At 70.5% G+C, this 111,461-nt stretch carries 113 protein-coding genes, 1 tRNA gene, 1 other RNA gene and 1 pseudogene (2 of these 116 cut by a window edge); 51 read left to right on the forward strand and 65 right to left on the reverse strand.

Translation table 11 applies throughout. The annotated features are described in order from the left end of the window. Positions 1–226: the 3' end of a class I SAM-dependent methyltransferase gene (locus tag ACIA5C_RS28515; RefSeq protein ID WP_396059922.1), read on the forward strand. 386 nt of this gene lie to the left of the window's left edge; the window shows 226 of its 612 coding nt (coding positions 387–612); its start codon lies beyond the left edge, outside the window; the stop codon is at positions 224–226. Between the two features lie 16 nt (positions 227–242). On the opposite strand, the gene ACIA5C_RS28520 is transcribed toward ACIA5C_RS28515, so the two are convergent. Both ACIA5C_RS28520 and ACIA5C_RS28525 read right to left on the reverse strand, forming a co-directional pair. Next, entirely contained in the window at positions 243–668 is a 426-nt protein-coding gene (locus ACIA5C_RS28520) for a DUF350 domain-containing protein (RefSeq protein WP_396059924.1), read from the reverse strand. A 29-nt stretch (positions 669–697) separates the two neighbouring features. Then, complete coding sequence (locus tag ACIA5C_RS28525; RefSeq protein WP_396059926.1) at positions 698–2,047, reverse strand: glutamine synthetase family protein; 1,350 nt, start codon at positions 2,045–2,047, stop codon at positions 698–700. Positions 2,048–2,146: 99 nt separating this feature from the next. On the opposite strand from ACIA5C_RS28525, the gene ACIA5C_RS28530 reads away from it, so the two are divergent. Continuing rightward, a complete protein-coding gene (locus ACIA5C_RS28530) occupies positions 2,147–3,865 on the forward strand; it encodes an NAD+ synthase (RefSeq protein WP_396059928.1) in 1,719 nt (572 codons plus the stop codon). Positions 3,866–3,958: 93 nt separating this feature from the next. Next, a complete protein-coding gene (gene panB, locus ACIA5C_RS28535) occupies positions 3,959–4,789 on the forward strand; it encodes a 3-methyl-2-oxobutanoate hydroxymethyltransferase (RefSeq protein ID WP_396059930.1) in 831 nt (276 codons plus the stop codon). A 258-nt stretch (positions 4,790–5,047) separates the two neighbouring features. Here panB and ACIA5C_RS28540 read toward each other — a convergent pair. The 4 genes and pseudogenes from ACIA5C_RS28540 to ACIA5C_RS28555 form a co-directional block, all read right to left on the reverse strand. Then, positions 5,048–5,994: pseudogene (locus ACIA5C_RS28540) on the reverse strand (amidase). After that, a complete protein-coding gene (locus ACIA5C_RS28545) occupies positions 5,952–6,155 on the reverse strand; it encodes a hypothetical protein (protein WP_396060640.1) in 204 nt (67 codons plus the stop codon). Before ACIA5C_RS28545 ends, ACIA5C_RS28540 begins: the two are co-directional and overlap by 43 nt. A gap of 13 nt (positions 6,156–6,168) precedes the next feature. After that, entirely contained in the window at positions 6,169–7,593 is a 1,425-nt protein-coding gene (locus tag ACIA5C_RS28550) for an RNB domain-containing ribonuclease (protein WP_396059932.1), read from the reverse strand. A 91-nt stretch (positions 7,594–7,684) separates the two neighbouring features. After that, on the reverse strand, positions 7,685–8,461 hold the full coding sequence (locus ACIA5C_RS28555; protein ID WP_396059934.1) for a hypothetical protein: 777 nt from the start codon (positions 8,459–8,461) through the stop codon (positions 7,685–7,687). Between ACIA5C_RS28555 and ACIA5C_RS28560 the strand changes: the two genes are divergently transcribed. Continuing rightward, positions 8,436–9,755 (forward strand): hypothetical protein, encoded by a 1,320-nt coding sequence (locus ACIA5C_RS28560; protein WP_396059936.1) that lies wholly within the window; start codon positions 8,436–8,438, stop codon positions 9,753–9,755. The two genes, ACIA5C_RS28555 and ACIA5C_RS28560, sit on opposite strands and share 26 nt — an antisense overlap. Positions 9,756–10,040: 285 nt before the next feature. Continuing rightward, positions 10,041–10,769 carry a hypothetical protein gene (locus tag ACIA5C_RS28565; RefSeq protein WP_396059938.1) on the forward strand — a complete coding sequence of 243 codons (729 nt, stop codon included), beginning with the start codon at positions 10,041–10,043 and terminating at the stop codon, positions 10,767–10,769. Between the two features lie 66 nt (positions 10,770–10,835). Here the strand turns inward: ACIA5C_RS28565 and ACIA5C_RS28570 are convergent, their stop codons facing one another. Together ACIA5C_RS28570 and ACIA5C_RS28575 are read right to left on the reverse strand one after the other, a co-directional pair. After that, on the reverse strand, positions 10,836–11,042 hold the full coding sequence (locus ACIA5C_RS28570; RefSeq protein ID WP_396059940.1) for a hypothetical protein: 207 nt from the start codon (positions 11,040–11,042) through the stop codon (positions 10,836–10,838). A 136-nt stretch (positions 11,043–11,178) separates the two neighbouring features. Then, a complete protein-coding gene (locus tag ACIA5C_RS28575) occupies positions 11,179–12,204 on the reverse strand; it encodes an aspartate-semialdehyde dehydrogenase (protein ID WP_396059942.1) in 1,026 nt (341 codons plus the stop codon). Positions 12,205–12,307: 103 nt separating this feature from the next. On the opposite strand from ACIA5C_RS28575, the gene ACIA5C_RS28580 reads away from it, so the two are divergent. Next, entirely contained in the window at positions 12,308–13,105 is a 798-nt protein-coding gene (locus ACIA5C_RS28580; RefSeq protein WP_396059944.1) for a class I SAM-dependent methyltransferase, read from the forward strand. Here the strand turns inward: ACIA5C_RS28580 and ACIA5C_RS28585 are convergent. The 3 genes from ACIA5C_RS28585 to ACIA5C_RS28595 all read right to left on the reverse strand — a co-directional run bounded on the left by ACIA5C_RS28585 (position 13,102) and on the right by ACIA5C_RS28595 (position 15,835). Next, the gene (locus tag ACIA5C_RS28585) at positions 13,102–13,698 is read right to left on the reverse strand and encodes a D-alanyl-D-alanine carboxypeptidase family protein (protein ID WP_396059946.1); all 597 of its coding nucleotides are present in this window, start codon (positions 13,696–13,698) and stop codon (positions 13,102–13,104) included. The genes ACIA5C_RS28580 and ACIA5C_RS28585 overlap by 4 nt on opposite strands. A gap of 35 nt (positions 13,699–13,733) precedes the next feature. Then, positions 13,734–14,882, reverse strand: coding sequence for a hypothetical protein (locus ACIA5C_RS28590; protein ID WP_396059948.1), 1,149 nt, complete (start codon positions 14,880–14,882; stop codon positions 13,734–13,736). Between the two features lie 68 nt (positions 14,883–14,950). Continuing rightward, positions 14,951–15,835, reverse strand: coding sequence for a LysR family transcriptional regulator (locus ACIA5C_RS28595; RefSeq protein ID WP_396059950.1), 885 nt, complete (start codon positions 15,833–15,835; stop codon positions 14,951–14,953). Between the two features lie 84 nt (positions 15,836–15,919). Between ACIA5C_RS28595 and ACIA5C_RS28600 the strand changes: the two genes are divergently transcribed. From ACIA5C_RS28600 to rnpB, 5 genes are all read left to right on the forward strand, one after another. Continuing rightward, on the forward strand, positions 15,920–17,149 hold the full coding sequence (locus ACIA5C_RS28600; protein WP_396059952.1) for an MFS transporter: 1,230 nt from the start codon (positions 15,920–15,922) through the stop codon (positions 17,147–17,149). A 332-nt stretch (positions 17,150–17,481) separates the two neighbouring features. Next, a complete protein-coding gene (locus ACIA5C_RS28605) occupies positions 17,482–18,543 on the forward strand; it encodes a type I glyceraldehyde-3-phosphate dehydrogenase (protein ID WP_396059954.1) in 1,062 nt (353 codons plus the stop codon). Positions 18,544–18,552: 9 nt separating this feature from the next. Then, positions 18,553–19,464: a threonine/serine dehydratase gene (locus ACIA5C_RS28610; protein ID WP_396059956.1), complete on the forward strand. Its 912-nt coding sequence runs from the start codon at positions 18,553–18,555 to the stop codon at positions 19,462–19,464. After that, positions 19,464–20,219 (forward strand): sulfite exporter TauE/SafE family protein, encoded by a 756-nt coding sequence (locus ACIA5C_RS28615; RefSeq protein ID WP_396059958.1) that lies wholly within the window; start codon positions 19,464–19,466, stop codon positions 20,217–20,219. The genes ACIA5C_RS28610 and ACIA5C_RS28615 overlap by 1 nt, the downstream gene beginning before the upstream one ends. Before the next feature lie 18 nt (positions 20,220–20,237). Next, positions 20,238–20,647, forward strand: an RNA gene (gene rnpB, locus ACIA5C_RS28620) — RNase P RNA component class A. Positions 20,648–21,913: 1,266 nt separating this feature from the next. Here rnpB and ACIA5C_RS28625 read toward each other — a convergent pair. From ACIA5C_RS28625 to ACIA5C_RS28655, 7 genes are all read right to left on the reverse strand, one after another. Then, positions 21,914–22,396: a hypothetical protein gene (locus tag ACIA5C_RS28625; RefSeq protein WP_396059960.1), complete on the reverse strand. Its 483-nt coding sequence runs from the start codon at positions 22,394–22,396 to the stop codon at positions 21,914–21,916. Positions 22,397–22,412: 16 nt separating this feature from the next. After that, the gene (locus ACIA5C_RS28630; protein WP_396059962.1) at positions 22,413–23,669 is read right to left on the reverse strand and encodes a WXG100 family type VII secretion target; all 1,257 of its coding nucleotides are present in this window, start codon (positions 23,667–23,669) and stop codon (positions 22,413–22,415) included. Then, positions 23,666–23,965 (reverse strand): DUF6317 family protein, encoded by a 300-nt coding sequence (locus tag ACIA5C_RS28635; RefSeq protein ID WP_396059964.1) that lies wholly within the window; start codon positions 23,963–23,965, stop codon positions 23,666–23,668. Before ACIA5C_RS28635 ends, ACIA5C_RS28630 begins: the two co-directional genes overlap by 4 nt. After that, on the reverse strand, positions 23,965–24,279 hold the full coding sequence (locus ACIA5C_RS28640) for an SAV_915 family protein (RefSeq protein WP_396059966.1): 315 nt from the start codon (positions 24,277–24,279) through the stop codon (positions 23,965–23,967). Before ACIA5C_RS28640 ends, ACIA5C_RS28635 begins: the two co-directional genes overlap by 1 nt. A 134-nt stretch (positions 24,280–24,413) precedes the next feature. Then, entirely contained in the window at positions 24,414–24,587 is a 174-nt protein-coding gene (locus tag ACIA5C_RS28645) for a CsbD family protein (protein ID WP_396059968.1), read from the reverse strand. 67 nt (positions 24,588–24,654) lie between these two features. Further along, positions 24,655–25,200: a YciI family protein gene (locus ACIA5C_RS28650; protein WP_396059970.1), complete on the reverse strand. Its 546-nt coding sequence runs from the start codon at positions 25,198–25,200 to the stop codon at positions 24,655–24,657. A 1-nt stretch (position 25,201) separates the two neighbouring features. Continuing rightward, on the reverse strand, positions 25,202–25,936 hold the full coding sequence (locus tag ACIA5C_RS28655) for an SDR family NAD(P)-dependent oxidoreductase (protein ID WP_396059972.1): 735 nt from the start codon (positions 25,934–25,936) through the stop codon (positions 25,202–25,204). A gap of 16 nt (positions 25,937–25,952) precedes the next feature. On the opposite strand from ACIA5C_RS28655, the gene ACIA5C_RS28660 reads away from it, so the two are divergent. After that, complete coding sequence (locus tag ACIA5C_RS28660) at positions 25,953–26,864, forward strand: aminoglycoside phosphotransferase family protein (protein ID WP_396059974.1); 912 nt, start codon at positions 25,953–25,955, stop codon at positions 26,862–26,864. Here the strand turns inward: ACIA5C_RS28660 and ACIA5C_RS28665 are convergent. From ACIA5C_RS28665 to ACIA5C_RS28675, 3 genes are all read right to left on the reverse strand, one after another. Beyond that, positions 26,826–29,165 (reverse strand): GH92 family glycosyl hydrolase, encoded by a 2,340-nt coding sequence (locus ACIA5C_RS28665; RefSeq protein ID WP_396059976.1) that lies wholly within the window; start codon positions 29,163–29,165, stop codon positions 26,826–26,828. The two genes, ACIA5C_RS28660 and ACIA5C_RS28665, sit on opposite strands and share 39 nt — an antisense overlap. A 57-nt stretch (positions 29,166–29,222) precedes the next feature. After that, a complete protein-coding gene (locus tag ACIA5C_RS28670) occupies positions 29,223–30,377 on the reverse strand; it encodes an MFS transporter (RefSeq protein WP_396059978.1) in 1,155 nt (384 codons plus the stop codon). 158 nt (positions 30,378–30,535) lie between these two features. Continuing rightward, on the reverse strand, positions 30,536–31,075 hold the full coding sequence (locus ACIA5C_RS28675) for a TetR/AcrR family transcriptional regulator (RefSeq protein ID WP_396059980.1): 540 nt from the start codon (positions 31,073–31,075) through the stop codon (positions 30,536–30,538). 92 nt (positions 31,076–31,167) lie between these two features. Between ACIA5C_RS28675 and ACIA5C_RS28680 the strand changes: the two genes are divergently transcribed. Together ACIA5C_RS28680 and ACIA5C_RS28685 are read left to right on the forward strand one after the other, a co-directional pair. Continuing rightward, entirely contained in the window at positions 31,168–32,190 is a 1,023-nt protein-coding gene (locus tag ACIA5C_RS28680; RefSeq protein ID WP_396059982.1) for an aldo/keto reductase, read from the forward strand. A 131-nt stretch (positions 32,191–32,321) separates the two neighbouring features. Continuing rightward, positions 32,322–32,780 (forward strand): MarR family winged helix-turn-helix transcriptional regulator, encoded by a 459-nt coding sequence (locus ACIA5C_RS28685; RefSeq protein ID WP_396059984.1) that lies wholly within the window; start codon positions 32,322–32,324, stop codon positions 32,778–32,780. A gap of 11 nt (positions 32,781–32,791) precedes the next feature. Here ACIA5C_RS28685 and mctP read toward each other — a convergent pair whose 3' ends face one another. The 8 genes from mctP to ACIA5C_RS28725 all read right to left on the reverse strand — a co-directional run bounded on the left by mctP (position 32,792) and on the right by ACIA5C_RS28725 (position 40,870). After that, positions 32,792–34,435 carry a monocarboxylate uptake permease MctP gene (gene mctP, locus ACIA5C_RS28690; protein ID WP_396059986.1) on the reverse strand — a complete coding sequence of 548 codons (1,644 nt, stop codon included), beginning with the start codon at positions 34,433–34,435 and terminating at the stop codon, positions 32,792–32,794. A gap of 4 nt (positions 34,436–34,439) precedes the next feature. Then, positions 34,440–34,652 (reverse strand): DUF3311 domain-containing protein, encoded by a 213-nt coding sequence (locus ACIA5C_RS28695; protein ID WP_396059988.1) that lies wholly within the window; start codon positions 34,650–34,652, stop codon positions 34,440–34,442. Between the two features lie 142 nt (positions 34,653–34,794). Beyond that, on the reverse strand, positions 34,795–36,075 hold the full coding sequence (locus tag ACIA5C_RS28700; protein WP_396059990.1) for a glycoside hydrolase family 18 protein: 1,281 nt from the start codon (positions 36,073–36,075) through the stop codon (positions 34,795–34,797). 132 nt (positions 36,076–36,207) lie between these two features. Beyond that, positions 36,208–37,338: a bifunctional RNase H/acid phosphatase gene (locus tag ACIA5C_RS28705; RefSeq protein ID WP_396059991.1), complete on the reverse strand. Its 1,131-nt coding sequence runs from the start codon at positions 37,336–37,338 to the stop codon at positions 36,208–36,210. A gap of 105 nt (positions 37,339–37,443) precedes the next feature. After that, the gene (locus tag ACIA5C_RS28710; protein ID WP_396059993.1) at positions 37,444–38,178 is read right to left on the reverse strand and encodes a zinc ribbon domain-containing protein; all 735 of its coding nucleotides are present in this window, start codon (positions 38,176–38,178) and stop codon (positions 37,444–37,446) included. Beyond that, complete coding sequence (locus ACIA5C_RS28715) at positions 38,175–39,032, reverse strand: Nif3-like dinuclear metal center hexameric protein (RefSeq protein WP_396059995.1); 858 nt, start codon at positions 39,030–39,032, stop codon at positions 38,175–38,177. The genes ACIA5C_RS28710 and ACIA5C_RS28715 overlap by 4 nt, the downstream gene beginning before the upstream one ends. A gap of 19 nt (positions 39,033–39,051) precedes the next feature. Further along, positions 39,052–39,624 (reverse strand): flavoprotein, encoded by a 573-nt coding sequence (locus ACIA5C_RS28720; protein WP_396059997.1) that lies wholly within the window; start codon positions 39,622–39,624, stop codon positions 39,052–39,054. A 13-nt stretch (positions 39,625–39,637) separates the two neighbouring features. Further along, on the reverse strand, positions 39,638–40,870 hold the full coding sequence (locus tag ACIA5C_RS28725) for a helix-turn-helix domain-containing protein (RefSeq protein ID WP_396059999.1): 1,233 nt from the start codon (positions 40,868–40,870) through the stop codon (positions 39,638–39,640). Between the two features lie 241 nt (positions 40,871–41,111). On the opposite strand from ACIA5C_RS28725, the gene ACIA5C_RS28730 reads away from it, so the two are divergent. Next, complete coding sequence (locus ACIA5C_RS28730) at positions 41,112–41,621, forward strand: DNA primase (protein WP_396060001.1); 510 nt, start codon at positions 41,112–41,114, stop codon at positions 41,619–41,621. A 142-nt stretch (positions 41,622–41,763) separates the two neighbouring features. Here ACIA5C_RS28730 and ACIA5C_RS28735 read toward each other — a convergent pair whose 3' ends face one another. Next, positions 41,764–42,681 (reverse strand): PIG-L family deacetylase, encoded by a 918-nt coding sequence (locus ACIA5C_RS28735; protein ID WP_396060003.1) that lies wholly within the window; start codon positions 42,679–42,681, stop codon positions 41,764–41,766. Positions 42,682–42,818: 137 nt separating this feature from the next. On the opposite strand from ACIA5C_RS28735, the gene ACIA5C_RS28740 reads away from it, so the two are divergent. Both ACIA5C_RS28740 and ACIA5C_RS28745 read left to right on the forward strand, forming a co-directional pair. Then, positions 42,819–43,415: a hypothetical protein gene (locus tag ACIA5C_RS28740; RefSeq protein WP_396060005.1), complete on the forward strand. Its 597-nt coding sequence runs from the start codon at positions 42,819–42,821 to the stop codon at positions 43,413–43,415. A 702-nt stretch (positions 43,416–44,117) separates the two neighbouring features. Beyond that, entirely contained in the window at positions 44,118–44,516 is a 399-nt protein-coding gene (locus tag ACIA5C_RS28745; protein ID WP_396060618.1) for a DivIVA domain-containing protein, read from the forward strand. A gap of 42 nt (positions 44,517–44,558) precedes the next feature. Here the strand turns inward: ACIA5C_RS28745 and ACIA5C_RS28750 are convergent, their stop codons facing one another. Together ACIA5C_RS28750 and ACIA5C_RS28755 are read right to left on the reverse strand one after the other, a co-directional pair. Next, positions 44,559–45,086, reverse strand: a complete 528-nt coding sequence (locus ACIA5C_RS28750) for a hypothetical protein (RefSeq protein ID WP_396060007.1) — start codon at positions 45,084–45,086, stop codon at positions 44,559–44,561. A gap of 70 nt (positions 45,087–45,156) precedes the next feature. After that, entirely contained in the window at positions 45,157–45,786 is a 630-nt protein-coding gene (locus ACIA5C_RS28755; RefSeq protein ID WP_396060009.1) for a maleylpyruvate isomerase family mycothiol-dependent enzyme, read from the reverse strand. 199 nt (positions 45,787–45,985) lie between these two features. Between ACIA5C_RS28755 and ACIA5C_RS28760 the strand changes: the two genes are divergently transcribed. Further along, positions 45,986–46,831 carry a hypothetical protein gene (locus ACIA5C_RS28760; protein ID WP_396060011.1) on the forward strand — a complete coding sequence of 282 codons (846 nt, stop codon included), beginning with the start codon at positions 45,986–45,988 and terminating at the stop codon, positions 46,829–46,831. On the opposite strand, the gene ACIA5C_RS28765 is transcribed toward ACIA5C_RS28760, so the two are convergent. After that, the gene (locus ACIA5C_RS28765) at positions 46,828–47,655 is read right to left on the reverse strand and encodes an NAD(P)/FAD-dependent oxidoreductase (RefSeq protein ID WP_396060013.1); all 828 of its coding nucleotides are present in this window, start codon (positions 47,653–47,655) and stop codon (positions 46,828–46,830) included. The genes ACIA5C_RS28760 and ACIA5C_RS28765 overlap by 4 nt on opposite strands. Before the next feature lie 46 nt (positions 47,656–47,701). On the opposite strand from ACIA5C_RS28765, the gene ACIA5C_RS28770 reads away from it, so the two are divergent. Next, on the forward strand, positions 47,702–48,280 hold the full coding sequence (locus ACIA5C_RS28770; RefSeq protein WP_396060015.1) for a helix-turn-helix domain-containing protein: 579 nt from the start codon (positions 47,702–47,704) through the stop codon (positions 48,278–48,280). Between the two features lie 78 nt (positions 48,281–48,358). On the opposite strand, the gene ACIA5C_RS28775 is transcribed toward ACIA5C_RS28770, so the two are convergent. Beyond that, the gene (locus tag ACIA5C_RS28775; protein WP_396060017.1) at positions 48,359–48,547 is read right to left on the reverse strand and encodes a helix-turn-helix domain-containing protein; all 189 of its coding nucleotides are present in this window, start codon (positions 48,545–48,547) and stop codon (positions 48,359–48,361) included. 68 nt (positions 48,548–48,615) lie between these two features. On the opposite strand from ACIA5C_RS28775, the gene ACIA5C_RS28780 reads away from it, so the two are divergent. Continuing rightward, positions 48,616–49,956, forward strand: coding sequence for a hypothetical protein (locus ACIA5C_RS28780; RefSeq protein ID WP_396060019.1), 1,341 nt, complete (start codon positions 48,616–48,618; stop codon positions 49,954–49,956). A gap of 379 nt (positions 49,957–50,335) precedes the next feature. Here the strand turns inward: ACIA5C_RS28780 and ACIA5C_RS28785 are convergent. From ACIA5C_RS28785 to ACIA5C_RS28800, 4 genes are all read right to left on the reverse strand, one after another. Continuing rightward, a tRNA-Val gene (locus ACIA5C_RS28785) sits at positions 50,336–50,407 on the reverse strand. A 55-nt stretch (positions 50,408–50,462) separates the two neighbouring features. Continuing rightward, positions 50,463–50,924, reverse strand: a complete 462-nt coding sequence (locus tag ACIA5C_RS28790; RefSeq protein WP_396060021.1) for a peroxiredoxin — start codon at positions 50,922–50,924, stop codon at positions 50,463–50,465. A 61-nt stretch (positions 50,925–50,985) separates the two neighbouring features. Further along, complete coding sequence (locus tag ACIA5C_RS28795; RefSeq protein ID WP_396060023.1) at positions 50,986–51,417, reverse strand: DUF3052 domain-containing protein; 432 nt, start codon at positions 51,415–51,417, stop codon at positions 50,986–50,988. A gap of 98 nt (positions 51,418–51,515) precedes the next feature. Continuing rightward, positions 51,516–53,753: a thiamine pyrophosphate-dependent enzyme gene (locus ACIA5C_RS28800; protein ID WP_396060025.1), complete on the reverse strand. Its 2,238-nt coding sequence runs from the start codon at positions 53,751–53,753 to the stop codon at positions 51,516–51,518. 198 nt (positions 53,754–53,951) lie between these two features. Here ACIA5C_RS28800 and ACIA5C_RS28805 point away from each other — a divergent pair, with 198 nt between their 5' ends. Continuing rightward, positions 53,952–54,356, forward strand: a complete 405-nt coding sequence (locus ACIA5C_RS28805; protein WP_396060027.1) for a YjbQ family protein — start codon at positions 53,952–53,954, stop codon at positions 54,354–54,356. A gap of 153 nt (positions 54,357–54,509) precedes the next feature. Next, entirely contained in the window at positions 54,510–57,248 is a 2,739-nt protein-coding gene (gene aceE / locus ACIA5C_RS28810) for a pyruvate dehydrogenase (acetyl-transferring), homodimeric type (protein ID WP_396060029.1), read from the forward strand. Between the two features lie 54 nt (positions 57,249–57,302). Here the strand turns inward: aceE and ACIA5C_RS28815 are convergent, their stop codons facing one another. Beyond that, positions 57,303–58,715: an MFS transporter gene (locus tag ACIA5C_RS28815; RefSeq protein ID WP_396060031.1), complete on the reverse strand. Its 1,413-nt coding sequence runs from the start codon at positions 58,713–58,715 to the stop codon at positions 57,303–57,305. 144 nt (positions 58,716–58,859) lie between these two features. On the opposite strand from ACIA5C_RS28815, the gene ACIA5C_RS28820 reads away from it, so the two are divergent. Beyond that, the gene (locus ACIA5C_RS28820; RefSeq protein ID WP_396060033.1) at positions 58,860–59,429 is read left to right on the forward strand and encodes a TetR/AcrR family transcriptional regulator; all 570 of its coding nucleotides are present in this window, start codon (positions 58,860–58,862) and stop codon (positions 59,427–59,429) included. On the opposite strand, the gene ACIA5C_RS28825 is transcribed toward ACIA5C_RS28820, so the two are convergent. Further along, the gene (locus ACIA5C_RS28825) at positions 59,410–59,943 is read right to left on the reverse strand and encodes a dihydrofolate reductase family protein (RefSeq protein ID WP_396060035.1); all 534 of its coding nucleotides are present in this window, start codon (positions 59,941–59,943) and stop codon (positions 59,410–59,412) included. The genes ACIA5C_RS28820 and ACIA5C_RS28825 overlap by 20 nt on opposite strands. A gap of 186 nt (positions 59,944–60,129) precedes the next feature. Here ACIA5C_RS28825 and ACIA5C_RS28830 point away from each other — a divergent pair, with 186 nt between their 5' ends. The 3 genes from ACIA5C_RS28830 to ACIA5C_RS28840 all read left to right on the forward strand — a co-directional run bounded on the left by ACIA5C_RS28830 (position 60,130) and on the right by ACIA5C_RS28840 (position 63,816). Beyond that, a complete protein-coding gene (locus ACIA5C_RS28830; RefSeq protein WP_396060037.1) occupies positions 60,130–61,371 on the forward strand; it encodes an MFS transporter in 1,242 nt (413 codons plus the stop codon). Positions 61,372–61,384: 13 nt separating this feature from the next. Then, positions 61,385–62,791, forward strand: a complete 1,407-nt coding sequence (gene gltX, locus ACIA5C_RS28835) for a glutamate--tRNA ligase (RefSeq protein WP_396060039.1) — start codon at positions 61,385–61,387, stop codon at positions 62,789–62,791. Between the two features lie 374 nt (positions 62,792–63,165). Next, on the forward strand, positions 63,166–63,816 hold the full coding sequence (locus ACIA5C_RS28840) for a hypothetical protein (protein WP_396060041.1): 651 nt from the start codon (positions 63,166–63,168) through the stop codon (positions 63,814–63,816). Positions 63,817–63,830: 14 nt separating this feature from the next. On the opposite strand, the gene ACIA5C_RS28845 is transcribed toward ACIA5C_RS28840, so the two are convergent. The 4 genes from ACIA5C_RS28845 to ACIA5C_RS28860 all read right to left on the reverse strand — a co-directional run bounded on the left by ACIA5C_RS28845 (position 63,831) and on the right by ACIA5C_RS28860 (position 66,199). Next, positions 63,831–64,619 carry a hypothetical protein gene (locus tag ACIA5C_RS28845; protein WP_396060043.1) on the reverse strand — a complete coding sequence of 263 codons (789 nt, stop codon included), beginning with the start codon at positions 64,617–64,619 and terminating at the stop codon, positions 63,831–63,833. Continuing rightward, positions 64,616–65,092: a sigma factor-like helix-turn-helix DNA-binding protein gene (locus tag ACIA5C_RS28850; RefSeq protein WP_396060045.1), complete on the reverse strand. Its 477-nt coding sequence runs from the start codon at positions 65,090–65,092 to the stop codon at positions 64,616–64,618. Before ACIA5C_RS28850 ends, ACIA5C_RS28845 begins: the two co-directional genes overlap by 4 nt. A 46-nt stretch (positions 65,093–65,138) precedes the next feature. Beyond that, complete coding sequence (locus tag ACIA5C_RS28855) at positions 65,139–65,708, reverse strand: TetR/AcrR family transcriptional regulator (RefSeq protein WP_396060047.1); 570 nt, start codon at positions 65,706–65,708, stop codon at positions 65,139–65,141. 236 nt (positions 65,709–65,944) lie between these two features. Continuing rightward, positions 65,945–66,199, reverse strand: a complete 255-nt coding sequence (locus tag ACIA5C_RS28860) for a hypothetical protein (RefSeq protein WP_396060049.1) — start codon at positions 66,197–66,199, stop codon at positions 65,945–65,947. A gap of 197 nt (positions 66,200–66,396) precedes the next feature. Between ACIA5C_RS28860 and ACIA5C_RS28865 the strand changes: the two genes are divergently transcribed. The 5 genes from ACIA5C_RS28865 (at position 66,397) to ACIA5C_RS28885 (ending at position 71,160) form a co-directional block, all read left to right on the forward strand. Then, entirely contained in the window at positions 66,397–67,587 is a 1,191-nt protein-coding gene (locus tag ACIA5C_RS28865; RefSeq protein WP_396060051.1) for a PucR family transcriptional regulator, read from the forward strand. 166 nt (positions 67,588–67,753) lie between these two features. Then, entirely contained in the window at positions 67,754–68,707 is a 954-nt protein-coding gene (locus ACIA5C_RS28870) for an ACP S-malonyltransferase (protein ID WP_396060053.1), read from the forward strand. Beyond that, entirely contained in the window at positions 68,704–69,654 is a 951-nt protein-coding gene (locus ACIA5C_RS28875) for a beta-ketoacyl-ACP synthase III (protein WP_396060055.1), read from the forward strand. Before ACIA5C_RS28870 ends, ACIA5C_RS28875 begins: the two co-directional genes overlap by 4 nt. A 35-nt stretch (positions 69,655–69,689) precedes the next feature. Continuing rightward, entirely contained in the window at positions 69,690–69,932 is a 243-nt protein-coding gene (locus ACIA5C_RS28880; RefSeq protein WP_184953034.1) for an acyl carrier protein, read from the forward strand. A gap of 1 nt (position 69,933) precedes the next feature. After that, positions 69,934–71,160, forward strand: coding sequence for a beta-ketoacyl-[acyl-carrier-protein] synthase family protein (locus tag ACIA5C_RS28885; RefSeq protein WP_396060058.1), 1,227 nt, complete (start codon positions 69,934–69,936; stop codon positions 71,158–71,160). Between the two features lie 96 nt (positions 71,161–71,256). On the opposite strand, the gene ACIA5C_RS28890 is transcribed toward ACIA5C_RS28885, so the two are convergent. The 5 genes from ACIA5C_RS28890 to ACIA5C_RS28910 all read right to left on the reverse strand — a co-directional run bounded on the left by ACIA5C_RS28890 (position 71,257) and on the right by ACIA5C_RS28910 (position 77,600). Further along, the gene (locus ACIA5C_RS28890; protein ID WP_396060060.1) at positions 71,257–72,294 is read right to left on the reverse strand and encodes an adhesin; all 1,038 of its coding nucleotides are present in this window, start codon (positions 72,292–72,294) and stop codon (positions 71,257–71,259) included. A 19-nt stretch (positions 72,295–72,313) separates the two neighbouring features. Further along, entirely contained in the window at positions 72,314–73,612 is a 1,299-nt protein-coding gene (locus ACIA5C_RS28895) for a hypothetical protein (protein WP_396060062.1), read from the reverse strand. 181 nt (positions 73,613–73,793) lie between these two features. After that, positions 73,794–75,290 (reverse strand): IMP dehydrogenase, encoded by a 1,497-nt coding sequence (locus tag ACIA5C_RS28900; protein WP_396060064.1) that lies wholly within the window; start codon positions 75,288–75,290, stop codon positions 73,794–73,796. A gap of 64 nt (positions 75,291–75,354) precedes the next feature. Continuing rightward, positions 75,355–77,064, reverse strand: a complete 1,710-nt coding sequence (locus ACIA5C_RS28905) for a glycoside hydrolase family 3 protein (RefSeq protein WP_396060066.1) — start codon at positions 77,062–77,064, stop codon at positions 75,355–75,357. A gap of 44 nt (positions 77,065–77,108) precedes the next feature. Next, entirely contained in the window at positions 77,109–77,600 is a 492-nt protein-coding gene (locus tag ACIA5C_RS28910) for a DUF3145 domain-containing protein (protein WP_396060068.1), read from the reverse strand. A gap of 234 nt (positions 77,601–77,834) precedes the next feature. On the opposite strand from ACIA5C_RS28910, the gene ACIA5C_RS28915 reads away from it, so the two are divergent. Continuing rightward, positions 77,835–78,161, forward strand: a complete 327-nt coding sequence (locus ACIA5C_RS28915; protein ID WP_396060070.1) for a hypothetical protein — start codon at positions 77,835–77,837, stop codon at positions 78,159–78,161. A 122-nt stretch (positions 78,162–78,283) separates the two neighbouring features. Here the strand turns inward: ACIA5C_RS28915 and ACIA5C_RS28920 are convergent, their stop codons facing one another. Continuing rightward, the gene (locus ACIA5C_RS28920) at positions 78,284–78,904 is read right to left on the reverse strand and encodes a carbonic anhydrase (RefSeq protein ID WP_396060072.1); all 621 of its coding nucleotides are present in this window, start codon (positions 78,902–78,904) and stop codon (positions 78,284–78,286) included. Between the two features lie 165 nt (positions 78,905–79,069). Here ACIA5C_RS28920 and ACIA5C_RS28925 point away from each other — a divergent pair, with 165 nt between their 5' ends. Then, positions 79,070–80,029: an alpha/beta fold hydrolase gene (locus ACIA5C_RS28925; protein ID WP_396060074.1), complete on the forward strand. Its 960-nt coding sequence runs from the start codon at positions 79,070–79,072 to the stop codon at positions 80,027–80,029. A 30-nt stretch (positions 80,030–80,059) separates the two neighbouring features. Here ACIA5C_RS28925 and ACIA5C_RS28930 read toward each other — a convergent pair whose 3' ends face one another. Continuing rightward, on the reverse strand, positions 80,060–80,512 hold the full coding sequence (locus ACIA5C_RS28930) for an SRPBCC domain-containing protein (RefSeq protein WP_396060076.1): 453 nt from the start codon (positions 80,510–80,512) through the stop codon (positions 80,060–80,062). After that, positions 80,509–80,874, reverse strand: coding sequence for an ArsR/SmtB family transcription factor (locus ACIA5C_RS28935; RefSeq protein WP_396060078.1), 366 nt, complete (start codon positions 80,872–80,874; stop codon positions 80,509–80,511). Before ACIA5C_RS28935 ends, ACIA5C_RS28930 begins: the two co-directional genes overlap by 4 nt. A gap of 127 nt (positions 80,875–81,001) precedes the next feature. Between ACIA5C_RS28935 and ACIA5C_RS28940 the strand changes: the two genes are divergently transcribed. Next, on the forward strand, positions 81,002–83,125 hold the full coding sequence (locus ACIA5C_RS28940) for a HelD family protein (RefSeq protein WP_396060080.1): 2,124 nt from the start codon (positions 81,002–81,004) through the stop codon (positions 83,123–83,125). 4 nt (positions 83,126–83,129) lie between these two features. Here ACIA5C_RS28940 and ACIA5C_RS28945 read toward each other — a convergent pair whose 3' ends face one another. Then, positions 83,130–84,044, reverse strand: coding sequence for an SMP-30/gluconolactonase/LRE family protein (locus tag ACIA5C_RS28945; RefSeq protein WP_396060082.1), 915 nt, complete (start codon positions 84,042–84,044; stop codon positions 83,130–83,132). 177 nt (positions 84,045–84,221) lie between these two features. Here ACIA5C_RS28945 and ACIA5C_RS28950 point away from each other — a divergent pair, with 177 nt between their 5' ends. The 3 genes from ACIA5C_RS28950 to surE all read left to right on the forward strand — a co-directional run bounded on the left by ACIA5C_RS28950 (position 84,222) and on the right by surE (position 86,399). Continuing rightward, positions 84,222–84,527 (forward strand): hypothetical protein, encoded by a 306-nt coding sequence (locus ACIA5C_RS28950; RefSeq protein WP_396060084.1) that lies wholly within the window; start codon positions 84,222–84,224, stop codon positions 84,525–84,527. A gap of 94 nt (positions 84,528–84,621) precedes the next feature. Then, positions 84,622–85,554 (forward strand): 1-phosphofructokinase family hexose kinase, encoded by a 933-nt coding sequence (locus ACIA5C_RS28955; protein ID WP_396060086.1) that lies wholly within the window; start codon positions 84,622–84,624, stop codon positions 85,552–85,554. Further along, on the forward strand, positions 85,551–86,399 hold the full coding sequence (gene surE, locus ACIA5C_RS28960) for a 5'/3'-nucleotidase SurE (protein WP_396060088.1): 849 nt from the start codon (positions 85,551–85,553) through the stop codon (positions 86,397–86,399). Before ACIA5C_RS28955 ends, surE begins: the two co-directional genes overlap by 4 nt. A 210-nt stretch (positions 86,400–86,609) precedes the next feature. On the opposite strand, the gene ACIA5C_RS28965 is transcribed toward surE, so the two are convergent. Then, complete coding sequence (locus ACIA5C_RS28965) at positions 86,610–86,972, reverse strand: STAS domain-containing protein (RefSeq protein ID WP_396060090.1); 363 nt, start codon at positions 86,970–86,972, stop codon at positions 86,610–86,612. Positions 86,973–87,289: 317 nt separating this feature from the next. Here ACIA5C_RS28965 and ACIA5C_RS28970 point away from each other — a divergent pair, with 317 nt between their 5' ends. The 5 genes from ACIA5C_RS28970 to ACIA5C_RS28990 all read left to right on the forward strand — a co-directional run bounded on the left by ACIA5C_RS28970 (position 87,290) and on the right by ACIA5C_RS28990 (position 91,920). After that, the gene (locus ACIA5C_RS28970) at positions 87,290–87,781 is read left to right on the forward strand and encodes a hypothetical protein (protein WP_396060092.1); all 492 of its coding nucleotides are present in this window, start codon (positions 87,290–87,292) and stop codon (positions 87,779–87,781) included. Between the two features lie 246 nt (positions 87,782–88,027). Then, a complete protein-coding gene (locus tag ACIA5C_RS28975; RefSeq protein ID WP_396060094.1) occupies positions 88,028–89,458 on the forward strand; it encodes a protein kinase in 1,431 nt (476 codons plus the stop codon). Between the two features lie 36 nt (positions 89,459–89,494). Beyond that, on the forward strand, positions 89,495–90,346 hold the full coding sequence (locus ACIA5C_RS28980) for a MerR family transcriptional regulator (protein ID WP_396060096.1): 852 nt from the start codon (positions 89,495–89,497) through the stop codon (positions 90,344–90,346). A 74-nt stretch (positions 90,347–90,420) separates the two neighbouring features. After that, positions 90,421–91,146: a hypothetical protein gene (locus ACIA5C_RS28985; protein ID WP_396060098.1), complete on the forward strand. Its 726-nt coding sequence runs from the start codon at positions 90,421–90,423 to the stop codon at positions 91,144–91,146. Positions 91,147–91,218: 72 nt separating this feature from the next. After that, on the forward strand, positions 91,219–91,920 hold the full coding sequence (locus ACIA5C_RS28990; protein WP_396060100.1) for a hypothetical protein: 702 nt from the start codon (positions 91,219–91,221) through the stop codon (positions 91,918–91,920). Between the two features lie 6 nt (positions 91,921–91,926). Here the strand turns inward: ACIA5C_RS28990 and argS are convergent, their stop codons facing one another. Continuing rightward, entirely contained in the window at positions 91,927–93,558 is a 1,632-nt protein-coding gene (gene argS / locus ACIA5C_RS28995) for an arginine--tRNA ligase (protein ID WP_396060102.1), read from the reverse strand. 157 nt (positions 93,559–93,715) lie between these two features. Between argS and ACIA5C_RS29000 the strand changes: the two genes are divergently transcribed. Both ACIA5C_RS29000 and ACIA5C_RS29005 read left to right on the forward strand, forming a co-directional pair. Next, positions 93,716–94,150, forward strand: coding sequence for a protein phosphatase (locus ACIA5C_RS29000; RefSeq protein WP_396060104.1), 435 nt, complete (start codon positions 93,716–93,718; stop codon positions 94,148–94,150). A gap of 63 nt (positions 94,151–94,213) precedes the next feature. After that, a complete protein-coding gene (locus ACIA5C_RS29005; protein ID WP_396060106.1) occupies positions 94,214–94,693 on the forward strand; it encodes an SRPBCC family protein in 480 nt (159 codons plus the stop codon). A 10-nt stretch (positions 94,694–94,703) separates the two neighbouring features. Here ACIA5C_RS29005 and ACIA5C_RS29010 read toward each other — a convergent pair whose 3' ends face one another. Further along, complete coding sequence (locus ACIA5C_RS29010; protein WP_396060108.1) at positions 94,704–95,489, reverse strand: class I SAM-dependent methyltransferase; 786 nt, start codon at positions 95,487–95,489, stop codon at positions 94,704–94,706. A 10-nt stretch (positions 95,490–95,499) separates the two neighbouring features. Continuing rightward, positions 95,500–98,298, reverse strand: a complete 2,799-nt coding sequence (locus ACIA5C_RS29015) for a LuxR C-terminal-related transcriptional regulator (RefSeq protein ID WP_396060110.1) — start codon at positions 98,296–98,298, stop codon at positions 95,500–95,502. 96 nt (positions 98,299–98,394) lie between these two features. Between ACIA5C_RS29015 and ACIA5C_RS29020 the strand changes: the two genes are divergently transcribed. After that, entirely contained in the window at positions 98,395–99,210 is an 816-nt protein-coding gene (locus ACIA5C_RS29020) for a hypothetical protein (RefSeq protein ID WP_396060112.1), read from the forward strand. Here the strand turns inward: ACIA5C_RS29020 and ACIA5C_RS29025 are convergent. Genes ACIA5C_RS29025 through ACIA5C_RS29050 form a run of 6 tightly spaced genes read right to left on the reverse strand, consistent with a single transcriptional unit; the run spans position 99,102 to position 105,187 of the window. Then, entirely contained in the window at positions 99,102–99,695 is a 594-nt protein-coding gene (locus tag ACIA5C_RS29025) for a dihydrofolate reductase family protein (protein ID WP_396060114.1), read from the reverse strand. The two genes, ACIA5C_RS29020 and ACIA5C_RS29025, sit on opposite strands and share 109 nt — an antisense overlap. Before the next feature lie 30 nt (positions 99,696–99,725). Beyond that, complete coding sequence (locus ACIA5C_RS29030; RefSeq protein WP_396060116.1) at positions 99,726–100,634, reverse strand: RNA polymerase subunit sigma-70; 909 nt, start codon at positions 100,632–100,634, stop codon at positions 99,726–99,728. 4 nt (positions 100,635–100,638) lie between these two features. After that, positions 100,639–102,297 carry a glycoside hydrolase family 3 protein gene (locus ACIA5C_RS29035; RefSeq protein WP_396060118.1) on the reverse strand — a complete coding sequence of 553 codons (1,659 nt, stop codon included), beginning with the start codon at positions 102,295–102,297 and terminating at the stop codon, positions 100,639–100,641. Further along, positions 102,236–102,625, reverse strand: coding sequence for a hypothetical protein (locus ACIA5C_RS29040; protein WP_396060120.1), 390 nt, complete (start codon positions 102,623–102,625; stop codon positions 102,236–102,238). Before ACIA5C_RS29040 ends, ACIA5C_RS29035 begins: the two co-directional genes overlap by 62 nt. Next, positions 102,622–103,815, reverse strand: coding sequence for an ABC transporter-binding protein (locus ACIA5C_RS29045; RefSeq protein ID WP_396060122.1), 1,194 nt, complete (start codon positions 103,813–103,815; stop codon positions 102,622–102,624). The genes ACIA5C_RS29040 and ACIA5C_RS29045 overlap by 4 nt, the downstream gene beginning before the upstream one ends. A gap of 55 nt (positions 103,816–103,870) precedes the next feature. Further along, positions 103,871–105,187 (reverse strand): M1 family metallopeptidase, encoded by a 1,317-nt coding sequence (locus tag ACIA5C_RS29050; RefSeq protein WP_396060124.1) that lies wholly within the window; start codon positions 105,185–105,187, stop codon positions 103,871–103,873. Between the two features lie 35 nt (positions 105,188–105,222). On the opposite strand from ACIA5C_RS29050, the gene ACIA5C_RS29055 reads away from it, so the two are divergent. Genes ACIA5C_RS29055 through ACIA5C_RS29070 form a run of 4 tightly spaced genes read left to right on the forward strand, consistent with a single transcriptional unit; the run spans position 105,223 to position 108,588 of the window. After that, positions 105,223–105,801: an ArsR/SmtB family transcription factor gene (locus ACIA5C_RS29055; RefSeq protein ID WP_396060126.1), complete on the forward strand. Its 579-nt coding sequence runs from the start codon at positions 105,223–105,225 to the stop codon at positions 105,799–105,801. Next, positions 105,798–107,030: an MFS transporter gene (locus ACIA5C_RS29060; RefSeq protein WP_396060128.1), complete on the forward strand. Its 1,233-nt coding sequence runs from the start codon at positions 105,798–105,800 to the stop codon at positions 107,028–107,030. The genes ACIA5C_RS29055 and ACIA5C_RS29060 overlap by 4 nt, the downstream gene beginning before the upstream one ends. Continuing rightward, positions 107,027–108,181, forward strand: coding sequence for a PQQ-binding-like beta-propeller repeat protein (locus tag ACIA5C_RS29065; protein WP_396060130.1), 1,155 nt, complete (start codon positions 107,027–107,029; stop codon positions 108,179–108,181). Before ACIA5C_RS29060 ends, ACIA5C_RS29065 begins: the two co-directional genes overlap by 4 nt. A 38-nt stretch (positions 108,182–108,219) precedes the next feature. Then, complete coding sequence (locus tag ACIA5C_RS29070) at positions 108,220–108,588, forward strand: hypothetical protein (RefSeq protein ID WP_396060132.1); 369 nt, start codon at positions 108,220–108,222, stop codon at positions 108,586–108,588. A gap of 13 nt (positions 108,589–108,601) precedes the next feature. Here ACIA5C_RS29070 and ACIA5C_RS29075 read toward each other — a convergent pair whose 3' ends face one another. Then, positions 108,602–109,534: a hypothetical protein gene (locus ACIA5C_RS29075; protein ID WP_396060134.1), complete on the reverse strand. Its 933-nt coding sequence runs from the start codon at positions 109,532–109,534 to the stop codon at positions 108,602–108,604. A 35-nt stretch (positions 109,535–109,569) separates the two neighbouring features. Here ACIA5C_RS29075 and ACIA5C_RS29080 point away from each other — a divergent pair, with 35 nt between their 5' ends. Then, on the forward strand, positions 109,570–110,190 hold the full coding sequence (locus ACIA5C_RS29080; RefSeq protein WP_396060136.1) for a DUF2461 domain-containing protein: 621 nt from the start codon (positions 109,570–109,572) through the stop codon (positions 110,188–110,190). On the opposite strand, the gene ACIA5C_RS29085 is transcribed toward ACIA5C_RS29080, so the two are convergent. Continuing rightward, positions 110,173–110,748, reverse strand: a complete 576-nt coding sequence (locus ACIA5C_RS29085) for a DJ-1/PfpI family protein (protein ID WP_396060138.1) — start codon at positions 110,746–110,748, stop codon at positions 110,173–110,175. The genes ACIA5C_RS29080 and ACIA5C_RS29085 overlap by 18 nt on opposite strands. Positions 110,749–110,799: 51 nt before the next feature. On the opposite strand from ACIA5C_RS29085, the gene ACIA5C_RS29090 reads away from it, so the two are divergent. Further along, positions 110,800–111,461: the 5' portion of a PLP-dependent aminotransferase family protein gene (locus ACIA5C_RS29090; RefSeq protein WP_396060140.1), read on the forward strand. It continues 613 nt past the right edge of the window; 662 of the gene's 1,275 nt are visible here — the first part of the coding sequence; its start codon is at positions 110,800–110,802; the stop codon falls past the right edge of the window.

Here is a 111,461-nt window from a genome sequence, read left to right on the forward strand (position 1 = left end):
CCCGGGCGGGACCCTGGTGGTCGGCTTCTTCGACGGCCCGGAACTCGGCCCGTTCGACCATCGGGTGACGACCGCCTACTTCTGGCCGGTCGACGAGTTCGCCCGGCGTCTCACCCGGGCCGGCTTCACCGAGGTCGAGCGCCTGCAACGCCCCGCCGACACCACCGCACCGCCACCCGGCCGTCCGCCGACCAGGCGCCCGCACGCCGCGATCGCAGCCCGCTGACCAGCGGGCCAGGTTTTCAGGCTATGCAGGCGCAGATGATGAGAGCGGCGCCGAAGTGGGCCGCCGCACTGACCATGGCGCCGCCGTGGCGCTCGGGGGTGCAGATGACCTCGCCCAGCTTGCCCGGGGTCATCCAGTCGAGGACCAGGAAGGCCAGGCCCATGATGGCGATGCCGACGATGCCGAAGATCACGGTGGAGGCCAGGCCCTGGCCGAACGAGTCGTAGCTGGTGAAGATGGCGGTGAAGACGATCGCCGCGATGCCCAGTTGGTTGGCGGCCAGCAGCAGCGAGGCGTTGGGGTTGCGTTCCACCCAGATCAGGTCGCGCAGCCTGCCCGGCGTCAGCACGTCGATCAGGACGTAGCCGAGGGCCATCAGGCCGATTCCGACGATGCCGAAGACGATGCTGCGGCCGGCGCCCTCGAGCAGATCTTGCAGCACGGGCTCTCCCAACGACTTAGTGAACGACTTCAGAGCGCAAGATAGCGCTGCCGCTCATAAGGCGTGACCTCGCGGCGGTACTGCTCCCACTCGGAGCGCTTGTTGCGGAGGAAGAAGTCGAATACGTGCTCGCCGAGCACCTCGGCGATCAGCTCCGACTTGCTCATCACGTCGATCGCCTCGGAGAGGTTTTCCGGGAGGGCGTCGTAGCCCATCGCCTTGCGCTCGGCCGGCGACAGCGACCACACGTCGTCCTCGGCGCCCGGCGGCAGCTCGTAGCCCTCCTCGATGCCCTTCAGGCCGGCCCCGAGCAGGACCGCGAACGACAGGTAGGGGTTGCTGGCCGAGTCGATCGAGCGGACCTCGACGCGGGCCGAGTTGGGCTTGCCGAAGGCGGGGACGCGGACCAGCGCCGAACGGTTGAGGTGGCCCCAGCTGATGAACGCCGGCGACTCGGTGATCGTGTTGGGGAGCTGGAGCGGGAAGAGGCGCTTGTACGAGTTGACGTACTGGTTGGTCACCGCCGTGTATTCCCGGGCGTGCACGAGCAGACCGGCGATGAAGGCGCGGGCGGTCTTGGACAGCTTGGCCGGGTCGTCGCCGTCGTAGAACGCGTTGCGCTCGCCCTCGAACAGCGACAGGTGCGTGTGCATGCCGCTGCCGGGCTGGTCGGTGTAGGGCTTGGGCATGAAGCTGGCCCGCACCCCCTGGGAGAGCGCGACCTCCTTGACCACGTGCCGGAACGTCATGATGTTGTCGGCGGTGGTCAGCGCGTCGGCGTAGCGCAGGTCGATCTCCTGCTGGCCGGGGGCGACCTCGTGGTGGCTGAACTCGACCGAGATGCCGATGCGTTCGAGGGCGAGCACGGCCTGCCGCCGGAAGTCGCGGGCCACCGAGTGGTTGGTGTGGTCGAAGTAGCCGCCGGTGTCGACCGGCACCGGCACCGCGCCGTCGAGCGGGCCGTCCTGGATCAGGAAGAACTCGACCTCGGGGTGGGTGTAGAAGGTGAAGCCCTTCTCGGCCGCCCGGGCCAGGGCACGGCGCAGCACGTGGCGCGGGTCGGCCCAGGCGGCGTTGCCGTCGGGCAGCAGGATGTCGCAGAACATCCGGGCGCTCTCGCCGCTCGCTCCGCCCTCGAACGGGAACACCTGGAAGGTGGTGGGGTCGGGCATGGCCACCATGTCGGACTCGTACACCCGGGCGAAGCCCTCGATCGCCGAGCCGTCGATGCCGATGCCCTCCTCGAACGCGGATTCGAGTTCGGCCGGGGCGACCGACACGCTCTTGAGGGTGCCCAGCACATCGGTGAACCAGAGGCGGACAAAACGGATGTCGCGCTCCTCGAGTGTGCGAAGCACGAACTCCTGCTGTCGGTCCACATCCACCCCTAGAGAAAGAAAGTCCCAGTGTTGCCCGGTGCCGTTACGCAGAGGTTACGCGCGGGCCCGGCACTGATCACCTTGGGGAAGAATAAGGGCATGCCTACGCTGCGGATCGCCCTGGCCCAGGTCAACTCCACGGTCGGTGACATCGCCGGCAACGCGGCTTCCGTGCGGCGCTGGTCGCGGTCGGCGGCCGACGCGGGAGCGCAGTTGGTGGCGTTCCCCGAGATGATGCTGACCGGCTACCCGATCGAGGACCTGGTGTTCCGGCAGTCGCTCGTCACCGCTTCGAGAAACGCGCTGTATCAGCTCGCCGTGGATCTCGCCGCGGACGGGCTCGGCGACCTGGCGGTCGTGGTCGGCTACGTCGACCACGAAGGGGCGCCGGGCCGGAAGCGGCGGGACGCCTCGGCGCTGCTGCTCGGCGGCGAGGTGGTGGCCACCTATTTCAAGCACCACCTGCCCAACTACGGCGTCTTCGACGAGAACCGCTATTTCGAACCGGGCAATGCGCTGACCGTCGTACGTTTCGGCGGGGTCGACGTCGCGCTGACGGTGTGCGAGGACCTGTGGCAGGCGGGCGGTCCTTTCACCGCCGCACGGAAGGCCGGGGTCGGCATGGTGCTCAACATCAACGCCTCGCCCTACGAGCTCAACAAGGACGATGTGCGGCTGCCGCTGGTCAAGAGGCGGGCCGCCGAGGCGGGGGCGACCGTGGCCTACGTGAACATGGTCGGCGCACAGGATGAGCTGGTCTTCGACGGCGACTCGATGATCGTCACGGCCGGTGGAGAGTTGCTGACGCGGGCCGGGCAGTTCACCGAGGAACTACTCGTTCAGGACCTGTCGCTCCCGGCGGCCGACAGCGTCCCCAATCAGGCGCCCGTCGAGCAGCCCGCCGACGACGGCATGTCGATCACCAGCGTCACCGCGGCGGTCGACGCCCGCCCCGGCAGAAGCGACAAGGCCGACGGCGGCATCGCGGACCGGATCGCCGACGAGGAGGAGATCTGGTCGGCGCTGGTGCTCGGCCTGCGCGACTACGTCAACAAGAACGGCTTCCGCTCGGTCATCCTCGGCCTCTCCGGCGGCATCGACTCGGCGGTCGTGGCGACCATCGCGCTCGACGCGCTCGGCCCGGACCGGGTCTTCGGCGTCTCGATGCCCAGCGGGTATTCCTCCGCCCACTCCCGCGACGACGCGGCCGAACTGGCGAAACGAGCCGGCCTCGACTACCGCGTCGAACCCATCCAGCCCATGGTCGACGCGTTCCTCGCCAACCTGTCGCTCTCCGGTCTGGCGGTGGAAAACCTCCAGGCCCGGGTGCGCGGCGTCATCCTGATGGCGCTGTCGAACCAGGAGGGCCACCTCGTCCTCACCACCGGCAACAAGAGCGAACTGGCGGTCGGCTATTCGACGCTCTACGGCGACTCGGTCGGCGGCTTCAACCCGCTCAAGGACGTGCCCAAGACGATGGTCTACCGGCTGGCCCGGTGGCGAGGCTCGCCGATCCCGTCGAACTCGATCACGAAACCCCCGAGCGCGGAACTGCGGCCGGACCAGAAGGACTCCGACTCGCTTCCCGAGTACGACGTGCTTGACCCGATCCTGGCGGGGTACGTCGACCACGACATGGGCCGCGACGACCTGATCGCGGCCGGCAACGACGAGGCCCTGGTCGACCGGGTGCTGCGGATGGTCGACCTGGCCGAATACAAACGCCGCCAGTCGGCCCCGGGCACCAAGATCTCGGGCAAGGCGTTCGGGCGCGACCGTCGCCTGCCGATCACCAACCGGTTCCGCGAAGGGGTGTGACAACGTCCACTGAGCCGGCGCCCTCGGACGGTGGGACGATTTCTAGACCCGGGGACCGCTCGCCAACGCGGCCTCGAGGGAAGGAGAAGCAAAATGTCAGAGGTACCCACTCTGTACGGCGGCCCGCCGACTCGCCGAGTCCGCACCCGCGACCTGCAAAATGCCAAGCAGCGCGGCGACCGCTGGCCCATGCTCACCTCGTACGACCAGTACACCGCCTCGATCTTCGACCAGTCCGGCATCCCGGTCCTGCTCGTCGGCGACTCGGCGGCCAACAATGTGTACGGCTACGAGACCACCCTCCAGATCAGCGTCGACGAGCTGTTGCCGCTGGTCAAGGCCGTCGTCCGAGCCACCAAGACCGCGCTGATCGTGGCCGACCTGCCGTTCGGCAGCTACGAGGAGGGCCCCGCGCAGGCCCTGCGCACGGCGGTCCGCTTCATGAAGGAGGGCGGCGCCCACGCGGTCAAGCTCGAGGGCGGCGTGCGCGTGGCCCCGCAGATCGAGGCCCTCACCGGCGCCGGCATCCCGGTGATGGCCCACATCGGCTTCACCCCGCAGAGCGAGCACACGCTCGGCGGCTACCGCGTGCAGGGCCGGGAAAACGAGGGCGCAGCCGTACTGGCCGACGCACGCGCGGTCGCCGAGGCGGGCGCCTTCGCGGTCGTCCTCGAAATGGTTCCGGGCGAGGTAGCCAAGTCGATCACCAAGGAGCTGCCGATCCCCACGGTCGGCATCGGCGCCGGCCCGGACACCGACGCCCAGGTGCTGGTCTGGCAGGACATGTCGGGCATGCGCACCGGCAAGGCCCCGCGCTTCGTCAAGCGCTACGCCGACCTCGCCGGCATCCTCACGGATGCCACGCGACAATTCGCCGACGAGGTCCGGAGCGGCGAGTTCCCGGCCACCGAACACACCTTCTAAAAGACGTACGCAGGCAGCACCGGCCCCGCCTCGACAGGCCGCGCCAGGTGGGTGGTCACCCCCCTGCCGCCGCTGTCCGGGCGGGCCCGGGGCAACATCTTTCCCCCAAAACATCGCCGCGGCCGCAGCCCAACTCACCCCCGAGCACTACGCGTCCGCCGTGACCGGTGCCGACTCATGCCCGAGCACTACGCCGTGGCCGGTCCCGACTCACGCCCGAGCACTACGCCGTGGCCGGTCCCGACTCACGCCCGAGCGCTACGCCCAGCCTCCGCGCTCGATCGCGAGCCCGGTCGCGCAGAGCAGCTCCTCGCCACCCGCCGGCCCGACGAGTTGCAGGCTGACCGGCATCGGAAAGCCCGGCGACGGCACCGGCATCGCCGGCGCCGGAACACCGGCGAGATTGAACGGCGCGGTCAGCTGTGTCAGCCGGAAGCCGGCGTAGCCGGACCGCAGCGGTGGCAACCCGACCAGGGTCGGCAGCGCCACGACGTCGACCCGATCGAACAACGCCGCGACCGTCGACCGCCACCTCGCGCGGGCGGACATCGCTCCGGCCAGCCGATCGGCGGTGACGGCACGGCCCGCGTGCAGGCCGTCGTTGACGGACGCGCTGACCCCGTCGGCGCCGAGCAGCGTCCGATTCGCCCGCCAGAACTCGCCCTGGAGGATCGGGTCGAAGGCGTCGAAGATCGCCTCCCAGCCGGGCAGCCGCACCTCGCGGATCCGGAACCCGGCCGCGTCGAGCGCGGCATCGACGGCGTCCTCGACCGCCGGATCGACGCCTTCCACCCGCAGCCGGCCGACCACGCGGGCCGGACCGGGTGCCACCGCGAAACCCGGCTCGAGCAGGCGCATGCCGGTCACGACCCCGGCGACGTCGCGAGCCAGCGGGCCGACCGTGTCGAGACCGGACGCCAACGGCCAGACCCCGGCGGTCGGCACCCGCCCCCACGTCGTCTTCAGCCCCACGATCGCGCAACACGCGGCCGGGATGCGAACCGACCCGCCCGTGTCGGTGCCCAGCCCGACGTCCGCCTCGCCGGCCCCGACCGCCACCGCGCTGCCGCTCGACGAGCCGCCGGGTATGCGGTCGGGGCGACCGGGTTGGCCGGCATGCCGAACACCGCGTTGTCGCCGACCGGGCTGAGGCACAGTTCGGTCAGCGTGGTCTTCCCGACGATGTGAGCGCCCGCCGCCCGCACCCCGGCCAGGCACAACGCGTCCGCCGGGGCCAGGACCGCCCGGTCGCGTACGGCGCGCACCCGGCCGTCGTGAGCACGCCGGCCATGTCGATCGCGTCCTTGACGGCGACGCGGAGGAGCCCGTCGGCCGGCGGGTCGAAGCGGGTGATCCAGGTCGTCATCCGGCCCGCCGGCCTATTCGGAACCGTAACTGAAGAGGACCTTGCGAGCGACCGGATCGGCGGTGTCCAGGCGTACCGAAATCCGCTCGCCGAGCGGAAGCGACCCCACGCAGCGTGCCCGGACGGCCGGCTGGTCGACGGCGACCGTGCCGCCGGCCGGACGATGATGGGACGCCGCGTCGACGTCGACGACCCCCGCGTCGAACGTTTCGCCGACCCGGGGCTCGAGCAGCACCGCCTCGGTCAGGTCGACCGCCGACCGGGCCGCACCGCCCGCCATGCGATCGGAGTCGGCCATCGCCTTCGGCAGCCGCGGCAGCGCTTCGCGGGCCCACGCCGGAACCTCCCCGGCCGAGAAGAGCGCCAGGCACGTCTCCGTCGCGTATCGATCGGCCAGGCGCCGCAGCGGCGCGGTCACGTGCGCGTACGGCGCGCCGACCCCGCCGTGTCCGGTCTCGGCCGGCGGCGAGCCGTCGAAGGCCGTGTAGGCCGCCCCGCGCAACAGTTCGGCCGCCTGATCGAGGAACGCCGCCCCGCGCGGCGTCGCCGGGTCGACCGACGCGACCACCGCGCCCACCGACGCCCCGGACGGCCACGCGACCCCGAGCGACCCGGCGGCCGCCCGCAGCTTGTCGACTGCCTCGGGTCTGGCCGCCGGCATCGTGCGCAACAGCCCGATCCCGCCGCGCAGCATGAGCGTCGCCGCGGCCATGCCGGTGAGCAGCGAGATCTGCGCGTTGTGCTCCTCCATCGGCACGGGCGCCCGCAGCTCCAGCCGCCAGCCGTCGCCGTCCGGCTCGATCTCCTGCTCGGGCAGCGGCAGGTTGACCGCGCCGCGCTCGGCCGCCCGGGCCGCCAGCAGCTCCCCCAACTCGGGCAGCAACGCGATCGGCTCGGGCAGACGGCCCGTGTCGGCCAGGCCCTGAATCCCCACGTAGTCGAGTTTGGCCCGGCTCCGCACGGTCGCCCGCTCCAGCCGCACGTCGGCGATCGCGCCGTCGGCGTCGAGGTTGATGGTCCAGACGACGGCGGCCCGGTCGACGTCGGGGAACAGGCTGACCGCTCCCTCGCTGAGCACGGGCGGATGCAGCGGGATGCGGCCGTCCGGCAGGTAGATCGTCTGCCCGCGCGCCCAGGTCTCGGTTTCGAGCGGCCCACCCGGCCGCACGAACGACGCCACGTCGGCGATCGCATAGCGAACCTGGAACCCGCCACCCGCACGCCGGCTCAGGTGCATGGCCTGGTCGAGGTCGCGCGAGGTCACCGGATCAACTGTCACAAAAGGCACATCGCGCTGGTCAACCCCCGGCGCAGGCGTCTGCCGCGCCGCCGCTTCGGCCTCGGCCGCCGCCTCGGCCGGGAACTCCCCCGGCAGCTTCAACTCGCGCCGCAACACCGAAAAATCGATCCGCGGCGCCAGAACCCTTTTCATCGGCACGGCCCATTCCTACCAGCGCCCACCGACAAACGCCGTCGGGGACGGAGTTGACACTCCGTCCCCGAGATCATCGGCCTAACGGCCGTCCGGCTTACCGGGCGGCACGCTTACGGCTTGCGACCGTACGCGGTGAAGCCCCACCACCCGCATTCCCGGCAGCAGCCCGACGGGCCGCGGCCGGCGTAGCGGCCTTGACCACCTTCGTCGCGTTGGTCGCCGAGTTCTTGGCGGTCGCGGAGGCCCGCCCGGCGTTGGCACTCTTGGCCGCGCGGGCCCGCACGGCAGCCGCCTCGCCAGCCCCGCCACCCCGCGCCGACCGGCCGGCCGCCGCGTTGCCCGCCTTGGCCGCCCGGGCCCCAGCCGCGCCGGCCCGCCCCGCGCCGGCGGTGGCCTTGCTCGCCGCAGCCCGGCCAGCGGTCGCCTTGCTCGCTCCCGCTCCGATCGCGGTCACCCTGGTCGCGACCGCCTTGGTGGCGTCTGCCGCCCGGCTCCCGGTCGCCTTGCTCGCACCCGCACGCCCCGCCGTGGCCTTGCTCGCACCCGCACGCCCCGCGGTGGCCTTGGTCGCACCCGCGCGACCCGCCGTGGCATTGCTCGCACCCCCACGGCCCGCCGTGGCCTTGCTCCCCGCTGTGGCCTTGGTCGCTCCCCCACGGCCCGCGGTGGTGCCGGCCGGGCGGGTCGTCCCGCGCCCCGCCGCGGCCGGCTTGGTAGCGGTCGCCTTCCTGGCCGCGGCGGTCTTGGCCGCCGTCGCCTTGGTGGCCGTGGACCTGGCGCCGGTCGCCTGCGCACTCGTGGCCGCGGTCGCCTTGGCTGCCGCCGCCCTCGCGCTCTTCGCCCCGGTGGCCTTGGCCGCCGTCGCCTTCACGCCAGTTGACTTGGCCGCAGTGACCTTGGTCCCGGCGCGCTTCCCGGCGGTCGCCTTGGTAGCGGTCGCCTTCGTCGCGGCGCGGCTCGCAGCAGTAGCTTTGCCGGCCGTCGCCTTCGACGCCGTCGCCTTCGTCGCGGCACGTTTCGCGGCCGCCGTCTGGCCAGCCGTCGCCGTCGACGCGGTCGCCTTCGACGCAGTCGCCTTCGACGCAGTCGCCTTCGCAGCGCCCCGCTTCGCAGCCGCCGCCTGCCCGGCCGTAGCCTTCGACGCGGTCGCGTTCGACGCCGCACGCCTCGCGGCCGCCGCGTGCCCCGCCGTAGCCTTCGACGCCGACGCCGACGCCGTCGCCGTCGCCTTCGCTTTCGACGCCGCACGCTTCGCAGCCGTGACCTGCCCCGCCGTCGCCTTAGACGCGGTCGCCTTGGTAGCGGTCGCCTTCGACGCAGTCGCCTTCGACGCCGCGCGCTTCGCAGCCGTCACCTGGCCGGCCGTCGCCTTCGACGCGGTGGCCTTTGTGGCGGCGCGCCCGGCAGCCGTTGCCTGCCCGGCGGCCGACTTGGTGGCGGTCGCCTTCGTAGCCGTCGTCTTCTTGCCTGCAGCCGCCTTGGCCATGGCCTTCTTGGCCGCCACCCCGGCCTTGGTGGCGCTGGCCCGCGCCGCCGTCGCCTTGGTCCCGCCCGCCCTGGCCGCTTCCATGTTGGCCTCCGCGGTCCGCGCGGCCGCGTTCGCCTTGGCTCCGGTGGTCTTCGCCATCGTCGCCGCCGACTTGGCCGCCATCCGGTTGGCTTCGGCCGCCGACTTCCGGGCCGCCGCGGCAGTTCCCGCGGCCGTCTTCTTCGCCGTCGTGCTCTTCGCAGCTGTCATGTTCGTCGCCGCCGCTCTCTTGGCCGCCGTAGCCGCGGCCCCCGTCGACTTCGCCGCCACTTTGGCGGCGGTCCTCTTCGCCGTACCAGCCTTCGCCGCAGCCGCGTTGCCGGGCGCCTTGCCCGCCGCAGCCGTGTTGCCGGCCGCCCTGCCCGACGCAGCCGTGTTGCCGGCCGCCCTGCCCGACGCAGCCGCGTTGCCGGCCGCCCTGCCCGCCGCAGCCGTGTTGCCGGCCGCCCTGCCCGCCGCTGCCTTGCCCGCCGCCGTCTTGCCGGCCGCCGACTTGCCCGCCGCTGCCTTGCCCGCCGCCGTCTTGGCCGCCGCCGACTTGGCCGCGGTCTCGTTCGTCGCTGCCGCGGCCTTCCGGGCCGCACCCTTCGCCGCCGTAGCCTTCTTCACCGCGGCATTCCGGCTGGGCGCCCCTTGAGCCGCCGCCGACTCGGTCGCCGCAGCATCTTCGGCCACTCGGTCGGCGATGATGCGGCCTTCAACCACCGCCATCGCGGCGCCGGTGCCGGGCGTCGGAGGCGCCACCACCCCGGACTCGGTCGGCTCAGCCATCTGCGGCTCAGCCGGTTCCGTCGTGGTGGGCTCATCGGCCCGCGCGGTAATCCCCGACACCGTGCTGACCGCCGCCGCAACCCGCCGACGGCCACCGGCGGCCCTCTTCACACCGGCCACTTTGCTCCCAGCCGTCTTCGCAACACCCGCCGTGGCGGTCGCAGTCCGCGCAGCATTCATTCTGGTCACGGTCGCCTTGGCAGCACCGGCTTTAGCCGACTTTCGTCCCGCCGACTTGATGTCCACGACCGCCGCCATTTTGTCCGCCCCGGCAGGCGTAACCGCCGCACCTCTCGAGCCGGCCGCCCGCGTCCCGGCCACCTTGGAACCGGCCGCCCGCGACCCGGCACCCTTCGCAGCAACCGCCGCGGAACCCGCAGCCCGAACCGCCTCAGCCTTCACCGCCCCAGCCTTCGAACCGGCGGCCTTGGCCCCGATCGCCTTCACCGCAGCGGTTTTCGCCCCAGCGGAAACCTTGGTCCCGGTCGCCTTCGCCCCGGATGCCGCCGCATTTCTCGGCTTCGCCGCAGTGCCCGACTTCGCGGCACCCGCAGCCGCCTTCCGCCCCGACACGGACGACGCCGGCGACACGGACACCGATGGCGACACGGACACCGACGGCGACCGCGAGGCGGACGGCGCCGGCGCGGATGGCGCGCTGCCGTCGCGTTGGGCGATCACCCACTCGGCGGCGCTGCGGCTTCGCGCGGGGCCGCCCGCGCGTGCGAGGCCACCACCAGAAGTAGCCGCCCCGGAAGGAGCGGCCTTACGTGCGTTTGAGGCCGCACGTGGCGGCGTACCCGAAGGATTTGTGGCTTTTGTCGGTCTTAAGGGTATTTTTCTGGCAGGAGCCATCAGGGTGTTTCCTCCTTGCGAATGACTGCGGGCTCGTCTCCGCCCGGAGACTGCGAGTTCCGGCTTGGACACTCAAAGCCGGTGAACGGTGTTAGCTGTCCTCCCCGGTCCAGCGGGCATCCTCGGCATCCCACTCGGCATTGCGCTTCTCGACCGTGTCGAGTGCCCGCGTCGCTTCGTCAGCCGTGGCGTAGGGGCCAAGCCGAAACTGGGCGGGGCACAGGTCGCCGCCGGTCTCGACCCGGTTGTGTCGGAGGCACCAGAAATAGGCGTCTCCGACGGGCCCACTGTCGTTCATGCAATCACTCTGCCTCTCAAACCGACCATCCGCCACCGATTCGGGCAAAATGTCCTAGATTTCCATTGTGGAACCCGAACGTGGCTCAAAATAAACCGCCCCGGCCTTCAGGCCGGGGCGGTCGGAAATCGGTCGGTCAGGCAAGCTCGGCGGCGATCAGCTCCGCTACCTGTACGGCGTTCAGAGCCGCACCTTTCCGCAAGTTGTCGTTGGAGATGAAGAACGACAGAGCGTTCTCGGACGTCGGGTCGACCCGGATGCGCCCGACATAGGACGGGTCGCGGCCGGCCGCCTGCAGCGGGGTCGGCACGTCGGACAGTTCGACGCCGGGTGCGGCGGCCAGCAGCTCGCGGGCCCGCGCGGGCGACAGGGGCCGCGCGAACCGCGCGTTGATCTGCAGCGAGTGCCCGGTGAAGACCGGGACCCGCACGCACGTGCCCGAGACGAGCAGCGACGGGATGTCGAGGATCTTGCGGCTCTCGTTGCTGAGCTTCTGCTCCTCGTCGGTCTCGCCGGTGCCGTCGTCGACGAAGTTGCCGGCCTGCGGGATCACGTTGAACGCGATCGGCTGCGGGAACGACCGGGGCGCCGGGAACTCGACCGACGATCCGTCGAAGGCCAGCTCGGCGGCCCGGTCGGCGACCTTCTTGACCTGCTCGTCGAGTTCGGCCACGCCGGCCAGCCCGGCACCCGAGACCGCCTGATAGGTGGTGGCGATCATCGCGACCAGCCCGGCCTCGTCGTGCAGCGGCCGCAGCACCGGCATCGCGGCCATCGTCGTGCAGTTGGGGTTGGCGATGATGCCCTTGGGGCGGTGCTTCGCGGCGTCCGGGTTGACCTCGGAGACGACGAGCGGCACGTCCGGGTCCATCCGCCAGGCCGACGAGTTGTCGATCACGACCGCACCGGCCTCGGCGACGCGCGGCGCGTACTCCTTGGAGCTGCCCTTGCCGGCCGAGAACAGGACGATGTCGAGTCCGCCGAAGTCGGCGGTCGCGGCGTCCTCGACGGTGACCTCGCCGCCCTTCCAGGGGAGCGTGCGACCCGCGCTGCGCGCCGACGCGAAAAGCCGAAGCTGCTCAGAAGGGAACTCGCGCTCGGCCAGGATGCGGCGCATGACGCCGCCCACCTGTCCGGTCGCGCCCACAATGCCGATCCTCATAAGCAACAAAAGTACGGCCTCACCAGCGATTCAAGAAATAACGTTGTTCATATCGTGGGACGGTCGTCCCACATTTGAGGACACCGGGTCTAGCGTCGAGGACATGGCGACGTACACGCACGGGCATCACGAATCGGTCTTGCGCTCGCACCGCTGGCGCACCGCAGAGAATTCGGCCGGATACCTCCTGCCGCATCTTTCCTCCGGCGCCTCGGTGCTCGACGTCGGCTGCGGCCCCGGCACCATCACGGCCGACCTGGCGACCCTCGTCACACCGGCCCGGGTCACTGCCCTCGAGGTGACCGAGGCGGCGCTCGACCTGGCCCGCGCCGAGATCACCCGCCGCGGCCTGACCAACGTCGACTTCGAGGCCGGCGACGTCCACGCCCTCGGCTTCCCCGACGACACGTTCGACGTGGTGCACGCGCACCAGGTGCTGCAGCACGTCGCCGACCCGGTCGCGGCGCTGCGCGAGATGCGCCGGGTGGCCAAGCCGGGCGGTCTCGTCGCGGTCCGCGACAGCGACTACGCCGCGTTCACCTGGTGGCCCCAGCTTCCCGAGCTCGACGAATGGCTGGCCCTCTACGAAAAGGTGGCCCGGGGCAACGGCGGCGAGCCGGACGCCGGCCGCCGCCTGCTGTCCTGGGCCCACGCGGCCGGCTTCACCGACGTGACCGCCACCTCGAGCACCTGGTGCTTCGCCGACCGGACCGACCGCGACTGGTGGGGCGGCATGTGGGCCGACCGCGTTCTCAAGTCGGACATGGCCGCCCAGGCCCTCCGCACCGGCGCCGCCACTCAGCCGGACCTCGAGCGCATCTCCGCGGGCTGGCGCACCTGGGCCGCCGATCCGGACGGCTGGCTGTCACTACTGCACAGCGAGCTGATCTGCCGCGCCTAAACGCCGTTGGGTTTGTAGGCCCAGTGCCACGACTCGCGCGACACGTTGTTGACGAAGCCGTACTTGGCGGCGTTCTGATGCATCCACGACTGGGCCTTGCTGTTCAGGTCGAGGTCGGCGGCCATGCCCCAGCCGTGTTCGCTGGTGCCGGGCTTGGCCGCCAGCCCGCCCTGCGAGTACAGGCCCTTCCGTTTGGCCAGGTCGACCTGCTCGTCGTACGGCCGGTACGAGTCGGTGATGCCGATGTTGACGCCGTCCTTCTTCGCGTCCGCCATCATCTGGGTCAGCGATTCCGCGGCCGGCGCCCACAACCGGTGGTGGGTGTTCCCCACCTGTTCCAGCGCGCTCCGCGGGATCTTCCCGTTGCCGTAGTCGGCCAGCTCGGTCGGGATCCCCTTGCTGTTCAGCGTGAAGTTGCGCCCCGCGGCCGAGACGGTGCCGGTCCCGGTGGCGGACATCGCGTCCTGCAGATAGTCGGAGAACTGCGACGAGGAAGCGGACGAGGAGGCGGGCGCGGAAGTGGAAGCCGGCGCCCCGACCTTGCCCTGCAGGGCGAGGATCCGGCTCTGAATGTCCGTGATGCGAGAGTTCACCTTGTCGATTCCCACCTAAGGCTGTTCGGCGGCGACTAGGAAATCTGAGCGGCAACCATCACCGGTTCGCGCCGCTCGGCGCCCTCCAGCCGTTCGACCAGTTCCAGTTCGACCTCGGAGGTGTGGTCGCTGCGGTTGGGGAGGATGTTGGTGACCAGCACGACCAGGCAGCCGAGACCGGCGTAGAGCGCGAGCACGGTGAGATGCCCGGCCACCGGCGCGTCCGGGAAGTAGAGGTCGTCGCGTACGGCTTGAACGCCGGCCCCGGTCGGCAGGTTCTCGCCGACGTGCCGGCCGAAGGCCGGGAGAAACTCGGGCAGGATGCTCGCGCCGGAGATGACCGTGCCGAGCGTGAAATACAGCGCGCCGATCAGCGCGCCCGGCGGTCCGAGCAGCGCGACCGCGCCGGCCGTCGAGGCCGTGATGGCGAGCGAGATCAGCGTGAAGATGCCGAGCATCTCCCACCGGTCGGCTGCCCGGCCGACGCCGAACCATCCCATCGACCACAGCACGACGACGGCCGAGCCGATGGCGTACGCGATCAGCGTCGTCACGTGGGCAATGCCGCGCCGCCACGATCTTTTCGCCCGGGGAATCAGGCGGCCGAGTCCCATCGAGGCGATCGTTCCGCCGAGCGCGAGCGCCTGCGTGATGAAGCCGAGCGACACGCCGTTGGTGTCGTCGCGCGGCAGCGGCACCACGTCGATGACCACCGGCGGGGTGGCGAGGATCTGCGCCTGGGCGACCGGCATCCTCTCGCCCTGCTTGGCCCAGTCGGCCAGGGCCGCCGTCGCCTGTTGCTGCACGACACCGACGTACGTGGTGCGCAGCAGCGACGCCGCGGCCGGACCGGCCGCCGAGGCGACGTAGAGCCGCGGCTGGTAGCCGGAGATGTCGACGCCGCCGTAGACCTCGCGGCGCATGATGCCGGCTTTCAGGGCGTCGCTCGACGCGTAGTCGGTGACCCGGAACGCACCGGCCTGCTCGAGCTGCATGACGACCGCGGTGCGTTTGGCGGCCGTCGAGACCAGCCCGACCGGCAGTTCGTGGGGTGCGGCACGGTGGCCCATGCCCAGGTAGTAGGCGGTGAGCCCGAGCTGGACGAGCATCCCGATCATGCAGACGGCGAGCGCGAACCGCCGGAATCTCCACACCGACTCGATCTGCTGCTGCTCCTCGGTCATCGCCGTTCCCTCCGATCCCTCGAGAAGCAGCTTTACTCACCAATCACCCGAGTGTGGGCGTTTCGCGCCTATCCGAGGCTTTTCTCGATCACTTCGATCAGGGCCCGGGTCGCGGCGCTCGGCGCCTGCAGCGCCGAGACCGCCAGACCGAGCGGCCAGTCGAGGTCGCTGCCGGCCAGCGGCCGTACGACCAGGCCGCGCCGGTCCGGTACGGCGAACCGCGGCAGAAAGGACACACCAAGGCCCTCCCGGACGAAGCTGGCGCCGCTCGCGATGTCCATCACCTGGATGGCGACGTGGCGCTGGAGGCCGGCCGCCGCGAACGCGCGGTCGACCACGAAACGGTTGCCGTAGCCCTCGGGGAAGTCGACGAACGCCTCGCCGGCCAGGTCGGCGATCGTCACCTCGCCGGCGGCCGCGAGCCGGTGCCCCTCGGGCAGCACGAGGTGCAGTTGCTCATGGTGCGTCTGGCGGACGTGCACCCCGGCCGGCGGGCGGCCCGGCACCGACGCGATCGCGAGGTCGATCGACCCGTCGACCAGCCCCTCGAGCAGCCCGACCGAGCCCCGCGACGAGACCGCGAGCTGCAGCCGCACCTCCGGGTAGGCCCGGTGGAACCGGCCCAGCAGCGCCGGCACGTCGATCATTCCGACCGAGGTCAGCGTGCCGATCCGGACGGTGCCGCGCACCCCGCCGCGCACCTCGTCGACCGCGTCGCGGGCCACGCGGGCCGCGTCGAGGGCGGCTCTCGCCCGGGGCAGAAGGGCCTCACCGGCATCGGTGAGGACGACCCGCTTGGACGTACGCTCCAGCAGTTCCGCCCCGAGTTCACGCTCCAGCGCCTTGATCACCGCGGAGACGCCGGACTGCACGACGTGCAGGCGGGCGGCGGCCCGGGTGAAGCTGCGCTCCTCGGCGACCGCCACGAAGTATTCGAAGTGCCGCAGTTCCATGGCTCGTAACTATCACATCCGGTGATGGATACCAGCAGGAATCATCGTTGTACTTGATGCTTCCGCCGCCGCACTCTCGGACTCATGAGCTTGCTGATCGACTCCCGGCGCGCGGCCCACGAGGCCCCGCGCGGCTCCGCCCGGCACGGCCTCGGGTTCTGGCTGATCGCCGCCGTCTTCCTGACCGCGCTCGCGTTCTCCACCGTCCCGGCCCCGCTCTATCCGCTCTACCAGCGGCAGGACGGGTTCTCGGCGTTCACCGTGACGATCGTCTTCGCGGTCTACGCGGTCGGCGTGATCACCGCCCTCGTGCTGGCCGGGCACATCTCCGACTGGACCGGCCGCAAGCGGATCCTGCTGCCGGCGCTGGCGATCGAGATCGTCGCCGCGGTGCTCTTCCTCACCTGGACGGCGCTGCCCGGGCTGATCCTGGCCCGCTTCCTGACCGGCGTCGGGGTCGGCCTGATCACCGCGACCGCCACCGCGTACCTGCTCGAACTGCACTCGGCCCACCGGCCGCACGCCGGCCGGGGACGGTTCGAGATCATCTCGTCGGCGGCGAACCTCGGCGGCCTCGGGGTGGGAACGCTGGTGAGCGGTGCACTGGCGCAGTTCGTGACGGCTCCCCTGCGTACGCCGTACGTCGTCTTCCTGATCCTGTTGGCACTCGGCGTCGTCGCCGTCGCCACCGTTCCCGAGACGGTGATCGCGCCGGCCGTCCGCCCGCACTACCGGCCGCAGCGCCCGCGCATCGGCGCGGGTGACCGGGTCGCCTACCTGGTCGCGGCGGCCGGCGCCTTCGCCGCCTTCGCGGTCTACGGGCTCTTCACCTCGCTGGCCCCCGGTTTTGTGGCCGGTGCGCTGCACCACCCGAGCCGCCTGCTGGCCGGCGTGGTCGCCTTCCTGGTCTTCGGCGCCGGCGTGACGTCACAGGCAGTGACCGGCGCGCTCGACCCGCGGCGCCGGTTCGGGCTCGGCCTGATCGCGCAGGCGACCGGCGTGCTGGTCCTGGCCGCCGGCATGCAACTGCCGTCGCTCGGGCTGTTCCTGGCCGGCGGCATCATCGCCGGGGCGGGCTCGGGCCTGCTCTTCAAGACCGCGGTCGGCACGGTCGCGGCCGCCGCCCAGCCCGCGGTACGCGGCGAGGCGCTGGCCGGCCTGTTCCTGATCGGCTACGCCGGCCTGATCCTCCCCGTCCTCGGGATCGGCATCGCCACGCAGTTCGTGACAGTCACCACAGCAATGCTCGGCTTCACGGTCCTGCTGCTCGTACTGATCGCCGGCATCGTCGTTCTGCGCCGTCGTAATAGATGACTCGTCTGGCAATATCGCAAGTCGGAGCGTCCCGGATGGCACGATCCTCGAGTTGCAAATCTCACGAGGGAATGCCACTCCTGGCCAGAATGCGCACGGCTCATCCGAATGACGAAGTGACCTCCTGCGTGCCAAATCCTGGCCATCGGAATACGAACAGGCCCTTACCAGGCCTTATGTGGATCATGACTCAGGCTGGGACGGTTTCCTCCGTTGACGTGCAAGTTGCACAACTCTTAGTGTCGGGAGCGTGACCAAGCGTGGAATTTGGGTAACCGACGTCCGCCGCACCCCCGCGGCGGCCAAGATCAAGATCAGCCGAGGAGCCTGAGATGACAGTCACGATCGGCATCAACGGATTCGGGCGAATCGGCCGATGCGTTACCCGGATCGTCGCGGCGAACCCGCATTCCGGAATAACGATATCCGCCATCAACGACCTTGCCTCGACCGAGAAAATGGCCTACGGGCTGCGGCGCGACAGCATTCGCGGTGCATTTCCCGGCACCGTCGCCGCGCGCGCCGAGCAACTCGTCGTGAATGACCAATCGATCCGCACATTCCATCACGACCGCCCGGAGCGCATTCCCTGGGCCGACTGCGGAGTGGACGTGGTCATCGAGGCCACCGGACGGTTCCGGGCCGGTGGGCCGGCCCGGGCACACATCACCCACGGCGGCGCCCGCAAGGTGGTCATCAGCGCATCGGCTGACGACCCGGACGCGTTCCTGATCTACGGCAGCAACCACGACACGTACGACCCGGACCGGCACGACGTGGTGTCACCCGCATCGTGCGGGGTCAACGCGCTCACCACGATGGCCAAGGTGCTGCTCGACCGGTTCGGGCTGCACTCGGTCAGCACGTCCGTGTTCCTTGCCGTCCAGGGGTGGGGCAAGGTGCAGGACTCGCTGGTCGGCACGTCGCGCGAGGACCCGCGGCTCGGCCGGGCCACCGGCGAGAGCATCATCCCCCACAACTACGTGGTCGGCGACCTCGTGCAGACCGCGCTGCCGGCCATCGGCGAGATGCGCTACAGCTACTACTGCGTGCCGACCCCGATCGGCTCCCTGGCCGAACTCACCGGGCAGACCGACCGGCCGGTCAGCGTCGAGGCGGTCAACCGGGCGATGGCCGAGGCGGCGGCCGGGCCGCTGCGGCGGGTGCTGGCGTACGACCCCGACCCCACCGTGTCGATCGACGTCAAGAACAACCCGGCGTCCTGCCTGTTCGACCCGTCCGGCACCCAGACCACGGCCGACGGCGGCGTCCGCGTGCGGGGCTGGTTCGACAACGAGTGGGGCTTCTCCAACCGGCTCCTCGACCTGGCCCGCCTGGTGGGAAAGGAAAGCCCGGTCCGCTCAGCACAGAGCGTTAGCTGGAGCATTGCCTAGTATTGCCCGGTGATCGACGTTTCAGACGTTCGGGCGGCCGCTTCACGAATCAGCGGCCGCATCCGGCACACCCCCGTCCTGCCGGTGGGTGCCTCGCTGTGGTTCAAGCTGGAATACACGCAGCACGCCGGATCCTTCAAAACCCGCGGCATGCTCAACCAGATCCTGTCGGCACCGACAGTGCCGGCCGCCGGCATCATCACCGCCTCCGGCGGCAACGCCGGGCTGGCCGCCGCCTACGCGGCCCGCGAACTGGGCGTGCCGGCCGAGATCTACGTCCCGGTGACCGCTCCCCCGGTCAAGGTGGCCAAGCTGGGCAAACTCGGCGCCCGGGTGGTCCAGGTCGGCAACGAGTACGCGGAGGCCCTGTCCGCGTCGGTGTCCCGGGCCGCCGAGACGGGCGCGCTGTTCTGCCACGCCTACGACGACCCGGCGATGATCGCCGGCAACGGCACGCTCGGCCTGGAACTGCTCGACCAGGTCCCGGGCGGCTTCGACACGGTGCTGGTCGCGGTCGGCGGGGGCGGCCTGATCGCCGGGGTGATCGCCGCCTTGAGCCCGGCGGCGCGAGTCGTCTCGGTGGAGCCGGTCACCGCAGCGGCACTGCACGACGCTCTGCGGTCGGGCGGGCCCGTCGACGTGCCCGTCTCCGGCGTTGCCGCTGATTCGCTCGGCGCGCGCCGGGCCGGCGGGATTCCCTACGAGCTAGCCTCGTCCTTCGACGTGCCGACGCTCCTGGTCGAGGACGACGCGATCGTCGACGCCCGCCGCCGCCTCTGGGACGACTACCGCATCGTGGTCGAGCACGGCACCGCCGCCGCGTACGCCGCCCTGACCTCCGGCGTCTACCAACCGGCGCCCGGCGAGCGGGTCGTGGTGCTCCTCTGCGGCGCCAACACCGACCCGTCCGACCTCGCCTGATGCACTACTTCCTGCTGGTCCTGGCCGGAATCGCCGCCGGAACGGTAAACGCGATCGCCGGCGGCGGCTCCCTGATCACGTTCCCGAGCCTGATCGCCACCGGCCTGACCACGGTCGACGCCAACGTCACCAACTCGGTCTCGGTCTTCCCCGGCTACGTCTCCAGCGTCGCCGGCAGCCGCGCCGACCTGGCCGGCCAGGGCACCCGGGTCCGCGCGATCGTGCCGACCAGCCTCGTCGGCGCGGTCGCCGGCTGCGCCCTGCTCCTGCTCACCCCGGCCCGCGCGTTCGAGGTGATCGTCCCGTTCCTCGTCCTCGGCGCCGCCTTCACGCTCGCCTTCCAGGAACGGCTGCGCGCACTGGTCGGCCACCCGCGCACGCTGTCCCCCCGGCGCGCCTCGTGGACCCTGCAGGGGGTGGTGTTCGTCGGAGCCGTCTACGGCGGTTACTTCGGGGCCGCGCTCGGCGTCATGTACGTCGCCGCCCTCGCCCTGATCCTCGACGAGCCGCTCCGACGCATCAACGCCCTCAAAAACGTGCTCTCGGCCTCGGTCGGCTTCGTCACCGTCGTCGTCTTCGCGATCTTCGCCCACGTCCATTGGGGCGCGGCGCTCACGCTCGCGCCGGCCACCATCATCGGAGGGTACGCGGGGGCCAAGGTCGCCCGCCGCCTCCCGGCCCGCGTACTCCGCTACCTCATCGTCACGTTCGGCACGATCGTGGGCCTCATCCTGCTCTACCGAGCCTTCTTCTAGACTGACGGACGCGACGGACGAGTCGGCCGGGCGGTCGCGTCGGTGTCTGGGTCTCCCAGGCCCCGCCGAGGAACGTCCGGACTCCACAGAGCAGGGTGGTTGTTAACGGCAACCCGGGGCGACCCGCGGGAAAGTGCCACAGAAAACAGACCGCCGGTGTCTTCACGACATCGGTAAGGGTGAAACGGTGAGGTAAGAGCTCACCAGCACCCCGGGTGACCGGGGTGGCTCGGTAAACCCCACCCGGAGCAAGGCCAAGTAAGGCCGCCCCCGCAAGGAGGCGGCCGGCGCAGGCGTTCGAGGGCTGCTCGCCCGAGCCTGCGGGTAGGCCGCAAGAGCCTGACGGCAACGTCAGGCCGAGATGGATGGCCGCCCCCGGCGACCACAGTCGCCGGGAACAGAATCCGGCGTACAGGCCGACTCGTCCGTCGCCCTCCTGGTCAATGCCCTCAGCCATGCTTTTTGCGCCGGCCGAATGGGTAGTTATCAATCGTGAGCGCTATGACCGCTGACCCGCTTATCTGTAGGCGTTGCCACTCACCTTGACATTCAGCACGTCATACCGCGTAATGAATTATCTGAGCCGGGGTCATTCTGGCCTCGGCTCGCTACCGTCTCGAATCCTCTCCCGTCGGGACAACCCCGGCCGGGATCCCGTTTGCTCCCGTCAAAAGGGGAACGGTCGTGGGTGTCGCACATCTCCTCGCCAGTGTCACAGCGATCGCAACGGGTTCTGGGAACGGTATGGTGCCGTTCACGTGAGCGCGTCAAGCTTGCAAAGATAATCTTGACCGAAGCCGAGTCGAACGACGAGCAACCTTGCTCCGATCGATGTCCGATATGCGGCTATCTTGCGCCGCCGCTAGGGCGCCGATGTCGAAGATGCGCAGGGAGCTTTCGAATACTGACGACTGCTTGACCCCGGGCAACCGACACGGCCATCGAAGCAGCTACAACACCACGCCTGAACTCCGGCTTCGATCTCAGGATGTCGACCGACGTTCTACCTCGATCGCTAATGAGTGCCACTCAGTTAGTCATTCGGCGGTGTTCGGCGCCCGGGGGCTGTGCAACCTTTGCCAGCTCCGGTGGGCCTGGTCAGACTCACGATACGATTCGCAGCACCGAAATCTCGCTCCAGTCTACGAGAATCTTTTCGTTAGTGATGATATCGGTGCTGAGCGTGATGTTCTGGCGTATCAAATTCAAAGAGTGAATGTTGGTTGAGTCATATCTCCCGTGATCGACGCAGTAAGTGCGGCCATTGTAATCAAACTCGACAACCGCCATATTGGGCTCCCAGAAATCGATGTGTGGACATGGACAGCATGAAATTATCACTCCTGCGCTTGACTTCAACCGGGTCTCCTGACATTTATCTGATCATCTGAGCGATCTGCCCCCTATGCAGAGGAACCCAACTGGTCCGATCAGAACTCGGGGCCGTCCAACAGGTGGACCCTTTCCGCGTCAAGGAAAGGTGGCCTTTCGAAACCATGGTCCGATGCACCAACTCGCATCGAATCCCGCCAAGTCCCGCAGTGAGGGTCGGCACCTACCCGATGATCCCGGTCACTCGTCCATGGAAAGATACTCTGAAAGGCGATCGAGCCGTATTCCAGCAATTGTTCACGCAGCGGAGAGCGATGACCACGGGCTAAGCCCGGCATACGAGCCGCCGCGTCCGGCGCCCGTCAGGTCTGTGTGCTCGCCTCGCGGGCGCGGCGTTCGCCGAGGAAGTCGCGGCCGCACATCGCGATCAGCAGGGTGACGACCAGCCCGGTGCCGAACGGGGCCAGCACGAACGCGAGCGGCCCGCTCGGCACGTGGACGCCCGGGCCGCCTTTCCTGTCGTCGAGCGGCGCCTCGGCGACCTTGCGGAGCCCGGTGCGGACGCCCGCGACGAACGTCAGGTCGTAGACCACGGCCAGGATGACCCGGACGACATTGTGGCCGTCGCCGACGATGCCGATCGTGAAACCTGTCGCCATGCCCCCGACCAGGGCGAGCAGGAGCAGAAAAAGCACAACGGCACCGACCCGGCGACGCCAGTATGCGCCACCGCGGGTCTGCCAGGTCTGGCCGAGGAACGGCACCGGCAGCACGCCGCCGTTCAGCCGGGCCTCCCGGCGCAGCCGGACCTCCGGGTCGTCCTCCAGCCGTCGCTTCTTGCTCATTCTGCGTCAGCCCTCGTCAGAATAGGTTCTTGACGCCGTGCCACAGGCTCTTGGCGGCTTCCTGAGGATGTTCGATGTCGTGGCCGACCTTGTGGTACATGCCGACGACGTCCTCGTCCCAGGTGGCTTTGCCGGTGTCGAAGAAGCCCTCGCCGATCCCTTTGACCCAGCCGTCCTCGGTGATGTGCTCGTTCCAGTGGCCCTCGTGCCCGGCCTCGTAGCCGAACGCACCGACACCGTACGACGTGAACGGGGCCAGGAACGGCCCGGCGTACGGGATGCAGTCGGTGGCCAGGCCGGCGCCGATCGCGGCCGCGTTGGAACCGCCGTCGACCAGGATGGCGTGGGTCCACGACCAGCCTTTCTCGTGGTCCTCCTTGGCCTGGGCCCAGGTCGCGAACCCGCCGAGCACGACGTCGACCGCCGGCACGCCGTCGAGCAGCCGGGACAGCCGGCTGCCGTCCTCCACCGCCCCGAGGCCCTCGGCTAGGTCGCCGAGTGAGCTGCCGAGGAAGTGGCCGCCCTTGAAATGTCCGGCCACGTCTTCGGCCGCACTCAAATTGGTCTTCAGCAGCCGGCGTTCGGCGCGCATGTCGGCCAGTTCGGCGGTCAGCGCGGCCTTGGCCTTGGACCCGGCGGGGCTGTGTTTGCGCGCGAACTGGGTGTCCTTGTAGCGGCGGTTGAAGGCGTCGAGCTTGGTCTTGGCGTCCTCGGCGAACTCGTTCGGCAGCGCGTAGTAGCCCTTCAGCGACGCCGCCAGAATCGCCACGTCGGCCGACTTGAGGAACGAGGTCGGCTCCCCCGAGATCGCCGCGGCGATCTCGTGCAGCATCTCGGTGGCCGTGTCCCGCGCGTCCTGGGCGGTCTGCTGGGCGGCCTTGGAGGCGGTCGAATATCGGTTCATCGCCGCGATGACCTCCGGGGTGTAGACCCCGGGCGGCACCGATCCGTCGGCCGTGACCGGCACCCCGGCGTCCAACGCATCGGAAACTGCCTGGTCCATCTGCCGCTGCGCGGCCTGAAGGCCGTTGGCCAGGTCGGCCAGCGTCGTCCCGGCCAGCTGTACGCACGAGCTGAGCTCGACGGTCGCGGTAGCGTCCTGCTCCCACGCGCCCTTGAATTCTTCGGCCGCCGCACCCGACCAGCCGGCGTCACCGACGAGCGCGTCGACCCGCCCGCTGAGCGCTTCGGCGCTCCCCTTCATCTCCGGGACGACGCCCGTCAGGAGCCCGGCAACCCGGTGCAGGCCCGCGATGTCCCCACCGATCTTCATGCTTCGCCGATCACCTTGTTGTACAGCGCCACCACGTCGGAGTCGTTCTGCTTGTAGTCGTCGTGGCACTCCTTCAGCTTGGTGCCGTGCTCGGCCATCGCCGTGCTGATGCCCACGTTGAGCGACGCGAACAGCGACAGCACCGCGGAGATCCCGGCGTCGACGGTCGCATCTCCCCCGTCGACCGGCGGAGGCGCCATCTTGCCCCGCAGCCCGGCGAACGTTCCCGACTCGGCCGTGAACGCCGACGCCATGTCACCGAGATCGTCGTAGACGACCTGGTAGCCCGCACCCATCAGTCCACCTCCGAGGCGTAGAAGACATCCTCGGCCGACCACTCCCGCGCGTCGGCCCCGTGCGCCGGGTCCACCTGGACGCGGTAGACCCCCTGCATCCGCAGCCAGGCAACGTACGAGTACATCGGCAGGCCGACCCAGGGCTGAAACGGCCCCAGAGCGCCGACGAGCGCCTCGACGGAGCTGAACGCCAGCCCCACCCGCTCACCGGTCGCGGCCAGCCGCTTCAGCTCGACTGCCGGCTCCCTCTCCGCACCGTCCCGCACCGGCCGCGCCGGCACGAACACGACGTCCCCATCCGCCGGAAGCTCCATCGACCACCATCCCCGTAACTCCTGAACAGGCACCCTAGCAACGCCGGAACACACCGGCTGCCCCGCGGACCCGCTCACGAACGATCCCCGCGAGCTGAGTGCGCTCGCGGGGATCGGGTACGGAAGTTCGGCGATCAGGACTTGAAGGCGTCCTTGATGTTCTCGCCGGCCTGCTTGAGCTTCGAGCTGCTCTGGTCGGCCTTGCCTTCGGCTTCCAGGCGCTCGTCGTCCGTAGCTTTGCCGACGCCCTCCTTGACCTTGCCGCCCACTTCTTCGGCCTTGTTGTCGACCTTGTCGTCGAACGCCATGTCGCACCTCCACGTCGTCGTGCCAGCGGGATAGTGATACCCCGGCCCGGGCCGGCGGAAACTGCCTTCACGCCGGGCGGCCCCCGGAGGCCCAGTGGTGCACCTCGACGGCGGCGTAGGTGTCGGGCGGCAGGGCGGCGCCGGCGGCCGCCGGGTCGGGGGCCTGAAGCAGGACGGCCGCGCCCACCTGGGTGTCGCCGTTGTCGGAGAGTAGTGGGCCGTACGCGATAAGCCGGTCGGAGGCCGGCGGCGGGCCGACCGGCTTGGCCCCGCCGAGGCCGATCACCAGGTAGCCGTCGCTTTCGACGCGGCCCGGCGGGTAGTCCCACATCGTGCGGCCGAGGAGGTTGCGCCATCGGCGCAGCATGACGTCGCGGTAGACGCCGGCCTGGTAGGTCGGCTCGTCGAAGGCGAACGCGCGCGCCTCGGCGGCCGTGCGCAGGTCGACGATGTGGACGCTGCCGGTGGCGGTCTCGCCGTCCGGGGTGAGGGTGGGGCCGCGCGCGATCATGCGGTCCTGGAACTGATCCATGTAGGACCAGTGGTCCTCGAGCATTTGGTCGCGGAGGGCGGCCGAGCCGGGGCGGTCGCGGTGGTAGACGAAGAATTCCATGTCAGCCGGCCCGGGTGAGGTCGATGGCGGGGAAGGTGAACGGGGTCGGCGGGGTGCCGGCCTGCACGGTCCAGGCCTCGCCGGTCGCGCCGGAGGCCGCCAGTTGCTCGACGGCGTGAGCGACCTCGTCGGGGGTGGCCACCGCCAGGCCGCCGGAGGAGATCAGGGGCCGGAGGCCGCTGATCATCCGGGTGTCGACGAACCCGGGGCAGATCGCGTTGATGGTGACGCGTGCTTCGGTCCAGGCGGGGGCCAGCGAGCGGACCAGGCCGATGATGGCGTGCTTGGTCGCCGAGTAGACCGGGTCGAAGCTGGCCGGACCCAGGCCGGCCAGGCTGGCGGTCACGATTACCGCACCACCGCCGGTGGCGGCCAGGGCCGGGAGGGCGGCGCGCAGGCCGAACATGGTGCCGTCGAGGTTGACGGCCAGGGTGCGGCGGTAGCGGGACAGATCAAAGTCGTCCCCGGCACCTCCGGCACCGCCGGTTCCGGCATTCAGATGTACGAGGTCGAGACCGCCGAACTTCCAGAGCGCCGTCTCGACCGCCCGACGGTTGTCGTCCTCGCTGGAGACGTCGGTGCGGACGAACAGGCCGCCGACCGCGGACGCGACCTCCTGGCCCGCGGTCTCGTCGATGTCGGCCACCACGACGCGGCCTCCGGTGGCGGCGAAGCGGTGGGCGACCGCCGCGCCGATGCCACCGGCGCCGCCGGTTATCAAAAGGACTCTGGACACGCCATCATCATCCGGCATGAGGGAAGAGTTGCCGGCGGCGTTGGTGCGGAACGTTCTCGAGAACTGGGGCGGCGACGGCGCCCGCTGGTTGGATGACCTGCCGGAACTCATCGACAAAACGGCACGGGATTGGCGATTGACGGTCGGCGATCCCTATCCGATGAGCATCCACTGGGTGGCCCGGGTGACCACCGAGGACGGTTCGCCGGCCGTGCTGAAGCTCGGGCTGCCGGACGGCCACCTCGATTCCGAGGTCGAGGCGCTGCGCATTTTCGACGGCGCCGGGGCGGTCCGGCTGCTGGCCCGGGAAAGCGGGGCGCTGCTGATCGAGCGGGCGGTGCCGGGCGATCGGGTGGCGTCTCTGGTTCCGGCCGACGATGAGCGGGCGACCGGATTGCTGGTCGAGGTCGGAACGAGGCTTCACCGCGTACCCCCGGCCGGGTGCACCCTGCCGCACCTGAGCGACGAGGGTGCCGATTTCCGGGCTTATCTGCGGCGTTTCCCGGTCGGCGGGCCGATGCCGCGGCGGCTGGTGGAAAAGGCGGCGGAACTGTTCGAGGCGTTGTGCGATTCGGCCGAGGACCGGGTTCTGCACGGGGATCTGCATCACGACAACGTCCTGCGGGCCGGCGACGAATGGAAGGCGATCGACCCGTTCGGGCGGGTCGGTGACCCCGGTTTCGACTGCGGGCCGATGCTTTACAACCCCGATCCGCCGCGCCGGGACCCGGAATTGCTCAGGCTGGTGCCGGCGCGGATCGAGCAGCTGGCCGACGGTTACGGAATGCCGGTCGAGCGGGTGCGGGCGTGGGGTTTCGTCATGGGCGTGCTGTCGGAGGTGTGGAATGCCGACGGTGGGACCGTCGGCACCCGGGCCCTGGATGTGGCGCTAATGATCGACGGGAGCGGTTCCCCACGACTCGTTTGAGACCGTCCCCAGTGTGAAGTCGACAGTCCCGCCCCGCTGCACGAACGACTCCGGCAGCCAGGATCGGGTGTGCGCGGCACCGTTGAAACGCACCGACTGCACATAGGTGTCGGTGCTGTTGGCGTTGATGGTCAGCCGCACGCCGTTGCTGCGCAGCAGCGAGACGTGGGTGAAGACCGGGCTGCCGAGAAGCATTTCCGCCCGGCCGGGTACCTGCGGGAAGATGCCCATCGCGGCGAAGACGTACCAGGCGCTCATCGTGCCCAGGTCGTCGTTGCCGGGCAGGCCGGCGGGCCCGGTTCCGTACGCGGTGTCGACGATCTGCCGCACCGTTTCCTGGGTCTTCCACGGCTGACCGAGTGCGTTGTAGAGCCACGGCGCGTGAATGCCCGGCTCGTTGGTCGGGTCGTAGCGCAGCGGGTCGCCGCCGAGCACCGCCCAGTTGCCGTTCGCGTCGTGGAAGAACGCGTCGAGGCGGGCCGCCGCCGCGTCGCGTCCGCCCATCAGCGCGGCCAGCCCGGAGACGTCCTGCGGGACCATCCAGGTATAGGTCGCACTGGATCCCTGGGCGAAACCGACGTCGGTCGACGGTGTGAAGCCGCTCTGCCAGCTGCCGTCGGCCTTGCGTGCGGCCTGGTAGCCGACCGCCGGGTTGAACGTGTTCTTCCAGTAGCTGCCCCGCGGCGCCATCTGCCGGTAGGTCTGCACATTTCCCACGCGGGCCGCCCACTGGGCGAGCGAATAGTCGGCCAGCGAGTCCTCGAGCGTCTCCGCCGAACCGCCCCAGCAATGGCAGATGTCGTTGGCGGCGTAATGCAGAGCCAGATAGGTGTTGAGCGTCGGCCGCTGACCAAGGCACTGCCCGGGACAACCGACGTCACTCAGAGCATCGGGATTTTGCACCGTGGCCTGTCTGACCAGCGACCTCAGTGCGGCCGAAGCGTCGAAGTTGCGGACACCGAACGCATACCAGGTGGCGAGCGTGGGAGCGGCCGGGTCACCGGTCATGACGTGGGTCGGCGCTCCCAGGTGCAGCCAGCGATCCCATATCCCGTTGTTCTGAGCCGCGAAGTCCATCATCGACGTCGCCATGTCCCCGGCCACGTCCGGCCGCAGCAGCCCGAGCAGTTGAATCTGCGCCCGATATTGATCCCAGCCGCTGAACGTCCCGTAGACTGCCCGCTGCCCCGGATGCTTCTGATGGATTTGCATGTCGGCGCCGAGATAGCGGCCGTCCCGGTCGTTCATGGTCTGCGGCTGCATCAGCGCGTGGTAGAGCGCGGTGTAGAAAGCCGTCGTGCGCGCCGCCGTTCCACCGCTCACCCGGATCCGGTCGAATTCGGTGTTCCAGGCGGCGCCCGTTGCCGCGCCGATCGAGTCCGGGGTGGCTTGCGCCGGAATTTCCGCGTCCCGGTTGGCAATGGCTCCCGCTCCGCTGACGTACGAAATTCCGATGCGCATGTGCACGTCCGAGCCGGCTCCGAAGCCGACCCATCCGCCGGATCCGCGCCCGGCGCGGGAGGCGCCGGTCAGATATCCCTCACCACCCGACGCGCTGGTCGACCCGGGCGTCACGACCGAGTCGTGCCACGTGCCGGTCGACGCAAAGTCCTGGTCGAAGACGGCGCTGAAATAGAGGCGGTAGTAGGAGCGCCGATCCGGGTTGGAGTCGCCGCCGCCGTTGCCACGCCGCCCGCAGAATCCGCCGGTCAGCACCCAGCCGTTCACGCTGCGCGTGGCCGGGTCGATGACCGTTGACGCGTCCTCGCTCCCGTTGAGCGAGTTCGATGTCCGGAAGAGCAGGCCGGCCTCTTTGCCGGCGGGAAAGCTGAACTCGCCCACGCCGGCCCGGGTGGTGACGGCCAGATCGGTTTTGACGCCGTTGTCCAGGGTGACGGTGTAGCGCCCGGGGCTCGCCGACTCATTGGCGTGCGTGTACGTGGCGGAGTATTTCGCGTCCTTGGTGTCGGCCGTCGGTGAGGTGTCGACGGTTCCGGCGTACGGCATGATCGGCACGTCGCCGGCCGCGCCGGGCGCACAGCCCGCCCCATTGACGTGAGTCAGGCTGAAACCGCGCAGCCGGGTGGTGTTGTAGTCGTAGCCGTTGCCGCCGGGCGCATTGGTCTGGTCGCCGGCCGTGTCGGTCGGACTCCACGCGATCATCCCGAACGGCGCGGTCGCGCCGGGCCAGGTGTTCCCGCCGTGGGTGGTCCCGATGAACGGATCCACGGGAGGTGCGGCGGTGACCGCTGCGGTCGGTACCGAGAGGAGAAGGCCGAGCAGTGCCTGTGCTGTCGCCATAGGTACACAACCTACGATGACAACGATGGACATGAATGGCCGCGGCGTGAAACGTGGTCAAACGGCCGGCCGCAATACCTGTGCGCACAGCCCCATCAGGGCGACCAGCACCACGATCACCACGAAAGACACGGTCAGCGACGACAGGTGGGCGATTCCGCCGATCACCCCGGGGGCGATCAGGCCACTGCCGTACGCGATGCCGGCCACCCCGGCGATGCTGCGCCCCGGGCTGCTCCCGATCTTGCCGGCCGCCGCGAACACCAGCGGGACGACGACCGCGATCCCGATGCCGAGCAGCCCGAACCCGGTGATCACGCTGATCGCCGACTTGGTGAGCACCACGATCAGCGCGCCGGCGGTGGCGCAGGCGCCCGACAGCCGTACGGTCGTCACCGGCCCCAACCGGCGCACCACCCAGTCGCCTCCGAACCGCGCCACCGCCATGCACACCGAGAAGATCGACACGGTTGCCGCACCGGTCGCCGCCGGGTGATGCAGCAGGTCGCTGAGGTAGACCGCCGACCAGTCCAGGCTCGCACCCTCGGCGAAGACCGCGCACAACCCGATCAGCCCGATCGGTAGCACCTGCGGCGACGGCAGCGCGAACGCGGACGGCTCGTCGGTCGTCGGATGCGGCCGGTGCGGGATCAGCCAGCCGGACGCGACCAGCGTGATCACCATCAGACCCGCCGCGGTGATCGCGAAGTGCACGCGGGCGTCGACGCCGGCCTTGGCCGCGCCCACGGCGATCGCCGACCCGACCAGTCCGCCGACGCTCCACCAGCCGTGGAAGCCCGACATCACCGATCTCTGCAGACGTTCCTCGATGAGTACGGCGTGCGCGTTCATCGCCACGTCGGCCAGGCCGGCGGTCGCACCGTAGACGGCCAGGGTGGCGCAGAGCACCGGCACGTCGGCCGGCAGCGACGTGAGGATCAGCGCGGCCGGCCAGAGCAGGATCAGCACCCGGACCAGCGAGCGCAGGTTGAAACGGTGCACGAGCCGGCCGGAGATCGGCATCGCGAGCAGGGACCCGAGACCGGGCATGAGCAGGGCCATACCGAGCGCGCCGACCTCGGCGCCGACGTGATGGGCGATCCACGGCACCCGCGCCGCGAACGTCCCGGTCACCGCGCCGTGCGCCGCGAAGATCACCGAGGTGGCGATCCTCGGGCGGCGTAGCGACTGTCGGTCACCGATCTGTGTCATGCGGTTACATTAAACGATCTTTCAGATTTTTGGCCGGCAGCATGTCGCGGCTCCACTTACTACGGTCACTCGATGCCTCCCTCGCCCGACGCGCGCCGGCTGATCGCCAAGCTGGTGCTGCTTCCGACGGCGACGCGCTCCACCGCCTCCCGCCGCCGTCAGATCTTCAGCCCGTCCAGGAAAACATCGACCAGGTGCCGGCCATGGCCGGGGGCCTCTCCCGGTACGGGATGTGACAGCAGAACAACCGCATGGAGAATGTCGGTCGCGCTGACGTCCGGCCGGATCTTCGCCGCGCTGATCAGGGAGTCGAGCACGGGGCTCATGCGCTCGTAGAAGTGCGCGCGAAGGGCCTCGTGGGCGGCGTCGCTCGACTGCAGGGCCGACGCGAGGCCGGCCTTGGTCGCGACGAGTTCGGTGTAACGCTGGATCCACTTGGTCAGCGCCGCGTCGGGTGGATTGTCGGCGCTCAGTCCGGCACCCGCCTCGGCGCAGGCGTCGATCTCCCGCTCGAGCACGGCGATGACCAGGTCGGAACGCTGCGGGAAGTGCCGGTAGAGCGTGCCCACCCCGACGCCCGCCCGGTCGGTGATTTCCTTCGCCGGCGCGTCGACGCCGGAAGCGGCGAAGACCGCCTTCGCCGCTTCGAGCAGGGCGTCCAGGTTGCGCCGGGCGTCGGCACGCCGCTTTTCCGCCATTGCCGTCCTCCCTCTTGCTTAACCGGAAAGTCTTTCCGTATAGTTTCGGAAAAGCATTCCGCTTAGCTTCACTCTAGAACAGGAGACGGCGCATGCGATACCGCACCCTCGGCCGGACCGGCCTCAAGGTCAGCCCGTACGCGCTCGGCGCGCTGATGTTCGCCACCCAGGTCGGCAATCCCGACCCCGACGTGTCGATCCGGATCATCAACCGGGCGCTCGACGCCGGCATCAACTTCATCGACACCGCCGACGCGTACGGCGACTCGGAAGAAGTCGTCGGCCGGGCCCTTCGCGGCCGACGCGACAACGTGGTGCTGGCGACCAAGTTCGGCCGTCCGGCCGGCGACGACCCCAACCAGCAGGGCACCTCACGCCGCTGGATCATGACCGCAGTCGAGAACTCGCTGCGCCGCCTGCAGACCGACCACATCGACCTCTACCAGATCCACCGCCCCGACCCGGCAACCGACATCGAGGAGACGCTGTCGGCACTCACCGACCTGATCAGCAGCGGCAAGGTCCGCACGATCGGCACGTCCGGCCTGCCGCCCTCCGACATCGTCGAGGCCCAGTGGGTCGCCGAGCGGCGCGGCCTGGCCCGCTTCCGCACCGAACAGCCGGCCTACTCGATCCTCAACCGCGGCATCGAACGCGAGGTACTGCCGGTCGCCCAGAGGTACGGCCTGGGCACGATGGTCTGGGGCCCACTCGGCCAGGGCCTGCTCACGGGCCGCGTCCGCAAGGGCGGAGGCAACGACCTCAGCCGCGCCCGCTTCTTCAAGCACCTCAACGACGAGCGCCGCCTCGACGTGGTCGAACAGCTGATCCCGCTCGCGGCCGAGGCCGGCCTGCCGATGACCCACCTGGCCATGGCCTTCACGATCACCCACCCCGGCGTGACCAGCGCCCTGCTGGGCGCCCGCACCGAGCAACAGCTGGACGACCTGCTGGCCGGCGTGGACGTGACCCTGACCGACGACCTCCTCGACCGCATCGACGGGATCGTTCCGCCCGGCACCGACGTCGGCACCCTCGACCAGACCTACGTCCCGCCGGCCCTGCTCGAACCGGCCGCCCGCCGCCGCCCCGCCGCCGACCGTGCGGCCGGCTGATCCACGGCGCCGCCGGTGACCTGTACGCCGAAACGCCGTTGACTGTTTAATCCCTTTTGTCCGGCTCGACCGTCGAGGCGGATGACCGGTGCCACGACGGAGCGCGGCGGAACTAGCTGTATGATGCAGAGATGTCGGAAGATGAGGTGCTGGGGACGATCGAGACCCAGGTGGCGCTGCTGATGCGGCTGGGTGAGGCGACCCGCCGGTCGACCGACGTCAAGCCGCACCGGGCGCTTGACCGGGCAGCCTACGTCATTCTGCGCCGGCTTCAGCAGGACGGCCCGCAGAACGTGTCGGTGCTCGCGTCCGCGCTCAACCTCGACGGGTCGACGGTGACTCGGCAGGTCACGGCGCTGCAGAAGGACGGGCTGATCGAGCGCCACCGCGATCCGCGGGACGGGCGCGGGACCGTGATCGAGGCGACCGCGCTCGGGTTGCGGCAGGTCGAGGCCGTCCGGGAGGCCCGGCGGGCGCTCTACGGCACCGTACTGAGGGACTACAGCGCCGAGGAGCGCCGAGAGCTGGCCGTGACCCTGGAACGGTTCATCGGAGCCCTCGACGCCCACATGCGGACCACCAAAGCGTAGAGACGGCAACCTCAGGTGGAGGAAACCGTTTCGACCGCTGTAGCCGAGCGGTCGATGCGCGGGTCGCCCTCGTCGGCGAAGTAGTCGTCCGGCGTGGTGCCGTCGACGCCGTCCGGGGTCTTCAAGGCCCTCAGGGCCAGCGTCACCAGCACGGCCACCACCAGGTTGACCAGCACCGCGACGAAGCCCACGTAGATCGTCTTCGGCGAGGAGAAGCCGAAACTGCTCAACGGGAACGCCGAGCCGCCGAAGTGGAGTTTGTGGGTCGCCGGGTTGGGGATCTTCCACAGCATCCACAGGGCCAGGCCCATGCCGGCCACCCAGCCGGCGATCAGGCCACCCCGGTGCAGCCAGCGGGTGTAGAGGCCGAGGGCCACCGACGGCGCCGTCTGCAGGATGATGATGCCGCCGATCAGCTGCAGGTCGATGGAGAACTGCGGGTCGAGGAAGACGATGAAGGCGACCGCGCCGACCTTGACGACCAGCGAGGCGATCTTCGAGACCTTGGCCTGTTCGGCGTCGGTGGCCTCCCGCCGGAAGTACTCCTTGTAGATGTTGCGGGTGAAGAGGTTCGCCGCCGCGATCGACATGATCGCGGCCGGGACCAGGGCGCCGATGCCGATCGCCGCGAAGGCGACGCCCGCGAACCAGGCTGGGAACTTGTTGTCGAACAGCAGCGGTACCACGGTGTTGCTGTCGACGCTTCCCGCCTTGTTGCCGGCGAGCGGCTTCACCCCGGCCGAGATGGCCATGTAGCCGAGCAGCGCGATCAGGCCGAGCAGGAAGCTGTACGCCGGCAGGGCCGACATGTTCCGCTTGATCACGTTACGGTTCTTGCTGGCCAGCACGCCGGTGATGCTGTGCGGGTAGAGGAACAGCGCGAGCGCCGACCCCACGGCCAGGGTGATGTATTGGATCTGATTGTTGGCGTTGAGCAATATGCCGTCGCCCGGTGATGCCGAGGCCTGGAATTTCTTGTCCGCCGCGCCGAAGATGTGGCCCCAGCCGCCCAGCTTGTAGGGCAGGTAGATGACCGCGACGATGATCACGATGTAGATCAGCGTGTCCTTGACGAAGGCGATCAACGCCGGCGCGCGCAGCCCCGACTGATAGGTGTAGGCGGCCAGGATCGCGAACGCGATGATGATCGGCAGGTGCCGGGCGATCAGGCTGTCGCCGGTCACGCCCATCGTCTTGAGCACCGCTTCGATGCCGACCAGCTGGAGCGCGATGTACGGCATGGTCGCCACGATGCCGGTGATCGCGATCAGCAGGGCGAGGGTCGGCGATCCGAACCGGGTCCGCACGAAGTCGGCCGGGGTGACGAAGCCGTGCCGGTGCGACACCGACCAGAGCCGGATCAGGATCAGGAAGAACATCGGATAGATGATCACGGTGTAGGGCACGGCGAAGAACCCCGCGGCTCCGGCGCCGAAGATCAGCGCCGGCACGGCGACGAACGTGTACGCCGTGTACAGGTCCCCGCCGACCAGGAACCAGGTGATCCATCCGCCGAAGCTCCGGCCGCCCAGGCCCCACTCGTCGAGGTGGGCCATGTCCTTCGGCGCCCGCCAGCGCGCGGCCACGAAGCCGATGGCGCTCACCAGGAGGAAGAGGACCGTGAAGATGACAATCTCGGTGATGTGCTCGCTCATGACGTCACCGCTTCTTCGTCAGCTGGTAGACGATCGAGGTCGTGGCCACGCCGACCAGGATGAAGGCGAACTGCAGCCAGTAGAACGCCGGGAAGCCCCAGAGCCGCGGCGAGTCGTGGTTGAACAGCGGAGTCAGCACGGGCAGAACGATCGGTATGAGGAGCAGCCAATTCCAGGGACTGCGATCAGTGCGTGCCTTTGGTGCGGGTTCAGCCATCAGCTGTGCCTCCGGGAGTGAGCGCGGACACAATCCACAGTCACGCTAACGAGGCAGCCGGAAAAGAGTCGATCATCGTGCGCCGAACGGGCGAGGCGGTGCGCCGAACGGCACACCGCCTCACCTGGTCCTATCCTTCAGGTCACGGCGTCCAGAGACCGGCCGCCACGGCCTTGGTGAGCGAGGCGTTGGCGTCGTCGCCGTCGAGCGACCACATCATCGCGCCGCCGAGGCCCTTGGCCCGGATGTAGATGGTCTTCTGCAGCAGCTGCGCCGGGTCGTCGTAGGTCCAGTAGGTGGTGCCGTCGAACAGCCACGAGTTGCCCGCGATCGGGTCCCGGTAGAGCTTGAAGCCGGGCAGGTTCTTGACCGTCTTGTAGTCCTCGGTGCCGTCGGCGAACACGCCCTTGGCGGCCGCGGTGGCCGGCTGGAAGCGGCCGTTGCCACCGCCGGTGACGCCGGTCCAGCCCTGGCTGTAGTACGGCAGGCCGAGCACCAGCTGCTTGCGCGGTGCCCCGCCGGAGACCCACTTGTCGATCGCATTGTTGATGGAGAAGTCGGGATTGTCCGGAGCACCCTTCGGCACGAAGATCGACGAATGCTGGTTGGTCCTCAGCTCCCACGAACCGTGGTAGTCGTAGCCCTGCACGGTGCCGAAGTCGAGGTACTTGAAGATCTTCGACGCCTCGAAGCCCGCATCGATCTTGGCGGGCGCGGCGGGGAGGAACGCCGACAGAACATGGTGCTTGCCGAGCGCGTCCAGCTCCTTGCGGAACTCCGCGGCCAGCAGGGTGAAGTTGTGCTTGTCCTCGGGGCGGATCACGTTGCCGGCGTTGCCGTCCGACCCGGGCCACTCCCAGTCGAGGTCGACGCCGTCGAAGATACCGGCGGCGACGCCCGGGGCCAGGCCGGGCAGGTTGCCCTTGATCCACAGGTCGAGGCAGGAGCTGACCAGCTTCTTGCGCGACGCGTCGGTCAGGGCGGCGTCCGAGAAGTGCGCCGAGCCGGACCAACCGCCGAGCGAGATCAGCACCTTGAGCTTGGGGTTCTTGGCCTTGAGTTCGGCCAGCTGGTTCAGGTTGCCGGCGATCGGCTGGCCGGCCACGTCGGCCTTGCCGTTGACGGCGAGGTCGGCGGTGAACGGGGTCTGCCAGTCGGCCCACGGATCGGCCGAGGCGCAGGTGCCGTCGGCCAGCACGGTGCCGAACGCGTAGTTGAGGTGGGTGAGCCGGGACGCCTGGCCCGAGCTCTGCACCTTGCTGAGCTGGTAGTTGCGGGCGTAGATGCCCCACTGCTCGAAGTATCCGACCTTCAGGTACGACTGCTGGTGCGATGGGTGCGCCTGTGCCGCAGCCGGTGCGATCGCCACGATGGACGTGGCCACGGCGGCCACGGCGACGAGGCGGCGGGTCAAACCGCGCATGAGCCCTCCAGGGGCGGGGAATGAAACCGTGAAGAAAGTTTCCTAATCGAGGAAGCTAAACGTCACCCCTGGCGCCGTCAAGACGACGGACGGGCATGAATATGCAGGTCATCGACGACGACCGATGAGTTGTTACCGCAGATGAGCGGTCTCGTTGACCGAGCGGACCGCGACGTTGCCGTCCGGCCAGACATCCATCATGGAGACCCCGGCGGCGTCCAGATAGAGCCGGTGCAGGAACGCGTCGCCGGCGGCCAGCGCGTCCCGCAGCACCAGCTTGATCGGCGTGACGTGGGAGACCAGCACGACGACCCCGCCCGCATGCGAGTTCACGACCGTCGCCAGGGCGCCGCGCACCCGCTTGGCCACCGCCTGGAACGACTCGCCGCCCGGCGGAGCGACGCTCGTCGAGGAGAGCCACGCCTGCATCTCGCGCGGCCAGCGCTCCTGCACCTCGCCGAAGGTCAAACCCTCCCAACGGCCGAAGTCGCATTCGATGAGATCTTCCATCACGGTCACCGGCACGCCGCCGACCTCGGCGGAAATCAGCTCGGCCGTACGCACGCAGCGCTGCAACGGAGAAGTGAGGATCGCGGTCACGTCGCGCGACAGCCCGGCCACCCGCCCGGCCGCGGCCATCGCCTGGGCCTGGCCCTCGTCGGTCAGCGCCGGATCGCCGCGCCCCGAATAGCGGCCCTCCTGGGTGAGGGCGGTCTCGCCGTGCCGCACGAGGATGATCCGGGTGGCGTTGTCCATCGAGGGTGGCGCCCAGGAGAGCGTGGGAGCGCCGGAGCCGCTTTCCTCAGAAGCCGGGGAGTTCGACGTAGTGGAGCCGGAAGACGACGGGCGCGCGGAGCCACGCCCCGCCTTCGCCTCGTCCATCGCCTGGTTGGCCAGCATGTCGGCGGCCTTGTTGCGCTCGCGCGGGATCCACTCGAACGTCACGCCGTCGAAGCGCTTCACCAGCGCGGCCGCCTCGGCCGCGAGCGGCCGCAACCCCGGGTTCTTGATCTGCCAGCGGCCACTCATCTGCTCGACCACCAGCTTGGAGTCCATCCGCACGTCGACGTGGGTCGCGTTCAGCTCGAGGGCCGCCTTGAGCCCCTCGATCAGCCCGGTGTACTCGGCGACGTTGTTGGTGGTGGTGACGCCCAGCGAGCCGTACCGCTCGAGCAGCACCTCGCCGTCGGTGTCGCGCACGACCGCGCCGTACCCGGCCGGGCCCGGGTTGCCCCGCGACCCGCCGTCCGCCTCGATCTGCACCCGCAACGTCGCTGTATTAATGATTCGCTCCTCGTGCAGCGCCGGGATGACGACGTCTTGCCTCCGCTGCGCTCCGGCAAAACGCCGCCGCGCTAACTCGATCGCTCATAGTCCTGACTCCGCCGTACGCACCATGATCCGGCGGCACTCCTCGCACCGGACGACCTCGTCGGCCGGGGCCGCCTTCACCCGGGCCAGGTCGGCGCCGTAGAGCTCGATCCGGCATCCGCCGCACCGGCCGTGGGAGACCAGCGCCGCGCCGAGCCCCGAGTCGAGCCGGATCTTGTCGTAGAGCGCGACCAGGTCGGCCGGCAGGTCCCCGGCCAGCGGGGCCCGGGAGGAGATCTTGAACTCCTCCTCCTTGGTGATGTCGGACAGCGCCTCGTCGCGCCGCCGCTCGGCGGCCTCGCGCCGTTCGACCGCGGCCGCGAGCCGGCCCTTGATCTCGCTCAGCGTGGCCTCGGCCGACTCGCGCTGCTCCATCAGCTCGAGTTCCGAGTCCTCCAGCTCGGACTGGCGGCGGTTGAGGGTGGCCAGCTCGTGCTGCAGCCCCTCGATCTCGCGCATCGCGCCGCCCGCGTCGAGCCGGGACTTGTCGCGGTCCTTGCGGAGCCGCACCTGCTCGATGTCCTTCTCGAAGCGGCTGATGTCGCGGTCGAGGTCGTCGACCGCGACCTGCGCGCGGACCCGCTCATCTTCCAGGGCAGAGATCTCCCGGGCGACCGTCTCGATCTCGGCCAGCTCGGGCATCGCCTTGCGCCGGTGCGCGAGCTGGGCGAGGGCGGTGTCGACGGCCTGCAGGTCGAGCAAGCGACGCTGGGCTTCCGGGGCGGCCTTCACGACGGGTTCTCCTTGTTTTCGAGCGGCTTGTCGAGCGGCCCAAACGCATGGACCGTCCACGGATCGGTGTCCAGATCGGACACGATGACATCGGCGCCGAACTCGCCGCGCAGCCACCCGGCCACCTCGTCGAGCCAGGGGCGCTCGGTGGCCCAGTGTGCGACGTCGATCAGCGCCGGGCCACCGGCGGCGACGTGTTCGCTCGCGGGGTGATGACGCAGGTCGGCGCAGAGATAGGCATCGACGCCGGCTTTCACGGCGTCGGCCAGGAAACCGTCACCCGCGCCCCCGCACACCGCCATCGTGCGGATCACCGAGGCGGGGTCGCCGGCCGCGCGGACGCCGGCCGCCGTCACCGGCAGACGGGACGCGGCAAACGGGACGAAATCGGCGAGCGTCATCGGCGTGGCCAGCACACCGATGCGGCCGGCCCCGGTGCCGGGAACCGGCGCGGGCACCAGCGGCCGCAGATCACGCAGATTGAGCCGGGCCGCCAGGGCGTCCGAAACGCCCGGGTTGGCGCTGTCGGCGTTGGTGTGGGCGACGTACAGCGCCACGTCGTTACGGATCAGCCGGTGCACGATGCGGCCCTTGTAGGTGTCGGGCGCGATCGAGGACACCGGCTTGAGCAGCAGCGGATGGTGGGCCACGATCAGGTCGGCGCGCACGTCGAGGGCCTCCTCGACGGTCTCCGGCACGCAGTCGACGACGCAGAGGATGCGCTCGACCGGGTGCCCGAAGTCGCCGAGGACGAGGCCCACCCGGTCCCAGGAGTCCGCCCAGTCCCGCGGGTAGCGCAGGTCGAGGGCGGTCACCGCGTCCAGGACGGTGGGCGGTGCGGCAGCGTCGGTCACGGCCGCCAACTCTATATCGCTACGAGACGACGTCCGGTTCGACTCGGCTGGTCATGCGGACCGGATCGCTGACCGCCTGCAGCGCACGCCGCCACGGGAACTGGTGACGGAAGCGATCGGTCTGCCCGGGGCCGCCCAGCTGATAGATGTGGTCGCCGTAGAGCACCTGCACACCCCAGTCGCGGAGCTTGGCCAGGCTCTCGTGCAGCGACGGGTGCAGCGCCATCACGTTGTTGGTGTACGGCAGCACCGCGATCGGCACCCCATAGCCGTACGCCTCGACGAGCAACCCGAGAACCAGCGTGTCGGTGATCCCGGCGGCCCACTTGTTGACCGTGTTGACCGTGGCCGGCGCGACGATCATCGCGTCGGCCGGGGGCAGCACGTCCGAATCGCCCGGACTCTTGTAATAGGTACGCACCGGGTGCCCGGTCTGCTGCTGCAACGCGCGGGCGTCGACGAACTTGCGGCCGTCCGGCGTGGTGACCACGCAGACGTCCCAGCCGTCGTGCTGGGCCATGCGGACGAGGATGCCGACGTCGCGGGCTATCGGAGAACCGCAGACCAGGATGTACAACACGCCGGTGTTCACTCGGGGACCCACCTCATACGCCGACTCCCATCTGTTCGGCCAGCTCCGCGATCGGAGCCGGCGGCGTGCCCCGGGTACGCCGGAGCACGTCGGAAAGCACCTCGTGGGCGAGCGGGCGGCAGCGGATCTCGGACGGGGCGAGCCGGTCGCCCTCGAGCAGCATCTCGCTGGCCTTCTCCACGTTGCCGATCTGGTTGTAGCCGCGGGCGATGTCGAGGAAGTGATGCGCGCGGCGTTCGGGCAGGAGGGCATGGAACCCGACCTGGTCCATCTTTTCGTGCGTCTCGACCGCGGTGCGGCCGTCGCCCAGTTCGACCGCGGTCGCACAGCGATGCAGCTGCACGTTGGTCGGGCCGAAGCTGGTCCAGTAGTGGTTGAAGTCGCCGCCGAGCTCCAGCGACGCCTGCTCGGCACCGCAGAGCAGGTCGCGTACGGTCGCCGAGTCGCCGATCTGTGCGGCCGCCATCGCGCCGTTGAGCAGCAACATCCCGTACACCGACAGGCGGTCGCCCTTCGGCCCGTCGTTACCGCCGCCGATCGCCAATCGGTTCGCGATGTTGACGTTGACCTCGAGCGAGGGCCGGATCCGGCCGAGCGCCCGCAGCGCGCTACCGACCCGGTAGCTGGCCAGCCCGGCCAGCAGCTGGTCACCGGCCCGCTGGGAGACCGCGATCGAGCGGTCGGCGGCCAGCCAGGACAGCTCGTGCTCGCCGACCTTGCGCAGCGCCGACGACGCGATCTGGTAGACCTGCCCGAGCAGGTGCGCCGCGTCCCGGGCGTCGGCGGTGGTGGCGTGCGCGCTGTCCGCCGCCTGGGCGTCCCGCAAGAGCTTGGGCAGCGCGCGGGCCAGCACGCCGTACTTCGCGTGCTGATAGGTCAGCCAGGCATGGCTGACCGCTTTGCGCATCTCGGCCAGGGGCGGCGAATGGGGCACCGCCTGGAAGAACGCGCTCATCTGGTCGTACCGCTCGAGAGCGGCCCGGATCTCCTCGACCTCGACCTGGTCGATGCAGTTCTGAGCCTCGGGCCGGCGTTCCACTTCCTTGCCCAGCAGCAGCTGGACGTCGACCTGGAGAACGTCGGCGATCTCGTAGACGACGGAGAACTTGTCGAGCCGGCGGACCCCCCGCTCCACCTTGTCGACCCAGCTCTTGGATTTGCCCAGCCGGTCGGCAAAGACCTGCTGGGACATCTTGCGTCGGCCGCGCCAGTAGGCGACGCGGCGGCCGATCGGCAGCTCGTCCACGGTGCCTCCCCCGGCCCACCGGCGACCCCCGCCGGCGAGCCCTTCTGTCATCAGCAGCTTTGACCATCCACGTCCGCGCACGTCGCACAGTGTGTGTGATCGCCTGCTTACCGATGCTCGTAGTTTTTCCTGCGACTTGCAAAGGGTGGATCTGCCGAAACAAACGATGCGTGTCGCGCTTGGATACGCAAACGACGCCTGATATGGCGGGTCTCCACCGAGATCGGGGGATTTCAGAGCCATGCAGTGGAGCAGGGATCGACCGTTCGGCCCACCGTCGCTTCTCGACCGATGGGATCGGGCGCGCCGGGCGCAGGCGGCCCGGCGCTACGCCACGCACGGGTGGACAGTGGAATTGCACGGCGAGATGGTCCTGCTGGGCACCGGGTCCACGCTCGACGCGATCGAGGTGCCACCCGGCCTGGGCGCCGCGGTCCGCCCGGAAACCCCCGGTCCGGTCGCGGTCACCGCCGCCGGTCGCTGCATCTTTCTCGTACGGCCGGGAAGTCCACTCCGTTCGGAACTCCAGAGACGACTCGACGTGGTGTGGCACGGCCCCGGCTCGTGGGTCGCGGTCGCGCCGAGCCGCCTCCCGGAGGGGCCCGTACGCTGGGCGAACCCGCCCGCCCGCACCGGCTGGCGGCTGCCCCCGGCCGACGACATCCAGCGCCTGCTGGTAAACGCGCTGGGTTCGCGCCCGGTCATTCGTCCGGCCGTGCCCCGGCAACTGTCCACCTCCAGGCGCGCCTAGCGACGACGTCCCGCCGACCGCCGACCGCCGAATCGTTGACGCTGGCATGTCACTGACAACGTAGTTGCGTATCACCATCGGGTCGAGTCACCCGATGGAGTGACGAAGCGTGAACGCTGGGCCGGCACCCGCCCCACCGGCCCTAGCGGACCGAACTCGCGGTCGTCAGGCTGTGGGTGAAGCGCGGACCGTAGAAGTTGGCCCGGCACTCCTCGGCGGACTGGCAGACCTTCGAGTCGTACGGGGCGTAGGCCAGGAAGTAGTCCAGCTTGCGATCGGCCGCGGTCCCGTCCAGGTTGTCCGGATAGTCGGCCACCGTGTACCCACGGTAACCGCTGATGCGGTGGCGGGCATGGTAGTAACGCTGCGCGGCGTACGTCAGATAGCCCACCGTGTGATGGTCGGCGTGATCGCCGTCGCCGTAGTGACCGGCATAGTCGAGGGTGCGGATGCGGTCGGGCCGATAGGCGTCCATCGCCGCGGTCAGGGTCTTGACGAGGGCCTGCCGGGTGTACGCGCCGCCGCCGCCGCCCAGCGGGCGCAGCGTAGGAACCTCGCCCCGCCAGAGCGCCTGCAACGTCCCGAACGGCCGGGTCGGGCTGCCGTGCGAATCGGGCAGGCGCAGGAACAGCAGCGTGATGCGGGTCCCGGCGAGACGTTGCCGGACGATCGGGCGGCCGGCCAGCACGACGGTGTCGGCATCCCAGGTCGCCGACGTACCCGACATCGCCGCATAGGCGGCCATCGCGCCCCGCTCCCGCCCCAGCCAGTAGGAGGCCGGCCGCCCCGAGTCCCCAGCGGTCACAAAGAGGGTGACCACACAGCGCCCGGCGGCGATGTCGTCGCTCACCGAAGGGTTGATGAACAGCAGGTCGTCGTCTTCATGGGCAACCACGTCGAGGGTCGGCGAGCAGGACGCCGGCATCCGGGTCTGCCGCTGCTGCTCCTGGGCAACCGGCGAGGACGCGGCCGACGGCGTCACGGCCATGACGGCAAGCGCGGTCACCCCGAGCATGGCAGCGGCGGCCCGGAAGACCCGGTTGCAGCGTCGTCGAGCCACGGTGTTCCCCTCCCCAGCGTTGATCGGTATCCCGTTGATCGACCAGACGGCCCGCGGCCTCAGCAGGTACGCCACAGGGCAACCCACCCGCACCCGAACGGCCGCCAGAAGTTGCCGCCAGGGTCCAAGATCGGTGCGTGCCGACGATCCCCACAACCTGCCCGCCAACCGACCCCGGCCGCGCCGTCCAGACCACCGGCCTGCCCGCGGCCGGCTCCACAGCCCCCGCCGACCTCATCTCCGGCCGGCGACGACGGCCGGTGGGCGGCCCTCGCGACGACCCGCCGTCCGTGGTCGTGGCGCTGCGGGACTACGCCGTGGGGATCGGCATCCCAAAGCTGGAGGTACACCTGTCCGGCGAGGGTGAGCCCACCGGCATCGACTTCCGGAGTCCGACCGCCGAAGCCGCGTCTTTGCTGGTCGGCGCGCTCTACGGACGACCGGTCAGACCGCCGGACGTGTGCGGGCAAGCACCATCGGAGTCGCCTTTCACCCGGTTCGCCGACCTGGCCCGTGAGGTGCAAGCGGCCGGCGACCACCGCGCGCTGGTCACCCGGTCGCGGACGGCGGCCGACGACCTGGCGGTCCGCGACCTGGCCACCCCCGTGAGCCACCGCCCAGACCGCGATGCAGCGTGCATCCGCCCTCCAGACGCGACGATTCCGCAAAACGCGAAGCGCATCGCCACAGGTGAAGCCAGGTCAGACCAAGCGCACCGCCCGCGGTCGGGCTGAGCGCACCGCCCGGTTTGAGCGCGCCGCTCCCACTCGGGGCGAGCATGTCGCCCGAGCCGAAGGCACGCACGTCGCCCGAGCCGAGCGGACGCACCTCGCCCGGGTTGAGAGCCGGCGTGAGCGGATACAGGGCAGGTCAGGCCGAAGACGGCGTAAGCGAATACGACGCGATCCTCGCGGCCGCAGGCCACGCCGGAGCCGGCCTGGGCACCGCCAGCGCAAGCCCAGCCAGCGCGGGCACAGCCAGCGCGGGCACAGCCGGCGCGGGCACAACCGGCGCGGGCACAGCCAGCGCGGGCACAGCCAGCGCGGGCACAACCGGCGCGGGCACAGCCAGCGCGGGCACAGCCAGCGCGGGCGCAACCAGCGCGGGGCACAGACAGCGCGGGGCACAGACAGCGCCAGCACAACCAGCGCGGCCACAGACAGCGCGAGCACAACCAGCGCGGGGCACAGACAGCGCGAGGCACAGACAGCGCCAGCACAACCAGCGGGGCCACAGATAGCGCGAGCACAACCAGCGCGAGGCACAGACAGCGCCAGCACAACCAGCGCGGCCACAGACAGCGCGAGCACAACCAGCGCGAGCACAACCAGCGCGGGCGGAAACGGCATGATCGGAAACGGCGCGGGCGGAAACGGCGCGGGCCAGGCAGACGGAGGTGGGTGGCGGTGAGCGGAAACGGCGCGGGTGGGTCGGACGTGAGCGGATACGGCGAAGGGTCGGCGGCTGGCAGGGGGCCGGGCGAGGGTGGGGCCACCTGGCGGCCGCCGGCCGGTGGGCTCACTCCGGATGATGTGCGGAGCATTCAGTTCGGGAAGGCGCCGTTCGGGCGCCGGGGCTACGACGAGGAGCAGGTCGACGCCTTCCTCGACCAGGTGGAAGAGGATCTGCGCGCGCGATATGCCGCCGGCGGCGGCCTCGTGCCGGTGCTGCTTACCGGCGCCGACGTGCAGGACGTGGCGTTCCGGCGGGCGCCCTGGGGGAGGCGCGGCTACAACGAGGAAGAAGTGGACTCCTTCCTCGACGAGGTGCAGCGGACCGTCGTCGCGCTCGATCGGGCGCTGGCCGAGCACGGCATCGCGGTCAGCAAGCGGTAGCGGCCGCCGGACCGGGACGGCCCGGCGGCCGGGTGCTGCGGGTCAGCCGGCCGGCGGCTCGTCGGCGGGCGGCCGGGGACCGGGCGGGTCGGCGGCCGGCTGGTCGGGGGTGGGCTGCCACGGGGCGCCCGGGGCCAGGATGCCCAGGAACTCGAGGCGGGCGCGGATGCCGCCGCTGGTGCGGCCGAACTCGTCGGAGAGGTCGCGCAGGCGGGCGCCGGTGCGGTAGCGGCTGATCAGGCGGGTGTCGTCGGCCTCGGTCCAGCGGGTGCCGCGGTTGGGTGGGCGGTCGCGGCGGCCGGACGGGCTGCGGGAGGAGAGGGCCGGTTGGGTCATCGCGATCAGGCCGGACAGGGTCGAGGTCAGGACGTCGGTGAGCGCGGTCAGATCGGACGGGGCTATGCCACCGCTGATCTCGCTCACCACCTGGCCGTCGCCGTCGCTGCTCACGATGCAGAGATCGATGCGGTGGTCTTCGGCGGGGAACGCCGTGACCTGGTAGTCGATCTCGCCGAGCACCAGACGACGGTCGAGGGTGATCGGGGACGACTGGAGCTCTGTGTCATTCATGCCTGCGAACCTAGGGGCGCCCTATGACAGTTTTCGGTAGGTCAGAGGCCGCAAGGCGAAAGCTGGCACATCAGCGTCCGGGCAGGCGCGCCGCGAGCACCCGCACCCCCGGCCCGTCCAGGTCGGCGAGGGCGGCGCGGCGCCCGGTCAGCGCCATCATCAGCGCCTCGGCCGGCCCGGCCAGCGTCGCCCCGGAACCCCACGACCAGGACAGATCGGTTGCTTCGAGGTGCAGTCCGGCCAGCCGGCGCCGCGGGGTGAAGCCGAGGGCGCGGCCGCCGGTCAGGAACTCCAGCGAGACCCGCACGCGTTCCAGGTCGAGTCCGTGGGGCAGCCCGAGCGGGCGCCGCATGTCCTGCCCGTGCACCTGCAGGTCGGTGAGCTGGCCGGGATAGCCGACGACCGGCGCGCGGAAGCGGTTGTCGGCCAGCGCCCGCAGGTCGGCAGCCAGGGCGGGCCGCCGGGCGACCGCGACGGCCAGCCGGGCGTTCGCCTTGTGCAGCCGGAACCCGCTGGTCACGAACATGCCCAGCACCTGCCGGCCCGGCAGCGGGGAGACCGCAGCCAGCAGGTGACCGGCCACCTCGCGTACGGTCCATTCCCCGCACAGGCTCCGCACCTCGAGCTGGGCCGGGCTGAGCGAGTCGACCAGATCCGCGATGCGGCGACGCTCCGAGGCGATCGCGGCGTTGATGTCCACGCCAGGACCCTAACGGTCCATCGAAGCTGACGACGCCGACCAGGCCGCACCCCATCTGCACCGGTCGCCATCCTCAAGGCGGCCCGGGAAGCACCGATTCCTTGTGGCACCGGCGGGGAGTTCCCGCCGGTGGGCGGGCCCGGTCGGATTCCCCCGGCGATTTGGGCCCGCCCGGAAATCGGGCCGCGGGGAGGCTGGCATGCAGGGCGAACTCCACATCGGTGCCGATGCCGAGAAGGTAGTCGTCTCGCCGTACCCTCTCCGCCTGCGTGAGGGCCGCGCCACCCGGCGCCGGACCGGTTCGGTGACGGAATTCCTTCCCGCTCTTCCGAGCGGGCGTAGCCGCGAGGCTCGCCTCGCGATCGCTTCGCGCGTCGCTCTCCCTTTGATGGTGGTCACCGCTTCCCTGTACGCGGCCGGCCTGCCCTGGTGGCTCCCCGCTCTCGCCTCGGCGGCCGGGTTGACGCTGCTCTGGCGCCGGATGGCGCGGGCCTCCCGGCACGGCCGTTTCGCGGTGCCGGACGACGACGAGTCGCGGGTGCTGTGGAGCGAGCCGGAGCGGGTCGCCTTCGAACGCGCGGTCACGGTCTCGCGCCGGATCCGGCGTACTTGGCCGGCCCTGCCCGACATGATCGACCCGGTGACGGCCGACCGGTCGCTGACCCGCGCGCTGGGCGATCTGGCGGGCCAGATGGCCCGGCGTCAGGAGATCCGGCGCCTTCGCGCCGAGCTTCAGGATGTACGCGACGACGACGTCCCCGACGACAGTCCGGCCGTTCTGGCCCTTGCCGCTCAGCGTGACCGCGTCGAGAAGCTGTGGCTGGAGACCGCCGAGTCGGCCAACCGCGTGCTGCGCAGCCTGGACGCGGCGGCCCGGGCGGGCGAGACGTTCCTGCGCGAGCAGCGCATCAGCGACACGGCCCGGGCGGCCGAGCAGGTGCTGGCCGCCCTGGTGCCGGACGCCGCCCCGGTCGAGGCGGGCCCCGAACTGGCCGCCCGCACCGAGGCCGTGATCAGCGCGTACCGCGAACTGGAAGTTATCTAGTCTTCGATCAGGTCGACGTTGATCATCGCCCCGGCCTGGAGTCCGGCCGCGGCCGAGCTGATCACCTGCGCCATCGGGTCGGCGACGTTGCCGGCCACCCACACACCGGGCACGGCGCTGCGCCCGGTCGGGTCGACCGCCGGTACGTGGGTGCCCGCCCCCGACGGATGCTCGGCCACCTCGAGCCCGAGCGTGACCAGGAACTCCGCCCGCGCGGCGACCCGGGCGGCGATCACCAGGGCGTCACGCGCCACGAACGTGCCGTCCTTCAGGCGTACGCCCTTGGGCTCGACGGCGGCGATGTCGCCGCCCGGAATGATCTGTACGTCCGGGGACCATTGGCCCCAGAGGCGAGCCTGCTCGGGCGCCCGCTCGTTGACCGCGATCACCCCGATCGACCGGCCGCGCACCTCGTAGCCGTGGCAGTAGGGACAGTGCAGCAGGGTCTGACCCCACTGCTCGGCGAGGCCCGGAATGTCGGGAAGCTGGTCCTTGAGACCGGTCGTCACGAGCAGCCGTTTCGCCTGGTGGGCACTGCCGTCCGCGAGTTCGACCGTGAAGCCGCCTTCCAGGCCGCCCCGGGCCGCGGTCACCTCACCGTCGAGGACCGTGCCGCCGTACCGGCGTACCTCCTCGCGCCCGGCGGCGAGAAACTCGGCCGGCCGCATCCCGTCGCGGGTCAGGTAGTTGTGGATGCCCTCGGCCGGGGCGTTGCGCGGGGCCCCGGAGTCGATCACCAGCACCGCGCGCAGCGCACGGCCGAGGGCCACCGCGCCGCTCAGCCCCGCCGGTCCCCCGCCGATCACTATCACGTCGTAAGTCATGCTCGGAGCGTGGCGCGGGTTCAGCTCCGTGGCAAACTTCTTTGCCATGACAGCAAGTTCCATTCTCCGCGAGGTCGGCCCGCGGCTGCGCGAGCTCCGCAAGAAGTCCGGCCACACGCTGGCCGCGCTGGCCGAGACCACCGGCATCTCGGTCAGCACCCTGTCCCGGCTCGAGTCGGGCCAGCGCAAGGCAACCCTGGAGCTGCTGCTGCCGCTGGCCCGAGCCCACCGGGTGCCGCTCGACGAGCTGGTCGGCGCCCCGCCGGTCGGCGACCCGCGAGTGCACCAGCAGCCGATCCACCGCCACGGCATGACCTTCTTGCCGCTGACCAGGCAGATCGGTTCACCGCAGGCCTTCAAAATCATCATCCCGGCAGGTCCGGTCCAGGTCCCGGAACCCAAGACCCACGAGGGGTACGAGTGGATCTTCGTCCTGTCCGGCCGCGTCCGCCTGGTCCTGGGCGACCACGACCTGTCGTTGGCCCCGGGCGAGGCCGCCGAGTTCGACACCCGCACCCCACACTGGTTCGGCAGCGCCAACGGCGACCCGGTCGAGTTCCTGTCCATCTTCGGCAGCCAGGGCGAACGCATGCACGTCCGGGCCCGCCCCAAGAAGCCGGCGTGACTCAGTGGCGCACCCGTTTCGGCGACGCCTCGTCGGCCCGCGCGCGGCCGAGGTCCGTCTCATAGGGATCCAGCGCTGTCACTGGTGCTTCGAGCTGACGCCGACGTCGCCGGTCTCGACTCGTCGTAGGGTGTTGCGGGCAATGCCGGCACGGTCGGCGACCTGCGCCGCGGTGAGCCGTTGAAGCTTCCGCCACGCCACAAGCTGTGCACCGATGCTCGTGGCACTGCTCTTCACTCGCGGAGGACACGGGTCGAGCCATGGCACATCTCAAGGTAAGGGGCATCATCTTGCCCATAGCATCACCTGACGCTCACCATCTTGAGCACTAACCTGTGCGCTCCGCATCACTGCCTGGTCGGCTGATCGCGATCCGGGAACGCGGTGGGCAGTCTTTACCCGTGACCCCTTCTGAAGCGCCGACGGGCAACGAGATTCAGCTCATCAGTGACGGTGACGGGCTGGCGGTCATCGGGAATGCGGCGGATGTCGAGCGCTTCCTGGCCTCGGAGGGGCTGGCGTCGCGGGACCTCGGGCTGCACCGGCTCAAGTCCGTCGCCGGCACCGGGTCCGCGGTCGCGCAGGCGGGTTCGGAGATCGCCGCCAACTCCCATCGCTGGGTGAAGCTGACGCGGGAGTCGGCGCAGGTTGTGCAGAAGCACGGGCTGCGGCACAGCAGGAAGACGGGTCTCAGCACGGGCGTGGTGCGGGGCAACAAGGGCCAGATCAGGGGTTTCGTCGAGTTCGCCAGGGGGCCAGGCTCGTTACTGACCAACCCGGCGGTCCTGGCCGGCGCCGCGGGCATCATGGCCCAGCTCGCGATGCAGCAGACCATGGACGAGATCACCGACTACCTCGCGAGAATCGACGAGAAGGTCGACGACGTCCTGCGCGCCCAGAAGGACGCCGCGCTGGCCCGCATGATCGGCACGGGCTTCGTCATCGAGGAGGCCATGACCATCCGGGAGAAACGCGGCCGAGTCGACGAGATCACGTGGTCGAAGGTCCAGAACGCACCGGCCACGGTCGCCGAGACCCAGGCGTACACGCTGCTCCAACTCGACGCACTCGCCGAGAAACTGGAGCACAAAGCTAAGATCGCCGACCTGGCCACGTCGGCCAGGGAAGCGGAGTCCAAAGTCCAGGAATGGCTCGCCGTCCTGGCCCGCTGCTTCCAGTTGCAGGACGCGATCGCCGTCCTCGAACTCGACCGCGTGCTGGACGCCTCCCCCGACGAGCTGGACGCCCACCGCCTCGGCCTGAAGGAGGCCCGCCAGAACCGGCTCGACCACATCTCACGCAGCACCGAGCGCCTGCTGGCACGCATGGACGCAGCAGCCACCGCGGCGAACGCGAAGGTGCTGCTCCACCCGACCAGATCCCCGGCGGTGGTCGAGTCAAGCAACCACGTAGCAGCCGGCATCCAGGACTTCCACGACCGGCTCGGCATCGAATCGGGCCGCGAGGCGTCAGACACGAGGCGCTGGACAGACGCGGCCTCAGAGGCAAGGGACAAGGCCCTGGACACCGGAGCAAAGGGCCTCGGCGCCGCCAGAACCCTCGGCACCGAAACCCTCGACCGCGCGGGCTCAGTCGGCACCAAACTCACCAGCGGCCTAGCTGACCGCGCCCGCCGCCTACGCAGGACCGACCAGCCAGACGAAGAGGACACCTGAGCGTTCCGCCCAGCTCAGCCATCGCACCCCGAGGCGTCCGTGGCGGCGAAGTAAATCCTCGCTGACGAGCCGGCCAAGTTCGATGAAGCATTGCCGCGGTCAGAATAAGTTCCGCCAGGCGACACCCAGCCTGACCGCCGCCGAGCTAGCTGCGCAGTACGCGCCGCGGCTTGAGGGCACCTACACCAGCCCATCGTGAGTGTCGGCGCAGGCTGCCTGATGACGAAACCATGGACGGCGCGACAGGCGGCTGTTCGGCCTTGGGCATTCCGCCGGCTCAGCCACCGCAACGCGGGGTTTCCGGGGGCTCGGCCCCCGGAGCAAAATGACGGTCCGCCCAGGCTCGCGCTTCTCAGCGAGCAGACGACCCCGCGGACCGTGGGCGCGGTAGGTTTCGAACCTACGACCCCTCGCTTGTAAGGCGAGTGCTCTCCCACTGAGCTACGCGCCCGGCACCGCTGCGAAGCGGCCGGAGTGGTAATCCTACCGGTTGAAGCGTCAGTAAATCACTGCAGGTCTTCGAGGGCCTGTTGCCAGGCCTTCTGGTCCCGGGGGTCGCGCGGCCCCAGCTCCTCCGCGAAGCGGATCACGCCGGTGCGGTCGATGAGGAAGGTGCCCCGGTTGGCCCGGCCGGTCGTGGCGTCGAAGACGTTGTAGGCCTGGGCCACGCCGCCGTGGGGCCAGAAGTCGGCCAGCATGGGGAACTGGAATCCCTGCTGCAGTGACCAGATCTTGTGGCTGTACGTCGAGTCCACGCTGACCGTCAGGACCTGCACCTGGTCGTTCGCGTACCGCGGCAGGCTGTCCCGGATCTCGGTGAGTTCGCCCTGGCAGGTGCCGGTGAACGCGAGCGGGTAGAACACCAGCAGGACCGCTTTGCGGGTTTTGAAGTCGGCGAGGCTGACGTCCTGGTTGTTCTGGTCCTTGAGGGTGAAGTCGGGGGCGTTTTCGCCTACGGCTAGCGGCATAGGCACACCCTAACCAGGCCGGCGTCTGGCGACGCCGGCCGGGACGGGAAGCGACAGTGAGCTACTTCTTCTTGGCACCCCGGGGGGAGACCAGCCGCGCGCCGGTCCAGTCTTTGCCGGCGTTCAGCGTCGAGGTCTGCTGCAGGCCGGCGGTGGGGGCCGATTCGCTGACTTCGCTCGGTTCGACGTGCCCGTCGCGGCCGGCTTTCGGGGTCAGCAGCCACACCACGCCGTTGTCGGCGAGGGGGCCCAGGGCGTCGGTGAGCAGCTCGAACAGGTCACCATCGCCCTCGCGGTACCACAGCAGCACCGCGTCGACGACCTCATCGGTGTCTTCGTCGACCATATCGCCGACGCGTTCGGTCAGGGCGTCACGGAGCTCTTCGTCGACATCGTCGTCGTAGCCCATCTCCATGACCACCATGTTCGGCTCGAAGCCGAACCGGTCCGCCAGGCTACGTACGCCGTCGGCCTGACCAGCGGTCGCGCTCACTGTCTAAGTCCTCCTTGGGAGAAAAGTCGGGTAAAACCTGGGGGTAGTCCACACACTTGCACGTCGCTGCGCAAGTAGCGCACCGGGTGTGTGGCAATTTACCGCGCCAGCAGGGCGTGGGCACCCTGTGTGATGGCATCCTCCCCTACCAGTACATGTTGTGCGGCCGGACCGAGCGGAATCAGCGAGTCGGCCGACGCTATGCGGCGGGCCGCGCCGACGAAACCGCCGTCTACCAGGGCCGCGAGGATGCCTTCGCCGACGCCGCCGGAGCGGCGGGTCTCGTCGACGATTAGCACGCGGCCGGTGGCGGCGGCCTCCCGGACCAGGTCGCCGGTCGGCAGCGGGCTCAGCCAGCGCAGGTCCACCACTCGGGATCCGACTCCCTCGGCGGCGAGTTGCGCGGCTACGCGCAGTGACATGCGGAGTCCGTTGCCGTACGTGATGATCGTGAGGTCGGCGGCGCTGCCGATCGGGTAGGTGCGGGCGCGGCCGATCGGCACGTGCTCGCCGGCCCACTGGGCCGGGTCGGCGTAGGGGGCGAGCCACTCGCTGTCGCCAGGCTGGTAGAGGTCGCGGGTGTGGTAGAGCGCGATCGGCTCGAGGAAGACGCAGACGCTGCCGTCGGCTTGCGCCGACGCGAGGCAGGAACGCAGCATCGGCGCGGCGTCGGCCGGGCGGGCGGGCACGGCCAGGACCAGACCGGGTACGTCGCGGAGCACCGCCACCGAGTTGTCGTTGTGGAAATGGCCGCCGAAGCCCTGCTGGTAGGCCAGCCCCGCGACCCGGACGACCATCGGGTTGCGGTAGGCGCCGGACGAGAAGAACGACTGGGTGGCGGCCTCCCCGCGGAGCTGGTCCTCCGCGTTGTGCAGGTAGGCCAGGTATTGGATTTCGGGGACGGGCAGCAGGCCGTCGAGGCCGGCACCGAGCGCGAGCCCGAGGATCGTGGTCTCGTCGAGCAGGGTGTCGAAGACGCGTTCGGCGCCGAAGCGCTGCTGGAGATGCTTGGTGACGCCGTAGACGCCGCCTTTGCGGGCCACGTCCTCGCCGAAGACGAGCATGCCGGGGTTGCCGGCCAGCGCGTCGGTGAGCGTGGCGTTGATTGTCTGGGCGAGGGTGAGCGGGCCGCCGCGTTCGGGGAGTTTGCCGCCGAAGGCGGCCGAGCGGGCGGCGGCGCCGGGGCCGAGGGCACGGGTGGCCTGTTCGGTGATGGCGTGGGCGACGCGGAGCGGGCGGCGCGGGGCGAGCGGGGCGACGATCTCGGCGACCGAGGACAGCTTGGGTTCGCTGAGCACCTCTTCGGCGACCTTGCGGACCTGCCAGCCGACCTCGTCGTAGCGGGTGATGACCTCGTCGGGCGCGAGCAGGCCGGCCGAGATCAGGAGGCGGGCGGTGGCGACGAGGGGGTCGCGGGCCAGGTCTCCGTTGATCTCCTCGGTGGAGCGGTAGCCGACTTCGGCGTCGGCTCCGGCGTGGCCCATCAGCCGTACGGTCGACAGGTGCAGTACGGCGGGCCGGCGCTCCTGGCGTACCCACTCGGCGGCGTCGGAGGCGGCGTCGAAGGTGTCGACCAGGTCGCACCCGTCGGCCGCCCAGTAGTGCAGGCCGGGCCGGGATTCGAGCATCGCGGCGACCCAGCCGTCGGGGGTCGGCACGCTGACGCCGAGGCCGTTGTCCTCGCAGACCAGCAGCAGCGGGATCCGCTGGTCGGAGTGGTCGAACCAGCCGGCCGCGTTGAGCGCCGCCGTCGCGCTGGCGTGGTTGACCGAGGCGTCCCCGAACGAGGCGACCACGATGGCGTCGTCCGGCCAGCGACGAGGGGCCGGCGCCGTACGGGAGAAGGAGAACGCCAGACCGACCGCCCGCGGCAGGTGGGAGGCGATGGTCGAGGTGGTCGGGATGATGTTGAGCTCGGCGTTGCCGAAGACCTTGTGGCGGCCACCGGCGATGGGTTCGGAGGCCGAGGCGACGACCCCGCGCAGCACGTCGCGGATGGCGTCGGCCGACTTGCCGGCCCGGGCGCAGTAGAAGCCACCCGATCGGTAGTGCAGCAGGGCCGGGTCGGTCGGGGCGAGGGCGGCCGCGACGGCGGCGTTGCCCTCGTGCCCGGACGACCCGATGGTGTAGAAGCCCTCGTTGAAGCTGCGTAGCCAGCGGGCGGCGAGGTCGAGGTGGCGGCTGGCGAGCTGGGCGTCGAAGAGCTCGAGGGCACGGGCGCCGGTGAGCGCGGTGCCCTCGCGGACGGCGTCGTCGGCGGTTCGGCGGCTGTCGGGGGTGGGCAGGGCCGAGACCGCGTCACGGAAACGCTCGTCGAGGTTCTGCGGGGTGGTCACTCACCCAGCATTCCGGACCCGCGCGATGGTTGCCACGTCAGAAAACCGCTGAACGGGGCGGCGTGCCGGCCGAGCTGATCTACTCGGACCATGATCATGAGGCTGGCGCTGACCCGGTTGGCGCAGGTCACGCTCTGGATCGGGCTCACTACGGCGGCCTTCGTGCTGCTGGATCTCTATACCTAATAGGCTCTTGCGATGCGCAGCGAAACGATCACCGTCCGGACCGGAGGTTCGCCCGTCGTCCGCGACATCACGGCCGAGGCGGCCGATTTCGTGAAGTCCGAAGGAGACGGGCTGCTGCACGTCTTCGTGCCGCACGCGACGGCCGGGCTGGCGATCATCGAGACCGGCGCCGGTTCGGACGAGGATCTGCTGGCCGCGATCGACGAGTTGCTCCCGGCGCAGGACAAATGGCGGCACCGGCACGGCTCCCGGGGACACGGTCGCGACCATGTCCTGCCGGCCTGGCTCCCGCCGTACGCGTCCTTGCCGGTCCTGCAAGGCCGGATCGCCCTCGGCACCTGGCAGTCGATCTGCCTCGTGGATACCAACGGTGACAACCCCACGCGTCAGGTCCGGTTCTCTTTCTTGCAAGGGTGAGGAAAGTTACTGGTCAGTACGTGTGTCGCGCATCGCGTCAACGCCCGGTAGGCGTGACGGTGCCCACCGCGAGGGGGCAGGATGGAATCAACCTCCGTGCGACCCACACAATGGGCCACCCGGATCAACTACACCCGACCAAGAGGATTGCCTGTGGCCACGGAGCGCAAGCGCCCGGTGATCAGCGACGGCTTGCCGAGCCAGCTTCCGGACATCGACCCCGAAGAAACCAATGAGTGGGTCGAGTCGCTGGACGGAGTCATCGATGAACGCGGCGCCAAGAGAGCTCGCTACATCATGTTGCGCCTGCTCGAGCGGGCCCGTGAGCGACAGGTCGGCGTTCCGCCACTGACGTCCACGGACTACGTCAACACCATCCTGCCCGAGCAGGAGCCGTGGTTCCCGGGCGACGAGTTCATCGAGCGCCGCATCCGCGCGTACATCCGGTGGAACGCCGCGATGCTGGTGCACCGGGCGCAGCGACCGGAGATCGGCGTCGGCGGCCACATCTCGACGTACGCGTCGAGCGCCAGCCTCTACGAGGTCGGCATGAACCACTTCTTCCGCGGCAAGGACCACCCGGGCGGCGGCGACCAGATCTTCTTCCAGGGCCACGCCTCCCCCGGCATGTACGCCCGGGCCTACCTCGAGGGCCGGCTGAGCGCCGACCAGCTCGACGGTTTCCGGCAGGAGCTGTCGCACCCGGGTGGCGGCCTGCCGTCATACCCGCACCCGCGCCTCATGCCGAACTTCTGGGAGTTCCCGACCGTCAGCATGGGTCTCGGCCCGATGAACGCGATCTACCAGGCGCGGTTCAACCGCTACCTGCAGAACCGCGGCATCAAGGACACGTCCCAGCAGCACGTGTGGGCGTTCCTGGGCGACGGCGAGATGGACGAGGTGGAGTCGCTCGGCGCGATCGGCATCGCCGCGCGCGAGGAACTCGACAACCTCACCTTCGTGATCAACTGCAACCTGCAGCGCCTGGACGGCCCGGTCCGGGGCAACGGCAAGATCATCCAGCAGCTGGAGTCGTTCTTCCGCGGCGCCGGGTGGAACGTGATCAAGGTGATCTGGGGCCGCGAGTGGGACCCGCTGCTCGCCGCCGACCACGACGGCGCCCTGGTCAACCTCATGAACGTCACGCCCGACGGTGACTACCAGACCTACAAGGGCGAGTCCGGGGCGTACGTCCGGGAAAACTTCTTCGGACGCGACCCGCGCACCCGCAAGCTGGTCGAGGGCATGACCGACGACGAGGTCTGGAACCTCAAGCGCGGCGGCCACGACTACCGCAAGCTGTACGCGGCGTACAAGGCGGCCACCGAGCACACCGGCCAGCCGACCGTGATCCTCGCCAAGACGATCAAGGGCTGGACACTCGGGTCGCACTTCGAGGCCCGCAACGCCACGCACCAGATGAAGAAGCTGACGCTGCCCGACCTCAAGGGCTTCCGCGACCGCCTCTACCTGGACATCAGCGACAAGCAGCTGGAGGAAAACCCGTACCTTCCGCCCTACTACCACCCGGGCGAGAAATCGGACGAGATCAGCTACCTGCAGGAGCGCCGGCGCGAGCTGGGCGGCTACCTGCCGTCGCGCAACACGACGACGATTCCGCTGAACATCCCCGACTCGAAGGCGTTCGGCGACGTCAAGCGGGGCTCGGGCAAGCAGAAGATCGCCACCACGATGGCCTTCGTCCGCCTGCTCAAGGACATCATGAAGGACAAGGACTTCGGCGCACGCTGGGTGCCGATCATTCCGGACGAGGCCCGTACGTTCGGGATGGACTCCCTGTTCCCGACCCGCAAGATCTACAACCCGCACGGCCAGACCTACACCTCGGTCGACCGGGAGCTCTTCCTGTCGTACAAGGAGGCGGTCAACGGCCAGATCCTGCACGAGGGGATCAACGAGGCCGGGTCGACGGCGAGCTTCATCGCGGCCGGCACGTCGTACGCGACGCACGGCGTGCCGATGATCCCGCTGTACATCTTCTACTCGATGTTCGGCTTCCAGCGCACCGCGGACGAGTTCTGGGCGGCCTCCGACCAGATGACCCGCGGCTTCCTGCTCGGCGCCACCGCGGGCCGCACCACGCTCAACGGTGAGGGCCTGCAGCACGAGGACGGGCACTCGCTGCTCATCGCGGCGACCAACCCGGCGGTCGTGGCCTACGACCCGGCGTTCGCGTTCGAGATCGCGCACATCATGGAGAACGGTCTCCACCGGATGTACGGCGAGAAGCCGGAAAACATCTACTACTACCTCACGCTCTACAACGAGCCGATCCTGCAGCCCGTCGAGCCGGCGAACGTCGACGTGGAGGGGCTGCTCAAGGGCATCTACAACTACTCACCGGCCCCCGAGACGAGCGGACCCAAGGCGCAGATCCTGGCGTCCGGCACCAGCATGCAGTGGGCGCTCAAAGCCCAGCAGCTGCTGGCCCAGGACTGGGGCGTCAGCGCCGCCGTCTGGTCGGTCACGAGCTGGACCGAGCTGCGCCGCGACGCGGTCGAGGCCGAGGAATACAACCTGCTCAACCCGGGCGACCAGCCGCGCAAGCCCTACATCCAGCAGAAGCTGGAGGGCACGAAGGGCCCGGCGGTCGCGGTCAGCGACTTCATGCGGGCCGTGCCCGACCTGATCGCCCGCTGGGTGCCGAACGAGTTCACCTCGCTGGGCACCGACGGCTTCGGCATGAGCGACACGCGGCACGCGCTGCGGCGGCACTTCCACGTCGACGCCGAGTCGATCGCGGTCGCCACGCTCCGCCAGCTGGCGGCGAAGGGCAAGGTGCCGGTGCACGTGCCGGCCGAGGCCGCCAAGAAGTACGCGATCGACGACGTCACGGCCGCCCCGGTGGGCGAGACCGGCGGCGACAGCTGATCTTCGGCCGCTGAGCCGTCGTCCCACCGCAAGGGGGACGGCGGCTCAGTCGTTTCACGAATCGGCGCCGCCGGCGGCAAGGCGCTCTCCGTTGCGGTCCGCCGCCGCTCGGGCCCAGCTCCCGGTCGAGACCACACCGAGCAGCAGGGCGAGCAGTCCGCAGCCGCCGAGGACGGCCCATGCGGCGTGACTCGCGCTGATGAACTTCTCGCCGGAGCCGGTGACGATGGAGCCGGTGACGATGGAGCCGGTGACGGCAACGCCGACCGCGATGCCGAACTGGCGGGCGGTGGAGGCCAGCGCGCCGGCGACCCCGGCCTGGGCGCGGGGCAGTCCGGACACCGCGGTGGTGGTGATGGGCGGGGCGACCAGGCCGGCACCGAGGCCGAACGCGGCGTACACGGTCAGCAGATAGGCGGTCGGTGTGTGTACGGTCAGCGGCACGAGCAGGAAGGCGCCGGCCGCGAGCAGCGCACCGCCGAGCACCAGCGGGAGCCGGGTCCGCCGGGCGGCGACCAGGCGCCCGGAGAGGTGGGCGGCGACCGCCTGGCCGACCGCCAACGGGATGATCATCAGCCCGGCTCGCAGCGGACTGCAGTGGCGGACGTCCTGCAGGTAGAGGGTGTTCAGGAACAGGAACCCGCCCAGGCTCGCGGAGATGGCCAGGGAGATGACGTTGGCGCCGGCGAACGGCGGGCTGCGGAAGAACCGGAGGTCGATCAGCGGCTGCGGCCGGCGCGACTCGACGGCGAGGATCCCGGCCACCGCGAGGGCGGCGAGCACGTAGAGGCCGATGATGACCGGCGACTCCCAGCTCCGCCGCGGGCCCTCGATGGTGGCGAAGATGACCGACGCGAACAGGACGATGACGAGCAGCTGGCCCGGCGGGTCGTAGGCGCGGGGCCGTTCGGCCTTCGACTCGGGGACGAAGGCGCGGGTCAGCGCGACGGCGGCGATGCCGATCGGCACGTTGACCCAGAAGACGGATCGCCAGTCGACCGCGTTGACCAGGACACCGCCGAGCACCGGGCCGGCGGCTACGGTGATGCCGATGGCCGAGCCCCACACTCCGACGGCGCGTGCTCGTTCCCGGGGCTCGGTAAAGACGCTGACGATGATCGACATGGCGACCGGGTTGAGCATGGAGCCGCCGACCGCCTGCAGAGCGCGGAAGCCGATCAGCCAACCGACGCCGGGAGCCAGTCCGCACAGCAGCGAGCTGAGCGTGAACAGCGTCAGCCCGAGCTGGAAGATCCGTTTGCGGCCGAAGCGGTCGGCCAGCGAGCCGGAGAACACCAGCAGGCACGCGATGACGAGTGTGTAGGCGTCGACCGACCATTGCAGGCTGCTCATCGAGGCGTGCAGGTCGGCTGCGATCGATGGCAGCGCCACGTTCACGATCGTGATGTCGACGCCGGTCACGCCGACGCTGAGACAACACACCGCGAGCACCAGCCCCCGTCGCACGGGAGTCTTCTCGCCGCTGTCCGACCTCGAGACGGCTGTGGTGCTGCTCATGCATGACCTCGGAACGCGATAGGGTCTCCGGAACCGGAGAGGGTGCCCACATCAGCGTAGTGGAGAGCCTCCCCACTTTGGCAAGGACAGCCGTTGACCAGACAGACACCCGCCAAGCGGACCGACGCCCTCCGCAACCGCGACCGCATTCTCCGGGCCGCCCGCGACGCCATTGCCGATGCGGACGCCGAGGTATCGATGGCCGAGATCGTGCGGCGATCGGGCGTCGGCTCTGCCACCCTCTACCGCAACTTCGCCAGCCGCCGCGAACTCCTGGAGGCGCTGCTGGTCGAGGAGGTCGAGGAGGTGTGCGCGGCCGCGTCAACCGTTGCCGGCGACACCGCCGAGGCCCGGCTCGCCGCCTGGCTGCGCCGGTTCTACCAGTACGTGACGAGCAAGCGCCCGATCGCCGTCGAATTGCTCGAGCATGTGGACCGCACCGACCCCGTCTTCGGGACCAGCCGCGACCGCGTCGTCGCAGCCGCCGAACCGCTGCTGGCCGCGGCCCAGCAGGCCGGGGAGGTCACCGCCACCATCAGCCTGGACCAGATCCTCGACCTGGTCGTCGCCATCGCCAAGGTTCCGGGCGACCAGAGCTATCGCGAGCCGATGCTCGAGGCGGCGCTGGGCGGCCTGCACCGGGTCACGCCGGCCGGTAGGTGACGACCTCGACGCCGGTGCTGGTGCGCCAGGCTTCGGTGAGACTGAGGGCGACCTTGGTGCCGTCGGCCCAGAGCCGGCGGCCCTCGCCCTGCACGACGGGGTAGATCATGATGCGGTATTCGTCGATCAGGTTGTGCCTGGTCAGGTGGTTGACCAGGTCGGCGCTGCCGGCGATGTGCAGCGTCTCGGTGCCGGCCCTGAGCTCGGCCACCGCGTCCTCCACCGGACCGGTCAGGAACGTCGCGTTCCACTCCGGCTCGGTGAGGGTGGTCGTGGCGACGTGCTTGGGCATCGAGTTCATCTTCTCGCCGAACCAGCCGGTCTCGGCCTCCATCTGCGGCCAGGCGGCCTTGAAGCCCTCGTACGTCTTGCGGCCGAGCAGCAGGGCGTCGGCCTCCCGCAGGTTGCTGCCCTGCCAGTTGCTGAGCTCGTCGTTGAAGTAGGGACCGGACCAGCCCGGCTCCTCGAAGACACCGTCGAGTGTCGTGTATTCGATTGCGACGATCTTGCCCACGTCTTCCACCTCGATATTTGACGATCTGGTTAATTAACTAAGTCGTAAAGTACGCCCGCAAGCGCATGAGTGTCAACCGCCCCTTGGCCACGCATGGGCACCTTCCGTAAGCTCTGAGTAATTGGCCCTACCGAGCGGGCCGTCGATCCTTTAACCTCCGAAGAAATTTCGCGTTAGGGAGGCTGGATGGCCGTCGCGCACGGGGTTCCGGCACTGGCCGAACCCGTCGTCCCGGTGCGGCGGTCCTGGATCGGGCTGCTCTGCGCCGCCAACCTCGGCCTCTGGATGGCGTTCTTCACGCCGATCCAGATCGTGCTCCCGGAGCAGGTCGAGGCCCTGGTCACCAGCCACAAGGAAAACTGGCTCAGCCTGGTCACCGGGGTCGGTGCGGTGGTCGCGGTCATCGTCAACCCGCTGGCCGGCGCGCTCTCCGACCGCGCGCGGCCACGGCTGCTCGGCCGGGCGCACGGCCGCCGCCACGTGTTCACGCTGAGCGGCATCGCGATGTCGGCGATCGCGCTGCTCGGCCTCGCCGACGCGCACAGCCTGCTCGCGGTCACCCTGTGGTGGGCGCTCGCCCAGGTCGGCCTCAACGTCATGCTGGCCACGCTGACCGCGGCCGTCCCCGACCGGGTGCCGGTCAGCCAGCGCGGCCTGGTCTCCGGCTGGATCGGCATGCCGCAGGCCCTCGGCCTGGTCATGGGAGCGATCCTGGTGACCGCGGTCGTCACCACGATCCGCCCCGGCTACCTGCTGCTCACCGTCGGGCTGCTCGTGCTGGCCACGCCGTTCGCGCTGTTCACGCCGGACGACGCGCTGGGGCCGGCGCCGGTCACCAAGGTGCGGTGGAAACTCGACCTGAAGGGCAACCCCGACTTCGCCTGGGCCTGGGGCACCCGGTTCCTGGTCCAGATGGGCAACGCGCTCGGCACGCTCTACCTGCTCTATTTCCTGAGCGACGACGTGCACTACTCCGACCCCGACACGGGCCTGCTCTACATGATCCTGATCTACACGGTCGGAATGATCCTGACCGCGATGGTCGGTGGCTGGCTCTCCGACCGCATCGGCCGCCGCAAGATCTTCGTGATCTGGTCCGGCATCCTGATCGCGGTCGCCGCGACCCTGCTCGCGATCTGGCCCACCTGGTCGGTTTCCCTGGTCGCGGCCCTGCTCTTCGGGGCCGGCTACGGGGTCTATCTGGCGGTCGACACCGCGCTGATCACACAGGTCCTGCCGGCCGCCGCCGACCGGGCCAAGGACCTCGGCGTCATCAACATCGCCACGGCGCTCCCCCAGGTGCTCGGGCCGGCCATCGCGGCGCCGATCGTCACCTACCTGGGCGGTTATCCCTCGCTGTTCGGGCTGACCGCGGCGGTCACCGTGGCCGGTGCGGTGGCGGTGGTGAAAATCCGCTCAGTGCGCTAGGTAGTCTGGGAAGGTGACCGTACGCGTACGCTTCGCCCCTTCCCCGACCGGCATGTTCCACGTCGGCAGTGCCCGCTCGGCCCTGCAGAACTGGATCTACGCCCACCAGCACGACGGTGTGTTCGTGCTCCGCATCGAGGACACCGACGCCGCCCGTAACCGTCCGGAGTGGACCGAGGGCATCATCTCGGCCCTCGACTGGATCGGCATCGAACGCGGCTCGTACGAGGGTCCCTACTTCCAGTCGTCGTACGCGCAGGACCACACCGCCGCCGCCACCCGGCTGTACGGCGAGGGCCGGGCCTACTACTGCGACTGCACCCGCGACGCCGTCATCGCCCGCACCGGCAACCAGCACACCGGCTACGACGGCTTCTGCCGCGACCGGGCGCTGGGCCCGGGCGAGGGCCGCGCGCTGCGCTTCCGCACGCCCGACGAGGGCGAGACGATCGTCGACGACCTGGTCCGCGGCAAGCCCACGTTCGAGAACAAGCTCATCGAGGACTTCGTCATCGCCCGCAGCGACGGCTCGCCGCTGTTCCTGCTGGCCAACGTCGTCGACGACATGACCATGCGCATCACGCACGTGATCCGGGCCGAGGAGCACCTGCCCAACACACCCAAGCAGCAGCTGCTGTGGGAGGCGCTGGGCGCGACCCCGCCGGTCTGGGCGCACGTGCCGGTCATCGTCAACGAGAAGCGGCAGAAGTTGTCGAAGCGCCGCGACAAGGTGGCACTCGAGGGCTACCGCGACGAGGGCTACCTGGCCGCCGCGATGAAAAACTATCTGATGCTGCTCGGCTGGGCCCCGTCCGGCGACCGCGAGATCGTCCCGTGGCAGGTCGTCCTCGACGAATACCGGCTGGAGGAGGTCAACCACGCGCCGGCCTTCTTCGACGTGAAGAAGCTGCGGGCGTTCAACGGCGACTACATCCGGGCTCTCGCGCCGGAGGAGTTCGCCGCGGTCTGCGCGCCGTGGCTGAGCGGCACCGAGACGATCCCGGCCCCGCCGTGGCGTCCGGAGGCGTTCGACGTCGACACCTTCACCTCGGTCGCCCCGCTCGCACAGACCCGCATCTCGCTGCTTTCCGAAATCGTGGACTACGTCGACTTCTTCTTCCTCGACGAGCCGGTGCGCGACGAGGCGTCGTGGGTCAAGGCGATGAAGGGCGACGCGGCCGAGATCCTCGACGCTACCGCCGACGCGTTCGAGGCGCTCGACGACTGGTCGGCCGAGCCGCTCAAGGCCGCCCTGGAGCGGGTCGGGCTCGAGCGCGAGCTCAAGCTGGGCAAGACCCAGGCGCCGGTCCGGGTCGCGGTCACCGGACGCACGGTGGGCCTTCCGCTCTTCGAGTCGCTGGAGGTCCTCGGACGCGAGCGGACGCTGCGGCGACTGCGCGCGGCGCGCGCCGCACTCTGAGTCACTCCCTCTTTCGGGTACGCCTCCGGCGACTGATGTCGTCGGGGACGTACCCGTTTTTTCCTGCGATACCGCATAGGGCGGTCGGCCGCCATCGTTGCCCTTCATTCCGGTAACGAAATCGGCAGAGCGGGTGACCACGGCTCCTGTTCAGTTGCGTGCTGTGGGTACTATTCGGCCGCTGATCAACGGCCGTCGTCGTCTCGGACATCCCAGATGGCTCCAATTCGTCCCGGCTCGAGATGCGCCCGGACAGGGGTCCGGGAGAGGCTGAAGGCGTCGGCCGTTCGCGCTCCACCGGCGTGGGCGACCAGCGGTGCACCGAAGCCATGTCCACCACGGGGCGGGGAGGCCGGACTATGGTTCGACAGGCGATGAGACGGCTCGTCGCGGCGGTCGGCGTGACGGTCGCGGGCGTCGCACTGGCGATCGGTGCCGGTGGTCCGGCGAGTGCCGCGCCCAAGACGCCGGCGCCCAACGGTGTGCAGGTAGTGGGCGGTGATCTGCCCGGCGGCAAGGTCGTCGTGCAGCAGGCCACCCAGCCCCGCCTGTTCGAAAATCTCTACGACGAGGTCAGCTGGCTGGCCACGGCCAAGCCGCAGACCACCGCGCCGGCCGCGAGCAAGCTCGGTCCGAAATACACGGTCACCGTTCTGATCAAGAACACGCCGTCCCAGGTCTACGACCTCTACCCGACGGCCACCGGCGGCCCGCGGGCCCACCGCATGGCCAAGCAGCCGGGCAAAAAGGTCACCGACGGCTGGTTCTACGGCCGGCTGACGATGCCGGAGGCGCTGCGCGGGGCCGGCGCCCCGCTCAAGCCCCGGCCCGACACGCTCAACGGCGGCATCGGCGGCGGCATGGGCACCGACATCTCGCCCAGCAGCGACGACATCGACCCGGTCGCCGGCATGAACAGCTTCCTCGAGCAGATCCGCCGGCTGTTCCTGCTCAACGGCGCGGTCCTGGTGGTCGTCCTGTTCGGGCTGGCCGGCGTCGCGTACCTGATCCGCCGCCGGATCTGACCGCCCGCCGGCGTCTAGCCGGCCTCCGGCACCGGCACCTTGAAGACCGGGCAGGCGTTGGACGCGGCGCCGTCGCAACCCTCCCGTGAGCCGAACGCGGCGAGCAACCGCGGGTCGGTCGCGAGCCGCTCGACCTGGCTGCCACTGAGCGGGGACGTGGCGTCGGCCGGGTCGGTGACGTCCCGCTCGCCGGTCGCCATCAGCGCGACCGTACGCCCGTCACCGGCCCGCCGGGCGATCACCTCGTTGACCTGCCAGTCCGGGTCGGTGCCGGCGCCGTAGCGCACGTAGTCGACGCCGTCGCCGGCCCGGTCGGCCGGTGCGCAGCCGTCCTTGCCGTTGCGCCGTGGGAAGCAGAGCCCGGCCGGCCGGGCGAACACCGCGACCTGGATCGTCCCGCGCGGCTGCCCGTTCGCGGCCAGCACGGAGTACTGGCGCCAGCCGAAGCCCCGCTCCGGCGGCCGGGGCACGATCCGCAGGTGGGCGGCGTCGACCACGGGCGCGACCAGAGCCAGCACCGGGTCGGCGATCGTCGACGGCACGGGCACCGGCACGGCCGACGGCGCGGTCGCATGAGCGGCCGGCCGGACCGGCGGCGTGCCCTCGGCCGGCAGCAGCGTCGTGGTCAGCAGATAGCCGGCTAGCACGATGGTGGCGGCGATCGCGGCCCCCGCGATCAGCAGCAACCGCGTCCGGCGGCGGCGCAACGTCTCGGCCCGGCGGAAGACCTCATCGATCTCGTCGCTCAGCGCCGGCTCGCCCGCCAGCACGTGCCCGAGCAGTTCGCCCAGCGGCGCGGTCATCGGGCCACCGCGACTTCGGCCTTCGCCAGCAGGCGCTCTAGGGCGGACAGGCCGGCCTGCTCGTACGCCTCGACGCGGTCGTCGTCCAGGTCGAGCATCGCGCCGGTCGCGTCCACGTCGAAGCCGTCCCAGTAGCGCAGCACCAGCACCGCCCGGCAGCGCGGGGTGAGCTTGTGCAGGGCGTCGAGCAGCAGGATCGACTCGGCCTGGACGCCTTCGGCGCCGGCCGAGGCCACGAAGACATGCTCCCGGCGACGGTTGCGGCGGCGGCACGCCTCCATCAATTCGGCGTACGCGTAGACGTCCGGATCGGCCACGACGCCCCGGCGCGTGTCCGCAACGACCCGGGCCAGGCAGGCGAGAGTCAGCTCGGTCGCCAGCTCCCAGTCGCCGCACATCAGGAACGCCGAGCGGCGCAGGGGCGGCAGGCGGCCGGCCACGAACTCGTGCAGGCCATCGTCGACGCCGGACATATGCCCTTTATAGATCGGCAAATGGCATGACCGGTGCAGAACGGGATCATCCGACCCGAACAGTGACCTCGACCAGGCGTACGAGATCTTGCAGGTCCTCTTCGAACTCGGCCGCACCGGGCTCGCGGTCGCCCTGCCGTGGCTCGATGGCCGGAAGGCCACCGGTGACCTCGCCCGTGGTGTAACCGAGCAGGAACGCGCAGATCAGCCGGGCCAGCCGCGGGATCCGGGCGGCCGGCACCTCGGCGTCGTGCAGCACCCCGCGCAGCGCGGCGACCAGCCAGGACGCCGAGGCTCCGGCCGCTTCGCGGTTGAGGAGCAGCGGAAACGCCGCCGGATGGGCGTACGCCAGGGACCGCACCGCCCGTCCGAGCGCGACCAGACGCCGGCGCCAGTCGATGTCGGCGAGATCGTCGCCGACCGACGAGCCGAGTTCCAGCGTGAGCAGGTCGACCAGGCCGTCGAGCAGCGCGTCCTTGCCGCCGACGTACGGGTAGAGCGCCATCGAGGTGAGACCGACGCGCTCGGCGACCGCCCGCATCGACATGGCGGCCAGGCCGCGCTCGTCGACCAGCGCGAGGGCCTGGTCGAGGATCAGCCGTCTCTTGTCGTCCACCGCTTCAAAGTGGTCAGACCGGGCGCGGTCGCCGCTGGGGACGCGCCGAACAGCTCACCCGGTCGGGTTACAGGGCCGCGTCACCGGGTCGGCTCACCGCATCGGCTCACCCGGCGATCGCCGCCGGTGTTATCGCAGCTGATTTTCTGCCGCCCCGATTTTGGGCGGCAGAAAATCATCTCCGATGACACCGGGTCCAAGGCGATCGCCCGCGGAGCGAAGCGGAGCCAGATGACTCAGCACCAACGGCCCGGTGGCCGGCCGCGTCCGGCGGCACGACGGCGCGGCCGTACGGCACCGTGCAGGTGCGCACCGGCCCAGCCCCGCAGCTCGGTCCGGCACCCGACCCGGCTAGGCCCCGGCACCACCGGCTCGTCCTCGGCCGGCGGCGGCGTCGTGTCGTCGAGCACGGGATCGTTGTCGGCGGGCAGCGGCCCGTCCTCCCGTTCCACCATCTCGCCTCCCTCACCCTGCTGCTCGCGTCGTCTCATGGTGCTTTGATCGGCAGCCGGCCGCCGACCATGACGTTTGGCATCCAGTACGTCTGGCGCACCGGCGGTCCGTGTCACTAGCACGACACCATGCCAGGTCACCGACCGAAATCGCGGGAGGGGCGCACCGCTACACCGGACAAATCTCCCAAACCGTGCGGTTCTTCCCGCTTTTTCGTCCGTGGCAGGCTGTTGACGTGGCTGAGGCTCGGCGCGGCGCGGGACAACCCCCTCTGGCCGCCACCCTGCGCCGGATCGACCGGCACACCGGGGCGCTGGCCAGCACCGCCGTGGCCCGGATGGAGGAGACCCTCCCCTGGTTCCGGGCCCTGCCGGCCGACCAGCGCTCCTGGGTCATGCTCGTCGCGCAAGCCGGCGTGCACTCCCTGGTCGAGTGGCTGCGCTCGGGCGGCACGATCGCCGAGAGCACCCAGGAGATCTCCGACGAGGTCTTCGCCGCCGCGCCGCGGGCGCTGGCCCGGTCGATCACACTGACCCAGGCCGTGCAGCTGATCAAGGTCACGATCGACGTGGCCGAGTCGCAGGTCTCGTCCCTCGCCGCGGCGGGCGAGGAGGAGGCGCTGCTCCAGGCCATCCTCAAATTCTCGCGGGAGATCGCGTTCTCGGCGGCCCGGGTCTACGCGCGCGCCGCCGAGTCGCGCGGCGCCTGGGACGCCCGGCTGCAGGCCATGCTGGTCGACGCCCTGCTGCGCGGCGACTCGTCGGACGTGCTGGCCAGCCGGGCGGCCGCCCTGGGCTGGGCCGACGCCCCGCCGGTGGCGGTCGTGGTCGGCCGCTCACCGGGCGGCGACATCACGGCCGTGCTGCACGCGGTCTACCGGGCCGCCCGGCGGGCCCGGTTCGAGGTGATCGGCGGTGTGCACGGCGACCGGCTGGTCGTCGTCATGGGCGGCGCGACCGATCCGGTGGCCAGCGCGAGCGCCCTGGCGGTCAGCTTCGGCGAGGGGCCGATCGTGGTCGGGCACGCCGTACCCTCGCTCGACCAGGCCACCGAGTCGGCCCGGGCCGCCTTGGCCGGGTTCCGCGCGGCGCCGGCCTGGCCCGGGGCGCCCTCGCCGGTGACCGCCGAGGCGCTGCTGCCCGAGCGGGCGCTGGCCGGTGACATGGAGGCGCGACGGACGCTGCGGCACGATGCGTACGCGGCGCTGGCCAAGGCGGGCGGCGCGTTACTGGAGACGCTGGATGCGTTTTTTGCGGCCGGTGGGGTACTCGAGAGTGCAGCCCGCGAGTTGTACGTGCACCCCAACACGGTTCGCTACCGGCTCAAACGGGTCGCCGAGGTGACCGGGCTCTCTCCGCTGGACGGCCGCGACGCGTACGCGCTGCGGCTGGCGCTCACGATCGGGCGCCTCGATCCTGCGAGCTAAATCACCTGCGGTTTCACATGATCATTAGGCGGCCCGAGCGGTCATAAACTCGCCCGAATCGGTGGAAGTCGACGAGTCGTTTGTAGGAACCCCACAACAGTCGTCGTAGGGTTTCGTCGTCGGCGGCTACCGCTACAACCGCCCCGATCCGGAAGAGTCTCTAGACGTGCTCGCCGTACTTTCCCCCGGCCAGGGTTCCCAGAAGCCCGGCTTCCTCACTCCGTGGCTCGACCTCGACGGCTCCGAGGCCCGGCTGAAGTGGTGGTCCGCCATCACCGGCATCGATCTGCTCCACCTCGGCACGCAGGCCGACGCCGACGAGATCAAGGACACCGCCCGCACCCAGCCACTCCTGGTCGCCGCCGCGCTGCTGGCCGGCGGGCACCTGCCGCTCGAGCAGGTCGGCCTCGTCGCCGGGCACAGCGTCGGCGAACTCGGCGCAGCCGCGCTGGCCGGCGTGCTCTCCCCCGAGGCCGCCGTCGCGCTGACCGGCGTCCGCGGCCGCGAGATGGCCGCCGCCTGCGCGCTCCAGCCGACCGGCATGAGCGCGGTGCTCGGCGGCGACCCCGACGAGGTGCTGGCCGCGATCGACCAGCTCGGCCTCTACCCGGCCAACCGCAACGCCGCCGGTCAGGTCGTCGCCGCCGGCGCGCTCGACGCGCTGGCCAAGCTCGAGGCGGAACCGCCGGCCAAGGCCCGCGTACGCGCGTTGCAGGTGGCGGGCGCCTTTCACACGCCGTACATGGCTCCGGCCGAGACCGCGCTCGCCGCGCTCGCCGGGGGTGTGACCGTGCACAACCCGGTACGCACCCTGCTGTCGAACCTCGACGGCACCACAGTGGCCGACGGCCACGACATGCTCCAGCGGCTGGTGCGGCAGGTGACCGCGCCGGTGCGCTGGGATCTCTGCATGGCGGCGCTCAAGGACCTGGGCGTCACCGGCATCATCGAGCTGCCTCCGGCGGGAACCCTGGCCGGCCTGGTCAAGCGCGAGCTCAAGGGCGACGGCGCCCCCGAGATCGTCACCCTCAACACTCCCGACGACCTGCCCGCGGCCCGCGACCTGATCGCCCGCCACGGCGCCGCCTCCACGATCGCGACCGAAGGAGCAGCACGATGACTGCGGGTACCCGCATTGTCGCGATGGGCCATTACCAGCCCTCGCGCATCATCACCAACGACGACCTGGCCGCCACGATCGACACCAACGACGCATGGATCAAGGACCGGGTCGGCATCGCCGAGCGCCGCATCGCCGAGGCCGAGTCGGTCGCCGACATGGCCACCTACGCGGCCGAGAAGGCGCTGGCCGCCTCCGGACTCAGCGCGGCCGACATCGACCTGGTCACGGTCGCCACGTGCTCGTCGATCGACCGCTGCCCCAACGTGGCCACCCGGGTGGCGGCCCGGCTCGGCATCACGGCCCCGGCGGCGTACGACCTCAACACGGCGTGCTCCGGCTTCTCGTACGCGCTGGGCACCGCCGACCACGCCATCCGCGCCGGGGCGGCCCGCAACGCGCTGGTCATCGGCGCGGAAAAGCTCTCCGACCTGACCGACTGGACCGACCGCACCACCGCCGTGCTCTTCGGTGACGGCGCGGGCGCCGCGGTCGTCACCGGCGTACCCGACGGCGAGCAGCCCGGCATCGGACCGGTGCTCTGGGGCTCAGCCCCCGACAAGGGTGACGTGCTCAAGATCGAGGGCATCCAGCCGTATATCAAGCAGGACGGCCAGATCGTCTTCCGCTGGGCGACCACCGCCCTCGCCCCGTTCGCCATCGAAACCTGCCACAAGGCCGGCATCGAGCCCTCCGACCTGGCGGCCTTCGTGCCGCACCAGGCCAACACCCGCATTATCGACGGCATCGTGAAGCGCCTCGGACTCGGCCCGAACGTGGTCGTGGCCAAGGACCTGATCGAGTCGGGCAACACCTCGGCGGCTAGTGTGCCGCTCGCGCTGTCCAAGCTCGTCGAGCGGCGGGAGGTGCCGTCCGGCGCCCCCGTGCTGCTCTTCGGGTTCGGCGGCGGTCTCACCTATGCCGGTCAGGTCGTCCGCTGTCCGTAAGCAGCATTTCCCACCATTGAAAGGAAACACCAGAAATGGCAACTCGCGAAGAGATCACCTCGGGCCTGGCCGAAATCCTCGAAGAGGTCGCCGGGGTCAACCCGGACGACGTCGCAGAGGGCAAGTCCTTCACCGACGACCTGGACGTCGACTCGCTGTCCATGGTCGAGGTCGTGGTGGCGGCCGAGGAGAAGTTCGGCGTCAAGATCCCCGACAACGAGGTGCAGAACCTGAAGACCGTCGGCGACGCGGTCAGCTACATCGAGGCGAACCACTGAGATGAGCAATGTAGACGTCGTCGTCACCGGGCTCGGCGCGACCACCCCGTTGGGCGGGGACGTCGCGTCCACCTGGGACGCCATGCTCAACGGCCGCTCCGGGGTGAGGCTCCTCACCCAGGAGTGGGCCCAGCAGATGCCGGCCAAGATCGCGGCCGAGCTCGTGGTCGAGCCCTCCGAGGTCATCGACCGGGTGAAGCTGCGCCGGCTGGACCGGTCCGAGGCGGTCGCCCTGATCGCCGCCCAGCAGGCCTGGGCCGACTCCGGCCTGGAAGGCTCCGGGCTCGACCCGGAGCGCCTCGCGGTCAGCTTCGGCAGCGGAATAGGCGGTGCGCAGACCCTCCTGGCCCAGGACGACATCCTGGAGGCGTCCGGCCCGCGGCGGGTCAGCCCGCACACCGTGCCGATGCTCATGCCCAACGGGCCCGCGGCCTGGATCGGCATCGAACTCAAGGCCCGGGCCGGCGTACACGCCATGGCCAGCGCCTGCGCGACCGGCGCCGAGGCCATGGCGCTCGGTCTCGACATCATCCGCTCCGGCCGGGCCGACGTGGTCGTGGCCGGCGGCACCGAAGCGGTCATCCACCCGCTGCCGTTCGCCGGTTTCACCTCGATGCGCGCCATGTCGACGCGCAACGACGAGCCGGAACGCGCCTCCCGCCCCTGGGACAAGGGCCGGGACGGGTTCGTCTTCGGCGAGGGCTCGGGCGCGATCGTGCTCGAACGGGCCGATCACGCCGCGGCCCGCGGCGCCCGGGTGTACGCCCGGCTGGCCGGCGCCGGCATCACCTCCGACGGCTACGACATCGTGCAGCCCGACCCGGAGTGCCGGGGCGGCATCCGCGCGATGGGCAAGTCGATCCAGGACGCCGGCCTGACCGCCGCCGACATCGTCCACGTCAACGCGCACGCCACCTCGACGCCGGCCGGCGACATGGGCGAGATCGTCGGCATCAAGGCCGCGGTCGGCACCCACCCGGTCATCACGTCGACCAAGTCGATGTCCGGCCACCTGCTCGGTGCGGCCGGCGCGCTCGAGTCGATCGCCACAATCCTGGCGATCCGCGACAGCGTGGTCCCCCCGACAATCAACCTCGACGACCCGGACGACCGCCTCGACCTCGACGTGGCGGCACACAAGGCCCGCCCGCTCGACATCCCCGCCGCCATGAACAACTCGTTCGGCTTCGGCGGGCACAATGTGGCGCTGATCTTCACCCGCGTCTGACAGCTCGTCTCGAAGTGGCCCGGCCGAATTCCGGCCGGGCCGCTTTTCGATTCCGCCGACGCTGGGCAGGGGCCAGCGGACCTGTCGGGTCGCCGATCAGGACTCTGCCGGCTTCTCGGGGGTCGCGCGCTCGCCGCCATCACCGGCGGGCGGGCCGGCCTGCGGCGGAGCCGGCTGCGAACCCGGGGCGAACTGCTCGCCGCCGGGTGCCGACTGAGGGCCAGGGGCCGGGGACGCCCACGGGTTAGGGGCCGCCGCCGGGGTGCTGCCCCAGGCTGCCGGGTCGCCGCCCCACGAGCCGGGGCCGCCGGGGCCCGACGGGGCGGGCGGGGCCGGGGGCACCGGGGCCTGGCCGGTGGGGGCGCTCAGGTCGTACACGGGTAGGTCCTGGCCGAAGGCGGCCGTCAAGGGCACCTCGACGCCCTGGACCGCGGCCTCCGCACCCTCCCGGACCGCCGCGTGGACGGCCTCACGCATCGCGCGTACGCGCTCGGTGCGCAACATCTGGTTGACCGCGCCGGCCCGGCCGGCGAAACCACCCACCAGGTCCTTGAGGAAGTGACCCAGGATGGTGGCGCCGCGCCGGCGGCGCCACATCGTCCAGCCGGTGTAGAGGCTGGTGCCGTACGGGAAGACCGTGATGAAGACGCTGTACGAGCGCTCGGTGATCACCAGGCGGTTGTTGACGATCTCGCGGCCGAGTACGTCGCTGCGGACCCGCTCGGCGGACGCCTCGACGGGGATGCCGCGGCCGCGCAGCGTGCCGTAGATCGCGGCGTACGTCGAGTCGGCGGCGGCGAAGCGGTCCTCGATCAGGGCCTTCCACTCGGCGATCGGCTCGTCGATGCGGGCACCCAGCAGGACCACCCAGAACGCCACGAAACTGAGCACCGAGCCGGCCAGGAGCAGGCCGGAGCCGGGCAGAGCGGTGTCGAAGGGTCCGGTGTCGGAGAAGGCGTACACGATCGCGAAGAGCACGAAGAACACGACCGACACCAGGAACGACGTGACGAACGCCCACACGAACAGGCGCACCAGCGTGGTCAGGGGCACCCCCTCGTCCAGCCCGATCTCGACCGGCCGATATCTGAGGGTCTGCATCCGGTAAGCGATGTCGCCGCCCGTCGTGCTCACGAAAGCCTCCAGTGGAAGGTCAGCCGGCCAGGGACACCTGGATCCCGGTGGCGGTCAGTGTGGCGCTGCCGTTGACGGTGAAGTCCGAGTCACCGTTCTCGTGGCGCTGGTCGCCGGCGAAGGCGGTGTACGACACGTCCCAGTGCACCTTGCCGCCCGGGCCGCCGACCGCCACCACGACGCCGAACAGGCTCGCCCGGACCTGGGCGTCCACGGTCGGATAGGCGGTGACCGTCCAGCGCACGGCGGATGGGGTGCCCGGCACGTTGAGCCCGAACGGGCAGCCCGGCGGCAACGCCTGGCCGCCGGCCGCGCAGGCGTCGATCGCGGTGCGGACCTGTTTCTGGATCTCGTCGAGCGCGCCGGCCGCCAGCGTCGGCGTGCCCAGGTCGATCGGTGCGAGCGGCAGGGCCGGTCCGGGTCGCAGTGTCGAGGTGGCCTGGCTGCCGTCGAGCAACTGGTTGGCGGCCGCGACGGCGTGATAGCTGCCCGGGAACGCGAGCGTGTTGAGTTGCTGGTCGCCGAGCGCGATGCCGTTGACCGTCACCTTGCGTCCGGCCGCGTTCGCGACGGCCACCTCGATGAACGGCGACTGGATCCGGTAGGCGCCCTTGCTGTGCAGCACGATCAATGACTCCTGCACCGGGCTTCCGCCGGCCCGGAAGTCGACCCGCACCGAGGAGGCGCCGACGCCGGTCGGCGCGCCCGGGATCGGGGCGACCGCACCGACGTGGACGGCGCTCGGACGGGACGAGGTCTCGGTCAGGCCGGCGTCGCTGAGCAGCGGGTAGCGGTCGGCGGTGAACTGAGAGGGCGAGCTGACGTAGCGCAACGCCCGCCCGCCGTGGCCGGCCGACAGTGCGGAGAAGTAGTCGCGGACCGTGGTCGCCGCACCGGGCCGGGTCATGCGGACCGTCACCGCGGCCACTCCCCCGCCGACCAGCAGCACGAGGACGATCCCGATCGCGACCAGCGGACGCCGCCCGAGCCCGCGCTGCGCCTGCGGCCCCGCAGTCAACGTCGGCCCGGCCGCCATGCCCGGGGCGACCGACCCAGCGATCACGGCCGGCGCGACCGACCCAGCGGCAATGCCCGGCGCGGGCGGCCCAGCGGAGATGCCCGGCGCGACCGACGCGGCCGACCTGGCGGCCATTGCCGACGCTGCCGCCGTGCTTGGCACGGGCGATCCGGCCGCCGCGACCGGTGAGGGCGGCAGGATCACCGGCATCCCGCAGTAGGGGCAGGAGATCTGATCGGGAGCGACCGCGCCACCACATCGGAAGCAGAGGCCGGTCACGGCCGCATCCGGCGCGCTCATCCTGCCGACCCCCCCGACGACTACTCCGCGTGGCCCCGGCCGTTTTACGGTCAGTGAGGCGAACGCTACCGGAGTCCACCGGCCGCGCCACGGTCATCCAGCGGAATACCCTCCCACGAATCGACCGATGTCGTCACGTCGGCCGGCCGGTGAGCGAGACCCGGCCGGCCTCGAAAAGACCTCACGATGCCGAAGAGCGGTCCCGCAGCTGGATCTCGGCGGTGTTCTGCTGGAAGCTCTGCTCGGACACCGGCACCAGCACCGCCCGGTCGTGGAAGTCGGGCAGGGTCGTCGCCCCGCAGCTGATCAAAGTGGCTTTGATCTTGGCGATCGTGGTGTCCACGTTGTCGTAGAGGCTGCCCGCCCACGGCACGTAACCGTCGACGCCCTCCTCGAACGCCAGCTTCGACCCGCCGCCGTGCTCGTATCGGGAGACGTTGCGGGCCCGCGCCGACCCCTCGCCCCAATATTCCTTGAAGAACTGGCCACCGACCCGCACCAGCGGGGCCGGGCTCTCGTCGAACCGGGCGAAGTAGCGGCCCAGCATCACGAAGTCGGCGCCGAAGGCGAACGCGACCGCCATGTGTGAGTCGGTCAGAAGACCGCCGTCGCAACAGATCGGGACGTAGATCCCGGTCTCCTTTGCGTACGCGTCGCGCGCGGCCACCACATCGGCCAGTGCGGAGGCCTGGCCCCGGCCGATGCCTTTCTGATCGCGGGTGATGCAGATCGAACCGCCGCCGATGCCGACCTTGACGAAGTCGGCTCCCGCGTCGGCGAGGTAGCGGAACGCCCGCCCGTCGACCACGTTGCCGGCCCCGATGCGTACGGAATCGCCGTAGGTCTCCCGGACGAACCGCAACGTGTCCGCCTGCCAGACGCTGTAGCCGTCCGACGAGTCGATGCAGAGCAGGTCGGCGCCCGCCTCGACCAGGGCCGGGATGCGCTCGCGATAGTCGTGGGTGTTGACCCCGGCGCCGACCCGGAACCGCTTCTCGCCGTCGATCGACTCGTTGCGGAACCGCTTGTGCAGCTCGTAGTCGCGGCGCAGCACGATCGAGCGGAGCAGTCCGGCGTCGTCGACGATCGGCAGCACGTCGAGTCGGTGGTCCCAGATCAGCGTGTTGGCCTCGGAGAGGGAGATCGTGGGCGGCGCGGTAACGAGGTCGGCGGCCGGGCGCATGCGCGACTCGACGCTGTCGTTGAGGTCGTGCCGTCGCGGGTGGAAGTCGCCGGTCGAGATCAGGCCGAGGAACTGCCCGTGCGCGCTGCCGTCGTCCGTCACGACCGCGACGTCGCGTTCGGCCGATTCGAGCAGGGCGGTGACCTCGCCCAGCGTCGCGCTGGGCTTGATGTTGATGTCCGAGAACCGGAAGCCGGCCTTGTGCCGCTTGACCGCCGCCACCATCTCGGCCTGCGCCTCGACGGACTGATTCTGGTGGATGAAGCTGAGGCCGCCGCACTGGGCCAGCGCGATGGCGAGCCGGGGCGACGACACCGCGCCCATGATCGCGCTGGTCAGCGGCGTGGCCATCCGCACGGCTGATTCCTCGCCGACCCGGTGCCGCACCAGCGGCACGCTGAGGTCGACGTTTTCCGGAACGCAGTCGGCGGTGGTGAGGTCGGGAACCAGCAGGAACTCGTTGAGCGTTCGCGACACTTCGTCGAGGATCTTCACGACTCTCCTGAACAGTGGGCCGGACTTTGAATAAAGGGACGAAATTACCATCCCGCGGGAGCGTTCAGTCGCAGGCCGTGCGGGGCAGACCGGACATGGCGACCGGCGACTTCCCGGTCGCCTTCGCCTTGCCGGCAAGCACGGCAGCCAGGGCTTTCAGTGACAGCTTGCTCGACGAGTACGACGCGAGAAGGGTCCCCGACTTCGCACTCGCGAGCAGGTAGGGAGTGTCCATCATCACGGTCACGTCCGCCTTGGCATCCAGGTCGCCCGGCTTGTCCCCGTACCCCACCAGCCGGATGACCGAGCCGCCGGCGCCGGTCTTGATGCCCTGGTCCTGCAACGCCTTGGTCAGGTTGTCGCGGGCCGTGGCCCGCACCGCCTGGGTGCTGACCGTGACGGGGCCGTGGACGAGTGGTCCGTCGCACTTGCCGCGCAGCACCGTGATCGAGGCGGCGTCGAGCGCGGACACCGCCTGCTGGTGGGCCGGCGTGTTTACCGTGGACAGGTCGGGCCGCTGCTGCTGGGCCGTCGTGAAGTTGAGGGTCAGGATGCGGGTGACCGCCTCGACCAGGCGCGACCGCTTCAGCGAACCGTCCTTGAGCCCGGCCAGGATGCCGTCGCGGGCGGCGCCGATGTCGGGCGGCATGAGCAGCATGTCGTTGCCCGCATTGAGCGCGCGGACCGCCGCCTCGCCGGCCGGCCACTTCATCGCCGGCGGCATGTTCATCGCGTCGGTGATCGCCACCCCGGTGAACTTGAGCTGCCCCCGCAGCACGTCGGTCATGATTTTGTGGGAGAAGGTGGCCGGCACGCCCTTGTCGAGCGACGACACGTCGAGGTGGCCGGACATGACCACTCCCGCCCCGGCCTTGATCCCGGCCTGGAAGGGCGGAAGGTCCTGCCGGGTCCAGGCGTCGCGGCTCTGCGCGACCACCGGCAGCGTGTCGTGACTGTCCCCACTGGTGTGGCCGTGGCCCGGGAAGTGCTTGAGACCGGCCGTGATGCCGGCGCTCTGCAGACCGTCGACCGCGGCCGTGACCTGGGCCGCGTTGGCCTTCGCGTCACCGCCGAACGAGCGCGAGCCGATCACCGTGTTGGCCGGCGGCCCGAGCGTATCGGCGTCGGGTGCGAAGTCGACGGTCAGGCCCATCGCCGCCAGTTCCTCGCCCGCGGCGCGCCAGGCCGCCTTGGTGAGCTGCGGTTGGCCGGCCGCTCCGGCCGCCATCGCCGAGGGCAGCAGGGTCACGCCGTTGGTGACGCGGGTGACCACGCCGTACTCCTGGTCGGTGCCGATCATCATCGGGGCGCGGCCGGGCAGCGCGCGGGCGGCCGCCTGCAGGCCGTCGGTCAGCGCGCGGACCTGCTTCGGATCGTCGACGTTGGTCGTCGGGTTGGTCGTGCTGGTCGGGTCGGCCGCGCTGAAGCTGACCAGGATCAGGCCGCCGAGGTGAAATTCAGCGATCATCTCGGCGGGAGTGTCCACCCCGGCCAGGTTGTGGTTGCCGGCCTTGGACGCCGCGTCGACCGAGGTCGCCGAGTTGCCGTAGGCGTAGGGCATCAGCACCTCGCCGGCCAGGTCGGCGTCGCTCATCGCGGCGATCGCCTGTGCCGCGAGGGCGGCCGGGTCGCCGGGCGGCGGAGCGAGCCGGGTCGGCGTCACGAACGACGGCTGCGAATCGGCCCGCGACGGTTCGTCCGGGCCGCAGGCTGCGGCCAGGACAAGTAGCGGTACGGCGGGGAGGACGCGCAGAATCCGATTCACGCGGGTCATCGAACCAGCCCCGCGCCCGCCGCTCAACCGGGCCTGTGGATAACTCAGCCGACCCGGGTCAGGAGCGTGACCGGCGCGCCGTCGCCGGCGTAGCGGTAGGGCTCGAGCTCGGCGTCCCACGCCGTGCCGAGCGCCTTTTCCAGGGCATGGTTGAGTGCCTCCGGCGCACGCGCGGAGGCCATGATGGCGCGCAGCCGGTCCTCGCCGAGCTGGATGTCCCCCGAAGCGCCCATGATCCCGTGGAAGAGTCCGCGGCCGGGGACGTGCATGAAGCGCTCGCCGTCCATGCCCGGACTGGGTTCCTCGGTTACTTCGAAACGGATCATGGGCCACTGCCGGAGGGCAGCAGCCAGCTCGGCGCCAGTACCGGCCCGGCCGGTCCAGCTGCATTCGGCCCGCCGCGCGCCGGGATCAACCGGCTGGGCGGTCCACTGCAGGTTGACCGGCGCGGTCAGTACGCGCGCGATCGCCCACTCGACGTGCTGGCACACGGCAAGTGGGGTCGAGTGGACGTATACGACGCCACACGTTGGCACGGTGACCTCCCGGAGACCGAGGTGCGTCTTCCCCTACGACCTCGACCGCGGTTGATCGTGTCCCATGATGCCGGTTGGTACGGATGGTGCGCCAGAGAATCGGCAACATCGACATCGGGACGGCCGTAGTGGCACATCGTGTTCAACGGCTGGACCTGCTCGTACGGCACGGTCACCCCGCCATCGTGTAGGGTGGCTGCGGCCATTTTTCTGCTTTTCTCAAGGAGTACCGCCGTGGCGAGCAACACCTCGAAGACCGCCCGCGCATCAGTCCGCGCCGGCCAGAGCACGGGCGGCGCGCTCAGCGTGCTCGGTGAGTACAAGTACCTCATCCCGCTCGCCAGTGGCCGCTTCGCATACGTGCGCAACCTGACCAACGGCAAGACCCTGCACCTCAAGACCGACTCCGAGGCCTTCGTCGAGGAGATCCGCGCCCTGTCGGCCGCCGGTCACGGCGCCAAGATCCGGGCCGAGCTCGAGGCGCTCAACGCCGCCAGCCCGCAGGACGGCTGGTCGGACACCGAGAAGCGCCTCGTCGACGCGGGTGTCTTCGAGGGCTGAGCAAGGCGAAAGGCGCTCCCTGACCGGGGAGCGCCTTTTCGCATTCTCTGAAGATCATCACACGGCGATCATCGGGGCATGATCACCGCTTAAAATCCCATTCCGGACTTTTGGCTTCCAAGTCAGGGAAGCAGGTCAACCAGACCGGTGTCGAGGTCGTACGAGGCACCGACGATCTGCACCCGGCCCTCGGCCAGCGCGGCGGCCACACCCTCCTTGTCGCGGAGGCGACCGACCGTACGCCGTACGTGTGCGCGCATCGCCTGCTCGGCGACGTCCGGACTGCCGAGCCCGACCTCCTCGACCGCGGGCGCGATCTCGTCGATCAGGTAGCCGATGTCGCCACCCGGCCGGTCTCCGGCCAGCAGCGCCTCCACCGTGCCCTGCACCGCGCCGCAGCGCTTGTGACCGAGCACCATGATCAGAGGAACGCCCAGCTTGTCGACCGCGAAGTCGACCGAGCCGAGCACCGCCCGGTCGAGCACGTGCGCGCCGGAGCGGATCACGCAGATCGAACCGAAGGTCTGATCGAAGATCGCCTCCAGCGGGACCCGCGAGTCGATGCAGCCCAGCACCACGGCGTGCGGCTGCTGGCCACCCGAGGCGGCGGCCGCGGCCGAGACGCGGTGACCGTGCTCGGGACGACCACTGACGAATCGCTTGTTGCCGGCCAGCAGTTCGGCCAGGGCTTCCTCGGGGTTGGTGATCGGGGGATCCGGGGGGGCGGACGGGGCAATCGTCATAGTCGAATTCTCGCTGAGTTCGCCCCGGTCAGCAGCGAGTGCGAGGCAACTCACGCGGAGCAGCCGGTGATCTTCGTCCGATGGACCGGTGGATTTCGGCCTGATCGCGAGTAATGCTTATTACCCGCGGGTATTGCGGGACCCCTGCCACGAGCGGAGGTGCGCATGACCGAGCGATCGGAGCTGACTCTCGCCGACGGCGTCCGGTTACGCGTCGACGCGTGCGGGCCCGCCGACGCCGCGGTGACCGTGGTCCTTTTGCACGGCTGGTGCCTCGACCGGCGCACCTGGCACCACCAGGTTGCGGCGCTGCAGGCGATGTCGCCCCGCCCGCGGGTGATCGCCTTCGACACCAGGGGACACGGCCGGTCGGACACGACCGGACTGACCTCGGCCACGCTCGGCCAACTCGGCGACGACCTGGCCGAGGTGCTGCGCAACCATGCGGCCTCGGGCCCGGTGGTGCTGGCCGGCCACTCGATGGGCGGCATGGCGATCATGGAATACGCGTACCGGCACCCGGTGGACTTCGCGCAGCGGGTGGCCGGACTGCTCTTCGTCTCGACGTCCGCCGAGGGGCACACCCACACCCGCTACGGGCTCCCCCCGCGTCTGGCCACCCTGATGCGGGCGGGCGAGGTGCTCGGCGCCGGCGTACTGGCCCGCTCCGGCCCCTGGCGCCCGCACCGGGCGGTGCTGCCGGCCCTGCGCCCGGCCCTGCGCTGGCTGCTCTTCGGCGACCAGTACGACGACGACGCGCTGGGCATCACGATGCGGGGCGTCGGGCGGGCCTCGCTGCGGTCGATCGGCGGTTTCCGCTCCTCGATCGGCACCCAGCAGCGGCTCGGCACGCTCGCCGCGCTGGGCGACGTGCCGGCCGCGGTGCTGGTCGGCGACCGCGACCGGCTGACCCCGCCGCCGTGCGCCGAGTCGATTGCCGGGGCGCTGCCCGGCGCCGAGCTCACCGTCTGCCCGGGCGCCGGCCACATGCTGCTGCTGGAGCGGCCCGACGAGGTGTCGGCCGCCCTGGTCGCGATCACCGAGCGGGCGGCCCTCAGCACCTCTGCCGAGCGCAAGCGGCGCGCCCGGCGGGCGCGCCGGGCCGGGTACGACCGAGCCGCCTAGAGAACCGAGCCGCCTAGAGAACCGAGCCGCCTAAAGAGTGGCGTCGAGAGCGCCGAGAAGATCTTCGGTGCCCTGGCGACGCTGGGCCGGGTTGTCCAGGCCGTCCAGGTAGACGCCCTGCTCGGTGAGTACGAAGTCGGTCCCGCCGTCCTTGCCCGGCCGCATCTCGAGGGTGGCGACCGAGACCGAGATGCGCTGCCCGTTCATGGTCATCTCGTACGTGTAGACGATCCGCTCGTCCGGCACGATGTCGGTGTACGTCACGTAGTAGCCGAAGCGGGTGCCGTCGCCGAGGACCGACACCACGCTCTCGCGTCCGCCCTCGCGGAACTCGAACACCTCGTCCTCGCGCTTCATGTCCGGGCCGCCGAACCACTTGCCTTTGGCCTCCCGGTCGGCGAACGCGTGGAAGACGCGGCCCGGCGCGGCCTTGAAGTGGCGGTCGATCACGAAGGTGTCGTGGACGCTGGAACGGTCGGTCATGGTTGATCTCCTTCGGAAGATGACGAGTCGAGTTCGGAAGATGACGAGTCGAGGAACTCCTCGAGGCGGTCGAGGCGGTCGGCCCACAGCGCCCGCCGGTCGGCGAGCCACTGCTCGGCCTGCTGCAGCGCGGCCGGTTCCAGCCGACAGGTGCGCACCCGGCCGACCTTCTGCGACCGGACCAGCCCGCTCTCCTCCAGCACCCGCAGGTGCTGCAGCACCGCGGGCAGGGACATGGTCAGCGGCTCGGCCAGTTCCTTGACCGAGGCCGGTCCGCGGCTGAGCCGGTCGACCATCGCCCGGCGGCTGCCGTCCGACAGCGCGGCGTAAACGGAGTCGAGCCGGCCCGAATAGTTAAGCACTTACTTAACCTTTCCTATCGGCCGGGAGTTGTCAAGAAGTCGCCCCGCGTCGACCTCGCCGGCGCGGCCGGAGTAAGTTCGATTGCTCCCCTGAACGGGAGCGCACACTTCAGAGAAAGCAACCGACTTGAGCGACGCCACCGTCCTGCAGCAGGAGATAGCGGTCGAACAGGAGCACGTGGATCGGGTCTACACCCGCCTCACCGAGCTCCGCCGGGACGCTTCCCGCGCCGAGAAGGAGGGCTATCAGCTGGCCGGTGTCGGCACGTTCGGCGCCCTGGTCGAGCGAGATGCCATGGTCTTCCACGCCGCCCGCCGGCGGCACGCGCTCGACACCGAGTACGAGGGGCTCGTCTTCGGTCGCCTCGACCTGTTGACCGGCGCCACCCACTACGTCGGCCGGATGGGCATCCGCGACGAATCGTCGCAGCCGCTGGTGGTCGACTGGCGCGCACCCGCGGCGGCCGCGTTCTATCGGGCCACCGCCGCCGAGCCGCTCGGCGTGGTGCGCCGCCGCATGATCCAGTCGAGCCGCGAAAAGGTCACCGGCATCGAGGACGACCTGCTCGACCCCGAGGCCGCGCCGCCCGGCATGCGGGTCGTCGGCGACGGCGCCCTGCTGGCCAGCCTCTCCAAGGCGACCGGCCGGGGCATGCGCGACATCGTCGCGACGATCCAGCGGGAGCAGGACGACGCGATCCGCTCCCAGGCCTCCGGCGTCACCGTGGTGACCGGCGGCCCGGGCACCGGCAAGACCGCGGTCGCCCTGCACCGCGCGGCCTACCTGCTCTATTCCGACCGCAACCGGTTCGCCGGCGGCGGCATCCTCGTCGTCGGCCCGTCCGGCGTCTTCGTCGACTACATCGCGACCGTGCTGCCGTCGCTCGGCGAGGACACGGCCACGCTGCGGTCGCTCGGCACGCTGGTCGCCGGCTACGAGGCGACCCGGGTCGACCCGGGCGAGGTCGCGGCGATCAAGGGCTCCCTGCGCATGCGCCGGGTGCTCGAGCGGGCCTCGCACGACGCGGTGCCCGGCGGCCCGACCGAGTTGCGCCTGCTCTACCGGGGCACGCTGCTACGGCTCGACGCGGCCGACCTCGAGAAGGTCCGGCGCAAGGCGCTCCCCCGGGGTGCCCGGCGCAACGAGGTGCGCGGCCACGGGTTCGACGGCGTCTTCGACGCGCTCTGGGCCCAGGCCCGCCAGCTCAAGGCCAGCGGCCTGCCGGAGAAGGCCGACTTCGAGGCCGATCTGGCCGACCGCGGCGACTTCCGGGAGTTCCTGAAGGCGTGGTGGCCGCGGTTCACCCCGACCCGGGTCCTGCGCTGGCTGGCCGATCCGGCACGCCTCCGCGCGTACGCCAACGGCCTGCTCTCCCGCGAGGAGATCGCCACCCTCCAGGGATCTTTCGACGCCTTGGCGTCGGAAGGTCCGACGATCGCCGACGTGGCGCTGCTCGACGAACTCGACGAGCTCCTGGGCCGGCCGCGGCGGCCGGCCAAGAAGACGAAGAACCCCTTTCACGTACGCGACGGCATCCAGGAGGTCAGCACCTACTCCGACCGACAGGCGGCCGCCCGGACCCCGCACATGCAGCGCGACGAGGACTACCGCGACTACGCGCACGTCGTGGTCGACGAGTCGCAGGACGTCTCGCCGATGCAGTGGCGCATGATCGGCCGCCGCGGGTCGTACGCGTCGTGGACGATCGTCGGCGACCCGGCCCAGACCGCGTGGTCGGGCGACCCGGACGAGCTCGACCGGGCCCGTGACCGCGCGCTCGGCTCCCGCAAGCGCAACAGCTACGCGCTGACCACCAACTACCGCAACTCGTCGGAGATCTTCGAGGTCGCCGCCTCGGTGATCCGCACGATCATGCCCGACCTGCCGCTGCCCCGCGCGGTGCGCAGCACCGGGGTCGACCCGGTCGACGTGGTCACCGACCCGGCGGCGCTGCCCGAGGTGGTCCGCGAGCTGGCCGAGAAGCAGCTGAGCGACGTCGACGGCACGATCGGCGTGATCACCCCGGTGCCGCGCCGCGACGAGATGGCGGGCTGGGTACAGGGCCTGCCCGAGCGGGTCCAGGTGGTCACCGCACTGGAGGCCAAGGGCATGGAGTACGACGCGGTCGTCCTGGTCGAGCCGGGCGCTCTGACCAGGGACCGGTCCGGCATCCGTACGCTCTACGTCGCCCTCTCCCGCGCCACGCAGCGCCTGACCACCGTCGGCACCGACCCTTCCTGGCACCCTTAGAGGGTCACGGGATGGCCAGGCTCACCGCGGTGTACGCCGTGGTGGGCGTGGCCGTCGTGGTGAAGCGGGCGTTGGGCAGATAGAAGCGGCCGCCCCACTGAGCGATCGTGGTCGGCACGTCGAAGCGGGCGTCCTTGGTGCGCGACTGGACGGCGCCCCGGTCGCCGTCCTTGTCCATCTTGATCTTGGTGATCACGTTGTCGCGGTTCTGCACCACATAGAGGATGCGGCCGCGGAGCAGCATGCCGTCGCCGTAGAGCAGCGACTCGCCGCCGAGGTCGACCGCGCTGCTGCGGCCGTCGAGGCTCACCCGGAACAGCTTGCCGGTGTTGGACTGCACCACGAGCAGGTGACGACCGTCCGGCAGGGCGACGATCCCGTTGGCGTTGGTGCCCGCCTCGAATTCGAACGACCCGGTCAGCGGCACCCGGACCGCCTCGTCGGGCAACTCCCCGCCGGCACCGAGGGGCAGCTTGAAGAGCACCGGGTTGGCCGAGTCGGTGAACCAGGCGGCGGTGCTGGTCAGCACCACGTCGTTGATGAACGCGGCGCCGGTCTGCAGCCGATAGGTCTTCAGCACCCGGCCGGTCGCGGTGTCGATCACCCGGGCGTCACCTCCGGTGCCGCCGGCCACGAAGAGCCGGCCCCGGCCGTCCAGCCTCAGACCCAGGGAAGGAGTTCCGGTTCCGGCACTGAGCAGCGCATTCTTTCCCGTACGCAGGTTGATCCGGAGAATGTCGCCGGTGGCCCGTGAGCCGAGGTACGCGTACGGCTTCGCACCGATCGCGATCCCCTCGGGCGCAAAGCCGTCGGGCAGGCTCAGGGCGTCCGGGAGGGCGGCGATGGCCGGCCGGGCACCGGCGGTGAGGGTCAGCGCGGCGGCGATCGCGACCGCGAGGGCACGTCGGAGCAGGGTCATACCGTGATTCCAGCCGCCCGCCGGCGACCGGGCGGCCCACTTGGAAAAACTGATGTGGCGATCACCACTCCAAACGGTGCACCCTGATCACATCGGTCACCAGGTGCGTCGACCTCCGTCCTGATCTCGACTGCATCCCTACGCTTGGTGGCCATGCATACACGGAGGGAAAGCAACATGGCCGTCATCCACCAGCCCCGGGTCGCCTGGGACGGCGCTCGCGCCATCGTCCGGGCGGCCGGCAGCGCGCACTACGAGGGCTTCGCCAACCGCGTGCTGCAACAACTCGGCAGCGGGGTCTACGGCGACTTCGCCGACACCCGGCAGCGGCTGCTCACGGCGTACGTCGAGACGGGCGGCGACCGCTACGTCGCCGACGTCGAGGCCGGCAAGTGGCGGGTGCGCCTGGAGGACCTGCTGCACGAGCGCCCCGAACTCAGCGTGGTGATCCTCGGCCTGACCGAGGAGGCGTTCGAGCTCTGAACGACGGGCTGGGTGCAAAGACTCTCTCCGTCGGAATGGCACCTGTTTGGCGGAACGCGCCCGCGACTTATGGCTAAAGGCCACAATGTCGGATATGAGTGACGCTCGGGTCATGGTCTTCGCACCCGCCCCACAACTCACGGTCACCATCGAGCAGCAACACGATGATCCCGAACTGCACGTCCACCCGGGTGGCCAGGGCATCTGGCAGACCCGGATGATCACTTCGCTCGGTGCCGAGGTGATCCTGTGCGCCGCCGTCGGCGGCGAGGTCGGCCGGGTCCTCAAGCCGCTGCTCGACTTCAAGGGCGTCACCCTGCGCACGGTTCCCCGCGAGACCGGCAGCGGCTGGTACGTCCACGACCGCCGCGACGGCACCCGCCAGGAGATCGCCGAACGGCCCGGCACCCCGCTCACCCGCCACGAACTGGACGAGCTCTACAACCTGGCCCTGGCCGAAGGCCTGCGGGCCGGCATCGCCGTGCTCAGCGGGCCGGCGCACCCCTCGGTGATCCGGGCCGACGTCTACAACCGGCTCGCCGGCGACCTCCGGGCCAACGGCTGCAAGGTGATCGCCGACCTGTGCGGCAAACACCTCCAGGCGGTGCTCGAGGCCGGCCTCGACGTGGTCAAGATCAGCCACGAGGAGCTGATCGCGGACGGGCTGGCCGCCGACGACTCCGACGAGCAGCTGTCCGGCGCGCTGGTGAAGCTGCACGAGAACGGCGCCGAGACGGTGCTCGTCTCGCGCGCCCACAACGGCGCACTGGCCCTGTTCAACGAGGAGATCTACCGCGTCGGCGTACCCAAGCTGACCAGCGCCGACCACCGCGGGGCCGGCGACTCGATGACCGCGGGCGTCGCGGCCGTGCTCGCCCGGGGCGGCGACATGAGCCAGGCGGTCCGCACCGGGGCCGCCGCGGGCTCCCTCAACGTCACCCGGCACGGGCTCGGCACGGGCCACCTGGACGCGGTCCAGGTGCTCACCGAGCGGGTTCAGCTCACCCCGATCAAGAAGGCGCGATGACAACCAGTCTGAGAATCCTGGTCACCAACGACGACGGCATCGACTCCCCCGGCCTGCGCTGGCTGGCCCGGGCCGCGGCCCGGGAAGGACACGACGTCGTGGTCGCGGCGCCGGTCACCGAGGCGAGCGGCAGCAGCGCGGCGATGACCGCGATCGAGGAACACGGCAAGATCATTCTGCACAAGCGCGAGCTCACCGGGGCCAAGCACATTCCCGCGTACGCGGTGGCGGCGTCGCCCGCGTACATCGTGCTGCTGGCCCTGCGGGAAGCCTTCGGCGAGGTCCCCGACATGGTGCTGTCGGGCATCAACCGAGGAGCCAACGCCGGCTCGGCGGTGGTGCACTCGGGAACGGTCGGCGCCACCCTCACCGGCTCGTACGCCGGCCTGCACGGGCTGGCGGTGTCGCTGGACGTGCTGACGCCGCGCCAGTCGTCGGCCCGCAGCGGAGGGGCGGCGATCATCGCGATCGACCATGAGCTGGACGAGAAGCGGCACTGGGGCAGCGCGGCCGAGCTGGCGGTGCGCCTGATTCCGACACTACGGCACACCGCGACCGGAACCGTCTTCAACCTCAACGTCCCCGACCTGCACCTGGACGGGATCCGCGGGTTGCGGCGGGCGGCGCTGGCCCAGTTCGGGCAGGTGCAGATGAGCATCGCCGAGGCGGGCGAGGGCTTCGTGCGGACGGCCGTCCAGGCCGCCGACGAGACGCTGGAACCGGACACCGACCTGGCGGCCCTGGCCGAACACTTCGCCGTGGTAACGCCAATCAGAGCCCCGGTAGAGGCCGCAGACGTCCGCTTCAGCCTAGAAACCATCAAAGTCCAGTCCCCAGCGATCTAACTCCGAAGCGCGACCACCCACCCGCCTCTTGAAGCGCGACCACCCACCCGCCTCTTGAAGCGCGACCACCCACCCGCGATTTGCCGCCGGGGCAAATCGCCGCGGAGCGAAGCGGAGCCAGCAAGTACAGCAAACCCATCAGACACACCAAACCCACAAAACACACCAAAACGCCCGGCGGAGAACCTCCACCGGGCGTTTTGGCCGAGATCAGGCCCCTGTTATTGCGGGTTCTGCGTCCGCGCCGCCGAAGGGCATCGGGTTGCCGAAGAGGCCGAGCAGTCCGGTCACCCAGAGTTGGCGGTGAGCGAACCGGCTGGGCCGGGTCACGATCAGCTTGACCTCACTGACCCCGGCGAGCTGGAACGCGGCAACGAGCGCGCTGATGCCCACGGAGTCGATGAAGGTCACGCTCTGCATGTTGAGCTCGATGCGCTCGGGTAGCCGGCCCTCGGTGAGCTGGGCGGCCACGGCTTCGCGGATCTCGTACGCGTTCTCGACGTCAATCTCGCCGCTCGGTGCGACTTCCACCACGCCGTTGGCAAGCGTCGACGTCATTATCGACAGCGTCACGCCACTTCCCTCCACCCACCCGGAACCGGTCCGAGCGTCTGCTCCTCATGTGCGCGGGCCGCGACGCAGCGTAGTGCATCGCGTGCGCAGCCCGACGCCGGGGGCAACCGAGGCTACCCCCAGAAGGTTCGGTGAAACTGACCGAAAGGTTAGGCGCCGAACCTGTTAGCCACCTGAGTGACCCGTGTGAACCGCGTCAACTCTACCGGTCTCTGTCCAGTCGATTGGCCGAACGTGACGGCGTCCACACCGGACACGTTTGCCGAATAATGCGCTTGGGCAGGGGTAATGGCAACAGCCGCAGAGAGGTGACCGAGATGTTCTCGAGCAGGAACAAGGCCGAACGGACGACGGCGCAGGCCTGGGACTATCTGTCGTCGGCCATGACCACGGCCGGGGACACCGCCAACGAGCTGGGCGGACACACCGCCGACGCCGCGGCTCGATTCGCCGACCAGGCCGGCAGGATCGCGGACCGGGCCGGGCGAAGAGGTCAGAAACTGGCCGGAAAGGCGCAGAAGAGGGGCCGCAAGCTGGCCAGGAAGGCCAACAAGCGGGGCTCGACACTCGCGAGCGTGGCGAGCGGCAAGGCCGACGAGGCGTGGAGCCGGGCGAACGCCGCGGCCGACGCGCTCGCCGGACGCAGGCGCCGCCCGTGGGGGCTGCTCCTCGGGGCCGGGCTGGTCGGTGGGGCCGTCGGCTTCGCGGCCGCTGGGGCGATGCGGGCCGCCAAGGAGCGCGAGGCCGAGACCCACGAGCTGGAGATGGCCGGCAACACGGTGATCGTTACCCCCTCGTACGACGACTGAGCCCGTACGGCGGGACCCGTAGGGCCGCCGGACGGAGCCCTTCGCCGCCCGGCGGCCCTACCCTGTCCTGACGGGCGCGCGGTTCGTCGGGCCCGGCGACTTGCCAGCTCATCGCCGATTCGGCCGAGGGGCGGAAAGGTGCCCCCGCTCATCGCCCGACAGCGACAGCGCTCTGTACAGTTGGGCGTCGTTTCCCTGGCCGTCTCGCCGCTGTGGCGTGGCCACCTGATCAGATAAGGTCCGTCGGTGCTCACTGCGGGACACCTCCTCGGCAACCGATATCGGTTGGACGAGCGCATCGCCACCGGAGGGATGGGCGATGTGTGGAAGGGCACGGATGTCGTGCTCGGCCGAGTCGTCGCCGTCAAGGTGCTGCGCACCGCGATGCTGTCCGACCCCGAGTTCGCGGCCCGGTTCTACGGCGAGGCCCGCATGATGGCCGCCTTCCGGCACCCGGGCGTCGTCGAGGTCTACGACTACGCGAGCGCCGACGACACCGACGACGAGCAGGTCGCCTACCTGGTCATGGCGTACGTGGAGGGCGAGCCGCTCTCCAACCGGGTGAAACAGGGCCCGATGGGCGTCACCGAGACCATGACGATCGTCGCCCAGGCGGCCGACGCCCTGCACGCCGCCCACGAGGCCGGCACGGTGCACCGCGACGTCAAACCGGGCAATCTGATCGTCAAGCCGACCGGCGCGGTCGTGCTTGTCGACTTCGGTGTCGCCCGTTCGGCCGCCGTGACCAGCGTGACCCAGGCCAACGCGATCGTCGGCACCGCTCTCTACATGGCGCCCGAGCAGGTGGCCAAGGGCAACGTCTCGCCGGCCACCGACATCTACGCGCTCGGCGCGGTCGCCTACCACTGCCTGGCCGGCCACCCGCCGTTCGACGGCGACAACGCGCTGCAGGTGGCGCTACGCCACCTCGAGGACGAGCCCGAGCCGCTGCCCGAACACGTGCCGCTGCCGGTGCGCGAGCTGATCTCCCGGGCCATGGCCAAGCAGCCGACCGACCGGTTCCAGAGCGCGGAGGAGTTCGCCGAGGCCGCGGTCGCGGCGGCGGGCCCGCTCGACTGGAAAAAGCTGACCGGCACCTCGCTGACCGCGCCGATGAGCCCGGCCGGCACGAGCGGCACCCGGCTGACCTCCCCGATGAGTCCGGCGCCCGCGACCCGGGCCGTGCCTCTCCCCCGCGAGCTGCTGGTGCCGGCCTCGGCTCCGGCGCAGTCGGTTTACACCACCTCGTCCTCGCTCAACCGGCGGCCGCCGCGCAGTCAGACCGCGCTGCTGATCGGCGTGATCGCGATGGTCGTGCTGGCCGGTGGGCTGGCGCTGGCGATCGCCCTGCGCGGAGGTTCGAAGCCGGCCGAGGGCTCGGGCACCCCCACCGGCACGCCGACGGCCCAGCCGAGCGGCAACGCCCCGTCCGAGCCGTCCCTCGGGGTCGTCCCGCCGCCCGCGACGACCGAGCAGCACCGGCCCAGCGGGCAGACCCAACGGCCGAGCCACACCCCGTCGGCCAAGCCGTCGAGCACGTCGCCGTCGACCCCGCCGACGACCAAGCCCACGACCACACCGCCGACCACCGCGCCGACGACCGCGCCCACCACGACGCCGCCGACGACCCCGGCCACGACCGATCCGGCCGGGGGAACGGGCAACCTCGGCACTTGACCCTGACCCCGTGTCAGGGCGGAAGGTGAACACACCATGTTCACTATCGGAGACTTCGCTGGCCTGGGCCGGGTGTCGGTGCGGATGCTGCGCCACTACGACGCCATCGGCCTGATCCGCCCCGCGCGCGTCGACCCGCACAGCGGCTACCGCTACTACACTGCGGCCCAGCTCCGGGTGCTCAACCGGGTGATCGCCCTCAAGGACCTCGGCTTCACGCTCCAGCAGGTGAAGTCGATGATCGAGGACAAGGTCGAGCCGTCCGAGCTGCGTGGCATGTTGCGGCTGCGCCGGGCCGAGCTGGCCGCCCAGGTCGAACGGGACGCCGCCCGCCTGACCCAGGTCGACGCCCGCCTGCGCCTGATCGAGACCGAGGGCCACATGGACACCGGCGACGTCGTCCTCAAGAACGTGCCGGCGATGCGGGTCGTCGAGCTGTCGGCGACCGCGGCCAGCTACGACGACGCGGCGTCGATCTCGGAAAACCTGAGCCCGCTCTATCCGCGGCTGATGGAGCTCATGAAGCAGCACGGCATCTCGATGACCGGCGCGCCGATCGGCTACTACGAGCCGGCGCCGCTCGGGCCGGGCGACGAGACGATCTCGGTGCACGCGGCGTTCCCGGTGGCGCCCGGCGCCGGGTCGGAGGGTCACGGCTTCGACGTGGTCGACCTGCCGCCGCTCGGTCCGGCCGCGACCGCGCTGCACATGGGCAGCATGATGGAAGCCATGGGCACGGTTCAGAAGATCGCCAACTGGATCGACGACAACGGCTACCGGCCGGTCGGGCCCGGCTTCGCCCGCGAGATCTACCTCGAGTGCCCGCCCTCCGAGTTCGACAAGTGGATCACCGAGTTGCAGGTGCCGGTGATCGCACCCGAGAACTAACCTCAGGTCGCGTCGCGGGCGGCCGATCGAAGCGGGTGCTGCAACCCAGCCGCTACCCGCGGAGGCCCCTCGCGATGACGACCCAGATCCCGTACGACCACGGGTCGGCGCAGCCGATGCCCGAATATCCGGCGTCCCCGCCGTGGGCCGAGCCCGCGCCGCCGGCCGCTCCGGAACCGCCGCCGACCGACGACACCCCGCACACCCGGCACGGGCAGCTGATGGTGCCCTACCCCGAGCTGATGCACAGCGCGGGACGGCCGGACCCGCCGACCTGGCTGCCGGTGGCGCTGGTCAGCCTGGTCCTGGCACTGGCCGGCGGGATCGCCGCGGCCGCGCTGGCCACCGACCGTCTCGGCCTGATGTGGGGCGTGCTGGCCGGCGCCTGCGGTGGCGGCCTCGGGCTGCTCGGCGCCACGGTGGCGGCGCGGCGGGCCCGCAAGGCGCGCAGGCAGGGCAATCCGCGCTATCCGTACTGGCTGGCGTTCGGACTGACGCTGGTCGCGGCCGCGGTGCCCGGGCTGTACGCGGTGGGAGTCACCGCCGGCATTGTGCAGTCGCAGGTGGTCGAGCCGCGGGTGCAGCTGACGGTCGAGCAGAGCCTCGTGCACAGCGGCCGGGTGTCGGTCCCGGACGGCGGCACCGTGCAGAGTGCCGACTGCCGGCCGATCGGGGCGCGGCGCGCGAACGACGGGTTGCGGGAGTACACGTGCTCGGTCGCGTTGAACTCCGGACGGACCGGGACCCTGCGGGTGACAGCGGACCGCAAGGGCAACTGGACATCGATCGCCGCAAAATAGACGGGGCAGCGGGCAGGGCGGTTGTCGCGGTAGTCTCACGCGCCCCGAAAACGTGCTTCCACGAGGTGAAACGTGTCCCAGCCCCAGCCGCCCGCCGTGCCCCCCGGCTACGCTCCGCCGCCCGGTTACGGGCCGCAGCCCGGCTACCCGACGTCGCCCGCACCGGGCTACCCGGCACCGGCCTACCCCCCGCCGGCCCAGCCCGGAGAAAACTTCGCGGGCCAACCGGGACCGGCCTACCCCGCCCCGGCCCAGCCGGGACAGAACTTCGCGGGCCAACCGGGACCGGCCTATCCCGCCCCGGCCCAGCCCGGACAGAACTTCGCGGGCCAGCCCGGACCGGCCGCCTACCCGATGGCCGCGCAGCTGCCGATGGTCTCGTGCCGGTTCTGCGGCAGCGTACCGGCCGTCGCCACGACCTTCCGCGGCCACCAGGGCATGATCGTGCTGATGCGGTTCCTGCGGACGGAGGGCCCGTTCTGCCGCGACTGCGGTCTCGGTACCTTCCGCCACATGACCTCGCGCACGCTGGTCCAGGGGTGGTACGGCTACGGATCGTTCATCATCACGCCCATCACCGTGCTGATCAACCTGTTCAAGCGCAACAAGGTGGCCAAGCTGCCGCCGCCGCAGCCCAACCCGTTCGGGCCGAGCCGCCAGCCGATGAATCCCGGCCCGCGGCTGCTCGCCCGCCCGTTGACCTGGCTCGGCCTCTGCATCCCGGTCGTCGTGCTCGGTCTTCTGATCACCGCGATCGCGACCAGCGGCAGCTGACGGCGCTCACATCTCGTCCGGCAGTTCGATGCCGAGCAGCGTGAGTCCCTGTTCGAGGGTCCGGGCGGTCCGGTCGGCCAGCGCCAGCCGGCTCGCCCGGGTGGCCCCGTCCGAACGCAGCACCGGGCACCTCTCGTAGAACACCGAGAACGCGACCGCCAGGTCGTGAAGGTAGGCGGCCAGCCGGTGCGGTTCCCGCCGGTCGCCCGCCGCCTGCACGGCCGGTTCGAAGCCGAGCAGGGCCAGCGCGAGCGCCCGTTCCGCGGGTTCGCCGAGCGACACCGGACCGAACACCACGTCGGTGCCGGCTCGGAAGAACATCGAGCGGATCCGGGCGTACGCGTACTGCAGGTACGGCCCGGTGTTGCCGGTCGTCGCCAGCATCCGGTCCCAGTCGAAGACGTAGTCGCTGCGCCGGTCCGACGACAGATCGGCGTACTTGACCGCGGCCATCCCGACCGCCTGCGACGACGCTCGCGCATCGGCCTCGTCGAGCAGGCCGCTGAGCTTGACCGAATCCCCGGCCCGGGTCCGCAGCATCCGTCCGTCGGTGCCGAGCACGGATCCGAAGTCGACGTGCTCGGCCGCGACCTCCGGGGTCAGCCATCCGGCCATCCGGGCGACCGCGAACACCATCGCGAAGTGGGTGCTCTGCGGGGTGCCGACCACGTACAGAAGCCGGTCGGCCTTCAGCTCCCGGACCCGGTAGCGGACGGCGGCGAGGTCGGTCGCCGCGTACCCGAAACCGCCGTCACTCTTGCGCACCAGCAGCGGCAGAGGATCGCCCTCACGACCGGCGAAGCCGGGCGGGAAGGCGCAGAGGGCGCCGTCGCTCTGAACGAGCAGGCCCTTCGCCCGCAGTTCGTCGAGCACCGACGCAAGCTGGTCCTGATAGAAGCTCTCGCCGACGAAGTCGTCCGGTTGAAGCGTGACGCCCAGCCGGTGATAGGCGTCCATGAATGCCTCCTCGGACTGCGCGACCAGCCGCCGCCACAGCTCCCGCGACCGCGGGTCGCCGCTCTGCAGCGCGACGACCCGCAGCCGGGCCCGCCGCTGGAAGTCCTCATCGGAGTCGAACCGCACCCGGGCCTCCCGGTAGAGCCGGGTCAGGTCGCCCAAGGAGTGGCCCGAGCCCTCGCCGGTGTCGACCAGATATTCGATCAGCATGCCGAACTGGGTGCCCCAGTCGCCGAGATGGTTGACCCGGACGACCTCGTGCCCCTGCCATTCGAGGATCCGGGCCAGCGCGTCGCCGATGATCGTCGATCTCAGGTTGCCGACGTGCATCTCCTTGGCGACGTTCGGCCCCGAGTAGTCGAGGACGATGCGCTCGCCGCCCGCCGGTTGCGGCTCGGGGAAACCCGCGGCCGCCGAGGCGAGGAAGTCGTCGTCGACGGTCAGATTGAGGAAACCGGGGCCGGAAACCGAGATCGTGGCCAGGCCGGACAGGTCGGCGGCGGCCACCACCTCGGCCGCCACCTCGCTCGGCGGCCGCCGCAGCGCATGAGCCAGCGCGAGCACCGCATTGGACTGGAAGTCGGCGTGCTGGGAGACGCGTACGGCCGGATCGACCGGACGGCCCGCGACCGCACCGAAGGCGCCGGCCAGCCGGGCGGCGAGGAGAGCTTCGAGATTCATGACCGTTCCCGTCGGTGAGAGACGGGTCGCCGGTCGGTGTCACGAACGAGCGGGGCACCGGCGGGATCGACCCGCCGGTGGAAGTGCAGCAGTCAGCGGCGGTCGTCGGGCCGCCGGCGTCGCTCGCTGAAGAACTGCATGGCGCAGACTGTAACCCATGTTGTGGGAACCGGGGGACGCCGGCGCGTTCCTGCTGCCGTCCGGCCGGACGATCCGCGGGCGCGGGCTGCGCGACCCGATGCCGTCCGGCCACGCACCGACGTACGGGGTCTATCTGCTCGGTGCGGAGCCGCCCGAGTTCGGCTGGACGAGCCGGTGGATCCGCTGGCCCGACTTCCGGTTACCGGTCGATCCGGCGTACGCCAGAAACGTTCTGATCGAGGCCTGGCAACGCACCGCAACCGACCGGGTGGAGGTCGCCTGCGGCGGCGGCCGCGGGCGCACCGGAACCGCCCTGGCCTGCATCGCCGTGCTCGACGGTGTCCCCGCCGAGAAGGCCGTCGCGTTCGTGCGCGAGCACTACCATCCGCGCGCGGTCGAGACACCGTGGCAGCGGCGGTTCGTGCGGCGTTTCGCGGCCGACGGAAACTAGGGCAACGATCAGAAGCGGCCACTAATCTGGAGCCCGGACGCCAGTGCCGACCCTGGGGGCATCATGATCGTCGTTGAGCGCACGTTCACCGTCGAGATCTCCCCCACGGCGGCGATCGCCTACCTCACCGACTTCGGCAACACCCAGGAGTGGGACCGGGCCGCCCAGCACACCGTCCGCAACGGCACCGGCCCGCTCCAGCCCGGAGCGACGTGGCGGCAGGCCTGCCGCATCTTCGGCATCACCACCGAACTGACCTGGACCCTGATCGAGGCGACCGGCGAGCGTCTCGTCTTCCACGGCCGCAACGAGGGCGCCACGTGCACCGACACGGTCCTCGTGCGGCCGGCGCCGGGCGGCACCGAGGTGACCTACCGGGTCGAACTGGAGATGCACGGCCTGGCGAAGCTGGCCGCCCCGGTCATGAAGATCGAATTCGAGAAGCTGGGCACGGAGAGCGCGGCCGGTCTCAGCCAGGCACTCAACCGGCTCTCCGCCCCGGCCTGGCGGCCGTCGGCGATTCCGCCTCCGGCGCCGGCGTAATTCCGGCGGACTATCGGTGGAGCAGCACCTGGACGTACGCGGCGGGAAGCTTCGCCGTGCCGTCGGTGGCGACGTTGTGCCGTTCCGCCAGAGCGACCAGATCGTCGTAGAGGGCCTTGCCGTCACCGCCCAGCGCCTCGAACGCCTTGACGGTCGGGCCGTAGTACGCCTTGAAGTAATCGGCGAACGCGGCCGGGCTCTCGAAGCGGAAGACGAACGTACGCGGGACGACCTGGACTTTGCGGTCGAACAGCTCCCGCAGCCGCGCCTCGCTCCCCCACTCGACCGGGCCACGGACGCCGGGTGGCGGCGGTACGCGGCGGCCGACCGTCCGGAACATTTCTCCGATGAAGCCCTCCGGGGTCCAGTTGGCCATCGCGATCGTTCCGCCCGGACGGCACACCCGCACCAGTTCGGCCGCGGTCTGCTCCTGGTCGGGGGCGAACATCGCGCCGACCACCGACAGCACGGCGTCGAACGCCGCGTCCGGATAGGGCAGATGCTGCACGTCGGCGACGGCGGTCTCGAGGGGCAGGCGCTCGGCGGCCGCCCTCTCGGCGGCCCGATCGAGCAGCGCGGGCACGTAGTCGGTGGCGGTCACCCGGCACCGGCAGCGGGCGGCCGCGATCGCGGCGTTCCCGGTGCCGGCCGCGACGTCGAGGACTCTCGCTCCCGCAGAGAGATCGGTGGCCTGTACGAGTTCCTCGGCGATCGGGTGGATGAGCGCGGCGACGGCGCCGTAGTCGCCGCTCGCCCAGGTCTGCTGCTGTCTGGCGGTCAGGCCGGTCAATGTCATGGGGAAAACGCTAAAAGCCCGGCCCGGACGGCACATGGGGAGAACTCCCCAGGTTGGCGCGGAACTCGGCGGCGGCGTGACCGCGGGAGCGTACGCCCAGCTTGGCCAGTACCGCCGACACGTGGTGATCGACGGTCTTGGGCGACAGGGTGAGCTTCTCGGCGATCTGGGCGTTGCTCAGTCCCTCGGCGATCAGCGCCAGCACCTCGCGCTGCCGGCCGGTCAGCCCGGCCGGATCGCGGGCGGTGGCGGGACGTGGGCCGCGTGGGGCGGGCTGACCGGCCGCACGCAGCCGGGCTCGTAGCCGCGCGGCCGGGCGGACCGCGCCGAGCCCGTCGAAGATGCGCAGGGCGCTGGCCACCGCGTCGGGGTCGCCGTAGGAGAGGGCCTCGGCCTGGGCCCAGGGGCAGCCGCGCGCCACCCACTCGCGCGCGGATGCCGCCCAGTCCCCGGCCAGCAGCAGCCGGAACGGCCTTGCTGCCGAGTCTCGCCGGCCGCCGAGGCGGCCGCCTTCCAGCGGGCCGACCGGACCGCCGCCGACGCCTTGCCGCCGGGCCGGGTCGGTGCCGCCGCGCCCGGCCCGGTCGGTGCCGCCGCGGTCGGCCGGATCGGTGCCGCCGCGCCCGGCCGGATCGGTGCAGCGCCATTCCCAGAACGCCAGTTCGCCGGCGAACCAGGTGTGGCCGACCCGGTCGGCGACCGCCCTTCCCCGGCGCGCCGCCTCGGCCGCCCTGGCGTCTTGTCCGCACAGCCAGAGGGTTTCGGCCAGTGCCAGTGCGGCCGGGCCCACGAACTGCACCTCGTCGGCCCGGTAGGCCCGTTCGGCGGCGAGCGTCGCGTCGTCGAGCGCGCCCGGCTCGCCGCGGCGGGCCCGCAGCAGCGCGCGCACGGACAGGGCCGTGACGAGCGCGGCGCCCGGCTGCTCCGGCCCGGCCAGCGCCCGCTCGACGTCGTCGTCGGCCGCCTCCCAGCTGCCCTTGAGCAGGTGGATGCGGGCGCGGTAGCCGAGCACGTGGCCGCCGTAGCCGTCGAGGTCGTGGGCGGCCAGGTAGGGCAGCAGACGATCCATCGCGGACAGTGCGGTGTCGAGGTCGTAGCGGTCGGTGGACAGGGTGGCCAGGTTGACCAGAGCCCGGGCGGCGTGGTCGTGGAAACCGGCCGCGGCCGCCCGCTCGTGGGCGTGCAGCAGGTCGGCCACGCCCTCGGGTTCGCCCGCGGTCAGGCGGCTCGAGCCGATGTTGACCAGGGCGTGCAGTTCGGTGCCCCGGTCGCCGAAGCGGGCAGCCAGCGCCATCGCGCGCGAGCCCCAGTCGATGGCCGGTGTGTGCTGCTCGGCCAGCATGAGCAGCTGGGAGAGGTTGCTGTAGGCGGCGGCCAGGGCGGCCGACGGGGGCACCGACCGGAGCACCTCGACCGCCCGGCGCCCGGCCGCCATCGCCTCGTCGGGGCGGCCGTTCCACCAGTTCAGCCGGGAGACCCAGCGCAGGTCGTCGCCGATCGCCACGGCGTCGTCACCGGTCTCGCGCAGGGCCAGCGCGTCGAGCCGGGCGGTGATCGCCTCGGCCGTCGAGCCGGCCAGGTAGGCGGCGTGCGAATAGCCTTCGAGCAGCTCGGCGCGTTCGGCTGCGGGCCGGTCGGCGGCGACGGCCAGGGCGGTCCCGTAGTGCGCGACCGCCTGCTTGTGCGCGCCCAGGTCGGCCGCTCGGCGGGCCGCCACCGGCGCCCAGCGCAGCACCGCGGCGTGGTCGTGGGCGTGGTGGGCGTGGTGCACCAGGCGGGCCGGGTCGACGCCGGGGCGGTCCCGCAGCGCGGCCAGCACACGGCGGTGCAGGGCGGCCCGCCGAACCGGGGACAGCGCCTCCTCGACCGCGCGGCGCAGTAACTCGTGGCGATAGGCGAGGTCGCCGCCGGATTCGGTCAGAACGCCCCGCGACAGGCACTGATCGGCCGCCACCGCGAGGTCACCGGCGGACGACGGTTCCGGCGTCGAAGAGGGCGTGCCACGAAAAGGCCCGGAACCGGCCGGGTCGGCGGCGTCGAGGAGCCACGGCTCGGCGCGGCCGGGGACGACGGCGACCAGGCGCGCCACCTCCCGGGCGGGGGCCGGAAGCGCGGCCACGCGGGAGAGGATCAGGTCGCGTACGGTCGGCGGGACGTCGCCCGGCGGGACGGCCAGCATCTCGGTGACCAGGAGGGGGTTGCCGCCCGTCGCCGCGTACACCTGGGAGCCGGACCGGTCGGTGCGGCGGGCGAGAATCGCAACGGCCCGGCGGCTCAGCGGCGGCAGGGGGATCCGGCGGACGATGCCGGGCGGCAGGCCGGCGAGGACGCCGCGCAGGCGATGCTCGGGGCCGACCTCGTCGTCGCGGAAGGTGAGCACCAGCAGGGCGCGGCAGAGGGCCAGCCGGCGGCCCAGGAACGCGACCATGTCGAGGGTGGCCTCGTCGGCCCAGTGCAGGTCTTCGAGGACGAGCACCGGCCGGGCGGTCTGCGGCGGCCGGTCGAGGGCCTCCAGCAGCAGGTCGAAGGATTCGGCGCGGGGGCCGTGGCCGAGCGAGTCGCGCAGGCGTCCGCCGAGGCGGCGGGCGATGTCGTGCAGCGGACCCAGTGCCCGCGGGGTGAGCAGCGGGTCGCAGGTGCCCAGCAGGACGTCGGCGCGGGGGCCCGCGGCTTCGGCGAAGGCGGCGATCAGTGCCGACTTTCCGGCGCCGGCCTCGCCGCTGAGCACGGCGACCCGGCCGCCGGCGACGCTCTCGGCGAGCAGGCGTCGCAGGTCGGCCTCGGCGTCGGCCCGTTCGAGAAGCTCCATCCACGACGACGCTAGGCCGGACCTCCGGCTGTCACTAGCGTCTTTTGGACAGTCGACCCGGTTCATGAAGGTGAATGGTCGGCTAAGGTCGGGCGCGTGCCGGTGATGACTGTCGCCTCTGAGCGGACCCATGCGCGCCGCAGCCTCCTCGCGTGGCTGTCGACCGTCCTGGTCGCCCTGACCTGCGCGGCGGCCGCGGCGGCGGGTGCGGCCTGGGTGGGCTGGCGGGCCGCCGGGCCGCTGCCGTCCGATGTCCGGGCGCGGGAGATCGTGGCGCCGCTGGTGCCCGCGGCACCGGTGCGGCTGGGCGAGCGCGACGACTCGCTGTTCGGCTATGCGGGTGGCGGTTCGCTGAGCTGGCTGCTCGGCGATGACCGCTTCAGCAGCGGCTACGTCGACGTCGCCCTCGGTGGGGCGTCGTCCGACCAGGCGCAGGCCGCCATGAAGGCCGACGGCTGGCAGGTCGACACCGACCGCACCCTGGGCGTGAGCGCCCGCCGGGGCGAGGACGCGGCGCTGCTCTACCAGCAGGGCGGGTCGGTGACGATCCGGTTGGAGCGGGCGCGGCCGGGGCCGGTGCGGCCGCTCGAGCTGGCCGGCTGGGTGGCCGGGCTCCTGCTCGGCTGGGTGGTCGCGCGGCGGCTGATCCGGGCCCGGCGGGCGGCGTTGATCGTCGGGGCGGGGTCGGCGGTTCTGCTGCTACCGGCCACCGTGCTGACGACCGGGCAGTTGTTCTCCGAGTCCGTGCTGCCGTCGACGATCACGCCCCCCGCGCTGTGGGGCGACTACGCGTTCTTCGTGGTTCACCCGATGGCGCTGGCCGGGGCCGTGCTGGGGGTTTTCGCACTCGCCCTGGCATATCGGCTGAGGACGGCGGCGCCGGTCGGCTCGGCGGACAGCGTTCGCCAATAGGCGGGTGCCGTGCCGTCGGGGAACAGCCGGCGGCCGCGGCCGACGACGGTCGGGAAGGTCAGCAGCCGATACTCGTCGACCAGGTCGTGATCCATCAGCGCGTGCACGACCCCGACGCTGCCGGCGACGACCACATCGCGTTGCTCCTGCTTCACCGCGTCGGCCAGGTCGCCGTCGAGCAGGCTCGAGTTGGACCACGCCGACGTGTCGGTCAGCGTGCGCGAGACGACCAGCTTCTCCACCGCGTTCATGCGCCGCGAGAACGGGTCGTCCCGGGTCGGCCAGAGACGCGAGAACAGCTCCCAGGTGGTGCGCCCGAGCAGCAGGACCCCGTCGTTCAGCAGCGGGCCGAGACGGAACTTGTCGCCGGCGACCGACTCGGGCCCGTGGCGGAAGGCCCAGCCGCCGGTGGGCGTGCCCCCGGAACCGTCCGGATCTTCGATGACGCCGTCCAGGGTGATGAACTCAATGACGATGACTCTCATGCCGATACATACCGGCGGGGCCGGGTGAACTCATCGCGGCGGCAGCGCAAAGATTTCCAGGACGGCCGGGTCGGCGAAGACGACGTTGTGCGCGACGAGGCCGTCGGCGACCGTCAAGACCTGCAGGGAGTGCAGCCGATGGCCACCATCGGCCTCCGGGGCGTACGCGGCGAGCGCCGGCTGGCCGTTCGCCGTGAGCTCGGTGATCAGCCAACCCGGCCCGCGCATCGCGAACACCCGCTCCATGAACCGGCCGTAGTGGTCGCGGCCCTGGTACCACAGCGGCACCGGCGGCATCTCCATGATCGCGTCGTCGGTGAGCAGCCGGACCAGCTGAGGAACGTCGGCCGCCTCGAAGGCCTGTGCGTATCGCCGGACCGTCCGGCGGACCTGCGGGTCGTCCGGTTCGGCGATCTCGCCCGGGTCGCCGACCCGGGCGAGCGCCGCCCGGGCCCGCTGCAGAGCGCTGTTGACGGCCGGGACCGTGGTCTGAAGCTGGATGGCGACCTCGGCGCCACTGAAGTCGAGCACCTGGCGGAGCACGAGCACGGCCCGCTGCCGCGCCGAGAGGTTCTGCATCGCCGCGACCAGGGCCAGCCGCAGGTCGGCCCGCGCGTCGACCTCGGACCGGCCGTCCGGGAACGGCTGCAGCCACGCGATGTCGAACGCCGGGGTCAGCGGCGCGCCGGGGTCGTCGCTCCGGTCGACGAGCCCCGACGGCAGCGGCCGTTTGGCGGCTCCTTCGAGCGCGGTCAGGCAGACGTTGGTGGCGATGCGGTAGAGCCACGTCCGCACCGACGCGCGGCTCTCGTCGTAGCGGTCGCGGGCCTTCCAGGCGCGCAGCATCGTCTCCTGGGCCAGGTCTTCCGCCTCGTGGAAGGAGCCCAGCATGCGGTAGCAGTAGGCGATCAGCTCGCCGCGGTAGGGCTCCAGGTCCACCCGTTCAGTTTCCCGCGCCGTACGGGAAAACGCCCTTGATCGTCACCGGAAGGTGACCCGTAGTTTTGATCTTGCCCTGCACAACCTCGGCGAGAGCGGTGATCGAGACCGGCTGGTAGTCGTAGGCCGCCAGGTAGCTCGGGGCCGACGGGAACGAGGCGATGTCGTAGGGTCCGCCGACCGAGGCGACCACGATCGGCTTGCCGGTCGCCAGCAGGGCGTTGACCAGCTTCTGCTGTGCGGTGTCGCCCCAGGCGTTGTACGTGGTGACGACCGTGACGTCGGCGGCCCGGGCGGCGGTGACCGCCTGGGCGATCACGGCGTCGCTCGGCGAGCCGGTGTAGAAGCGGGTCGCACCCAGCGCGGACGCCAGGTTGGTGGTGGTGCTCGCACCCCAGCCGGTGACCAGCACGTTCTGGCCGTCTCTGAGGGGCAGGCCCGCGCCGCGGAGCTTGGTGATCGAGTGCGCCGCGATGTCGGCCATGGTCGCGAGGTGGGCCGGAGTTCCGACGACCGGTGTCGGACCGACGATCGGGTCACGCGTCTTCGTCGCCAGGATCCGGCGCACCGACTGGTCGATGCGCGACTCGCTGATCGTGCCGTTGCCGACCGCGTCGATCAGGGCCTGGATCGCGCCGGGAACGTCGCGCGGCATCAGCAACTGGTCGACGCCGGCGTTCACCGCGCCGACCACGATCTGCTCGTTGGTGTAGCCGTTGAGTGCGGCCGCGTCGAGCGCGTCGGTGATCACGACACCGTGGTAGTGCAGCTGGTTGCGCAACAGGCCGGTGATGATCGGCTTGGACAGGCTCGCCGGTGCGCCGGACGCGTCGAGCGACGGCGCCACGATGTGCGCGGCCATCACGCTGGTCGTGCCGGCGGCGATCGCGGCGACGAACGGCGGCACGTGGGTCCGCACTATTTCCGCGCGGCTCTCGTCGGTCACCGCGACCCCGTTGTCGGTGTTGACCGTGGTGTCGCCCAGCCCCGGGAAATGCTTGGCCTGGGTGCCGATCCCGGCCGCGCGGTAACCGGCGATCGCCGCGGCCGAGTCGATCGAGACCGGGACGGTGCGGTCGCCGAACGAGCGCACCCCGTCGGCGCTGTTCTGCGGGTTGGTGTTGACGTCGACCACCGGCGCGTCGACCTCGGTGATGCCGAGCGCGCGCAACTCCTCGCCGCTGACCCGGGCCGCCCGGTAGGCGTTACGCGGGTCGAAGGTGGCGCCGATCGCCATGTTGCCGGGACCGACCGCGAGCGGCGCGCCGATCCGGTTGACGACCCCGCCCTCCTGGTCGGTGCTGATCTGCAGCGGGACGCCGGTGTCGGCGAGCGCCGCCGCCTGCAGCCCGTTGGAGAGGCCGGCGATCTGGGCCGGGCCGGTGAGGTTGTCGCTCCAGGTGAAGTAGATGACGCCGCCCAGGTGGTATTTGGCCACCGCCTGGGCCGGGGTGGTCACGTCCGAGCCGAACTTCGCCTGGTTGGCCGCGGCATCCGCGGCGGTCACGCTTGTCGCATTGCCGCCATAGACGTACGAGACGACCATCTGACCGATCTTTTCGGCCAGCGTCATGCCGTTCAGCGGATCACCCTTCGGTTGATCACTGTGTGGTGGGCTCACGATCAACGTCGCGGTCAGGGTCGCCGTCAACCACCGTCGCATGCGAAACGTCCTCCTCGGGTTCCCCGGTGCCGGACAGGGCCGACTTCGGGGTCGACTGGTAAGAGCGGTAGGTGAGCCAGAGCGCGACCACGGCGGTGACCGCGGCGGCCACGCTGGACAGCTCGTCGGCCAGCGAGGGCCCGAGCGCCACCACGAAAGAGATCACGGTGATGACGACCAGCACGCCGAGCCCGCCGGTGCGCACCCAGTTGTGCAGGATGACATTGATGTCGCGCTTGAGCAGATAGTTGACCCCGGCCTCGGCGATGACCACGAGCGCGGTCACGACCAGGCAGATCTGCCACGCGTCCAGCTTCGAGTGGGTCATCGCAGCGCCGCCTTCATGTCCTCGACGAACTGCGGGCTCAGTTCGCGGTCGGTGTAGAGGAAATCGTGGACGTGGCGTTTTAGCGCGTCCGAGAAAGCGGCGTAGCCCTGGTGGATCGGGCGCGGCCGGGACTGCTCGACCGCGAAGCGGACCAGGCTGAGTTCGGGCCGCGCCTCCTGCACGCCGGCGTCGATGTAGGCGTCGACGCCGGTCGGCGCGAAGCCGTAGGTGGCGAGCAGCTTCTGTGCCGGGGTGTCGGTCAGGAAGTGGATCGCCCGCTGGGCCTCCGAGCGGTGCCTGCTGTGGGCCGAGACGGCCAGGCCCTGCCCGCCGATGATGCCGATCGGCAGGCGGCCGAGCGTGATCTCGAAGGTGCCCGGGTCCTCCCGCTCGGAGTGGTCGACGGCCGGGAAGTAGACCGGCCAGTTGCGCATGTAGCGCAGGTTTTTCCGTTCGTACGTCAGGATCGTGCCGGCCTCGCCGGCCTCGGTCACGACCCGTTTCCGCCGCACCGCCTCGCGCAGCGGGCTCAGCGCCTCGGCCCACTGGCCCAGGTTGGTCGAGACCACGCCGTCGGTGTCGAGGATCGCGTCGTCCTGGGCCAGCGCATGCTCGAGCACGTTGATCACGAACGCCTCGTCGGTCTGCGAGCCGACCGTCTCCAGCTGGCCGACGAACTGGCCGGGCGGCGCGTTGAGCATGGTCTTGAGGGTGGGCTCGCCGCCGGACGAGTTCCGGTCGGTGACCCGGCGGTAGAGCATGCCGACGTCGGCGTTCCACGGCGCGGCCCAGAACTCGGTGTCCGAATCGTCGAACGCGCACAGGCGCTTGAGGGGCGGCAGCAGGGAGATGTCGTTCCCCGGCTTGATCGGCTTGATGCGGCCCTCGGCGGCGAACCGCGGGATGTGGATGACGTCGAGGTTGAAGATGTCGGCCGGCGACTGGCTGAACTTGTCGTACTGATCCTGGGTCGTGCTGTTGATCAGCAACGGTTTGATCTGGGTGTCCGGGTTCAGTTCGTTCCACATCGTGATGAGCTGCCCGCGGCCGCCCGCCGAGTCGTCGACGCCGGTGGCCAGCGTGAGCGTGATCGACTCGCGACGGGTGAGCAGGAAGCTCGCCGCGGTGGACAGCATCCCGGCGGTCAGCGCGCCGGCCAGGAACGACCGTCTTGAGTAGAGCTCCCCCATGAACCCACCGTACCGCCCAGTGACGCTCATCACTGGGCGGTACTGCTTCCGGGGTCTAACTCACTGGGGTAACCGTCCAGTCCGGGTGACCCGGCATCGGCGGCGTGGTGGTGCCGTAGAGCCAGTCGGTCAGGAACGGGCGCAGGTTGCGGTGTGCGACCCGCGAGGCGAGCGCCATGAAGTCCTGCGTCGAGGCCGACCGGCCGCGGTAGACCGTGACCCAGTCCCGCTCGATCTGCTGGAACGTGGCCACGCCGACTTTCTGCTGTAGCGCGTAGAGCGCCAGCGCGCCGCCGTCGTAGACGTTGGCGTTGAAGACGTCCCACACCGAGGTCGAGTCGAGCGGGGCGGCCACCGGGCCGAAGGCCGCCCGGTATTTGTCGCCGTCCGCGTAGACGTGCTTGAAGTACGCCTCCCGGTTGGCGTAGCCGCGCTTGTACTGACTGAAGGTGCCGCTCTGCTCCGCGTAGAGCAGCTCGTACCAGGTGGCGTGGCCCTCGTTCTGCCAGACGTCGCTCCACGACTCGGGTGCGACGCTGTCACCGAACCACTGGTGGGTCAGCTCGTGGACCATCACCGGGCCGAGGTAGTACTCGGGCGCCCCGAAGAGGCCGGTGTCGTAGAGCGAGAGGGTCTGGGTCTCCAGCGCGAAGCCCAGGTCGGCGTCGATGACCAGGGTGCCGTAGTCCTCGAACGGGTACGGCCCGACCTGCTTCTCCAGCCAGCGGAGGTGCTCGCGCTCCTGGGCGGCCCGGGGAAGCAGCGTCGAGGCGAGCCGGCGCGGGACGACGTCGCGAATCGTGGTGTGCCCGACCGACGGGCGCTTCTGAACGGCGAAGTCGCCGACCGCCACCTGCACGAGTTCGCTGGCCATCGGCTTCGACTCGCGATAGGTCGAGCTGACGTACCCGGCCCGGACCCGGTTCCGGACCAGCACGCCGTTGGCCGTGCCGGTCCAGCCGACCGGCTCGGTCAGCGTGATCGTGTACGTCGCCTTGTCGCTCGGGTGGTCGTTGCCCGGGAACAGCAGGTGCGCCGAGTTGGGTTGCCCGGCCAGCACCGTGCCGTCCTGAGTGGTCACGAAGCCGACCGGCGAGTCGGCGTTGGCCTCGATCGGGGTGGCCTTGAAGCCGCTGACCGTGACCCGGAACGGGTGTCCCTTGGGCAGGTAGTGCCGCGGCGTGACGACGAGTTCGTCGCCGCTGCGCGAGAACGTGGCCGGCCGGCCGTCGACCGCGACGCGCGCGACCGAGTCGCCGCCGAAGTCGAGGTCGAAGCGGGAGAGGCTCTGCGTCGCGATCGCGGTGACGGTGACGTCGCCGGAGACGGTCTGCTTCGGGTCCTTCGCGGCGTAACGCAGCTGAGCCCCCACTTTCCAAGGTAGACGTGAGAGATTACTCTCGAAACATGTCTCTCACGAATCCGCTGAGCGATGTCCCGATCTCCGACCCCCAGGCGATGCGGGCGCTCGCTCATCCCGTACGCCTCGCGGCGCTCTCCTTCCTGCAGCGCAACGGGCCCGCCACCGCGACCATGCTCGCGCCCGAGGTGGACGCGACACCCTCGGTGACCAGCTGGCACCTGCGGCACCTGGCGACCTTCGGCCTGGTCACCGACGCCGACCCGGACGAGGTGCCGGGCGACAAGCGGCAGCGCTGGTGGAAGGCGGCCGCCCGCGGCTTCCGCATCGAACCGGGCGACGGGCCGGAAGCCCAGGCCGCCTACGAGGTGCTCGGGCGGCGACTGTTCGAGGTCGCGCGCGAGCAGATCGACACCTGGTTGCGGGACACGGCGCCGGGGCTCTCCCCCGAATGGCTGCGCGTGGCCGGCCTGTCCAACACCCAGGTCTCGCTCACCCCCGACGAGCTACGGACGCTGGACGCGCAGATCGATCAGCTGCTCGGGCCGTACGTCATGCGACCGGAAGCGGACCGCCCGGCCGGCGCCGTGCCGGTCCGGGTCCTCCGGCACTTCCTGCCGTCATGATCAACAAGAGCTTCCGGAAGCTCTGGACCGGCGACCTCATCTCCCAGTTCGGCGACCGCATCACCGAACTGGCCCTGCCGCTGATCGCGGTGGCCACGCTCGCCGCGACCCCGGCCCAGGTCGGGCTGCTCACCGCCGCGGCCTGGACGCCCAATCTGCTCGGCGTGCTGGCCGGTGCGTGGGTCGACCGGCGCCCGCACCGCAAGGCCATCATGATCGTGGCCGATCTGCTGCGGGCGGCGGCGCTGTTCAGCCTGCCGATCGCGCACTGGCTCGGCATGATCACCCTGACCCAGCTCTTCGTGGTGGCACTGCTGAGCGGAGTCGGCCAGGTGCTGTCGATGGCCGCCTACCAGTCGTTCTTCGTCACGCTGGTGCCGCCGTCGGAGTACGTCGACGCCAACAGCAAGCTCAGCATCAGCCGCTCGGCGTCGTTCTCGGCCGGCCCGGCGATCGGCGGCTTCCTGATCCAGTTGCTGACCGCGCCGGTCGCGGTGATCTTCGACGCGTTCTCGTTCCTCGTCTCGGCGGCGTTCCTGTCCCGCATCCCGTCGACGCCGGTTCTTCACAAACAGGTGGGCGGCGTCGGGCACGGCGTCCGCTACGTCTTCCAGCACCCCTACCTGCGGGCCGCGCTCGCCTGCGTGACCACGCTGAACTTCTTCACCTTCATCGCCCAGGCGCTCGCGGTGCTGTTCGCCAGCCGCACGCTCGGCCTTTCGGCCGGCGTCATCGGCGTCTCCTTCGGCCTCGGCGCGGTCGGCGGTCTGGCCGGCGCCGCGCTGGCGCCGCGGCTTTCCCTGAGGTACGGCGTGGGCCGTCTCGTCCTGATCGGCTCGATCCTGTTCCCGGCCCCGATCGCCGTGATGGCCCTGGCCACCGGCCCGCACTGGCTGGAGGCGACGATCATCGCGGCCGGCGAGGCACTCAGCGCCGCCGGCGTGATGGTCTTCGACATCAACCTCAACGCGGTGCAGACCGCGGTGACCGCCGACCACATGCGCAGCCGGGTGTCGGGCGTGTTCAGCACGATCAACTACGGGTCGCGGCCGCTCGGGGCGGTGATCGGCGGGCTGCTCGGCTCGTGGATCGGCGTACGGCCGACGTTGCTGCTGGCCGCGGCCGGCGGGGCGCTGTGCTGCCTGTGGCTGCTCCCGTCGCCGATCCCTCACATCCGCACCCTGGCCGACATCGGCTCGGCGCCGGAACTCGTACACAATGAGGCGTGATCGACCTCGACGTGGCGCCGCCCCCGCGGGCAACCGTGACCCGGCGCCCGTCGATCCCGCTGCTGCTCAGCCTCGCAGCGGTGTTCCTGCTGCTGGGAGCGTCCGCCCCGAGACCGCGCCCGGCCCCGGGGGTGATCATCCCGGCGACGTCCCGCGACGACACGTTCGTCGACGGCGACCGGCTGTTCGTGATCAACCCGGCCGGGCTGCTGCGGATCTTCCGGCTGCCCGGCGCGCATCTCGTCCGGCAGATCCGGATCCGCCCGCCCGGGCCGGTCAGCGAGGTACGGCAGGCCGGCGAAGTCCTGCTGATCACGACGAGCGGGCCCCCGGCGACGGTGGCGGTCGACGCCGGCTCGGGCCGGCCGCTGTGGTCGGCCGAGGCGCACCCGGTCTCGGCCGCGGACGGGCTCGTGGTGCTGACCGACGACCTGTCCACCTGGGCCGTCGACTCCCGGACCGGGACCGTCCGCTGGCGTCTCGACCAGCCGGTCGCCGGCTCCCGATATCTGGTGAATGCCTCGTTCGACGGTATGACGGCGTTCGACGGACGCACGGGCGCGATGGTCGCCACGGCACCGATCCACCTGTCGGGTGTTGTCTACAGCTACCTCGCGGACGACCGGTTCGTGATCGGGGATTCGACCGGAATCACCGCCTACCGCCTGCCCTCGCTGACGGCGCTCTGGCACGTGGCGACCCCCACCCCGCCGGACCGTCTGGAGCCGCGGTGCGTCCAGGTCCTCTGCTACTACACCGGCGACCAGGGCGTGACCGTGCGCGACCCGGCGACCGGACGCACGTTGTGGAGCAGCCCCCGATGGGCAACGGTCGCACCACTCGGCGCCGGCATGGTCGCGGCGGCCGACAGCGGCCCGCTTGAGGCCGTACGCCTCACCCTGCTCGACCCGGCAACCGGCCGCATCCGCGGCGACTTCGATGGCTGGCACGCCATCGACGACCACCTCCGGTACGCCCTGCACCCGGCGTCCACCCGGCACGACTACTGGTTCGGCGCATTCGACCCGGCCCACGCCTCCGTCCGCATCATCGGCGAAGTGCCGCAGATGTCCGGCTCGTACCTCGCCGCGGCCGGCGCCCTCGTCTATCACCGGATCGACGGGTCGATCGCGGTCTGGCGCTTCGGCTGAGGGAGTTCCGCCTAGCCGGCGACTAGCCTCGCGGAGGCATGGAACCCTTGTCCGTCGGGGTCCGTGTGCTGGCGCCGGAAGCCGACGCCGAAAGCGTGCAGGACCTGACCCACAACCTTCGCGAGGCCCTCCTCGACGCGGACGTCGACGACGTCCGCCCGGCAACCGCCGGCCCACCACCACCCGGCGCCAAGTCGGCCGAGGCGGTCGCGCTCGGCTCGCTGGTGGTCACGCTCGCACCCACCGTGCTGGAAAACCTGTTCGGCATGGTCTCGTCCTGGCTGAGCCGCCAGTCCGCCGACGTCCAGGTGGAGATCGACGGCAACCGCTTCCAGGGCCGGGTGACCAGGTCCCAGCGCGACGAACTGCTGAGGGCCTACCTGTCCCGCGTGGACCCCCGCCCATGACCGGGTCTGTGGGTTACCCCTGGTCGGGCTCGGCGTGCTTGTCTATCTCGACCTGCGACGTGCCCGCCGGCGGCTCCGATGAACCGCCCCGATGGTGTTTCTTGACGAAGGTGTAGCCGGGGGCGAGCGGCATCTCGGCGATCTGTTCGTGCAGGCTGACCTGGCGCTCCGACGGCTGGGCGCCGGGCGGCAGGCGGCGGACGAAGCCGCTCACCCAGTGTTCGCGGCGTTCGGCGCCGGCGTCGTCGCCGAGGAGGTCGAAGTCGGGGTCGCCCGGGTAGGGGGCCGGCTCGACCATCGGGGCGTAGAACAGCATCCCGGCCGTCTTCTGACCCTCGACCGCCGGGTAGCTCGCGTAGCCCGACGGGTCCACGCTGCCGTCGACGCGGGTCAGGAAGCCCTCGCGGATCAGCTGGTCGAGCGCGTTCTTCAGCAGGAAGGCGCCCTTCGCGCCCCGGCCCAGCCCGCAGTGCCGGGGCAGCTCCGCCTCGGCCAGCACGGCACTGCCGTCCTCGAAGACCCGGCCGACCCGGCGTACCGCCCGCAGCGCCTGCCCCCGGTTGGACTTCCCCGCGTCGAAGGATCGGGTGACCACCCGCGGGTCGTACTCGTGGTAGTAGGCCACGCCGTCGACCCGGATCGGCTCGTCGAGCGGGGCGGTGCGGACCACGATCTCGTCCTTGGCCGCCTGCCAGGACACCGTGACGTGGGCGCCGGGGCGCAGGTCGGGCGGCCACACCAGGCCGGTGAACTGCCACTCCACGTCCTGCCGGAGCTCGGCCTCGAAGACCTGGGTGGTCGCGTTCAGCCCGAACTCGCGGTGTTCGAGAACCACCTTGACCTGGTCACTCTCGCGGAGGAACGCCACGCATTCCTCCGGTACGGCGCAGACCCCGCCGTCGAGGTCGGCCTGCCAGAGGGCGAACCGCCGAGTCCCCTTCCGCATCCGACGACGATACCCGCCCGGACTACATTGACCCGGTGACGTTCCGTGGCTGGCCGAGCGAGGCTCTCGAGTTCTACGAGGGGCTGACCGCCGACAACTCGAAGTCGTATTGGACCGCGCACCTTTCGGTGTACGAAAACCAGGTGCGCGCGCCGATGGAGGAACTGCTGGCCGCGCTCGAGCCCGAGTTCGGAACCGGCAAGATCTTCCGGCCCTATCGCGATGTGCGGTTCAGCAAGGACAGGTCGCCGTACAAAAACCATCTGGCCGCGTCGCTGCCCGCGGCCGGCTACATACAGTTGTCGTCGGACGGGCTGGCGGTCGGCTCGGGCATGTACCACATGGAGCCGGCACAGCTCGACCGTTACCGCCGCGCGGTGGCCTCCGACGCGACCGGGGTCGTGCTGACCGCGCTGATCGAGAAGATCGAGAAGGCCGGCATCGGGGTGCTCGGCCGCGACACCCTGAAGACCGTGCCCCGCGGCTGCCCCATGGACCATCCGCGCATCGACCTGCTGCGCCACAAGGGCCTGGTCTGCTGGCAGGAGTGGCCCCCGGCGGCCTGGCTCGGCACGGCGGCGGCGAAGGACCGCATCGTGAAGTTCCTGCGAACCGCCCGCCCGGTCCGGGAGTGGTTCTCAGACCACGTGGGATAGCGCCCGAGCGACGTATTCCGGTTTCTCACCGACCGGGGCGACGTAGTGCAGGGCGCTCTCGGCGGCGGTCCGGTTCACCAGCCGGGCGATGATCCACGCGGCCAGGTAGGGCGAGGCCAGGCAGCCGCCCGCCGTTGCGACGTTGTCCCGGGCGAAGAAGGGCTGGTCGCGGACTTCGACGCCGGCTGCGATCACCCAGGGTTTGGTGGTGAGGTCGGTGCAGGCCTCTTTGACGAGGCCGAGCTTGGCGAGTACGAGCGCGCCCGAGCACTGGCCGGCGATGAGCTGGCGCTGCGGGTCGAGTCGTTCGAGGGTCGACATGATCGCCCGGTCCTCGACGACCTCACGGGTGGCGGCGCCGCTGCCGACGATGACCGCGTCCGCTTCGCAGGCCTCGTCGAGGCCGATCATCGACTGGATCACCACACCGTTCATGGATCGCACCGTGGGTGTGGGACTGGCGATGGCTACGTCGAGCTTTGCGCGGTTGAGCACGCCCAGCGCGATGAGGGAGTCGAGCTCGTTGTAGCCCTCGAAGGTCAGGATGGCGATGTTCATGCCCCGACCATTCCATGACAGTCAAAAAATTGTCATGCATACACTTCGAGGGTGCCCGCACTCCGATACCGAGCCCTGGTCGACTCGTTCGCGGCCGACATCCGAGCCGGCCGCCTGGCCGCGGGCACCCGGCTGCCGACCCACCGGCAGCTCGCCGCCTCGTCGGGCATCGCGCTGGTCACGGCCACCCGGGTCTACGCCGCGCTCGAGGGACTCGGGCTGGTCAGCCGGGAGCAGGGGCGCGGGACGTTCGTACGCTCCCTGCCGGCCGGCCACGGCGTCGACATGTCCTTCGCGGCCGAGGACTTCGTCGACCTCAACTTCAACTACCCGTCGGTGCCCGGCCAGACCGACATGCTCCGGCAGTCGCTGCGGGAGCTCGCCGGATCGGGCGACCTCGAGGCCTTGCTGCGCTATCAGCCACATGCCGGTCGGCGGTCGGACCGCGCGGTGATAGCCGACTACCTGGGTGCCCCGGCCGACGACGTCCTGATCGTCAACGGCGCCCAGCACGGCCTGGCGGTGACGCTCATGGCCCTGCTGAAGCCCGGGGACCCGGTCGCGGTCGACCCGCTGACCTATCCCGGGTTCAAGGTGCTCGCCGAGATGCTGCACCTCGAACTCGTGCCTTCGTGGCCGTCCGGCCGCCCGGTCCGGGCCGTCTACACGATGCCGACCGTGCACAATCCACTCGGCTCGGTCATGCCGGCGGC

Origin of the sequence: Actinoplanes sp. NPDC051343 (assembly GCF_044455125.1) — a bacterium.
Lineage (GTDB): Bacteria > Actinomycetota > Actinomycetes > Mycobacteriales > Micromonosporaceae > Actinoplanes.

Excerpts from the sequence above, each read along its gene's own strand:
- ACIA5C_RS28645 (WP_396059968.1), bottom strand. The coding sequence starts at position 24,587 with ATGGCGTTCGACGACAAGGTCGACAACAAGGCCGAAGAAGTGGGCGGC.
- ACIA5C_RS28885 (WP_396060058.1), top strand. The coding sequence starts at position 69,934 with ATGAGCAATGTAGACGTCGTCGTCACCGGGCTCGGCGCGACCACCCCG.
- ACIA5C_RS28950 (WP_396060084.1), top strand. The coding sequence starts at position 84,222 with ATGGCCGTCATCCACCAGCCCCGGGTCGCCTGGGACGGCGCTCGCGCC.
- ACIA5C_RS28695 (WP_396059988.1), bottom strand. The coding sequence starts at position 34,652 with ATGGCTGAACCCGCACCAAAGGCACGCACTGATCGCAGTCCCTGGAAT.
- ACIA5C_RS28980 (WP_396060096.1), top strand. The coding sequence starts at position 89,495 with ATGTTCACTATCGGAGACTTCGCTGGCCTGGGCCGGGTGTCGGTGCGG.
- ACIA5C_RS28670 (WP_396059978.1), bottom strand. The coding sequence starts at position 30,377 with ATGACACAGATCGGTGACCGACAGTCGCTACGCCGCCCGAGGATCGCC.
- ACIA5C_RS28895 (WP_396060062.1), bottom strand. The coding sequence starts at position 73,612 with ATGAGCGCGCCGGATGCGGCCGTGACCGGCCTCTGCTTCCGATGTGGT.
- ACIA5C_RS28925 (WP_396060074.1), top strand. The coding sequence starts at position 79,070 with ATGACCGAGCGATCGGAGCTGACTCTCGCCGACGGCGTCCGGTTACGC.
- ACIA5C_RS29040 (WP_396060120.1), bottom strand. The coding sequence starts at position 102,625 with ATGACCCACTCGAAGCTGGACGCGTGGCAGATCTGCCTGGTCGTGACC.
- ACIA5C_RS28665 (WP_396059976.1), bottom strand. The coding sequence starts at position 29,165 with ATGGCGACAGCACAGGCACTGCTCGGCCTTCTCCTCTCGGTACCGACC.
- ACIA5C_RS28625 (WP_396059960.1), bottom strand. The coding sequence starts at position 22,396 with ATGAGCAAGAAGCGACGGCTGGAGGACGACCCGGAGGTCCGGCTGCGC.
- mctP (WP_396059986.1), bottom strand. The coding sequence starts at position 34,435 with ATGAGCGAGCACATCACCGAGATTGTCATCTTCACGGTCCTCTTCCTC.
- ACIA5C_RS28680 (WP_396059982.1), top strand. The coding sequence starts at position 31,168 with ATGCGATACCGCACCCTCGGCCGGACCGGCCTCAAGGTCAGCCCGTAC.
- ACIA5C_RS28790 (WP_396060021.1), bottom strand. The coding sequence starts at position 50,924 with ATGCCGCTAGCCGTAGGCGAAAACGCCCCCGACTTCACCCTCAAGGAC.
- ACIA5C_RS28635 (WP_396059964.1), bottom strand. The coding sequence starts at position 23,965 with ATGGGTGCGGGCTACCAGGTCGTCTACGACGATCTCGGTGACATGGCG.
- ACIA5C_RS28685 (WP_396059984.1), top strand. The coding sequence starts at position 32,322 with ATGTCGGAAGATGAGGTGCTGGGGACGATCGAGACCCAGGTGGCGCTG.
- ACIA5C_RS28760 (WP_396060011.1), top strand. The coding sequence starts at position 45,986 with ATGCAGGGCGAACTCCACATCGGTGCCGATGCCGAGAAGGTAGTCGTC.
- ACIA5C_RS28770 (WP_396060015.1), top strand. The coding sequence starts at position 47,702 with ATGACAGCAAGTTCCATTCTCCGCGAGGTCGGCCCGCGGCTGCGCGAG.
- ACIA5C_RS28675 (WP_396059980.1), bottom strand. The coding sequence starts at position 31,075 with ATGGCGGAAAAGCGGCGTGCCGACGCCCGGCGCAACCTGGACGCCCTG.
- ACIA5C_RS28955 (WP_396060086.1), top strand. The coding sequence starts at position 84,622 with ATGAGTGACGCTCGGGTCATGGTCTTCGCACCCGCCCCACAACTCACG.
- ACIA5C_RS28530 (WP_396059928.1), top strand. The coding sequence starts at position 2,147 with ATGCCTACGCTGCGGATCGCCCTGGCCCAGGTCAACTCCACGGTCGGT.
- ACIA5C_RS29075 (WP_396060134.1), bottom strand. The coding sequence starts at position 109,534 with ATGCGGAAGGGGACTCGGCGGTTCGCCCTCTGGCAGGCCGACCTCGAC.
- ACIA5C_RS28765 (WP_396060013.1), bottom strand. The coding sequence starts at position 47,655 with ATGACTTACGACGTGATAGTGATCGGCGGGGGACCGGCGGGGCTGAGC.
- ACIA5C_RS28840 (WP_396060041.1), top strand. The coding sequence starts at position 63,166 with ATGAGACGGCTCGTCGCGGCGGTCGGCGTGACGGTCGCGGGCGTCGCA.
- ACIA5C_RS28875 (WP_396060055.1), top strand. The coding sequence starts at position 68,704 with ATGACTGCGGGTACCCGCATTGTCGCGATGGGCCATTACCAGCCCTCG.
- ACIA5C_RS29035 (WP_396060118.1), bottom strand. The coding sequence starts at position 102,297 with ATGCGACGGTGGTTGACGGCGACCCTGACCGCGACGTTGATCGTGAGC.
- ACIA5C_RS28630 (WP_396059962.1), bottom strand. The coding sequence starts at position 23,669 with ATGAAGATCGGTGGGGACATCGCGGGCCTGCACCGGGTTGCCGGGCTC.
- ACIA5C_RS28845 (WP_396060043.1), bottom strand. The coding sequence starts at position 64,619 with ATGACCGCGCCGCTGGGCGAACTGCTCGGGCACGTGCTGGCGGGCGAG.
- ACIA5C_RS28945 (WP_396060082.1), bottom strand. The coding sequence starts at position 84,044 with ATGACCCTGCTCCGACGTGCCCTCGCGGTCGCGATCGCCGCCGCGCTG.
- panB (WP_396059930.1), top strand. The coding sequence starts at position 3,959 with ATGTCAGAGGTACCCACTCTGTACGGCGGCCCGCCGACTCGCCGAGTC.
- ACIA5C_RS28660 (WP_396059974.1), top strand. The coding sequence starts at position 25,953 with ATGAGGGAAGAGTTGCCGGCGGCGTTGGTGCGGAACGTTCTCGAGAAC.
- ACIA5C_RS28580 (WP_396059944.1), top strand. The coding sequence starts at position 12,308 with ATGGCGACGTACACGCACGGGCATCACGAATCGGTCTTGCGCTCGCAC.
- ACIA5C_RS29060 (WP_396060128.1), top strand. The coding sequence starts at position 105,798 with ATGATCAACAAGAGCTTCCGGAAGCTCTGGACCGGCGACCTCATCTCC.
- ACIA5C_RS29070 (WP_396060132.1), top strand. The coding sequence starts at position 108,220 with ATGGAACCCTTGTCCGTCGGGGTCCGTGTGCTGGCGCCGGAAGCCGAC.
- ACIA5C_RS28805 (WP_396060027.1), top strand. The coding sequence starts at position 53,952 with ATGCGCAGCGAAACGATCACCGTCCGGACCGGAGGTTCGCCCGTCGTC.
- ACIA5C_RS28860 (WP_396060049.1), bottom strand. The coding sequence starts at position 66,199 with ATGAGACGACGCGAGCAGCAGGGTGAGGGAGGCGAGATGGTGGAACGG.
- ACIA5C_RS28905 (WP_396060066.1), bottom strand. The coding sequence starts at position 77,064 with ATGACCCGCGTGAATCGGATTCTGCGCGTCCTCCCCGCCGTACCGCTA.
- surE (WP_396060088.1), top strand. The coding sequence starts at position 85,551 with ATGACAACCAGTCTGAGAATCCTGGTCACCAACGACGACGGCATCGAC.
- ACIA5C_RS29005 (WP_396060106.1), top strand. The coding sequence starts at position 94,214 with ATGATCGTCGTTGAGCGCACGTTCACCGTCGAGATCTCCCCCACGGCG.
- ACIA5C_RS28880 (WP_184953034.1), top strand. The coding sequence starts at position 69,690 with ATGGCAACTCGCGAAGAGATCACCTCGGGCCTGGCCGAAATCCTCGAA.
- ACIA5C_RS29025 (WP_396060114.1), bottom strand. The coding sequence starts at position 99,695 with ATGAGAGTCATCGTCATTGAGTTCATCACCCTGGACGGCGTCATCGAA.
- ACIA5C_RS29045 (WP_396060122.1), bottom strand. The coding sequence starts at position 103,815 with ATGGGGGAGCTCTACTCAAGACGGTCGTTCCTGGCCGGCGCGCTGACC.
- ACIA5C_RS28615 (WP_396059958.1), top strand. The coding sequence starts at position 19,464 with ATGCACTACTTCCTGCTGGTCCTGGCCGGAATCGCCGCCGGAACGGTA.
- ACIA5C_RS28970 (WP_396060092.1), top strand. The coding sequence starts at position 87,290 with ATGTTCTCGAGCAGGAACAAGGCCGAACGGACGACGGCGCAGGCCTGG.
- ACIA5C_RS28600 (WP_396059952.1), top strand. The coding sequence starts at position 15,920 with ATGAGCTTGCTGATCGACTCCCGGCGCGCGGCCCACGAGGCCCCGCGC.
- ACIA5C_RS28605 (WP_396059954.1), top strand. The coding sequence starts at position 17,482 with ATGACAGTCACGATCGGCATCAACGGATTCGGGCGAATCGGCCGATGC.
- ACIA5C_RS28830 (WP_396060037.1), top strand. The coding sequence starts at position 60,130 with ATGGCCGTCGCGCACGGGGTTCCGGCACTGGCCGAACCCGTCGTCCCG.
- ACIA5C_RS28930 (WP_396060076.1), bottom strand. The coding sequence starts at position 80,512 with ATGACCGACCGTTCCAGCGTCCACGACACCTTCGTGATCGACCGCCAC.
- ACIA5C_RS28590 (WP_396059948.1), bottom strand. The coding sequence starts at position 14,882 with ATGACCGAGGAGCAGCAGCAGATCGAGTCGGTGTGGAGATTCCGGCGG.
- ACIA5C_RS29010 (WP_396060108.1), bottom strand. The coding sequence starts at position 95,489 with ATGACATTGACCGGCCTGACCGCCAGACAGCAGCAGACCTGGGCGAGC.
- ACIA5C_RS28640 (WP_396059966.1), bottom strand. The coding sequence starts at position 24,279 with ATGGAGCTTCCGGCGGATGGGGACGTCGTGTTCGTGCCGGCGCGGCCG.
- ACIA5C_RS28575 (WP_396059942.1), bottom strand. The coding sequence starts at position 12,204 with ATGAGGATCGGCATTGTGGGCGCGACCGGACAGGTGGGCGGCGTCATG.
- ACIA5C_RS28545 (WP_396060640.1), bottom strand. The coding sequence starts at position 6,155 with ATGACGACCTGGATCACCCGCTTCGACCCGCCGGCCGACGGGCTCCTC.
- ACIA5C_RS28700 (WP_396059990.1), bottom strand. The coding sequence starts at position 36,075 with ATGCGCGGTTTGACCCGCCGCCTCGTCGCCGTGGCCGCCGTGGCCACG.
- ACIA5C_RS28570 (WP_396059940.1), bottom strand. The coding sequence starts at position 11,042 with ATGAACGACAGTGGGCCCGTCGGAGACGCCTATTTCTGGTGCCTCCGA.
- ACIA5C_RS28920 (WP_396060072.1), bottom strand. The coding sequence starts at position 78,904 with ATGACGATTGCCCCGTCCGCCCCCCCGGATCCCCCGATCACCAACCCC.
- ACIA5C_RS28750 (WP_396060007.1), bottom strand. The coding sequence starts at position 45,086 with ATGAATGACACAGAGCTCCAGTCGTCCCCGATCACCCTCGACCGTCGT.
- argS (WP_396060102.1), bottom strand. The coding sequence starts at position 93,558 with ATGAATCTCGAAGCTCTCCTCGCCGCCCGGCTGGCCGGCGCCTTCGGT.
- ACIA5C_RS29015 (WP_396060110.1), bottom strand. The coding sequence starts at position 98,298 with ATGGAGCTTCTCGAACGGGCCGACGCCGAGGCCGACCTGCGACGCCTG.
- ACIA5C_RS28850 (WP_396060045.1), bottom strand. The coding sequence starts at position 65,092 with ATGTCCGGCGTCGACGATGGCCTGCACGAGTTCGTGGCCGGCCGCCTG.
- ACIA5C_RS28985 (WP_396060098.1), top strand. The coding sequence starts at position 90,421 with ATGACGACCCAGATCCCGTACGACCACGGGTCGGCGCAGCCGATGCCC.
- ACIA5C_RS29085 (WP_396060138.1), bottom strand. The coding sequence starts at position 110,748 with ATGAACATCGCCATCCTGACCTTCGAGGGCTACAACGAGCTCGACTCC.
- ACIA5C_RS29000 (WP_396060104.1), top strand. The coding sequence starts at position 93,716 with ATGTTGTGGGAACCGGGGGACGCCGGCGCGTTCCTGCTGCCGTCCGGC.
- ACIA5C_RS29055 (WP_396060126.1), top strand. The coding sequence starts at position 105,223 with ATGTCTCTCACGAATCCGCTGAGCGATGTCCCGATCTCCGACCCCCAG.
- ACIA5C_RS28595 (WP_396059950.1), bottom strand. The coding sequence starts at position 15,835 with ATGGAACTGCGGCACTTCGAATACTTCGTGGCGGTCGCCGAGGAGCGC.
- ACIA5C_RS28730 (WP_396060001.1), top strand. The coding sequence starts at position 41,112 with ATGCAGTGGAGCAGGGATCGACCGTTCGGCCCACCGTCGCTTCTCGAC.
- ACIA5C_RS28650 (WP_396059970.1), bottom strand. The coding sequence starts at position 25,200 with ATGGAATTCTTCGTCTACCACCGCGACCGCCCCGGCTCGGCCGCCCTC.